Genomic DNA, 112405 nt, shown 5'->3' on the forward strand with positions numbered 1-112405 from the left:
GCCCTTGACCGAGGAGAGGATGAGGATGTCCGCGCCGAGCTTCTTCGCCAGCGCCTGCCGCTGCTCCTCCGTCTTCGGCCCCCCGCGGAGGAGCTTCACCTGGGCATCCACCTTCTTCGCGGGCAGCACCACGCGCCCGCGGCCCTTCTTGCCCAGCTCCGCGGCCAGCACCTTGCGCAGGGCCTCCGCCTGGCTGCCCTCGGGGCGCAGCACCGCCACCGTGGTCTTCTTCGCTGGAGCCTTCTTCGCCTGCGCGGCCTCGGCCGGGTGGTACGACACGACCAGCGCCAGCATCAGCACCACCCATCCCGCGACGCGGCTCACGGGGCCACCTCCTGGGAGCGGACAGACGAGGTGGAAGCGGCGGGGAGGGCGGGGACGAAGTGACGGGAACGCATGGGGGCTCGGCTTCCAGTGTCGAGTCGGGGGCTGCTCGGCCCTAAGCAATCGAGGGGCCAACATCCCGGAGCTTATCTCGGCGGGCGCGCGTGGAACCAGATGATGATGCCGAGCGCGAAGGCGGTCTTCGCGGACTCACGCGAAGGGATGTCCCTCGAGCGTCGAATCAGGATGCGCTCGGCTTGTCGTGCTTCGCATCCTCGTCCGTGCGGTTCTGCTGCTGCTCGATGCATGCGTTCTTGCAGGCCGCTTGGATTTCGTTGGGATGGTTCCAGACGGAGTCCGCCCTGCGTCCGCGGTCGGGGGCGACGAAGCGCTCGAGGCGGATGCGCTTGACCTTCCCCAGGACGTGGAGCTTGTTCTTGTCGTGGCCCCCCACGACGGGCGGAGAGCCCTCCCACGGGGTACGAGGAGAGGGCGGAGGCAGGCACGCCGTGAAGCAGGACAGACACCTTCGCAGGTCGAGCAAGAGACTCGAGGGCCACTCCACACCCATCCTCGCCGCGGACTGGCTCCCGGACTCGTCCCGGCTCGTCTCGGCGGCGGAGGGGGACTCCACGGTTCGCGTGTGGGACGTCGCGGCCGCGCGGGCCGTGTCGACGCTCACGGTCGCCGAGGGGCTCAACAAGGTCCGGCTGTTCCCGACCGGTGACGTGCTGGCCGCGACCTTCGAGGACCAGGTCGCCCGGGTGTATGCGCTGGGTTCCGGCAGGATGCTGGAGAGCGCTCCCCTTGCGACGCGTCCCAGGGCGCTGGTGGTCTCCGCGGATGGCGCCGTGTACTGGGCGGGCCACGCTTCCCAGGGCGACAGGGTCTGGTCGTGGACGCCGGGCTCGACCCCGAAGCCGCTCCTGAAGGACATCCACACCTTCGAGCCCACCTGTGGCCTGGCGCTCTCCGACGACGGGACGAAGCTGTGGTGCTTCTTCGAGTGGGACCTCGTGGTGCTCGATGCGCGGACAGGGCAGGAACTCTCCCGGTTCAAGGGCGCGCGGGACGAGGCCATCGGGCCGGGCTTCGTGTTGCCGACCGGGCCTCGCGTGGTGGGCGTGAAGTCACGCCTCAACCGGGATGACGACGCGGTCCGGCCGCGCCTCTACAGGTGGGACCACGAGACCGGTGGGGCGGACTGGAGTTCGGAGATCCTGGGGTATGGGCATGGGCAGGAAACGCTGCTGGCGATGGCCCGGAGCACGCGCTGGCTCGCGGCCAGCGGCTCGGACGGAGTGACCCTCGTTTCGAGTCGCAGCGGGCGGGTGCTCGGGGTGCTGTCATGCGAGGTGTCCCCGTGGGACGTCTCGTGCCTGAGTGTGTCTCCGAATGACCGCTTCGTCGCGGTGGGCACCTCGAAGGGTGACCTGTTCGTTCACAAGCTCGGCGATGTGGAACTCGAGCGGGATTTGGCGGTGCCGGACATTCCCAGGCGCTCACGCAGCGGCAGTCCGCTCCTGCTGCGGCTGCAGAAGCGGCCCGGACTGTGGCTCCGGGTGCATGCGAATGGCGACCTGGAAACGGCTGAAGGCGATGCCCGCACGGACTCGGTCATCATGCCCCTGGGCGCTCAGGCAGGAGGTGCGGCCGCCCACCCGTCCTTCCTCGCATGGGAGCTCAGCAGGCGCCTCTGGTCGTACGACCTCACCCAGCCTTTGCCCTCGAAGAGGGCCCATGCCGTGCAGGTCTTCAACGGAACCGACCTGGTCGTCGAGGGCTGTATCGGCATCGAGGGCTCCGAGCGCGACCTCGGCTTCGACAGTGAGCCCGACAGTGTCGGGGAGCGGGTCGAAGGAGCGCTCAGCGCGCGGAGCATCCTCGATGGCCTCAAGGGCCTGTTGTCGTCGCGGCCGGGCGGCGGGGATTGATGCATGTCGCGACCTCGGGTGGCGGTGGGGCCCGCCGGAGATGGGGCATTGCGTCGATGGCGAGGTGTGCTGCGCACGGGGGGCGCTTCTCGTAGAGTCCCGCGCCATGGGCCTCCTCACCTTCGGTCTCAATGTGACGCTGGACGGGTGCATCGACCACACCCAGGGAATCGCGGACGACGAGCTGCACGACTATTGGAGGGAGCGCATGGAGCAGAGCGGGGCGATGCTCTTCGGGCGCAACACCTACGAGCTGATGGAGGGCGCCTGGCCCGCGGTGGCGCGCGACGAGAATGCGCCGCGCGCGATGCGCGAGTGGGCGCAGAAGCTCGAGGCGAAGGTGAAGTACGTCGTGTCGAACTCGCGGAGCGACTTCCCATGGCAGAACACGGTCAGGGTGGAGGGTGAACTTCGCGAGGCCATCTCGGCGCTGAAGGCGAAGACCGAGCAGGGTGTCCTGGTCGGAGCGCCCAAGCTCGCGGCGTCGCTCGAGGAGTGGGGGCTCATCGACGAGTACCGCATCGTCGTTCATCCCATCATCAGCGGCCACGGGCCGACGTTGTTTCAGGGCCTGTCGAGTCCGCGGCAGCTCGAACTCCTCTCGACGCAGCGGTTCAAGTCCGGCGCGCAGGCGCTCCACTTCCGCCGCAAAGCGGGCTGAGCGCGGTATCGCCATCGGGGGGGGGCGGCTGGCTAGACCGCCATGATGCCTCCATCCACGAAGAACTCGACGCCCGCGACGAAGCTGCTCTCGTTGGCTGCGAGGAACAACACCGCGTTCGCGACGTCCTCCGCCTGACCGATTCGCCCGAGCGGCGTCATCTGCTTCAGCACGTCCTCGAACCCCGCGTTGTTCTGGAGGTACGTCTGCATCGCGGGCGTTTCAATCATCCCCGGTGAAATCACATTGACGCGAATGCCTCGGCTCTTCAGGTCCGTCGTCCAGGTTCGAGCGAGTGAGCGAATCGCGGCCTTGGTCGCGTTGTAGACCGAGAGCCCGGGGAACCCTTTGCTGCCGCTGGCCGAGCCCGCGAGGATGACCGTACCTCCGCGGGTCATGAGCGGCAGCGCCTTCTGCACGCTGAAGACCATGCCCTTGACGTTCGTGCCGAACACGCGGTCGAAGTGCGCCTCGTCAATCTCACCCAGCGCCGACGTTTCGGAGATACCCGCGTTGGCGAACACGACATCGACCCTCCCGTGGTCGCGCTGGATCCGCGCGTAGAGGCGGTCGAGGTCGGAGAGATTGCCAACGTCTCCCTGGATGCCGACGGTGGCGCCGCCAATCTCGCGCACCGCCGCGTCGAGCCTCTCCTGCCTGCGCCCGGTGACGTAGACGTTGGCGCCCTCGGCGGCAAAGGCCTTGGCCGTCGCGAGCCCGATACCCTCACTTGCACCGGTGATGACCACGACCTTGTCCTTGAAACGATTCATACGTTTTCTCTCCTACATGGGCAGTTCATGTCGTGACGAGTCGCTGGCCAGGGATTGCTGTCCGGCCAGAGTCACGCTTCCTTCGCTCGAACGGGCTGCTCGCCTGAGTGGCCGCAGACCCAGCGCCGCTCGCTGTGGCGAGAGGCGAAGTCGTCACGTCACGAAGGTATATGTTGCATACCTAGGGTCAAGAACGTACCTGGAGCATCCTTGGTATGCCGAGAGATACTGAAGACGAGCCCATCTACCGAGCTGACTGTCCCACCCGCACCATCCTCGACCAGATTGGCGACAAGTGGTCGATGATGGTGCTTGCCGTGCTGCGGGCCTCGCCGAAGCGGTTCAATGGCATCAAGCGACAGCTCGAGGGCATCACCCAGCGCGTGCTGACGCAGACGCTGCGAAAGCTTGAACGCAATGGGATGGTTGTCCGACGCGTCATCGGCGGCTCACCGCCGGGCGTCGAGTACTCCATCACCCCTCTTGGCAGGTCGCTCCAGGAGCCGTTCGCGGCCCTGTACGATTGGACCCTCGAGCACATCGACACGATCCACAAGCACCAGGAGTCCTACGACCGCGATGCGCAGACCACGACCCGCCGTCCCGACTGAGCCCGCGTCACGGTTCGGCGTGCCCGGAGGGGAATCGCGAGGAGTACCTGCTTGGGCGTGCCGCATCTCGCGCTCGCACATGACCTGGTTCCACCCTGCGTTCGTTGACGACTTCGAGCCGGTCGGATGGTACGACGAGCGCCATCCCTCGAACCGCAGCCTGTGCAGGAGCGTCGAATGAGCCTTCTGGTGATTTGTGAGTTCAAGACACGGACCGGAGGGGAGACGGAGTTCCTCCGAGCGGCGCGGGCATTGGCCACCGTCGCCGCGACCGAGCCGGGGACGCTGCGCTACCAGTGGTTCACCACGCAGAAGCCCGGTCACTATTCGATCATCGAGGAGTACGTGGACGCTGACGCGGCCGAAACGCATAACAACCACGTGGGCGCGCTGCTCCGGGAGCTCTTCGCGGTGTCAGACCTGGTGTCGATATCGTTCTTCGGGGAGCTCAACGCGTACTTGCGCGAGTGGGCGACCGGGCGCGAGGGTGTCGCGGTCAACGTCGCGTTGTGAGGTTGCTGGGGGCCGGCCTGCTCCGCTGAGGCCCGGATGAAGTCGACGAACCCTCGGAGCGGCGCTCCTCCACGACAGGCCGTTCTCGGCGCCGTCGACGAGGTCCAGGGGCGCTGCGTGAGGGGCTGGACCACGCGCTCCTCTTGGGGGTGCGGGGCTCCCAGCGACGGAGCACTCGAGCAACGGATGCCCGTCATTGCCTGTCCCCAGTCGCGGGGCGGATGCGGGTGAAGCTGCGCTCGTAGGGCAGGGCTTCTGTGAAAGAGCAGACACCCGCGCTCCCTGAGGCGCGATACCTGTTTATTGAGTCCGAATGTTAGTGTTTGGACCTGCTTGTCTATCGGTCTTGGGATTTCCGGCCCGTCCACGGCTCCAGACAAATGCTTGCGGGCGCGGGCCCTCGTTGCCGCGACGCTCGTGTGTCTGGGATGCACGCGTGACAAGGAGACCAGGCCGGAGCCCCTCGAGACGGCTCCGGCGCGAACGATGTGTGTGATCTCCAGCCCGAAGGGGTCGTGGGACCACTACCAGCTGCGTGATTTGCCGCACGGCCCGTGCTCGACCCGGGCCGCGTGCACGGTGTGGACGAAGGATTCTTGTCCGGGGACGGCCTCTCCCGGTCCGGCGATCCGGTGGACGTGTGTCTGTGATGGCGGGACATGGCGCTGTGACGAGCAAGAGAGAACCAAGACCGCCTGTATCAACCCAAGAGGAGGATGACCATGAGGTTGCCGAGAACCACCGTCGGACGATTCATTGTTGCCGCTACCCTGTGCCTCAGTCTCTTTTCCGCCCACGCGCAGACGGGGATCACCATCGAGGCGGTCAATCGATACTCGTGCGGAACACTCTTCAACAACATCGCGAACGTCGACAACTTTCGCAACCGGATGCTGTCGATACCGGGTTACACGGCCGGCCTCCGGTACACGGATGGCCTGGTATGGCCCACCGACTTCACCGACCCACAACGCGTGAGCGGAGGGTCCGACACCCTCTACTTCGACCGTTCCGGTGACGCCATCTCCTATTTCAGCGGGCACGGCACCTGCGACGATCACAGCAACACCCCTTGCACCTCGAGAGCGTCCTGCCCGGATGTCGCGGGGACCGACAAGCGTTGCCTGCGGTTCTCCGAGAACCCGCTGGCCGGGCGCTGTGTGTATTCGCGCCCGCGAAGCATCGTCGTCGACCGGACTGGTAGTGCCTGCCAGTCCGTCAACTACTCCAGTGGCCCGGTGGCCTGGGGCGAGAGCCCCACGGCGGGTGGATGGGCCGGCGCCGGCACGAATGGAGGAATCAACCTCGCCGTCATCGACAACAGTTGTGGCATCACGCCGGACCTGTTCTTCCCCAATGTGCTGGGGTCCTTCGCGGGAGTCTCCACGGTTGCGCTCATCATGCCGACGCGCGTGGGAGACGACACCGCCGACGTGGCCAATCGCGGCCAGGCCTTCGCCGACCGCTACGTCGCGAATCCCAACTCGGCTGTCGCCCCGTCCTGGGCCGAATCCATCAACTCGGTGGCGGGCGGGACCAGCTGTGCGTTTGGCGGAGGCGGCCACGGCATCGTCGGCTGCGGCGCCAACATCGCCCTCTCGGTTGAAATCAACCAGGCACGGGCGGAATGGGCGAACCGGACCGAGAACTGGGGACAGCTCCGGGACCCCGGGAACGACAGCTTCGGAAACCAATGGATGGCTTGGATCTTCACCTGCAATTACGACTGCAACAGCCACCCCTTCATTCTCCCGTAGCGAGGTCTGCCATGAATCCGCGAACGATGAGTCTTGGTTTGTTCCTGGTCCTGGCTGCCTGCTCCTCGGAGCAGGAGCCGTCCTTGGCGAAGCAACCGCAGTCGGTGGCGCCAACGGTCAACGAGGAGGGCGCAGGTTATCAGCACGCGCTCGCGAGGTCCCGCTTCGACGCGGGAGCCGGTGTGCGGCGTGAGGCCGGAGGCAGCTACGAGCGGGTTGTCGGAGGCAGGGGCGTCTTCTTCGTCGATACGGTCACCCGCGCGACGATGGTCGTTCCGACGTTCGGGGCCCCGGGGCTCCCGAAGGGGACACTGGGCGTCGAGTACCCTCGGCCGCTGACCGAGAATCCGGCGGAGCACTCGGCGGTGGTCAAGGCGTACTTCCTGGAGGCGGGAGTCCCGGTGGCCCAGGTGAGTGGCACCCACGTGACGACCACGATGGCGGGGAGCGGTCCGGTGAGCGGCGGCGTGTCGCCAGCCCAATCAAAGCTCCTCTGGTACACGACCCATCTGGAGCGCTCGGTGGGAGGCATCCCGGTGGAGGGCTCCTTCGCCTATGCCGCGCTGGACAATGCGCGCCGGGTGATCAGCGAGGGCGTCTACTGGCCGGATATTCCCGTGGACGTGGTGCGGGGAGCCCAGACACTCCAACGCCGATTGGCCTCGCCGAACGACCGCGCCGAATTCCTGGCGCGTGTGGGGGCCGGCGAAGCCGGCGTGCGAGAGGCTGCGGGTGAGGTCAAGATCGTCCACACCTCGGCCGGGTACCACGGTGGTTTCGAGGTGAAGGCGGTGTACTCCGTGGCGGTGCGTGGCCCGAACGGGGGGAAGTTCCGCATCCTCCGATTCGACGACACGGGCGCCGCTGTGACGATGTCCGAAGAGCGGGCGACGACCACCGATTCGCTGAAGTGACGAGGCAAAGGCCGCGAGCCGTGAGGTGCCACGAGTGAAGATGCTCGTGGTGCTCGGCCTGTGGGGCTTCGAGGTACGGCTCGCCGCGGGGGTGCCACCTGTTCCCAGCAGGCGTCGGGGCGGGTTCGGGGACCATGCCCCTTCTGTCCAACCCTGACTTTCGTCAGGTGCTGTCAGGGCATCCTCGCGGAGTAGAGCCTGGAGAGGGCCGTGGCGCGCTCACTCGCACTGACGCACAGCTGCTCGGGACGCAGCGGCTGAGGTTGGGGTGGCACGGGTCGGAAAGAAGTGCATCGGAGTGTCGGGAAGCGGTCTCGCTCGCATATGCCTGCTTGATGGGCCTCTTCAATCGTCTCTTCGGTCGCGTGGGCAGGCCGGCAGCCTCCTCGCCCGAGGCTGTTCGCGACCTCCTCTTCGAGGCTGTGCAATCACAGGATGACGCCGCGCTCATCCGGCTCTGTGCCGAGCACGAAGCCCTGGTCCTCGAGCACTTCCCAGCGTGGTTGACGGTTCCCGAGAGCGTCCGCAAGGAGCCCACACAACTCCAGCGCTATGGCCAGGGGCTCATCGGCATCGCTCAGTGCCTCGCGCAGACGCGGAACCGGCCCGAACTGCTCTAGCGGATGATGGGGGCTGCCGCCGACAACCTGGCTGGAACAGAGCGTTCGTTTGCGACATCTTCCCGGCAGGTACGTTCGATGTCGTGAGGACGTGACCCCGGGCGAGTCGGGAGCGATGCCTCTGGGCGTTCCGGGGCTGGATACATCACGAGGAAGCGTTGATGAGCGTCAGTCGCAGCTGGCTCGCAGCGAAGGGAATCTCCACCCGAAAGCTGCTCGAGGAACTGGGGTTGTCGTTGAGTGGTATGTCCTGGGAACTCGACACCCAGGAGGCCGGCATCACCGCGGCGCGACTCGATTCCGGGTGGTTCATCATCTACTTCCGGAACCACCCTTACCAGGTCTCGGACGAGGAGATACTGGCGGAGGCCTCCTCGCATGCGGAACTCATCGTGAGCTGCTTCGTCGAAGAGCACACGATGTACTCGCAGGCTTGGGGCTTCTCCGGAGGCGAGCAGCTCTGGACCCTCTGGCACGACCCTTCCGAAGGTCGTGAGCACCTCGAGGTGGACGGTACTCCCCCGGAGTGCCTCCCAGCCATTCTCCGGGCGAACCTCGAGAAGCTCCATGCCTACCATCGCCAGAACTCGTTCGATGTGGACACGGTCTTCTCCGTCCCCATCGAGGTCTGCGTGGCCCTCTCGGGCTTCAGCTACAACATGATCCCTGAGCTTATCGATCCATGCCTCACCCTCATTCCCACGAGGAGGAAGTCATGACGGAGAGCCCTGGCTGGATCGCCGCGAAGGGCGTCCACCCTCGGGATTTGATGAAGAAGCTGCGGGTGGGCCCGGGGCGCGCGGACTGGGAGGCCATTGACGCATTTGACATCTCATGCGCGAGGCTCCCATCCGGGTGGTACCTCGTCATCATCGTGCATGACGTGGTATTCCCTACGAACGAGGAATGGTTCGCCGAGCTCTCCTCCGAGGGAGACGTCGTGAGATTCCTTGTCTCGGCTGAGGGGGCTTTCCCCTGGCCCAGGGATTCCATGCGGGCACGAAGCGCTGGGAGCTCCGGCCTGACTCCGACGAAGAAGTCCGGGTCAGTGGAACACCGCCGGAGTGCTTCGCGGCCATCCGCCAGAATCGACTCGCCGCCCAGCCCCCCGACGATGATTCCAACCCCATCAGTTTCGGGATCCTCGTCGATGTCTGTGAATCCCTCACGGGGTTCCGTTACGACAGGCTCGAAACGCTCACCGAGCCGTTCATTCATCACAACATCAACTAATGAGTGCACGCGACATCGGGCACGTTGCAAGCCAGTGGTAACCGTCCGGCGAGCGACGTGGCGGGAGACATTGTCGGGCTGTGTTGGCTGTGGGCTTGGCCACGCGCTTCATGCTCTCCGACGACTTGTCGAACGGAGAGACGTCTGCGGGGGCTCGACGCGCACTCCCCCTGTTGTTCGCCGTGCTAGCGACCCTGCATGGATTCGACCCTGTCGAAGAGGGGCGCCAGCGCGCGTTCCATGGCGTTGGCGGTCGCATCGCCGCTCTGGTTGGTGATGATGAACACCCCCAGCTGATACTTCGGCACGAGGTAGAGGTAGCATTGCGCGCGAGGCACGCCGCCATGATGCACGTAGTGGGTGCCCAACTGGCTGCTCTGGCCGATGTTCCAGAAATAGCCGATGCTGAAGTCCTCCGCGAAGCGCACCAGCGGCTTGTGTGACTCCGTCACCGCGGGAAGGCTGCTCAGCTGCAATCGCAGGTACTTGACCATCTCCGGCATCGTCGCCTTCAAGGCCCCCGCCGCGCCCCAGGGCAGCTGCGGCATCGGCGTGGTGCCGACCGGGTTGTCGCTGTGGTAGCCAGGCGCCAGACGGCGGGCGTCCTGGGCACGCAGCCGCAGCCACGTGTCGTGCATGCCGGCTTCCCGCGCCAGGAACTCCGCGAGCAACGACTCGTAGGGCGCCCCGTAGATCTTCTCGAGGGTGTGCGCGACCAGCTCGGTGCCGGCGCTCGAGTAGGCATAGTCCTTTCCGAGCGGCCCCTTGATGCTGACGGTGTGCAGGTCCTGCCAGAACCGCGGCTGCCCGTAGTCCTCATAGGCGGCATTGAGCTTTGCCGGGGTGGCATGCGCGGTGAAGTCCCGCAATACATCATTCACTTGCAGTGGCAGCATCCCCGGCATGCCGCTGGTGTGGGTGACCAGATGGCGCAGACGGATGGGCTCGCCGTCTGACTGCAGGTTCGGATAGGCGGACGGCAGATACTTTTGTATCGGGTCGTCGAGGGTCGCCTTGCCTTCGAGGACAGCGTTCGCCAGCAGCAGGCCGGCGAAGGTCTTGCTCACCGAGCCGATCTCATAGAGGGTCGAATCATCGGGCGGATTGGACTTGCCGGTCTCCAGCTCACCCCGATGCAGGATGAACTCCTCGCCGCGATAGACCACCGCGATCGACGTTGCGTGCAGCAGTCGCGACTGCAGCAGGGTCGTCGCGGCCTGGTTCATTGCCGTGGGGATATCGCGGGCGGGTGCAGGGCCCGTCGTCTTGCAAGCGGCCAGCACCCACATCATTCCAGCAATGGCTACGGAGAGTTTGTTCATCAGGCGCATCGTCAAGAGGGGGTGGGCACTCTCGCATGCCCCCCGGGGTGGAGCCAGCTGGTCGGGGGGAGGGGACTTGAACGAGCCGCTGGGCAAGCGGGGACACGGACTGGAGGACCGCCGGCCGGGCCCACGTCCGCGGCCTCTCATGGCGTTGTCGGGCCTTCCTCGCCCGGGTGCCGCCCGAAAGCAGTTTCGTGCGGCGTGCTGGACCTGGGCTCCTGGATGGAGCCTGGCGATTGCAATCGACTCACGGGCTGTACATAGGAACTTCGTGTCCTCCGCACCCGTCCTTGGATTTGGTCGCTATCTCGGCACGCCGCTCCAGCGCCTGGAGGTGGCAGGGCTCGTCCTGACGGAGAGCACCTATCCCCCCGACGTCGTCCTCCCCCTCCACCGCCACCGTCACGCGGGCTTCCGGCTCACGCTGGAGGGGGGCTTCACCGACGTGTTGGAAGGACGTGCCCGGGAATGTCCTCCCAGGTCGGTGGCCTTCCAGGAACCCGAGGTCGCCCACGAGCAGCGCATCTCCGGTCGGCTCACCCGCACCTTCAACGTCGACTTCTCCGAGTCGGTCTGGCGGTCGCGCTACCCCCTCGTCTCCCGGCTGGACAGCCGGAGGGAGCTGGCGTCGGCGCGACTGTTCTCGTTGACCGCGCGCCTCTATCAGGAATTCCGCCGTGGGGATGACCTGGCGGCGCTGGCCATCGAAGGGCTGGCGTTGGAGCTGCTGGCCGAAGCCGTGCGCGCCACGATGCCCCCGAAGGTGTCGGCCCCTCCCGCGTGGCTCGCACGGGTGCGGGAGTTGCTGGATACGGTCCGGGGGCCGCCTCCCACGCTCGCGCAGCTGGCTCGTGAAGCGGGGGTGAGCCCCACGCAGCTCGGCCGAGGCTTCCGCCAGTTCTTCCTGTGCACTCCCGCCGACCACCTGCGCCGCTCCCGGCTGGAGCGCGCCAGCCGGGCACTGCGAGAGACGGCGCGGCCCCTCAGCGTCATCGCGCTGGAGGCGGGCTACTGCGACCAGAGTCACATGACGCGCGAGTTCAGCCGCCGCCTCCACCTGACCCCGGCCGAGTACCGGCGGCTGCTCGCGGGCCGCTCGTTTCGTCCAACGGGATGAGTTCCGTCCAAGACGTCCTCGCGCGGACGGGGCAGCTTCAGCGCCATGATTCCGGACCCGCTCGCTTCCCCCGTTCCCTCCCCGGCCGCGGACTCCAGACGAGGACTGCCCGCCGTGGCCCTCGTCGCCACGCTGTGGCTGGCCTCATCCGGCTGCGCATCACGGCAGGTGGTCCCGACAGCTCCCGCGCCGGCCGTCACCCGCGTGGAGGCCGGACGCACGCACTGGGTGCTGCGTCCCTCCGAGGCCTACGACGCCCTCTGCCTGCTGAACCTGCTCCGTGGTGACGCGTTCTACACGCGGTTCTACCCCGAGGAGTTTCAGCGCTTCTCCGCCCTGCTCGAGCCCGGGGAGAAGGCCGCGCTCGCGCACCTCACCGAGCGGATGGGAAAGCAGGCCGGGAAGATGGTGGGGCCCTACCTGACGCTCGTCTTCTCCGTCACGGGCGCCACCACCGTGGAAGACCTGGCCAGGACGGTGTCGGACGATGCCGCCTGGATAGCGATGCGCCGGGGCTTCGAGGCGACGAGCTACGCCGAGGACTCCGACTTCACCGAGATGGAGGACGTGCGCCAGGACCTGGGCGTGCTGTTCGCCTTTCTCCAGCGCATCGGCTTCTCGCGCATCTGGCGCGCGGAATACCTGCCCCAGGTCGAGCAGGCCATCGCGCGCCTCGGCGTCCAGGTGGCGCCCCATGACGTGGTGGGCTGGGACGAAGACGTCCTCGGCCGGGCGCTCCACGTGGAGGAGCTCAACGCCCACGTGCTGAAGTTCGCCAAGCCCCACGGCATCCGGGTGACGGGCTGGAACTTCCTCACCGACCTGACCTACCCGCTGAGCGTCACGGTGAAGACCGCCGTCCACGAACTGCTCCACCCGCCGTTCAAGCGCGAGGGCGCCATCGACGCGCGGTTGACGGCCCTGGAGGCGGACCCCTACTTCCAGCGACTGGTGCGCGAGCACGACCCCGCGTTCGGCTACACCACCGCCAAGGGGCTGACGGAGGAGGACTGCGCCGAGGCCATCGACGTCTTCGTCAGCGAGCGCCAGGGCCTGCTCCGCGCGAAGGATGGCAAGCCGCTCACGGGCGCGGCCTTCTTCCGCGACCACGACGATGGAATGCACGTGCTGGCCTACGTGCTCTACGAGGAACTCCGGCGCGCGGACTTCTCCCAGTGGACGACGTACGAGGACTTCCTGCTGAAGCTGTTCGACACGGGCGTGCTCGTGCCCGGGACGCTGGAGCAGCGATTCCGTTCCTACATCGGCAGCTATCCCGTGAAGGCGTTGAAGGAATAGGCCCTCGGGCGCGCGCCGCGATGAGACAGGCGCGCAGCCGACTCATCCCGGCGGGAACTGCGCCCCGCGTCAACGATGCTGCGCGAGCAGCCAGTCCCAGAACGCGTAGTTGTCATACTGCTGGGTCCAGCAGTCGTGCGCGGTGCCGGGCAGCACGGTGAAGCGCGCGATGGCGTTCCCGGTGGCCACCACGCCGGGCTGTGACGTCCAAGCGGGGCTGCTGGCGCCCGGGAAGAGGTACGTCACTGTCTGTGACGGCGCTGGCACCTGGAGCGATTGACTCAGCCCGTAGTTCTTGGTCACGCCCGTCAACCAGGAGCGGTCGGCGGTGTACGAGAGGCTGTCCCCGTACGAATGCACCGCCCACACCGGCACGTTCTTCAGTTGGGTGATGGTGGGGCCCGGCGCGCCGATGCTGGTGGCCATGGGTGCCAGCGCGGCCAGCCGGCTGCCGTAGGTATACGCGTACCGCCAGGCCCCGTGGCCTCCGGCGCTGATGCCCGTCAGATAGATGCGCGTCGTGTCCACGCGGTAGTTGGCCACGAGGAAGTTGATGAACGCCTCGATGTCCGCCGCCGGCCAGCTCGTCGGGGCGCGCGGCGTGAAGACCATCACCTGTCGCTGTCCGAAGTACGCCTTGCCCTGGCTCGTGAAGTGGATGTTCCTCAGCGCCCCGTGCCGGGTCACCACGTTCAGCAGGTCCGCCTCCGTCGTCGAGGTCCCGAACTCCCCCATCCCGTTCAGGTGGACGATGACCGGGTAGTTCGTGGTGGACGTCAGGTAGCCGGGCGGCAGGTATTCTCCATAGGCGAAGACCGCCCCGGTGCTCGCGGGCAGTCGGGCCACCACCTGGTCCTCGGTGGTGGGGGTGAGCCCTGCCTTGGATTCACCCCACGCCTGGGCGTCTGCCTCCTCGAAACCGCCCCCGCAGGCGACGGCGCCCATCACGAGGGTCAACGCAATCCATTGTGTCCGCATGGTGTCCTCCCGGTCCGTGGTTGATTCACCGAGAGTCTGCGTTTTCCTGTGAAAATAGGAAAGTCGAGCTAGACGTGAGGCTGGTGCAGCTCCACTGCAGGACCATCGACGCAGCGGTTCAAGTCCGGCGTGCAGGCGCTCCACCTTCGTCGCGAAGCGGGACGAGCGTGGACGGACCCGAGCGCTTCGCCAGCGGCCGCCATCGCGGCGCTCATTTGCGAGCTGCCGTGACTTCGCGGGCCAGTGCGACGAACGCCGTGTGCGCGGCCGAGGCGTTGCGCCGGCCAGGGTAGTAGAGGCAGAGCGGAGCGAGCTCCGGTGTCCAGTCCTCGAGCACGCGAACGAGGCGTCCCGCTTCGATGTCGCCGCGCACGTCCGGCTCCATGAAGAAGCCGAGTCCGATGCCCTCCAGGACCGCGATTCGCGAGAGGCTGGCCTCGTCCAGCGTGATGGGCCCCGTCACATCGATCAGGGCCGTCTGCCCCCGCTTACGGAGCTCCCACCGGAAGAGGCTGCCGTTCGGCAAGCGCACCCGGATACACCGATGACGGAAGAGGTCCGATGGGACGCGTGGCCGACCGTGCTTCTTCACATACGCCGGCGAAGCGACGATGGCGTGGCGTTGGGGCTCTCCCAGCGGAATGGCAATCATGTCGGTGGGCACGAGGTTCGCCATCCGCACGCCGAAGTCGAACCCTTCGGCGACGACGTCGACCAGCCGGCCTTCGGTCACGACGTCGACATGCACGTCTGGATGGCGGCGGAGGTACTCCAGCACCAGGGGCGCGAGGAGCTCACGCGCCGCGGTCGCAAAGGTGTTGATGCGCAGCATGCCGGACGGCTTTGCCTGTTGGGAGCGAGCCGCGTCCATCGCGCCGCGGATGTCCGCGAGTCCCGGAGCCACCTGTTCGACGAACGCCCTGCCGGCGTCGGTCAGTGAGACGCTGCGCGTCGTGCGGTTGAAGAGGCGCACGCCAAGATGGGCTTCGAGCTTCGCGATCGCGCTGCTCATCGCCGTCGTCGACATCCCGAGATCGAGGGCCGCGCCGCGAAACGAGCTCCTGCGAGCGACGGCGAGGACGGCATCGAGATCATTCAGTCCGGGTTGATACATCGATAGTCCTGTGTTTCGGGATGCCGCATCCTATTTTGTCCCCATTGAGTGGGCAATCGTGCGGGCTTACTTCTTGGGTCATGACCATGCACCCATCCATTCGAGCCTATTTCGACGCGGGCAGTGCCACGCCGCTCCACGCATTCGCGCCCGATGCCGTTGTCGAGGATGAGGGACATCGGCATGTCGGGCATGAGGCCATCGACGAATGGTGGCGCGACTCCCAGGTGAAGTATCAGGCCGTCGCGCAGCCGCTCGAGGTGAACGCGAAGGACGATGCCTGCGAGGTTCGCGCGAAAGTGACGGGTCGGTTTCCCGGCAGTCCCATCACGCTCACCTTTGTGTTCCGGACGAAGGGCGATCGGATCGCCGCTTTGAGCATCGGCGCGTGAGCCGTGATGCCCATTTCAACCCAGTGGAAGGAGATGACGTGATGAGAGGGCTAGAGGGTAGGCGTGCGCTCGTGACGGGCGGAACGAAGGGCATCGGCAAGGCGGTGGTCGCATGGCTGCGCGAGGCCGGCGCGACGGTGCTGACGACCGCGCGGGAGGGAGCGGGCGAGGGCTTCATCGCCGCCGATGTCTCCACGGCGGAGGGCTGCGCGCGCGTCGTGAAGGCCGCCGGAGCCGTGGACATCCTGGTCCACGTCGTGGGGGGAACGTCGGCGCCGGCGGGAGGCTTCTCCGTCCTCGACGACGACGCGTGGCAGAAGACGATCGACCTGAACCTGATGGCGGCGGTGCGTCTCGACCGGGCGCTGGTCCCCGGAATGCGCGAGCGCCGGACCGGCGCGGTCGTGCACGTGACGTCGATCCAGCGGCAGCTGCCGCTTCATGAAGCGACGACCGCGTACGCCTCGGCCAAGGCCGCGCTCTCGAACTACAGCAAGGCGCTCTCGAAGGAGGTCGCGCCGCAGGGCGTGCGCGTGAATCGAGTGTCACCGGGCTGGGTCGAGACCGAGGCCTCCGTCGGGTTCATGAGCGAGATCGCGGCGAAGAACGGCACCGACGAAGCGGGCGCGAGGGAGCTCGTGATGCGCTCGCTCGGCGGAATTCCTCTCGGGCGCCCCGCGCGTCCGGCCGAGGTCGCCGAGCTGATCGGGTTTCTCGTCTCGGACCGAGCGAGCGCGATCACCGGGGCGGAGTACGTCATCGACGGCGGGACGGTGCCCGTGAGCTAGCAGGCTGCTGGATGCCTCCGGTGCGGGGACGACCTCTCGCACCGGAGCAGGGTCTCCTGACCCGGTGAATCAGGAGCCTCGGGACGACAAGGGCAACTCCACCGTCGACTTCCACGGCGAGAAGAGAAGCAACGCCGCGCATGCCTCAACGACCGACCCGGAGTCGAGGCTGGCGCGCAGAGGATGCCGGGGATGACGTGCAGTGCTTCGTGGACTGGTACAACACCGGGCACGGACACTCCGCCAGTCGCTTCGGCACGCCCGACGACAGGCACTCTGGTCGCGAGGCTGCACTCCTTGCTCGACGCCACCGGGTATACCCGCGAGCCCGAGCCCGTCATCCCAAAACGATGGAGCCGCGTCACGCGCAACTGGACGCCGGCAGGCCTCGTCCGTCTCGGCCCCGCTCCGAACCTCACCTCGACCGTGCAGGAGATGAAGCGCATCAGATGAGCCTTCTCACGCGACATCTGCCTTGATGCGCACCGCTCATGCTCCGGTCCGCAGGTGGGTCTGGGCTTCAGGAGGGATGCCGTGTGAACGGCGGCGCCGAGCGCGAGCTCCCAGCTCGGAACAACAAGGCCGGCCATGGGGGCGAGCCCCACGACCGGCCTTGTTTCCTCGGCGTTCGACGCGGTCCTACCGCAGGGGCACGCGCTTGAGCCTGAAGGGCGAGGGGCTCTCGCTCATCGTGAAGTAGCTCGCGCCGTTGGCCTCGTACTCCATCGCCTCACCCTGGCCCTCGGCGGTGTCGGTCAGCGTGACGGGCGTCGCGAAGATGGCCGACTCGAAGCCAAGTCCCGGCGTCGCACGGAACTCGTAGACGGTGCGGTAGGTGCGAAGGAGGAAGCGATCCGCGCAGGGGTGGATCGCCGCCGCGGTCGCGGCCGAGAAGTTGGCGTCTCCGTTCAGCGGCAGCTGGATCGTGTGGACGTGGATCAGCGTGGCCTGCACGCCCGGCGTCAGCGGCCGGGGGAACTTGTACACGCCGCTCTTCCCCGTGCCCCCGTCCTTGGTGACGACGTAGATGTCTCCGGTGGTGGGGTGCACCATCAGCGACTCCGCGTCCTTCGCGCCGTCCGGATAGACGAACGGGAAGGCCTCGGCGACGAGCCCCCCCGAGGTCTGGCCGTTGGCGAGATCCGGCTCGGGCACGCGGTAGATGGTGAACGACGTGGGGCTGCCACCCGGAGGGAAGTTGGCGCTCCACTTCCCGATGTCACCGATGAAGATGCACGAGCCGCTCGGGCAGGGCCCGGTCGCGAGGTCCTCCCAGTCGGCCGGCGTCACGTTGGTCACGTTGAACGTGCCGAGGGTGCTCGCGTTGAGGGTGTTGATCGCGACGATGGCGGTGGTGTCCTCGTTGTGCACGTAGAGCGCGTTGCCGACCAGGCGGCTCGCGGCCAGGCCCGAGGGCTCCACGATCTCCGGCGCGGTCACGGTGCCCTGGAGCGTGAAGGTGGTCGCGTACGTGTCGCCGACCACGCAGGTGGGGGCGTTGGCGGCGCGCAGGACGACGACGTGCGCGGTGTTGGTCTGCACGAACGCGGAGCTGCCGGAGAGGCCCGTCTGGAGGCCCGGCGCGGTGAGCGACCGGTAGGCCGCATTGAAGAGCAGTCCGTTGGCGTGACCCAGGCACGCGTCGAAGGCCTCGGTGAAGCCGAGCGGCGGCTCGATGCCGGTGGCGGGGCAGGTGGCGTCCGGCCAGACCTGTGAGCCGTACCAGACGGCGAGCCCACCCGCGCTGCCGGTCACCACGTCGGGCACGGTGAACGACGCGGAGTCGCCGTTCTTCTGGCCCGCGTGCACGTCGATGGGCTGGACCGGGTCGACGCCGCTGAAGGCCTCCACGCTCCCCGCCATGTGGGTGGTCGCGTCCAGTCCGAACGTGTAGCTCGTGGGCTCGGAGGCGCCCGCGACGCGGTAGAAGATCCAGGTGCGGATGGCAAAGGCGCTCTGCTCCGAGCGCAGGAACGTCCAGCCGGCGGGCGGCGTGACGGTCGCGGAGATGTTGTTGCGCACAATCACCCGCGCGATGAGCGCGTCGTTGGCTTGGGTCCCCGACGGCTTGGGAATCGACAGCGAGGCGAGCGACAGGCCGCTGTTGCGCGAGCTCCCACGCAACGCGACCCCCGAGGACGGCGCGACCTCGGCGCGGCGAAGGGCGACGACCTGCGCGACGTTGGTCTCGGCGAACGTCGAGCTCCCGTTGAACGGTCCCTGGAGGCCGGCACCGGCGAGGGGCATGAAGGCGGCGTTGAAGACGAGGCCCTGGGACGAGGACACCAGGCAGGTGTCGTAGGTCTCGGTGAAGCCCGCGGGGGGCTCGATCGCCGAGGTCGGACACGCGGCGCCGGTCCACGCCTGCGCGCCGAACCAGACGGCGGCCCCGCCCGCGGTCGAGGTGCTCAGCTGCGGCGTCGTGAAGGTCGTCGAGCCGCTGTTGCTCTTGCCGGCGTGTGTGTCGATCGGGTTGGTCGGATTGACGCCGGCATACGCCACGATGCTGCCGACGAGGTAGCTCGCGATGGAGCTCTGGAACGTGTGGCTCGCGGGCTCGCTGGCGGTGGCGACGCGGACGAAGACCCAGCCGCGGATGCTCCAGCTGCTCATGTCGGTGCGCACCAGCGTCCAACCCGCGGGAGGGGTGAGCTCGGCGCCGATCTGGTTACGGTTCGCAAGGTGCGCCAGCAGCACGTGACCGGCGGCGACGCCCGTGGGGGTCGAGAGGGTCAAGCTGGTGACCGTCTTGCCGCTTGCGTGCGCGGTGCCGACGAGGGTGATCTCCGCAGTGGCCGGCGGCTGGAGGGGACGCAGCACCACCGCGTGCGTGATGTTGGTGTTGGGGAGCGTGGAGCTGCCGGTGAAGGCGGGCTGGGCACCGGCGGCCCCGAGCTGCGAGGTGGCGGCGCTGTGCAGCACGCCGCGCGTCGACGAGACGAGGCAGGTGTCGAGCTGCTCGGTGAAGCCCGTCGGAGGGGTGTGGACCGCGGGGCACGCGGTGCCTCCCCAGACCTGGGCCGAGAACCACACCGCGAGGCCGTTCGCGGACGACGTGGTGGCGACGGGCAGCGCGAGGCTCGCGCTGTTGCCATTCTTCTGGCCGACGTGCACGTCGATCGGCTGGAGCGGATCCGCGCCCGACACCGCGACCAGGGTGGCCGCCATGGCGCTGGCGACGTCGAGGGTGAAGGTGTGACTGCTCGGCTCGGCCGCGCTGGCCACGCGGAGGAAGAGCCAGGACTTGATGGCCGAGGCGCTTTGCTCGGAGCGCAGCAGCGTCCAGCCAGCGGGTGGGGTGGCGACGGCGGTGACGGCCTCGCGATTGCTCAACTGCACCACCAGCACATCTCCGGCGGCCGTCCCGACGGGGGTGGGGATGGAGAGGGTGGCGGTGGCCAGGCCGCTCGCGCTGGTGGTTCCTCGCACGGAGAGCGTGGAGAGGTCCTGGGCCGTCGTCGCATCCTGGACGTCGTCGGGCTGCGCGAGCTCAGTCGTTTCGCAGGCGGCCATCAGCAGGGCGGCCGCGAGCCACAGACTTCGGAATGGAGTCATGGTGTTTCAATCGGGGTGTCGACGCACCGGACTGGAGGTCCGGGAATCGGCCATGTGAAGGACCCTGAAGTGCGAAGCGCAATCGACTGTCATGACACGGGAAAATTGCCGTGAAATGGTCGGGATTGTCGGGTGTCATCGAAAGAAGGTGGCAGTTCTGTCCATGTGGTCACGCTGAGTCCTTGGAGAACGAGAAGCCCAGGGATATCTGCGCGCGGTGCCAAGGGATGAAGGGCGGTCAGCACCCCGAAGGGTGGGCCTTGAGGCAAGCCTCGTGAGCGTGGCTGTGACAGGCTCGTGACGTCAGCAGAACGGTGGAGTTACACCGGTCTCGTTGAGTCCCGGCGACTTGGTGGGTCAAGCCGCGGTTCGGTACCTCTTCTCATCGTTGGCGGGAGACTGGTCGCCGAGGGCGGAGTGCCTCCGGCGCAGGTTGTACCAGCCGTCGATGTACTGGACGACAGCCATCCTGGCCTCTGCGTGAGTCATGATGGATGACGTCTCGGGGCTGGCGCTGGGCGACGGCCATGTCCAGCGCGGCGATGACCCACTCCGACTTCAGGTGGGTGGCCATGGCCCAGCCCACCACCTTGCGACTCCACACGTCGATGACGACAGCCAGGTAGAGAAAGCCCGCTCCTCGGCCAGGCTGCTCGTCGTCCGTCCCGCCTTCGCCAACTCGACGATTCGCGCTCGGAGCTCCGGCGGGTATGGAAGTTGTTGAGCGGACTCAACGAACCCGCCGCAGCTCCATGGATTGTCGCGGGATGCCCGGTGGTGCGCCATCACCGGCTCAGGGTGATGACAACGTCGGACGAGAAGGTCCGCGCCCTCATCCCGACCCTTCGGTCGCCAAACAGGCATTGTTCCTTGCAGTGGTCGAAAGCGCTCCCGTCCCCGGGGATACAAGCGGTGAGCGCGTCCCCGCCCCAGCCTGCTCCATCATCGGCCTCGGCCATGAAGTAGACCCACGATTCCTGCGTCGTGAGGACATGGACCTCCTGATTCAGGCCGATTCCCCACCACCCGCGTGTCAGGTGCCCCCCCAGCGAGCCCCCACAGGCGGCGGTGGCGGGGAACGCGATGCAAATCCAGATGAATGAACCGTAGGTGTTGCGGAAACGCACCTGCCGGTTGCTTGCCTTGGTTTCGCCATCCAACGACCCAAGCAGCGGCTGGGTCATCAAGTCTGGGCTCGCCGTAGGAACGCCCTGGATGATGCCTGGGGGCTCGTATGCGGTGTTGAACCGATTGGGACCAATCCGTGGGCGCGTCTGATAGCCGCGCCCGGGCGAGGGGGGGACACCGTAGGGCCCGGTTGGGGCCGGGAGGTCACTCCCCTCTGCGGCCCATGCCTTGGACGGCAGCACGGGGAGCACCCCGCCGGCGCCCATGCCTAACACCGCGCCCGCGCGAAGAAAGCTCCGCCTGTTCATTGAAGGCCTGTTTGATTGATGCATACCAGTCCTCTCCGACTCGACGAGGCCTTGTCGGAAATGGCCGCCTCGTGCCTGAACTGACTTCATGCAAAGCAGCGTGCCTCGCATGCCGTTCCGACCGTCGGCATGTAAAGGATTTGCATCTTAATGAATGGCACGTCCGGGCCTTGGGCCTCCCCATGGCGTCTGTCTGGAACCCGACAGGCGTGTCCTTCCGAGGCAGTGATTGTGCCAACAGGGGGGCTGACTCAAGAGTGTGCGGCGTCGCCCTTGGCGGTGTGCCTCAAGCGGAGCCGCGGAGCTGCTCCACGTAGGCCTGGGCGGCGGAGGCCTCCACGCCATGCAGTCGCGCCATGTCGCGCGCGATGGCGGAGGGGTCATCTCCCATGCGCAGATGCATGCGGATGTTGTGCTCGAAGGGCTGGAGGATTCGCAGCGCGTCCGCGCCTCGGGCTTCCTTGACGACGGGCGCCGCGCGCCGGCGCGAGCGGCCCATCTCCGCGCGGGCCTGCACGTAGGTGACGATGTTGGACAGCAGGTAGTACCAGGTCACGAAGAAGGAAATCGTGCCCCACCAGCCCAGGGTGACGTTGCGCAGCGTGTGGTGCCAGAACGCCCTGCCCAGACACCCTCGGCACAGGTCGGCGGCCGTCGTATGGGAGCGCCGCGCGAACAACATGCCTACGTTGTGGTGCAGCTCAACAAAGACCGTCGTCTCGGACCGGGAACAGTGGTCGCATCGCATGGCGGCGCACCCTAATGGGTTCCTCGCCCGCGTTCGAGTCCACGGACTCAAGCCCGAAGACCCGGGCGACCCGCGCAACTCCAAGGGACATGGGAGAGCACCTGGAACACAGGCCGGCGGGGCCTTCACACGGCGTCCCGGTTTCAGTGGGTCCTCCACCATCAGAGGTGTGGCTCCGGAATATCCGAGTCCAGCGAGAAGTGCGCCTCAGCGAACGCGTCATTGCGTGCGCAGTCCTGATTCGAGCCAGGACGAGGGACGCTTTCCCATGGTGCCCACGTTGACGGCCGCCCTGGGACTGAAGGGCGAGCGCCCCCTCAGCGGCACCCGCGATTGCAAAGACGTGGTGCATACCATTGCCTCCGTCAACACCGTGACGGGCGAAATCACCAGCCGGTTGTATGGCAGCCGCACCCGGACGCGCCGGAAGGACGGGCTGTCCAAGACGAAGCGGATGCAGGTGGCATTTGCCCACCACCTGCTCGACGTGGCGCGGACCTACCCGGCCGACGTGTACGCAGCAGTCGTCATCATCATCGACAATGCGCCTTGGCACCGAGGACGTCCGGTGGACTGGGCCCTGCAACGCTACCCGCACCAGACGTTGTACCGGCTGCCGTCCTACAGCCCTCAGCTTCAGTCCATTGAGCGGCTGTGGCGACCTCTTCGCCAGTTCGCCACGCACAACGTCCTCTTCGACGAGTTGACGCAGTTGCTGCACGCTCTGCGCTCGGGGCTCGGCTATTTCCGCGCCCGGCCCCAAGCCGTGCTCCGTCTCCTCGGCTCTCGCTGGAGCCCGAGTCAATCAGCCGAGGCGTGAATCAGGGCGGTGGCTGGCCTCCCTACCAAAGCAACTCGACCTTGGCTTTTCGCAGTTTCATGAATCTTGAGAGCTCCGTCCGTGAGGCGAACTGCAGCTTGTTGCAAGAGACCTCCGCGCCGCTTTCAAGAATCTCATTCCAGGTGGCTTTGCCGGTGGGCGAGGGCAGGACGTCAACAACGGCTCGAACGCCGCGAAACTCGATGTTGGCGTCTGTCTTGCTTTGTCGGGCGTGAAACCGACCCATGCTGGCGGCCTGTCGTTTGGCTGCGGCCGCGTTCACCGCCTTGATGAGGACGATGTTCTCCCAGACATCCACGGCCGCCCGATTGGCACGCGCCTTCGGCATGATCACCAAGACGATGTGGGCCGAAAACCACTTCTCTCGCGCACGCTTAGCCACGGTGACCACGACAGTTCTCCTTACATGCCCCGGCCAGTACCGTCATGACTTCAATCCACAGAGTGATTCTGTTCGTCACGGCGTTTCCAAGGCAAGACCCCATGAGGCTTTGTCAGACAGTTCAGGTTCGGTGAGGTGCGTCTACTTCCCGGTCGAGCGCTGCAGGACCGCCGCGAAGAAGGCGTCCGTGCCGTGCAGGTGGGGCGTGACGACGAGGAAGTCATCGCGAATGCACTCGTCGGGGAGCCAGCCCTCGCCAGGGCGCAGGCGTTGGAAATCAGGGCGTGAGGTCAGGAAGGCCGTAACGACATCCTGGTTCTCGGCACGATTGACGGTGCAGGTGGCATAGACCAACTGGCCTCCTGGGCGGAGCAGCGCCGCGGCTTGGTGGAGCAGTTCAAGCTGGAGCGGTGGGAAGCGCGTGAGGACGTTCGCGGTGGCGCGGAAGCGTTGATCCGGCCCGCGGCGAAGAGGTCCGAGCTCGGAGCAGGGGGCGTCCACGAGTACGCGGTCGGCGTCGAGGCCCGGGGAGGGTGGCGCCCTGAGGACCTGGACGCGCGTGAGCCCCGCTCGGGAGACACGTTGGAGGAGCCGGTCCAGTCGCTCGGGGTCTGGGTCATGGGCGAGGAGCCGACCGGAGTCGCGCATCTGTGCGCCGAGCAGGAGCGTCTTGCCTCCGGCCCCCGCGCACAGGTCGAGGACGGTCTCTCCGGGGCGGGCATCCAGGAGGAGTCCCAGGAGCTGACTGCCCTCGTCCTGGACCTCGAATCGGCCCTCTCGGAGGGAGGGCAACGCATAGAGGTTGGGACGGGGCCCGTCGACATGGAGGGCCAGTGGACTCCAGGCTCCAGGGCGAGTGGGAAGGCCCTCGGCGCGCAAGCGGATGGCCAGGTCTTCCCGGGAGTCGCGGAGCGGATTCACACGCAGGGTGATGGGGCCTGGGACGTTGAGGTGGGCGCAGAAGTCGTCTGCCTCCGGGCCCAGCTCCCGCGCGAAGTGGTCGGCGAGCCAATCCGGAAGGGAGTGCCGGAGGGCGAGCGAAGGGGGCTGGGCCGGATTCAGCGGCGGAATCTGGTCGGGCTCGATTCCAGCCAGGGCGGCTGCCTCGGACGCTGGGCGCCGGGCGAGGCCCTGGAGGAATGCGAAGAGCAGGCGCGACGGGGGCGCGTTGGCGTGGCCCAGGAGGAAGTCGAGGCGGCGGCGCCAGAGGGCGACGTTGTAGATGACCTCCTTGAGCGCCTGGCGTTGGGGACTGGAGAGGGTGCGATGGGTCCGGAGCGTGCGGTCCACGACTCGCTCGGCCGGAGAGCCAGCGAGCACGAGGGAGATGGCCTCCGAGGAAATCGAGGCAAGCCCCGCCAGCGCGGACCAGGGTTGGACCTGGAGCCGGGAGAGCGGATCAAACGGGACTGTTGACAGGGGCGGCTCCGTTCTCTAGAAAGCGCGTCATCGCTGCGGCGCGGTTACCACGGCGAGGACATATTCCCTGATAGCTCAGCCGGTAGAGCGGGTGACTGTTAATCACTAGGTCCGTGGTTCGAGTCCACGTCAGGGAGCTGAACGAAGGGTCCTATCGATTCCGATAGGGCCCTTTTTTCTTTCCAGCATCACGCGTCGAGCCACGGGCCTGGGGCCTGGCGCCGGGCGGTTGCTGGGTCGGAGGAGGGGCGCCGCGAGCGACCAGGGAGCCGTGCTCCGACGGACACCTGGACTCGAATCCCAAGGCCCCCCGTGTCCCGGGTGGTATGAAGCGCCCGTGCGTTGGCTCAAGCCCCTCCCGCTCCGCCCCCGCGACACCGTTCACGTCGTCGCCCCCGCAGGCCCCTTCGACCGCCCGCTGTTCGAGGCCGGCCTCGCCTTCATCGCCGAGCGCTACACCCCCTCCCTCCGCCCCGACATCTCCTCCGTCCACCGCTACCTCGCCGGTGACGACGCCCGCCGCGCCCAGGAGCTCGGCCACGCCCTGACGGACCCCTCCGCCCGCGCCATCTTCTGCGCCCGCGGCGGCTACGGCAGCGCCCGCCTCCTGCCGCACCTGAACCTCGCCGACGCCGCCCCCAGCCTCTTCACCGGCTTCTCGGACCTGACCTCCGTCCACGGCGCCCTCCAGGCCCTCGGCCGCGTCTCCATCCACGGGCCCGTCCTCACCCAGCTCGGCAAGCAGCCCCCCGAGGTCCGCGAGTACTACTTCCGCCTCCTCGAGTCCCCCGAGCCCCCGCCACCCCTCTCGGGCTCGGCCACCTACGTCCCCGGCTCCGCCGAGGGCCACCTCGTCGGCGGCAACCTCTCCGTCCTCGCCTGCCTCCTGGGCACCCCGTACCTGCCGCCCCTCGATGGCGCCGTGCTCCTCCTCGAGGACGTCACCGAGCGCCCCTACCGCCTCGACCGCATGTGGACCCAGCTGCGCCTCGCCGGCGTCTTCTCCCGCGTGCGCGGCATCGTCCTCGGGGACTTCACCGCCTGCGAGGAGCGCAACGCGGAGTACTCCAGCGCCGACGTCCTCCGGGGACTCGCCCAGGAATCCGGTCTGCCCTGCGCCGCGGGCTTCCCCATCGGCCACGGCACCCTCAACTACCCCGTGGCCCTCGGCACCCAGGTCCGCCTGGACGCGGACGCCGCGCGCCTCACCTTCCTCGAAGGAGCCGTGCGCCCATGAGCGCCCCTCCCGAACAACACCCTGTCGCCGTCCTCCAGACGCTGCTCGACGAGGCCGTGGGCATCGGCGTCTTCCCCGCCGCCCAGGCCGTCGTCCTCCACCGCGGCATCCAGGTCTTCGGCGGCGTCGCCGGCAAGGCCTCGGGCGACACCCGCTTCGACCTCGCCTCGCTCACCAAGGTCATCAGCACCACCGCCCTGTTCCTGCGCCTGTGGACCGAAGGCAAGGTGGGCCCCGACACCCTCGTGTCCCGCTTCTTCCCCGGCTCCCCCGTGGGCGACGCGGGCGCCACCGTCGCGGACCTGCTCTACCACCGCTCCGGCCTGCCCCCCTTCGTCCCGTTCTTCGCCCAGGCCCTCACCCAGCACCCCGAGCTGCTCGACGCCGCCTGCCCCTCGGCCACCCGCGCCCAGGTGCGTGACGAGGTCCTCCGGGCCGCCGCCGCCACGCCGCTCGCCGCGCCGCCTCGCACGCGCACGGCCTACAGCGACGTGGGCTTCATCCTCCTCGGCGAAATCCTCTCGCGCGCGGCCAACGCCCCACTCGACACGCTCTTCTCCCGCCACGTCGCCGAGCCCCTCGGCCTCCAGGCCCGCTTCCACCGACTCACCGACTTCCCCGCGGACTCCACCCCGGCCCCCACGGGCGCGACGCGCCCCCGCGAGCCCGCGCCGGGACAGGAGACGCTGTGGAAGGACGTGCCCTCCGCGCCCACGCGCCTGGGTGAAGTCGACGACGACAACGCCTGGGTGATGGACGGCGTCGCCGGACACGCGGGCCTGTTCGGCACCGCCGTGGACGTGGCGCGGTTCGGCCAGGCCGTGCTCGAGGGCTGCGCGGGGACGAGCCCCGTGATTGCTCCCGGGCCCCTGTGGCACCGCGTGCTCGCCACGGACCCGCTGGTGGCGGGCAGCACGCGCTCGATGGGCTTCGACTCGCCGTCTCAAGTGGGCTCCAGCGCGGGCCGCTTCGTGGGCGACTCACCTCCGGGGGCCGTCGGGCACCTGGGCTTCACTGGAACGAGCCTCTGGGTGGACCTGCGCCGCTCGCTGGTGGTGGCGCTGGTCACCAACCGCGTGGCGAATGGCCGCCAGGAGCTGCGCATCCGCGACTTCCGACCCGTCTTCCATGACTTCGTCGTGGAGGCGCTCGGCCTCACCGCCATCTCGCAGGGAACGCATGGCTGACGACAACGGTAACGTCCTCGACACCCTCGAGCCCGGCAGTGTGCGCCGCGTCCACCTGGTGGGCGTGGCGGGCACCGGCATGGGCTCCTTCGCCGGCATGCTCAAGGCCGCCGGCTACGAAGTCACCGGCAGCGACGAGAATGTCTATCCACCCATGAGCGACATGCTCAAGGCGTGGGGCATCCCCGCCGCCTCGCCCTACCGTCCGGAGAACCTGGACGCGGCGAACCCCGACCTCGTCATCATCGGCAACGTCATCCGCCGCGTGAATCCCGAGGCCACCGCCGTCCGCGAGCGCGGCCTCCAGCAGATGAGCTTCCCCGCCGCGCTGGGCTCGCTCTTCCTCGCGCGCTCGCACTCCATCGTCGTCGCCGGCACCCACGGGAAGACCACCACGTCGTCCCTCATGGCCCACGTGCTCGTCGAGGCGGGGAAGGACCCGTCCTTCCTCGTCGGCGGCGTCACCCAGAACTACGCGGGTAACTACCGGGTGGGGAAGGGCGCGCACTTCGTCGTCGAGGGCGACGAGTACGACACCGCCTACTGGGACAAGGGCTCCAAGTTCCTCCACTACCGCCCGCGCACCGCCATCCTCACCAGCGTGGAGTTCGACCACGCGGACATCTTCCGCGACCTGCCCCACTACGAGGCCACGTTCGAGAAGTTCGTGCGCCTCATCCCCGAGGACGGCCAGCTCGTCGTCTGCGCCGCGTACCCCAACGCGGTGAAGCTCTCGCGTGAGGGCTGCAAGGGCCGCGTCGTCACGTACATCGCCAAGGAGGGCGCGGACGCGGACTACGTCCCCAAGAGCGTCACCTTCGGCCCCGAGGGCGCGCGGTTCGAGGTCGTCGAGCGCGGCGCCGTGCTCGGCACCGTGACGCTGCCCATGGGCGGTCAGCACAACGTGGAGAACGCGCTCAGCGTCATCGCCGCGGCGCGCGGGCTGGGCCTGTCCTTCGATGAAATCGCCAGCGGCCTGGCCACGTTCCGCGGCGTGAAGCGCCGGCAGGAGCCTCGCGGCGAGCCCGGTGGAGTCCTGGTGGTGGACGACTTCGCGCACCACCCGACGGCCGTGCGCGAGACCATCGCCGCCATCCACCACCGCTACCCCACGCGCCGGCTGTGGGCCATCTTCGAGCCCCGCTCCAACACCAGCCGCCGCAACATCCACCAGGAAGACTACGCCCACGCCTTCACCGGCGCGGCCCGCGCCAGCCTCAAGGTGCCCGAGCGCCACGACAAGGTGCCCGTGGGTGAGGAGCTCGACGTGCGCAAGCTCGTCGCCGACCTGCAGGCGCAAGGCATCACCGCCGAGGGCTCCACCGACGTGCAGGCCATGGTCGACCTGGTCGCCCGTGAGTCGCAGCCCGGGGACATCCTCCTGGTCATGAGCAACGGCGCCTTCGGTGGCTTCATCGAGAAGCTGCTCGCGGCGTTGAAGGCCCGCTTCGGGGAGGGGACCTGACATGCGCCTGTGCCTGCCCGTCGTGCTCGGTGCGCTGTCGCTCGCCGGCTGTGCCCGTGCTCCGTCGATGCCGCCCCTCACGCAGCCGGCGCCGTCGGGCGTCGACGCGAAGGGCGCGGAGGACCGCAACGCGCCGCTCGTCTTCCAGGTGAAGCGCTACCCGGGCGGCGAGCCGTATGACCTGGCCAGCGACAAGGGCAGCGTGGTGCTGCTCGACGTGTGGGCCACGTGGTGCGAGCCCTGCAAGGACGCGCTGCCCTTCTACGAGAACCTCCAGCGCGAGTACGCGAACAAGGGCCTCAAGGTCTACGCGCTCAACATCGACGAGGACTCGCGCGCCATCCCCGCGTTCCTGAAAGAGGTGAAGGTGGGCCTGCCCATCCTCCTCGACGAGAACGCCCAGGTGGCCGAGCGCACCCTCAAGGTGCGCGGCATGCCCACGACGTACTTCATCGACCGGCGCGGCGTCGTCCGTCACGTCCACGAGGGCTTCAACGAGGAGTTCCTCACCAAGTACCAGTCGGAGCTCGAGGCGCTGCTCGCCGAGCCCGCGCCGTGAGCCGTGGGAGTCCGCATGTCTGACGACAGCCCCGCCCAGCTGCGCCGCACCGCGGAGGAGGGGGCGCGCCTCGCCGGCCGAATCCTCGCCGACCGCTTCCTCGGCGAGCGCGTCATCGAGCTCAAGGGCGGCATCGACCTGGTGACGGACGCGGACCGTGCCTCCGAGGAGGCGCTGCTCGCGTTCATCCGCGAGCGACACCCCACGCACGCCATCCTCGCGGAGGAGAGCGGCGCGTCGGCGGGCTCGGACGGCCTGCGGTGGCTGGTGGACCCGCTCGACGGCACCACCAACTACGCCCACCGCGTGCCGCACTTCTGCGTCAGCGTCGCGGTGGAGTCGAAGGACGGCGTCGTGGCCGGCGCCGTGTACGACCCGATGCTGGACGAGCTCTTCTCCGCCGCGAGAGGGCAGGGCGCCACGCTCAACGGTCGTCCCCTGCGCGCGAGCACCGTGGACCGGTTGGACCGCGCGCTGTTGTGCACGGGCTTTCCCTACGACGTGCGGGAGAATCCCGAGGGCCCCGTGGGGCTCTTCACCCGCTTCGTGCTGCGCGCCCAGGGCATGCGCCGCACGGGCAGCGCCGCCATGGACCTGGCCTACGTGGCCGCGGGCCGCTTCGACGGGTTCTTCGAGTTCGGGCTCAAGCCCTGGGACATCGCCGCGGGCTCGCTGCTGGTGGAGGAGTCCGGAGGCGTCATCCGCCACGTCACGGGCGCTCCCTTCAGCGTGATGCGCGGAGACGTCATCGCCTCCGCGCCCGCCCTGGCCCCGGAGCTGCTCTCCGAGGCCAGGCACTTCATCGACGCGCTGGGCTGGACGCCCCGCCCCTGAGGCTCAGCCGCGCAGCTCGGAGAGCGCCCGCGCGAAGGCACTCGTGGTGGCCCCCTGCGCCCCCACTTCCTTGCCGTGCTTCTTCGACTTGTCGTTGTTCATCTTGCGGTGGGCCTCATCGCGGGCGGCCTTCTCCGCCTGCGTGGCCTTGTCCTCGATGTCCTTGCCCTTGTCGGTGAGCGCGTCCGCCGCCTTCTTGCCCAGGTCGGACGCCTTCTTCGCCGAATCCACCACGCCCATCAGCGACCACTGCTCCGCGAGCGACGACTGCACCGCCTGGCGCAGCTCCTCCGCGCTGTGGCCCACCGTGGGCGCCGCGACGTGGCCGGCCTCGGCCAGCTTCGGAAGATCGCTCGACGAAATCAGCCCCGCCTCGGTCGACAGCTTCGACATGTGATGCCCCCTCGTTGCTTCCTGGGTTTCCCATGACCCAGGAAAATTACAGCGTCATCAGGTTAGCGGAGCGTCCAGGAAATCCGCAAGTCGCCGGGAGATGGGCAGGCCCGTGTTCTGCTCGAACCACATGAAGCCCGGGCAGGTATTCACCTCCAGGCAGACCCAGTCCTCGGGCCGGGAGGAGCCACCGGGAGGCTCGATGAGGTCGATGCCGGCCAGGTCCAGGCCGAGCGCGCGGGACAGCTGGCGGCAGGCCTGGGCGACGGGCTGGGGCAGCTCCACGGCGTCCAGGCTCACCGCGTGGCCCGTCATGTCGGGGTGGCGGTAGTCCAGGGCCTGCGTCACCGCGCGGCAGGCCAGCACGTCGCGCGCGCCGATGACGTGGGCGCGGACGTTGTTGCCGGGGATGCGCTGCTGGAACTGGTGCGGCGCCAGCGGCTTGCCGGGCCGGGCCGAGGCTCGCGTGGCCTCCCACGACACCTGCTTCACCAGGGAGCGCTCGTCGCTGACGGACTTGATGACGGGGTCTCCCTCCAGCGCTCGCGCGAAGTGCTCCCAGCGCTCCCAGGTGCCGCCGGCGAGGGTGTCCGGGACGCGCAGCCCCGAGGCGAGGATGGCGGCGTACTGACACGGCTTGCTGCCATTGGAGAGCATCGCGGTGGCGCGGTTGGCCACGGGCCCGGGGAACAGGTCCAGGAGCGCCGCGGCGTGGGCCTGCTCGGCGCGGACCTGGGGCGTGGGCGCCTGCTCGAGGTTGCCCGTCCCTAGCCGCGAGTAGATGCCGGAGATGCGCTCCAGCCCGACACGCCACGTGGGGAAGCACACCGCGCCGCGCAGACGGCCCAGTCCCGGAGGTCCCTGCGGCAGCTCCAGCTCGAGGCGAACGTCGACGCCCAGGTGGCGCTCGTCCACGAAGAGGTACTCGCGTCCGGTGTCGGTGAGGTGCTTCAAGAAGAACGCCGTGAGCAGCTCGTCCACGGGCCCCATGACGAGGATCATCGCGCGACCTCCGTGCTCGTGAGCCGCTCGGCGAGGAAGCGCTCCACCTGCGCCAGGGCCGCGGCGTCCTCCTGCGCCAGCAGGCGCTCCAGGCTCTCGGGCGACGTGCCCAACTGGAGGGCCGTCCAGCGCGGAGCCTCTGGTGTGCCCGACGTCACCAGGAGGACCTCGAGGACCTCCGCGCCGCAGTCCGCGGCTAGTCGCGTGAGGTCCGCTTCCAGCGAGGGAGAGAGGACGGGCGGCGACTCCTCGAACTCCAGCGGCCAGAGCGTGACGTGCGAGCCCATCACCAGGGCCTGCCTCAGCGGGCCGGGCTCGGGCACCGTCCACCACACTTCACCCTGCCGCGTCCCCACCTCCTCGGGCCAGCGGGTCCACCGCTGTCCGTCCTCGGGCGGTGTGCCCAGGTGGAAGTGGGGTGGCGCGAGGACACTCGTGGCCTCGGGCAACGGCAGCTTCTGTGCAATCACCCGCCACATCGCCGTCGTCCACAGCGGTGAGAGCAGACCGCGTCGGTTGATGACCCGCGCGGGACAGCATGTGTGGAAGCCGTCGCGCAGGGCCTCGTGCTCCGAGCGCAGGTAGTCGCTCTCCGCTGGCGGCAGCGCGCCCTCGGACAGGCACCAGAGGACATCCTCGGGCCCCAGCTCCAGCTCACCCCACGGGCCGATGAGCCCCGCGTGGAATCGTCCGCCGACCACCTCCACCCACGGCGTGACAGCGCCGCCCCATTCCTCCAGCGACACTTCGACGACACGCACGTCCGCGTGAGTGGCCTGTGCGCGGAGCACGTCACGCACGAAGGGAAACGACTCGGAGCCGATGAGCACGAGGTGGCGCATGCACCTCGCAGTCTGCACCGCGCGAGCACACCGCGACGAGACGGGTGTGAAGCGACCTGAGCAGGTCCGCGGGAACTCCGAGCCGAGTTCCTTGAACGCGACCGCGGTGGGGCGAGCCCCGCCTAGAAGAAGCTCTCCGGCACGAAGACGATGTCGCCGGGCTGGAGCATGAAGTTCTTCTCCCGCCCCACGCCGATGTCCTCGACGGGCACGCGAATCTTGCGCTCCTGCCCATCCACCACGCGCGTCACCAGCGTGTTGTTCTTCGCGGCCAGCTTGGTGAACCCACCCGCGAGGGTAATCGCCTGGACGATGGACATCTCACCATCCACGGGGAAGGTGCCGGGCTTCTGCACCTCGCCGAAGACGAACACCTTCTGCGAGTTGTACTCGCGGATCAGCACCGACACCTGCGGCCTGCGCACGTAGCGCGACAGGCACTCGCGCAGCGCGTCCGCCGCGGTGCTGGGCGTCTTCCCGCGCAGCGGCACCTTGCCGCACAGCGGATAGTCGATGGTGCCCTCGGGGGACAAACGCCAGGTGCCCGAGTGCTCGGGCTCCTGGAACACGCGCACCTCCACCACGTCACCAGGCCCCAGCGTGCCGCCTCCCGTTCGGGCCTCACCGGCCTCCGCGGCGGGCGTGGGCACGGGCGGAGGAGGGCGCTGCGCGGAGCCGAAGCACGCGGACAGCACGCCGGACAGCAGCACGACGAGGGACAGGCGGAGCGTTCTCATCCGGGAGGAGACCCAGGTAGGGGAGGGTGCCCGGTGGCTCGGGCGCTCAGTACGTCACGGCGAGGCGAGCATACCCCTCGTGCCGCGTGTAGTTCAGGCCGCCGCCCTCCACGTTGGAGGAGCGCTTGCTCAGCGTGTAGCCGAAGGCGCCGGTGAGCCACGGACGGAACTGGTACTCGGGCCCCGCGTCCACCGTCACCACCGTGTCCCCACGGCTGCCCTCGAAGCTCAGGAAGTCCACCATGCCCGCCACGCGCACGGTCAGCTTGCCGCCCCACAGGGCCCGCGCCTCGGCGTAGCCCCGGTCGTCCCGGAACGTGCCGTACGCCGCCACCGGCTCCAGCATGCGCAGGTAGCCGCCCTTGAAGGTCAACGTCTGGCTGTACAGGTACGTGCCCTCCAGCTGGGCAATCACCGTCCCGCCGCTCACGTCACCGAAGGTCTGCGCCCAGCCCGCCTTCGCCGTCACCGCGACCTTGGGAGAGACCAGGCCCGCCACGCCCACCATCGCGCGCAGCACCTGGGCGTCCGGCCCGCCGTCGTTGAAGTAGCGGCGCACGTCCACGCCCGTGTCGAGCACGAAGGCCGTCTTCGGCAGGAAGCGCCAGCGGCTCTCCAGCCCCAGGTGCAGGTTGCCGTAGTCGAATTGGTCCGCGCGCACGGGGTCGCAGACGCCGTCGCCGCAGTCCACCGGGGCCTGGGCGGCCAGGGGCTCGAAGAACTCCACCGCGTAGGCGACGTTGGGCGTCACCTCCACCGCGCCGCCGCCCGGCTTCCACGGCATCTTCACGCGCGCCTCGTTGTAGAGGCTCAGGATGCCCGCCGCGATGGCCGCCGTGCGCGTGCGGTCCGAGCGCACGAACTGGTCCGACAGCTCCAACGACAGCGGAGCCTCCGGGTTGAGGCGCGCCGACAGGTCCGCCGCGCCCTCCATGTGAGAGGCCGCCTTCGAGCCCGGCGTCATCAAGCCGGTGAAGAGCACGTAGTCCAGGTTGGCGTTCAGGTTGAACGCGAGCTTCTGCGACGGGATGTCCAGCTTGAAGCCCGGCCGGAAGCGCAGCGCCACCTCACCGGACAAGTCGGGGGACACGCCGCCGGGATAGTTCTCGCCTTGCGTGCGGCCGAAGTAGCCCACGCCGCTGTCCACCCGCGTCTCCAGCTCGAAGTACGGGTGCAGCCGGCCGTTGCCCACCTTGATGCCATTGCCGCCCGTGGCGGGCGCGGAGAGCGCTTCCTGGGCGGAGGCCACGCCGGCGTGCGCTGTCAGCGCCAGCCCGCAGACCGTGCCCCAGAATGTCCCTCGCAGCGTCATGACTTGGATTGGCTTCCCGCGACTCGGGGCGTCATAGCACGCGCGTTTTCAGGGTCCGAAGAATTGTTCGACAAAGGACGGGCACTCGTCCGATGAGCCAGAGGGCACACGGGGGCTAATTGACGGGGCTGGCTGGTGGCGGACGGACGAGCACGACGTCCGGAGGCGGCGGGCGGGTGGGGTCTCCACCCGGCAGGTTCTCCGGCTCCTCGACCTCGATGAAGAGGTTCTCGTCGGTGCGGAAGGCGAGCTGGCCGATACACTCCTCGGCCTCCGAGCGCAGCTGTCCGACCTTCTGCCGGGCGATCATCACCTTGGTGAATTCATGCTCGCTGGTGGAGACCTCGCGCCGGGTGAGCGACTCCTGGAGCGACACGTCGGCCTGCTCGGAGATGCGCAGCAGGCCCTTGATTTGCGTCAGCTTCTCGTTGGCGCAGTTGAGCTTCACCACGTCCTTGGTGCGGCGCGCCTCCTCCACCTTGCCGATGACCTGGCGGAGCACGTCCCGCATGACGCCGAGGGCCTGGGTGCTGCGCTCCAGCTTCTGCGCGTCCGGCACCTCGCTGGCCTTCTCGAGCGTGGCGGTGGCGGCGGGGGCTCGGGGAGACGGCACCGGCCCCTGCGCGACGGCCACTCCTGTGGCGACGACGACGGCGACCATTCCGACAGTGCGCATACGCCTCACGGCTCTCCCGGCCCTTGCCATTGGATCAAAGCGTAGAAGGCGGGGAGGGGGGTGTCAAACCAACAACCCCCCAGTTATTCAGTGGTTACCGGAGAGCCGGGCATTGGCGTCCCGCAGTCGGGCAGCCAGGCTTCGCGCGATGTTGACGACGACGAAGGTGAACCCGTCGGGGTGGCTCTGGCGGAAGACGCGCAGGTCCTGGGCGGTGAGCTGGAGCAGGTGGGCGTCCGTGTGCGCGCGCACGGTGGCGGAGCGGTGGTCCTTGTCGATGAGGCCCATCTCCCCGAAGAACTCGGGGGGAGACAGCCGCGCGAGCGGATGCAGCGACCCGTCCGGGCCCCTGCGGGCGACCTCCACCTGACCCCGGATGAGGAGGAAGAGGCTGTCGCCCAGGTCCCCTTCCTCGAAGATGACCTCGCCGGCCGTGTAGTGGAGCGTCCGCGCCAGCTCGGCGAGGCGGGACAGCTCCTCCGGGGCGAGCATCTCGAACAGCGGTGAGGCGGCGATGACGGCCAGCTTCTCCATGGTCCCCTCGGAGCCCGGGCTCGGACGCGCCAGCCTACCCCGTCGGCGAGAAGACGAAGGGGTAGGAAACGGTGGCGTCCGAGTCGGGCTTGAAGGGGAACACCCAGGCGCGGATGGCGGCGCGGATGCAGCTGGCCACGGCCTCGCTGCCGAGCGTGTTCTCGTCGATGTCGAAGTCGCCCACGCGCCCCGAGGGGGTGATGGAGAAGCGCACCACCACCTTGCCCTTGAGGCTGGGGTTTCGCTTGAGCTCCTTCTCGTAGCAGCTCTGGATGGCGCCCTTGCGCGCGCGCACGTAGCGGGCGAGCGCGTCGCGGTCCACCTCGGAGCTGTCGACCTCCGGGGCGGCGTCCTGCACGCGGCCCTTCACGTCGACTTCCTTCTTGGTGCCCAGGTCGACCTTGCCGCCGCCCTGGGTGCCCAATTCGCCGATGCCCGTCACGGTGCCGGTGCCGCCGCCGCGAGGGCCGTTGCCCTTGCCCACGGAGGCCTCGTTGGCCACGCCCACGCCGCCGGCGCCCTGGAGGGCCGCGACGATGTCGTTGCCGCCGCTGGCGCCGCCCAGCACGTCCTGGAAGGCGCCGGAGCCGGAGCCCTTCGAGCCGAGCATCTTCAAGAGGCCCTTGTCGGAGACCTTCTTCACCATCTCCGCGTGGCGCTCGGCGGCGGCGCGGGCGGCGGGCTTCGCTTCGGCGGGCTTGTCGGTGGCGGCCTCGGCCGTCCTGGGCTCTTCCTTGGTGGCCTCGGCGGGGCCGGGCGCGGTGGGCTTGGGCGGCTCGATGGGGCGCTGGGGGATGATGGCGCGCACGAAGCGGTCATCGAGCTGATCCAACGCCAGCTCCTGCTCCTTGGGGGCCTCGGCGGAGAGGATGATGGCGGCGCCGGAGAAGTGGACCAGGAGCGAGATGGCGAGGATGCCGAAGAAGACGCGGTCCATCGTCTTCCAGCGGCTGACGCGCACGTCCGAGGGGAGCAGCGGACGCTCCTCCTCGGCGGGGGGCGCGACGAACTGGAAGAAGAGGGTGGCGTCGCCCAGCTCCACCTTGCCGCGGGCGGTCTCCTGCAGGGGTAGGACGTAGAGGTCTCCGCGGCGCGAGGCGAGCCCCTGGGAGCGCAGCGCATCGAAGTCCACGTCGGACGAGCCCAGGTTGACGCGGCCCTTCATGGACTCGTTGATGACGAGCTGGAACTGCTGGCCCTGGTTCTCGAAGACGCTGAAGCGCGCGGGCCTGTCGTCCGAGGCGGGCAGGACGATGGTGTTGCGCGCGTCGTGGCCGATGGTGACGGTCTCACGACGGACGTGGTGCTCCTCGACGATCTGGCCGTTCTGGATGAGGCCGACGCGGAGCAGCTTGGCGGGCGAAGGGGCTGCCATGGACTAGAAGGGCTCCTGCTCGACGCTCTTCTCGACCTTGGGCACGAAGCTCTCCGTGCGGTTGAGCTCGTCGAAGCTCAGGTTGGAGCGGGGGAGGATGTAGAAGGCCTGGGGCTTCTGGATGCGTCCCTCGACGGTGAGCGCGTCCAGGCGGATGACCTTGCGAGGTGCCTTCTTCGCGGCGGCGGCCTCGGTGGTGGCCGAGGTCTGCTGGGCGGTGCTCGTGGCGGAGGACGTGGACTTGTCCTGCGCGAGCACGGGCGCGGCGGCGAGCAGCACGAAGAGGGTGAGAGGGGCACGCATGGAGGTCCTAGTTCCTGTCGTCGGCCAGCTTACCCGAGCCGGCCTTCGCGGGCGTGGGGGCAGGGGGGCTCTCGGCCGGAGGAGGGGCGGCCTGGGTTCCAGGCTGGGACACCGCGCCGGGGGCGGTGGTTCCGGGTGTCACGGGGGACCGGGACGTGTCCGTGGGGGCGTGTGGGTCGGCCGGGGGCGAGGCCGGAGCCGACACGGTGGCGTCGGGGGCCTGCTTCGCGGCCTCCTTCTGGGCCTTCTCCAGCTCGGCGGCCTTGCGGAGCTGGTCCTTGCGCTCGCGCTCGAGGCGCCGCTCTTCACGCTCGATGCTCTTGCGTGCGTCCTTGGTGTACTGGGGGATGCGGTCGTCCTTGCCGCCCTGGGCCTCGTAGCGCTCGAAGTAGGTGAGCGCCGTCTTGTAGCGCCCGACGGGGTCGCCGCCTGGTGGCTCCACGTCGAGGTACAGGATGGCGAGGTTGAACAGCGGGTCGGGCTGCTGCGGGCGCAGTTCGAGCACGCGCTCGTACTCGGCCTTGGAGCGCTCGAAGTCACCGGTGCCGCGGTAGGCATTGCCCAGGTTGAGGCGCGCGGCGGCGAAGTCCGGCGCGGACCTCACGGCGGCCTCCAGCTCCGTCACGGCGGCGGCGTAGTCCTGTGCCTCGTTGAGCATTGCGCCGAAGTTGTTGCGAGCCTCGGCGAAGTCGGGTCGCAGCTTCGCGGCCTCCTTGAACTCCTCCAGCGCCTGCGGCCTGACGTTCAGCGCCAGGTACACCAGCCCGAGCGCGTTGCGCGTGGCGGCGTCCGAGGGCGCGATGTCGCGCGCGTTCTCGAGCACCATGCGCGCCAGCTCCTGCTTGCCCTCGCGGTAGTAGACCTGCGCGAGGACCTGCATGGCGTGCGTGTGTCGCTCGTCGCCCTTGAGCGCGCGCTTCGCCTCGGTGGCCGCGGGCCCCAGCTTCTTCTGCTGGAGCAGCGTGACGGCCAGCGCCGTGCGCAGCGTCACCGAGTCCTGCTTCGTCTCCAGGAGCCCGCGCAGCTCCGTCTCCAGTGCCGCCGAGCGGCCCGTGCGGCCGTACAGGCGCGTCAGGCAGTCCCACGCGGACTGTTGCTCGGGCGCGAGGGTGAGGGCCTGGCGGTACGAGCGCTCCGCGTCCTCGTGCTTGCCCAGCCGCTCCTGGACGATGCCCAGGTTCGTCCACGCGTAGTCGAGCTTTGGCTCCTGCGTCACCAGGGCGCGCAGTGCGGCTTCGGCTGCTGTCAGCTCGCCCGTCCGCGCGATGGCCACCGCCTGGTCGAAGTCCTCGGCCGCGCTGCGGCGAGGTGGCTCGACGACGGGGGGCGCCTTCGCCGCCGTGTCCTTCCCGGGCGCGGGCGTGGACGCGTCCTGCGTGGGACGTGTCTCCGGTGCGGAGGCGCACGCGGACAACCACAGCCCCGATGAGAGGAACAGCGCGGTGAGGGCCGAGGCCCCGAGCGTGCGTGGCGTGGTGCTCACGGCTTGGCTCCCCCGGTGATGCGGCGCTCGTCCTCGGGAGACGGCCGGGGCGGGCCGCTCACGTGGCCGATGAGCCCTTCCGGATAGGTGGCCTCGGACGCGAGGGCCTGCTTGGGCTCCTTGAGCACCGGGTACTCCTTCGGACGGAAGCGGTTGAGGGCCTCCAGCGTGCGCCGGGTCCACTCGTTGGACACGCGATTCTTCCGAGCCTCCGCCAGCGCCACCGCGTAGCTCTCCACCGCGGCGTCCTCCAGCTCCGCCGTGTTCTGCGCGAGCAGGTCCTGGTACGTCACCACCGCCTCTTCACCCAGCCGCTTCACGTCTGGCGGCACGGGCGTCTCGATGATGGTGTTCGCGAAGCGCTCCAGCGCGTAGCCGGACCGATAGGCCGCCGCGAGCGACCACTCGAGCTGCTTGTACGGATACACACGCGCGTACGCGTCCTTCACCGTCTTCACACCCGCGCGCTTCACCGCGAAGCTGCGCACCAGCGTCTTGCCCCAGCCGCCAATCTTCAGCTTGTCGAACTGGCGCAGCTGCGCCTCCGCCAACTGGAAGCGTCCATACGCCGCCGCGTTCGCCGCGAGCGGGTGCGTGTCCGGCTTGAGCTTGCGCCGGTCGAACTCGTTCGCCGCCTGGGTGTAGTCCTTCTGCGCCTGCTTCTCGTTACCGAGCTTCTGGTGCGCGTCACCCATGCGCCGGTGCGCGTCCACCACCAGCTCCACCTGCGCGGACTTGTTCGCGTACTTGCGCACGAACTCCTGGAGCGCGCGCACCTCTCCGCGAGCATCCCCCTGCTTCTCCAGCAGGACGGCGGCGCGGTACCGGTTCTTCGGCGCGTCCTCGGCGGAGGGGAACAGCTCCGCGTAGCGGATGAAGGTGGCCGCGGCCTCGGAATAACGCTGCTGGCCCTCCAGCAGGCGCGCGGTGTTGAAGAGCGCCGCCTCGCGGTCCTTCGACTTGGGGTAGTCCTTCACCAGCTTCTGGTAGCTGACGACGGCCTTGTCGAAGTCGTAGGACTTCTCCGCGTTGACGGCCACGCGGAACAGCGCCGCGTCCGCGAGCGGAGAGGACGGGTACTCGCGGTAGATGCGCTCGTAGAGCTTGAGCGCCGAGTCGAACCGCCGTGTGTTCTCGTGCGCGACGGCCGCGTTGTTCAGCGCCTTGTCGGCGAACTCGTGCCGGGGCGCCTCGTCGACGAGCTGCGTGTACTTGCGCGCAGCCTCCTCGTACTTGCCCTCGGCCAGCAGCTGGTCCGCCAGCTTGAAGCGGCCCGCGAGCTTGAACTTCACGAGCTGCTGATGCAGCTCGCTGGAAGGCTCGATGACCTGCGTGTTGCCGGCCAGCCGGGCGCTGACCTCCTCCACGCTGCGCCAGTCCTTGTCGATGAGGAAGGACTCGACGGTGAGGTTGGTGGCGTAGCGGGCCACCTCGTTCTTCGGCCACGTCTGGATGATGCGCTCGAAGCGCTTGCGCGCCTCGGGGAAGTCGTCGTGCGCGTAATACAGCTCCGCGGCCTTGTACGCGATGCCGGGCGCCTTCGCGTCGCGAGGCAGCAGCGCGGCGTACCGGTCCGACGCGGACACCAGCTTCGCCTCGGTGGGCGTCAGCGGCGCGGGCTTCACCGCGGAGCCCTCCGGACGTTCACTGGAGCGCAGTACCTCCAGCTTCGGCGCCTTGCCGGCCTGCTGCTCCTGGGCGAGGAGCTGCTGCCACGCGAGCACCGCGCTGTGCGCCGCGTCGTCGCGGTGCTTCACGCTCTCACCGGTGTCTCGCACGCGCTCGTAGGCCTTCGCGGCCTCGGCGAACTGGAACGAGAAGTAGAGGCACTCGGCATAATAGAAGCGCATCTCGCCCGCGCTCTTGCTGCGCGGGAAGCGCTCCAGGTACGTGCCATACGAGCGGGCCGCGGTGGCGAAGCCCGCCTGGGCCTGCTCGAAGCGGCCCTCCTTCTTGAACACCAGCGCCTGCTGATGGTGGAAGGTGGCGGTGGTGTAGAGGCTCTTCTCGACGAGCGCGTTGGCGCGGGAGACCGCGTCCGGGTCGCCCATGTTCTTCGCGTGCCACGCGGTGCCGGGCTGATAACGGGTGGCGAGCCGCTCCGACTCGGCGAAGGACTCCGCCATCATCCGGTCGCGCTCGTAGGACTGCACGATGCGCTGCTGGAGCTCGGGCGCGTCGGGCGTCAGCGGCTCCTTCTCCAGCACCTGGCGATAGGCCACGATGGCGGACGCGTAGTTCGTCTGGTCGAAGTACACGTGCCCGAGGCGACGGTAGACGTCCGCCTCGTACGGACGCCCGGCGCGCTTGACGAACAGCGACTTCGCGCGAGGCAGGCCGCCCCACGACTCGTCCGCGAGCGAGATGGCCACGTACTGCAGGGCCTCGTCGCGCAGGTCTCCGCCCACCTCGGTGTTGCCCTGGGCCACGGCCTGGGCCTGGTAGAAGTCCACCAGCGTGAGGAAGGACTCCACGCCCTCGTCGAAGCGGTCCATCCGGTAGTACGTCCAGCCCAGCTTGTAGAGGGCCTTGTCGTAGAGCGGGTGGAGCGTGTCGCGGGAGGCGGCCTCGAAGGCCTGGGCCGCGCGCGGCAGCGCCTGCGGGTCCTTGTAGTTCTCGAACCAGTACTCGCCGATGCGCACCCACGCCTCGGTGGCGAAGCGGCTGCGCGGATAGCGCGCGATGAGCTGTTGATAGGCGAGGAAGCTCTCCTCCACCTGCTCCTGTTCCTCCAGGCAGTAGCCCAGCAGGTAGGACGCGCCGTCGTTGAAGCGGTAGTCCGGGTACTCCTTCAGCAGCCGGCGATACAGCGCGATGGAGTCCGCGTAGTCCTTCTTCGGCTCCACGGGGAACGCCGTGCCGTCGGGGTTCTTGTCGTGGATCTCCAGCCGGTCGCGGTACTCCTTCATCGCCAGCTGATGCTCGTCCTGCGAGCGCTCGTAATAGAGCTCCGCGAGGCGGAACATCACGTCGGGCGTGTAGCGCGGCTCGCTGGGGTAGCGGCGCAGGAACTCCTCGAAGCGGACGATGGCCTCCATCCGCTCCTTGCGCTCCTGGGCCTCGAAGTCGCGGATGACCTTCTCGTACGAGGACGCGAGCGAGTCCCGCTTCTGCTCGTACTTGTGCTCCATCAGCCCCTGGACGTCGCGGCTGAACTCGCGCGACTCCTCGTCGTACGTGCGCAGGGCGCGGCTGACGTCCTGGAGCAGCAGCTCCTCGTCCGGCGAGCGACCCAGCCCATTCAGGTAGTCGCGCGAGGGCGTGCCCGAAGGGCTCGGGGCCTCCGTGTCGGAGGGGCTCGTGGCCTGGGCGGGAGCCTCCGGCGCCTGGGCGGCGGCGGGCAGCGAGGCCAGCGAGAGCAGCACCGCGAGAACGCGCCGCATCACCGGCTCTCCTCCGACGACAGCACGTCCCGGAAGTCGGCGTCGAGCGCGCGCAGGGCCTCGGCCTTCTGCGCGGAGACCTTCTGGATGGACGTCGTCTTGTCCTGCTTCTCGGTGAAGGCCACGTCCACCACACCCACGTCCGCCTTGAGCACCAGGTCGTAGAACTGTCGGCGCACGCGCCGGACGCTGTCATACGCGATGCGGCCCACGAGCTGCTTCGCGTTGCCGGCCACCGCGGCCACCTCGGCCTCGTAGCGCTCGAGCAGCTGCTGCTCGGCCAGCACCTTCGCCCGGATGCGCGTGGCCTTCTGCTCCACGCGTCCGCGCAGCGCACCCTGGGCCTGGGCGACACGTCCTCGCAAGGCCTCGCCGCGCTGGCGCACCGCATGTGCGCGAGTCATGAGGCCCGAGGGCGCCTGTCGTCGTTCGGCCTCCTCGAGCACCGCGTGCTCAGCGCGCAGCGCCTGCGCGAACCGGCCGCGGATGGCCTGCTCTCCGGCCAGCGCCGCCGCCGCGCCGTTGCGCTCATCGGCGAGCCGCCCGCGCGTGCGGTCCAGCTCCCCCTGCAAATCCGTGAGCGTCTGGACCTCTGCCTGGAGCTGCACGAGGAACTCCTGCTCCTCCTCGGGAGGCGTCTGCCGGAGCAGCCGCGTGTCATCCACCCACTTGCGCACCGCCGCGGCGATGGCGTGCAGCCCCTGCACCTCCGCGCCCAGCCGGAAGGCCTCTCGGTCCACCGCGTCCACGCGCGCCTGCATCCGCCGCAGCCGCTCCTCCAGGTCCTGCTGCGTGGCGGGCATCGAGGCGAAGCGGACGGCCAGCGCCTCGCGCTCACGACGCAGCGGCGCGAGCCGGGCGCGCTCGTCGGCGGTGAGCGAGGACTCCAAGGACAGCCCCTCCAGCTCCACCAGCGAGGCCTCGACCTGGATGCTCGCCGTCTCCACCGAGTCCGAGAGCGTGAAGCCCTCCTGCAGCTCCGGGAAGGTCTGCAGCTTGCGCGTGTCCAGGGCCGTGAGGATGCGCGCGGCCAGCTCCCGCGCCTCCAGTGTGCCCCTCCGCCCACTGTCGATGTCGCCCACCGTCTTCATCGCGCTGCTCACCTCGCGCTCCGTCGACGCGTACTTCAGCGCGAGCGGAGGCAGGAGCGTGCGCACGTCCGGCACGGTGTCGGTGCGCGCCAGGAGCCGCTCGAAGTACGCCACCGGGTCGCGGTTGGCGCGCAGGAGCACGTCCACCTTGTCGCGCTCCGGACGGAAGGTGCCGATGAGCTCGTCGTACGACGCGATGGCCTCCTCGTACCGCTTGAGCTTCTGGAGCAGGTGGCCGCGCAGCAGCTTCGCCTCGGGCGCGAGCTTGGAGTCGGGCGACACGAGCAGCAGGATGTCGACGGCGTTCTTCGCCTCCTGGTGGTTGCCCTTGCGCACCTGCGTCCACGCGATTTCGTAGAGCGACTCCGGGAACGACTCGCTCTCCTGCGGCACCCGGCCGTACCAGTCCAGCGCCTCGTCGAAGCGGCCCGCCTCGTACAAGAGGCGTCCCAGCGACATCAGCGCCAGCTCACGGATGCGCTCCGTATCCGTGTCCGCGGTGGCGCGGACCTGGGGCTTGTTCTTCGCCTTCGGCGCCGTCGTCTCGGCCGCGCCCTCCACCGGCGTGAGCAGCTGCTGCAACTGGAGGATGGCGATGGGCAGCTCACCCGCCTGCATCGACAGCACCGCCATGTGGTAGCGCGCCTGCAACTGGTAGGGCCCGCCGTGGGCCTGGGCCAGGGGCGCGAAGGCGGCCCTCGCGTGGGCGATGCGCTCGGAAGGGACCAGGTCCGTGCGACGGAACAGCCGCTTCGCGTAGACGTACTGGATGTCCGCGGGGAGCTGTCCGCCGAACAGGCCGCGCGCCTGCTCCACGTAGGCGTCCACGTCGTCGTAGAGGTTCAGCCGGCCGCTGATGGCCAGGTAGCGCGTGAGCGCGTCGCGGTGGCGCGGCGAGGGCGTGGGCAGCGACAGCAGCTCGCGCAGGTACAGCCGCGCGCCCACGTCGTTCTTCTGCTGGTACAGCGCGTCCGCCAGGAAGTAGAGCGCGTCCGCGTACCGGGGGTGGCTCCGGAACTCCGGGTCGCTCACCAGGTCGTAGAAGTGGACGGAGGCCGCGGTCCAGTCGCCCAGGAGGTATTGAATCTCCGCGTCGGAGTAGCGGCGCACGCGCGCCTGCGCCTCGTCGGGCTCCGGCTGCTGGCTGTACTTCGTCTCCACCTGACGGAGGCTGTCCTCGGCGAGCTGGAGCTGGCGCTCCACCGTCGTCAGGCGCTGCTCCAGCTGCTGCGCCGTGGGCGGCGGGGGAGGGGGCGTGTCGGCACGGGCGACAGCGCCACCCGCGAGGCCGAGCACCAGGGCGAGTGCGCGAAGCGACACGTTCACCGGCGTGCCCCTACCGCGCTTCAGTGGAGGTGGTGGCCGGGGGAGTCGTCCCCGCTTCGCCGTCGATGCGGGGCGCCGCGTCGCGCGACAGCTCGATGTCGTAGCGCACCGCGGGCCGGTCCTTGTGGTCCGTGGTCACGCCGCCCTGCTCGAAGCCCACCACGCGCACCGTGGACACCTTCCCCGGCTCCGCGTTGAAGGTGTAGCTGGATTGCACCTTGAACTTGTAGCCCTCCACGTAGCTGAACACGCCGAAGCCGTTGCCCCGGTACACCAGGCGCACCGCGAGCTGGTGCTGGCCCGGGACGATGCGCCCGTTGAAGACCTCGAACTGCTCGCGCTTGGCGAGCTCGCCCTGCAGGTCCAGCTGCGTGAAGATGGGCGCGCCGTCGAGCGCGTACGTCACCGACTCCAGGATGAAGGAGCCGCCCATCTCGTTCTTGTGGACGATGTGCGCTCGCGCGCCCGTGGTGACGTCACCGCCGAGCACCGTCTCCTGGAGCAGCAGGAGCCGCGCCTTGGAGCGGTAGATCTTCTCCTTCAGGTCGACGACCTGCTCCTCCAGCGTCTTCACGCGCGCGTTGAAGGCCTCGTCCGCGGTGCTGTCACCCTCGGGCGCGGAGACCTGGGCGGCGGCGACTGGCGGCTGGGCGGGAGAGCGCGACTCCTGCGCGAGCGCCGACCCACAGAGGGTGGCGCTCACGAGCGCGAGGAGTCGGAGGGTGGCTGCGACACGCACTGTGCGACCTCAGGAGGCGGACGGCCCGGCCCGTCGGCAGCAGGTTGTAACACCCTTGACCGCGGGGCGTCTCGTCACCCGCGGTACGGGAGCCGGTTGCCCGGCCGCTTCCTCGTCAGCCGCCCTTCTTCAGCTCGGTGAGCACCAGCTTCGCCACCGCCTTGAGCGTGTCGAACACGCCCACGCCCGTCGGCGCAATCGCCTCGTACTTGGGGATGTTGCGCGGGTTGAGCGCCTTCTGCATCTCATCCACGGTGACGGCGTTGGGCAGGTCGCGCTTGTTGTACTGGATGACGTACGGAATCTTGTTCAGGTCGTAGCCCTGCTCGGCCAGGTTGATGCGCAGGTTCTCGAGCGACTCCATGTTCGCCTCCATGCGCTCGATCTGACTGTCGGCCACGAAGACGACGCCGTCGACACCCTTCAGGATGAGCTTGCGGCTGGCGTCGTAGAACACCTGACCGGGCACCGTGTAGAGGTGGAAGCGCGTCTTGAAGCCGCGGATCTCGCCGAGCGACAGCGGCAGGAAGTCGAAGAAGAGCGTGCGGTCCGTCTCGGTGGAGAGCGAGATGAGCTTGCCCTTCGTCTCGGCCGCCGTCTTGTTGTAGATGTACTGGAGGTTGGTCGTCTTCCCGCAGAGACCCGGCCCGTAATAGACAATCTTGCAGTTGATTTCGCGGGATGAGTAGTTGATGAAGGACATGGCTTCCCGGGTTACTCGCTGAAGAGGTTGTCGATATCGTCGTCGGAGATCTCGGCGAACGGCGACCCGGCACCCGGGCTGTCCGTCTTCTTCACCAGACTCTCGAAGATCTTCGTGAGCTCGTCGCTGGCCTTCTTGATGCGCAGGCGGACGAGGCCCAGGCTCGTGCGGTTGTCGAAGATGACGACCAGCACCACCCGGCTGCCGACAATCGTCATGTAGAGCGAGTCCTTGGCCCCTTCGTGGAACTGGTTGGGGAACTCGTTCTCACCGATCAACTTGGCGAGCCCGCCCATCGCCGCCACGTTGCCGGCCGTCAGCGAGGCCAGGGACGTGGTGTCGATGTTCTGCGTCTGGCCAGCCGAGGAGATGAGCTGCCCGTTCTTGTCGACGAGGAAGACCACCTTCGCGTTCGCGTCCTTGGTGAGCCGGTCGCAAACGGCGTTGATCTTGGTGAACTCCTCTTCGTACATCACCAGTTGCGTGCCCATGGGCGTATGCGCTCCTCAGCGTTCGCTCGTCCCTCTCACGGTGCCACCCCGTTGTTTCTGGAGTGAATCCCGGAGGTTAGACGAGGCGCTACCGACCGTGAGGATGCTTAGCAAAGCCCCTCCACCTCAGCAAGAAGCCATCCGTTCCTGGCGGTGAGAACGAGGATGTCCCGGGCTTGTCCGCCCGCTTCGGACCCCCGGCGAGCCCTGGTCAAGCCCCTCCAGGGCCTTTCCAGGTGGACTGAGGGTGCTGGTTTGGGGGTGTTCGCGGGTTTCTCTATACTCCGCCGGGCTTTGACGCCCCCACGCCCCCTTGCCCCCATCCTGGCGCGTCTGGCGCCCTTGCTGTTGGTGCTGGTCGCCGCTCCGTCCGTCCGGGCGGAGGAGGTGCGCGAGCGAGCCTCGCTGCGCCTTCGCTACGGCATTGCCCTCCGAAACGGACAACAGGCCGATGTAGGGCCCGGGCTCACCTATGACGGCTTCACACCGAATGATCTGGCGGTGATGGGGACGGCGTGGGCGGGCGCGTGGCTGGGCGGGTGGGCGTCGGTGCAGCGGGAGGGGTTCGACCTGAAGGAGGACTCGGTGAGGATCACCGGCGGCAGCCTCCTGCGGGCGTCGGTGGGGCCCCGGGCCCGGGCCTTCCTGGGGCCGGTGCGCGCGGAGCTGGGGGCGGGCTACGGGTACGCGCAGCTGCCGGTCTTCGGCACCTCGGATGAGCCGGTGCTGGCGCGGGGCGTGCGGCACGCGGCCCTGGTGAGCGCGAGCGTGCGGGTGCCGCTCTTCACCCGGCTGGCGGTGGAGGCGCGGGGCGAGGTGCCGGTGTCGCTGTCGGTCAAGGACGCGGCGGGCGCGAAGGCGGAGGCCAAGGGCTTCGCGGCGGGCGGCGCGCTGTTGTTCCCGCTGACGGGCGGGGGGAGCTGGTCCGGGACGGTGCTCCTGGACTTCCAGCACGTGCAGGACACGGTGACGCTCGCGGACGGCTCGCGCTCCGAGCAGCGGATGCGCCGGGTGGGCGCGGCGCTGGAGGTGGCATGGAACGACGCGCCCTCCGCTCCGGCAGCGCCACCGCCGCCGCCTCGGGTGCCGATGGGCACGCTGGTGCTCCAGTTGCTGGACGCGGAGTCGGGCGCGCCGCTTCCTGCCGCGAAGGTGGTGCTCGTCGCCAATGGCGTGGAGGCCGCGCCTCGCGAGGCGGATGCCCAGGGCAACGTGGAGGGAGTGGAGCTGCCTCCGGGAGATGTCGTGGCGCGGGTGAGCGCGGAGGGCTACGCGCCGGCCGAGGGCCGCGTCACGTTGGAGGATGGTGGCCGCGTGGCGCTGGCGGTGCGCGCGCGCAAGCTGCCGCCGCCCACGGGGGGCCTCAAGATTTCGGTGGTGAGCGCGGGCAATGGCGTGCCGCTGCCCGGAGTGCGGCTGATGGTGGGCGGCGTGGAGGCGCGCACGGACCTGCGCGGTGAGGTCCACGTGAAGGAGTTGCCGCCGGGCCCCGTGGCCGTGGTGGCGACGTCCTCGGGTTACCGCACGGCGGAGGAGGCGGCCATCATCGTGGCGGGGCAGGAGACGGCGCTCTCGGTGCCGCTCGCCTCCGAGCGCAAGGGCGAGCCCGCGACGCTCACCGGCCAGGTGCGCAACGCACGCGGTGGCAAGCCCATCGCCGCCACGCTCCTGATTCCGCAGGCGAAGGTGAAGGCGCGCACGGACGCGAAGGGGGCGTTCACCTTCAAGGTCCGCGGTGGCACCTACCGCATCACCATCTCCGCGCGCGGGTTCTTCACGCAGTCGAAGCTCGTCACCTTGAAGGACGGCGAGCAGGCCATCTTCAACGTCGATCTCTTCCCGAGGCAGAAACGGTGAGCAACACGCGTCCCTGGCTCCTGGCCCTCCTGCTCGTCGTGTCGGGTTGCGACGACGAGGCGGCCACTCCAGCCCCTCCTCCCGTCGAGTCCGCCGCGGCCCCCGACTCGGGCCCCGCCGTGGAGCTGGCCCGACTGGAGGGCCTGTCCGGCGACGTGCAGGTGGAGCGCGGCGGCAAGAAGGTCCCCGCGCAGGCGGGCCCGCTGTATTCGGGCGACGCGGTGGAGACGGGGGCGTCGGGCGCGGCGACCCTGAGCTTCCCGGACGGGCGCTCGGTGGAGGTGGGCGCGGACGCGCGCGTCGGCGTGGGCCAGGACGCAGGCGGCGTGGTGCTGACGGTGGAGCGCGGCATCGTGTTGTCGCGCGTGCCCGCGAAGCCCGCGGGGGCTCCGGCTGGGAAGAAGGTGGCGCTCACGCTGCTGACGCCCTTTGGCCTCACGCGCGTGGGCTCCGAGCCCAGCGAGGTCTCCGTCCAGGTGACGAAGGACGCCGGCCGCGTGGAGGTGAAGCTGGGCGCCATCGAGTTCGTCGCGAAGGACGGCAAGCAGCTGCGCGCCTCCGAAGGCGACTCGGTGGAGGTGTCCGCGGGCCAGGCTGAGCTGAGGCTCAAGGGCTCGCGGCGGGTGGAGCTGGAGCCCATCGACGTGACGGTGCGGGTGGGCTCGGGCCGGGCGGAGCTGCGTGGGAAGGACGCGAAGCGCTGGAGGTCCGTGCGCGCGGACGGCGAGGTGCTCGCGCCCGGTGACGGCGTGCGCACGCGCGCGGGCGGCTCGGTGGACCTGGCGCTGAAGAACTCGTCCTCGCAGCTCACCCTGGGCCCCTCGGCGGAGATGGTGCTGGAGGGCGCGGGGCAGGGCGGCACGAGCGATGAGGCGCGGCTGGACCTGCGTCAGGGACGGCTGGGACTCCAGCTCGCGCAGGGCCGCGAGAGCCGCGTGGTGCTGCCGGGGCTTACCCTGGAGGGGGACGGCGCCTCGCGGCTGGCGGTGCGGCGCACGGGGTCGGGCTATCTGGTGGACGCGCAGACGGGACGGGTGACGCTGGTGCGCGGCGAGACGCGACAGCCGCTTCGGGCGGGAGAGCGGGCTGTCGTCTCGGGTGAGACGGGCGAGGCGCGCATCGAGTCGCTCGGCCCCGCGCCCCTGCTGCTCGGCGCGGGAGACGGCGCGGAGGTGTACCACCAGGACATGCCCGAGGTGGCCTTCGGCTGGGAGAAGGAGGGCGAGGTGACGGTGGAGGTGGCGACGGACGCGGAGTTCACCAGGCCCCTGCTGACGGGCACGGTGTTCCAGCCCTTCGTCAACGTGCCGGCGCCCGCGCGTGGGACGCTCTTCTGGCGGGTCAAGGGCAAGGACGGTCAGGAGGTGGCGAAGGGCAGCGCGGTGTTCGCGCCGGAGCGGCTCGGTCGGGATTTGGACCGGGTGCGCAACGTGGTGCCGGAGGGACTGGAGAAGACGACCATCTTCTACCAGGACAAACCGCCGGCCGTGACGTTCACCTATTCGGAGGAGACGTCGGCGGCGCGCTACCGGGTGGCGGTGTACCGGGCGGGCGCGTTGGACAAGCCCGTGGCGGAGCGCACGGTGACGGAGGCGCGCGCGGCGTTGGATGCGGGCGCGCTGAGCGAGGGCAGCTACCTGTGGTCCGTCACGCCGTTGTCCGAGTCGGGTGAGCAGCTGAAGGGGGGCCGGATGAACAAGCTGGAGCTGGTGTACGACAACTCGGTGCCGATGCTGCTCGTGTCGCAGCCGCGCCAGGGGCAACGCTCCGCGGCGAAGGTGAGGGCCACGGGGGTGGCGCCGGTGAACGCGCGCGTGTCCATCAATGGACGTCCCGCCAGCCTGGACGGCAAGCATCGGTTCGATACGTGGGTGGAGCCGGTGGGCTCGCCCCCGCTGCTGGTGTTTAGAATGACGCGACCGGGTGCTCCGGATGTCCACACGGTGCGCACCTTGAAAGAGCGAGGGCCCTGAGGATGTCCCCCCCCCAGACGACACAGCCCGGCTCCGGCACCGAGGAGGCTCCTCCGCCGCTGCTTCGCCCGTACGGCCCCTATGTCCTCGTGCGCAAGCTGGCCGAGGGCGGCATGGCGGAGATCTTCCTCGCCAAGCTGCTCGGCGCCGACGGCTTCGAGCGCAACGTGGTCATCAAGCGGATGCTGCCGCACCTGTCGAACATCCCCGACTTCGTGGAGATGTTCCGGGACGAGGCGCGGCTGGCCGCGAAGCTGTCGCACCCCAACATCGTGCAGATACAGGAGCTCGGCTTCACCGAGGGCTGCTACTACATCTGCATGGAGTACCTCGCGGGCGAGGACTTCTCCACGACGCTGCGGCTGGCGGGACGGCGACGCGCGTACCTGCCGTTCCCCATCGTGCTGCGCGTGCTCATCGACTCGGCGCGAGGGCTGCACTACGCCCACGAGTTCTGCAACGAGCTGGGGCAGCCGCTCAACGTGGTGCACCGCGACATCTCCCCGTCGAACCTGTACCTGACGTACCAGGGGCAGGTGAAGGTGCTGGACTTCGGCATCGCCAAGGCCGAGTCGAGGCTCGCCAACACGCGCACTGGCGTCGTGAAGGGCAAGTACATGTACATGGCGCCGGAGCAGGCCAAGGGGCAGGGGGTGGACCGGCGCGCGGACATCTTCGCGCTCGGCGTCAGCCTGTACGAGGCGCTCACGCACGTGCGGCCCTTCTCGCGGGAGAACGACCTGGCGGTCCTCAACGCGCTCCTGCACGGCGAGTTCAAGCGTCCGCGCGAGCTGCGGCCGGACCTTCCCGCGGAGCTGGAGGCCATCGTCCTCAAGGCGATGGCGCCGCTGCCGCAGGACCGCTACGCCACGGCGGAGGCCTTCGCCGAGGACCTGGAGGCGTTCCTCGGAGAGCACCTGAGCGCCGCGGGCACGCCGCAGCTCGGCGCGTTCCTGCGCAGCCACTTCGGTGAGGACCGCTTCACCGAGCGCACCCGCATCCCCACGCTGTCCTCGCTCTCCGCCGCGCTGGGCGTGGTGACGCAGGCGACGGGCGTGGTGGAGATGGGGACGGACGTGGTGGGGGGGCCTTCCTCCGCGACGGGCGCCACCGACGTGGCCACGGCGCGCGGTTGGAGTGCACGCTCGCCAGCGTCGTCCTCGGGGCTGGTGCCGGCCGCGACGAAGACTCCGGCCACCGAGTCGGCGCCGACGCCCGTCGCCGCGCCCCGTGCTCGCGGATGGCGTCCGCTCGTCGTCGGGCTCGCGGGTGGGTTGTTGCTCGCGGGCGTGGGCATCGTGGGCTATGCGCGGCTCGTCGCTCCCGTGTCGGCGGGCGTCGTGGCTCCTCCCAGCGCTGCTGTCGCACCCCCGCCAGTGGAGGCACCGGTCGCTGCTCCCTCGACGGAAGGAGTCGCCGAGCCCGCGCAGCAGGCCGTGGCGCCCGTGTCGCCGCCACCTGTCGGGACGCAGCCTCCCGAGGGTGTGGCGGCGCAGGGGACTGGAGGTGAGGCGGGCGCGGTGGGGAGCGCGTTGTCACCACCGCCGCCCGTGGAGGAGGCGGCGGAGGGCAAGTCGGTGAAGAGCACGGCGAAGAAGAAGGTGTCGCTCACCGTGGATGACATCTCCCGCGTCGTGGCGAAGGGGCGCTCGCGCATCACCACGTGCTTCGAGAAGAACCGCGCGGACCTGCCGGCGAGCGAGGGCCAGGTGCAGGTGGAGTTCTCCATCGCCTCGACGGGGAAGGTGCGGGCGGGCGTGAGCGGGGCGCTCGCGCAGACGGGGGTGGGCCGCTGTCTCCAGGCGCAGGCGGAGCGGCTGCGCTTCCCGGCGCACCTCGACGAGGAGGTGAACGTGGTGGTGCCGTTCTCCTGGCGACTGACGCGGTAGGCAGTGGCACGGCGCCGGGAGCTTCCGGCGCCGGCTCGTACGACTAGAGGTCGCGGCGGGCGGACAGCGCCTTCGCCAGCGTGGCCTGGTCGGCGTACTCGAGGTCACCGCCCATGGGCAGGCCCTGGGCGATGCGGGTGAGGCGCAGGCCCATGGGCTTGAGCAGGCGCGTCAGGTAGAGCGCGGTGGCCTCGCCCTCGACGTCCGGGTTGGTGGCGAGGATGAGCTCCTCCACCTGGCTGTCGGTGAGGCGCTCCAACAGCTCCTTGATGCGGAGCTGATCCGGACCCACGCCCTCGAGCGGGGACAGCACGCCGTGCAGCACGTGGTAGCGGCCCTTGAACTCGCGGGTGCGCTCGAGCGCCATCAGGTCCGCGAAGGTCTCCACGACGCACAGCACCCGCTCATCACGGCGGTGGTCCCTGCAGAAGCCGCAGGTCTCCGTGTCCGTGAGGGAGAAGCAGCGCACGCACAGGTGCACCTTCTCCTTCACCTCGCGGATGGCCTGCGACAGCTCGGAGGCGTATTCGCCCGGAGAGCGCAGGATGTGGAACGCGAGGCGCTGGGCGGTCTTCTCCCCGATGCCTGGCAGCTTCGCGAGCTGGGCGACGAGGCGGTTCAGCGGATCGGGAGTCATCCGGTATCAGGTAACGCCGGGGATCTTGATGCCGCCGGAGATTTTCGCGAGCTCGCGCTGCATGTGCTGACGGCTGCTCGCCAGGGCGGCGTTCACCGCGGCGGTGATGAGGTCCTCGAGCATCGACGTGTCGTTCGGGTCGATGGCTTCCTTGTCGATCTTGATGCTGCGGATCTCCTGGATGCCGTTGGCCACGACGGTGACGCGGCCCTCGCCGGCCTTGGCCTCGACGGTCTCCTCGGCCAGCTGCTGCTTGCGCTCTTCGATCTTCTCCGTCAGCTTGTTCGCCTGCCGGATGAAGTAGTTCAGGTCGACGCCGGGCATGTGCTTCCTCGGTACGGGCGTGGAGTGTGGCGCGCACCCTAGCGTCGCGCGCGTCCATTGTCAGGCGCTGTCGTCAGGGGCTTCGACAGGAGCGTCGGCGACCGAGGCGGCGGAGGGGCGCTCGGGCTCGTAGATCTGGATGTGCTCGATTTCTCCACCCAGGACCAGGAGCACGGAGCGGACCGAGGCGTGGTTGCGCACCTTGCTCTCGGTGTTCTTCTCGTGGGTGGCGCGGCTCTGCGCGTCGCGCTCGGCGAGGCTGGGCGCGGCCCGGGAGTCGTCCGCGGACACGTCCTGGAAGGACAGCTTCACGGGCCGGCCGAAGTGCTCGGCCAGGAGCTTGTCGATGGTGGCCTTGCCCGCGGCGGCGGACACCGACATGCGGTGCAGTCCCGCGGAGGGGAGGAAGCCGAGGATGATCTCCCCGGCCTTCATTGACATGAGCCGGCCGTTCGCGAGGGCGGTGCCGTGGCGCAGGGAGCCCGCCTTCACGGTCTCCACGGCGGCGCGCCAACGCTCGATGAGCGGCAGGTTGGGGTTGTCGCGCCCGCGTGCCACGGGGACGGGCGCGGCGGCCATGGGAGGCGGCTCGGGCTCGGGCGCGGCGGTGGGGGCTTCGGGCTCGGGAATGCACTCGCCGGAGGCGCAGCCGCCCGGAGAGGCCTCTTCTGGATAGAAGCGGGACTCCTCGTCGCTGTCGCCGTAGGGAGGTGGCTCGGGCGGGCCGGGCGGCGGCTCGGGCTTGCGGACGTTGATGACGCGGACGGTGGGCGCCGGCTCGGTGGTGCGGGAGAGCGGGGTGGCGCCCGCATGCGGGCCGGGGGGACTGATGGGCTGCTGCGGGGGCGGCGCTGCCGTGTGCGCGGGCGGACCGTTGCGCAGGAAGGACAGGGGCCGCGCGGCGGACGGGGGCAGGCCGTCCAGGACGGGGCCCGAGGGCAGGGGATTCTCGACGGGATACGCCGATGGGGGCGGAGCGTCCGAGACAGTCTGGGCGCCGCCGCCGTTGCGCAGGAAGGACAGGGGGCGCGCGGCGGACGGAGGCAGACCCGCCATCACCGGACCGCTGGGGACAGGGGGCGTGATGCCCACTGTCGCGGGCGGAGTCCACGGAGCCGAGGCCTCAGGGGAGGGCGTGGCTTCACGCGTCGGGCCGTTGTTCCGAGGCAGCGTGATGTTTGCTGGCGGCTCGTCCGATGCTCCGCCACCGTGGCGTGGCAGCTCGATGTCGGGCGGCGGCTCCGCGATGTAGTCGGAGTCGTCGTAGCGCGAGGCTCCGGAATCGCGAGGGGCTCCCCGCGTGTCGAGCGGCGCGGTCCCATCGAAGCGAGGCGCTTGCGCTGGGCGGGCGAGGTCTCCCGTCGGCTGCTGTCCGGAGACGGCGGCTGGCGCATCCCATGGCGGGCCCGATGGCGCACGCGCTGTGGCTCCACCGGATGGCAGTCCTGCCGATGAACCATGCGCATCCCAGGGCGGGCCCGACGGCACATGAGCTCGTGCCCCGGCGGAGGTCTCTACGGAGGATGCCCCTGCGGCATCCCAGGGCGGGCCCGACGGCGCACGTCCCATCGCTCCGTTCGGGCCTGGTCCGACAGACGCGCGAGGCGCATCCGATGGTCCACCTTGAGGCGAGGCCGAGAGCCCCAGGCGTGATGGACCCGCGGAGCCATGGGGTCCGACCTGCGCACCGTCGACTGCGCCACCCAGATGGGGCGACGACGCGCTGCCGTTGACTGCCCCTGCATGCTCGCGGGCGTCAGCACCTCCATTCGAAGTCCGCTGTGCTGACGGCATGGCCGTGGAAACGCCATCGCTCGACGGCGCTCCACCGGAGGTGCCGGCAGGCGCGAGCGTCGAGACGGATTGTTGCCCCGTCGCAGGCGCGGCTCGACCCGTCTCCCACGGACGTGGGGCGGGCGCGGCTTCGGGGGGCGGAGCCTGGCGAGGCTCAGGCGCGAAAGTTCGTGGAGCTGGAGCGACCTCCTGGCGCTCCAGCATTGGCCTTGTCCGACTGAGGCAGTCCAGCCGTGAGCCGGTCCACCTTCGCGAGCAGCTCCGGAATCGAACCACCCGGCGACAGCTGGATGGCCTTCAACAGCGCCATCTCCAGCGCGAGCCTCGGCTGCGCCGCGCGCGACACATCCCAGACGGAGCCATGCACCACGTCGAACAGCCGCGTGAGCTGCGCGCTCTCCGCGTCCTTCGCCAGCGCCACGAGCGCCTTCTGCTCGGACTCGGCCAGCTCCGCGGGCGCCTCGCCCAGCGTCTTGGTGACGAAGAGGTGGCGAAGCTGCATCGCCAGTTCCTCCGCGAGGCGCTTCAAATCGAGGCCCCGGTTGAAGACCTCCTCCACGCGCTCCAGCACGCGCTTGGCATCCTTGTGTACCAGCGCCTCGGCGAAGTCCTGCACCATCGTCCGGTCGATGGCGCCCAGCGCCTCGGCGACCTCCTCGTCCGTGGGATTCGCTCCGCACGAGGCGAGCACCTGGTCCAGCAGGCTGAGCGCGTCGCGCATGCCGCCCTCGGACTGGCGCACCACGAGCGACAGCGAGCGGTCCGAGATGCCCGCGCCCTCCGCCTTGCAGATCTCCTGCAGCCGCTGGAGCATCCGCGCCGCGGAGATGCGGCGGAAGTTGTGGCGCTGGCAGCGCGACAGGATGGTGTCCGGGAGCTTGTGCGCCTCGGTCGTCGCGAAGATGAACTTCACGTGCCCGGGCGGTTCCTCCAGCGTCTTGAGCAGCGCGTTGAACGCCGCCCCCGACAGCATGTGGACCTCGTCGATGATGTAGATCTTGTGCCGGTCGCGCTGCGGCAGGTACTTCGCGTTCTCGCGAATCTCGCGGACGTTCTCCACGCCGTTGTTGGAGGCACCGTCGATCTCCGCCACGTCCACGCTGGTGCCGGCGGCAATCTCCGTGCACGCCCGGCACTCACCGCAGGGAGTCGCCGTGGGGCCCTTCTCACAGTTGAGGGCCTTGGCGAGCAGGCGTGCGGCCGTCGTCTTGCCCACGCCGCGCGGGCCGCAGAACAGGTACGCGTGCGCCACCCGGTCCATCTTGATGGCGTTCGCGATGGTCCGGACGACGTGCTCCTGTCCGGTCATGTCATCGAACTTCTGCGGACGCCATTTGCGGGCGAGGACGAGGTAGCTCATGGGGGCAGTCATCTAAACACGACGGCGCGAAGGATCCATCTCCAGGCGCTGCGACTCAGCGTCCGAGCGCTTTCAGCACGACCTGGGCCGAGTTGTGCCCCGCCGCGCCGATGACGCTGCCCGCCGGGTGGCAGCCCGCGCTGCAGAAGTAGAGCCCCTGCACCGGCGTCTCGTAGGGCAGCCTGTCGGTGAAGCCCAGCTTGTTGTCCACATGGTGGATGTGCCCGCCGGTGATTCCGAAGTGGCTCTCGATTTTCGGCGGCGTGAGGGCGAAGTACTCCTGGACCAGATCACTGGTCCCCGGCGCGAAGCGGTCGCACACGGACAACAACTGCTGCACGTAGCGCGACTCCTCCTTCTCCCACGTCGTGCCCTCGAGCTTGTAGGGCACCCACTCCACGAAGAGCGCGGAGTTGTGGCGGCCCTCGGCGTCACGCAGCGACGGGTCCACGGTGGTGTGGATGTACCACTCGATGGAGGGGAAGTCGGACAGCCTGCCCGCCTGCGTGTCGCGGTACGAGCGCTCCAGCGCGCCGAGCACGTCTTCCTCCTGCGGCAGCAGGTGGATGGTGGGGCCGAACTGGCCCTTGTCCTCGGGCAGACAGGTGAACCTCGGCAGCTCCTTCAGGCACAGGTTCACCTTGAGCGTGGTGCCCGGCACCGCCATCGCGCCCACCTTCGCGCGGTAGTCCGCCGGCAGTGCCGCGGTGTCCACCAGCTTCAGCGTGCGGAACGGGTCTCCGTTGGACACGACCACGGAGGCCTGGATCTCCTCGCCGTTCTCCAGCACCACACCCTTCACCACGCCCGAGTCCACGCGCACCGACGTCACCTTGGCGCCCGTGCGGATGACGGCCCCGTGCTTGCGCGCGACGTTGGCGATGGACTGGGTGACGGTGCCCATGCCGCCGCCGACAATCATCCACGTGCCGCCGCTGCCCGGCAGCCGGCACATGTTGTGGACGAGCAGGTTCATCCCCGTGCCCGGCGTGTCATAGCCGCCGTCCAGTCCGGAGAAGGCGTCCGTCACCGCGTACATCGCCTTCACCAGGTCGGACTTGAAGCCGAAGCGCTCCAGGTACTGGCGCGCCGAGCCCCGACACAGCTTGAGGAAGTGCTCGCGCAGCGCGGGCCGGATGTAGCGCTCGGCGGTCTCCTCGTGGGTCAGCGGCGGCTTGAGCCACGCGGGCGCCAGGTCGTCACGCAGCGCGGCCAGCTCCGCGTTCATCGCCTGGTTGGCCTCCCAGTCCGCCTGCGAGAAGAACTCGAGGAACTGGCGCTTCAGCTCGCGCTCGTCCGAGCCGAACAGCAGATAGCGCTCACCCGTGGTGGGCAGGAAGTAGTGCGGGTCCCTCCGCTTGAGGGGCAGGTCCAGCTCCAGCTCGCGCAGGAGTTCCGGCGGCATCAGTCCCAGCAGGTACGCGCCCGTGGACACGCCCAGTCCGGGCGCGCTCTTGAACGGGTACTCCGTCCGGCACGCTCCGCCGATGACGTCCTTCTCCTCCAGGACGGTGACGGACAGGCCCCTGCGCGCGAGCATCGCCGCTGTCACGAGTCCGTTGTGTCCCGCTCCCACCACGATGACGTCCGGCATGGCCTGCTCCTTCTCGAGGGAACCGCGTTCCTACCCGAGCGGAGCCCTGGGGGACAAACGTCCGCTGGCTTGCACCTCGCCGCCGGGCCGGGGAGAGTCCCGGGCGCCCGTGTCCGCCGCCCTGCCCGAGACGCCCACCCCGCCCATGTCGCCCGAGCCCCTGCCGTCGGATGTCGCTCGGCCACATCCTCCGGCGAGCCCCTCCCTCCTCGCGAGGGCGGCCCTCGTCGTCGTGGCACTCCTGCCCGCTGTCATCGCCGTGGCCCAGCTGGGCCGCATCCACCCCGACGAGGTGTTCCAGGCGCTGGAGCCCGCGTACTGGCGCGTGCATGGCTACGGCGTGCTGGCGTGGGAGTGGCGCGATGGCATCCGTAACTGGGCTGTCCCGGGAGTCCTGGCCGGCTTCCTGAAACTGGCGGGGATGCTGGGCATCACCGACCCCCAGGGCTACCGCGCGATGACGGCCGTGCCCCAGCTCGCGTTGCATGCGTGGAGCCTGTGGGCCGCGTACCGCTTCGCCGCCCGGCGTACAGGCGTCTCGGGAGGCTGGCTGGCCGTCCTGCTGGTGGGCCTCTACGGGCCGGTGCTCGTCTTCGCGGGCCGCACCCTGGCGGAGTCCTTCTCCACGTCCTTCCTGGTGGTGGCCATGGAGGCCCTGGACCGGCGTGAGCGCGAGACGCGGGCGGGGCTCCTCGGTGGCGCCGCGCTGGGGCTCGCGGTGGTGACGCGCTACCCGTCCGCCATCTGTGTCCTCACCGCGCTGCTCTATCTGCTGGTGGCCCGGCGCTGGCGGATGCTGGCCTTCACCTGCCTGGGCGGGCTCGTCGTCGCGGCGGGCCTGGGACTCCTGGACCACCTCACCTGGGGCAGCCCCTTCCACTCGTTCTTCACCTACGTCCGCTTCAACGTCCTCTCGGGCGAGGCCGCGGCCCGCTTCGGCTCGGCGGCTCCCGGCTTCTACCTGCTCCCCCTGGTGACGGCCGTTCCCGGTTGGGCCTGGGTCGCGGTGCCCCTGTGCCTGCGAGCGGGGCGGCGAGGCGTGTCCCTGCCGCTGACGTGCGCCGCCGTCTACCTGGGCGTGCTGCTCGTCACCGCGCACAAGGAGGAGCGCTTCCTCTACCCGGCGCTGGTGCTGGGCGTGCTCGCGGCGGCGCCCGTCGTCGCGGACCTCCTCACCACGCGCGTTCCCGCATCCGCTCGATGGGGCGTGACGGCGATGGCGCTGGTGACGGGGCTCGTCTCCGCCCGCTGGTTCCCTCCCCAGGACCTGCGGGCGGACCAGTTCCGAGCCATCGTCGCGTCGACACGGATGGGCGGCGCCACGGGGCTGCTCATCGTCAACGAGGGACTCTGGGGCTCCGGCGGCTTCTTCTACCTGGGCCAGCGCATCCCCTGGCTCACCTGCGACTGGCCCCGAGACGAGGCCTTCCAGCGAGGGCTGCGAGACAGGACCTTCAACCGCGCCGTCTCCTTCGAGGACCGGGCCCTGCCCGAGCTCCAGGCAGGCGGCTTCCGAATCGAGAGGCGCATCGGCCGCGAGACGCTGCTCGTCCGCGACTGAGGTCGACAGGGGAGGGCGCCGGTCAGGCGCTCTGGCCCAGGGCGGACTCCGTACCCCGCAAAGGCGAAGAGCCAGCCTCCGAAACGGAGGCTGGCTCTTCAGAACGGCCGGGACACACGCGGTGGTACGCTACCGTTGCTTCCTTCCGGACCTGGCGGGGTTCGCGCCCCCACGTTGTCCCGACCACAAAGGCTGTAGACATCAACTGCAGTATCAACAACGGAGAGGGTGGGATTCGAACCCACGATACCCTTTCAGATATACACGCGTTCCAGGCGTGCGCCTTCAACCGCTCGGCCACCTCTCCAGAAAGTCTGGAGCGGAGAGCGTAGGATTCGAACCTACGATACCGTTACCGGTATGCCTGATTTCGAGTCAGGTGCCTTCGACCACTCGGCCAGCTCTCCAAGTATTCAATTGTCGCGTCGCTTCGCGCGCAGGCGCCCGAAGAACGTTTTGAGAAGAGTCGTGCTGTCCTCAGCGAGGATACCACGAGTGACCTGGAGCCGGTGATTGTGCCGGGGTTCCTCGGCCAGATTGTAGAGAGAGCCGACCGCGCCGGCTTTCGGGTCCATGGCGCCAAACACGAGGCGAGTCACCCTGGACTGGACCAGCGCTCCGGCACACATGGCACACGGCTCCAACGTCACGTACAGGGTGACGCCCGTCAACCGCCAGACCCCGAGATGCCTGCGAGCGGCATCCAGTGCGAGGACTTCCGCATGGGCGAGGGGGTTGCGATCCACTTCGCGGCGGTTGAAGCCCGTGCCGATGATGTTTCCATCATGGACGGCAACCGCACCGACGGGGACCTCTCCGAGTGTCGCGGCTTCCCGCGCGAGCGCGAGCGCCTGCTGCATGAAAGCTTCGTCGTCACTCATGGAGACGGCGTGAGAGAAGGGAGCGCTCCCTGGAGGATTCGAACCTCCGGCCTTCGGATTCGTAGTCCGACGCTCTATCCAGCTGAGCTAAGGGAGCAAAATCTTCACGCGCTGCTACAACGACAAGTGGCGGAGAGAGAGGGATTCGAACCCTCGATACCCTTTCGAGTATGCAGGTTTAGCAAACCTGTGCCTTCAGCCTCTCGGCCATCTCTCCAACTCTTCTCTGTCAAAGAACCGCAAAACTCAAGAACATTTTCGGAGGCGGTAGGATTCGAACCTACGGAGAGCTTGCACCCTCTGCGGTTTTCAAGACCGCTGCCTTCAACCGCTCGGCCACGCCTCCAAACAACCCAGCCGGCGGTGTCCCTCGGACCGACGTCGACCGTGGGGCCGCCCTTCTACCTGATTCTTCGCCCGTTGCAAGCGGATGATCACACCTTTTCGCCACGCTGCTTCGCTACAGCGGCTTGAGCTCCTTGAGCCCTCCCATGTACGGCCAGAGGACCTCCGGGATGCCCACGGTGCCGTCGTCGCGCTGGTAGTTCTCCAGGATGGCGATGGACGTGCGGCCCACGGCCAGGCCACTGCCGTTCAGGGTGTGAGCGAGCTGGGGCTTGTCTCCCTTCTGGGGGCGGAAGCGGATCTTCGCGCGGCGCGCCTGGAAGTCGCCGCAGTCCGAGCAGGACGAAATCTCCCGGTAGGCGTTCTGCCCCGGCAGCCAGACCTCGATGTCGTAGGTCTTGCGGGCCGAGAAGCCCATGTCGCCGGTGCACAGCAGCATCACCCGGTGGTGCAGGCCGAGCCGCCGCAGGATGTCGCACGCGTCGTCCGTCATGGCCTCAAGCTCGTCCAGGCTCTTGTCCGGCTGGGCGAACTTCACCATCTCCACCTTGTGGAACTGGTGCTGGCGGATGAGGCCGCGGGTGTCCTTGCCGGCCGCGCCCGCCTCCGCGCGGAAGCACGGGCTGAAGGCGCAGTAGCGGATGGGCATCGACTCGCCCTCGAGGATTTCGTCCGCGTGGTAGTTGGTGACGGGCACTTCCGACGTGGGGATGAGGAAGCGCTCGGGGTCGCCCAGCGTCTTGAAGGCGTCGTCCTCGAACTTGGGCAGCTGGCCCGTCCCCATCATCGTCTCGCGCAGCACCAGGTAGGGCGGGAGCAGCTCCGTGTAGCCCTTCTGGGTGTGCACATCGATCATGAACGTGACGAGCGCCCGCTCCAGCCTGGCCAGCGCGCCCTTGTAGAAGGTGAAGCGGCTGCCGGACACCTTCGCGGCGCGCTCGAAGTCGAGCATGCCCAGCTTCTCGCCCAACTCGAAGTGCTGCTTGGGCGTGAAGGGCAGGTTGGGCTTCTCACCCCAGCTCTTCACCTGGACGTTCTGGTCCGCGCTCTCGCCCACGGGCACCGACTCGTGCGGGACGTTGGGGATGAGGAGGAGGATGCGGTTGATCTCCTCCTCCACCTCCTTGAGGCGGTTCTCCTTCTCCTTGATGTCCTGGGAGACGGCGCGAAGGTCGCCGCGCAGCGCGTCCAGCGCCTTGGGGTCCTCCTTCGCCTTCTTCTTCATCTCCTCGTTGGCGGCGTTACGGCGCGCGGCCAGGGACTCCATGGAGACGTACAGCTCGCGGCGCTCGGAGAAGAGGCGCTGGAAGGGGCCGAGGTCCAGGTTGCCGCCCCGCGTCTTCAGGCGAGCGACGACCGCATCGAAGTTCTGCGCAACGTTCCGGAGGTCCAGCATGGGGGACGCCTTGTAGTCACCCTCGGTGGGCGTCAGCAAGGTTCCTCGCGCCCGGGGTGCTCAAGGGCGGACGCCCCGGGCGCCAGCGCCTGACGCCGGCCATCCCCGGGAGGACGGCCGGCTGTCGGCTGCCGGCTAGTTCTGCAGGTCGTAGATCTCTTCCTCGATGTCCTTCTTGTCGGTCGCGTCCGGCTTCTTCACCAGGTAGTCCTTGAAGGCCTGGACGGCTTCCTTGCGCTTGTTCTTCTCCTTATAGGCGAAGCCCAGGTAGTAGTAGGTCATCGCGTTCTCCGGCTCGGCGTCGGCGGCCTTGCGGTACCAGTCGATGGCCTTGGCGTGCTGGGTCTGCTCGGTGAAGGCGCGGGCGACCTTGTAATAGACGTACGTGAGCTTGGTGTCCGCCTTGAGCGCCGTCTGGTAGCGCTTGATGGCTTCGTTCCAGCGGGCGGCGTTGAAGTAGGCGTCGCCGATGGAGCCGAGCACGCGGGTGCGGCGCGGGTCCGACTTGAGGCTGGCCTCGAAGGACTCGATGGCCTCGTCGAACTCGCTGTTCTCCAGGTGGGCGTGGCCCAGGGCCTCGTGCGCGTCGGCGTTGGCCGGGTCCAGCTCCACGGCGGTGTTCCACTCGCGGATGGCGTCCGGGAGCTGCTTGGCGTCGCGCAGGATGACGCCGTAGGCGTAGTGGTAGTCGGGGCGCTTGGGGGCGCGCTCCACGGCCTTGCGCATGGCGTCCATGGCCTGGGTGAACTCCAGCCGCTTCGCCTTCACCAGGGCCAGGTAGTAGAGCGCCTCGTGGTTGGAGGGCTCGTTGCTGAGCGCCAGGCCCAGGTTGCTCTCCGCGCCGGGCAAATCGCCCCGCTCCAGCAGCACCGCGCCCAGGGTGATGGGGATGGTGGTGGAGCGCGGGTCCTCGCCCTTGGCCTTCTCCAGCTCCGCCACGGCCTCGTCGAGCTTGCCCAGCCGCCACAGCACGAGTCCGCGCTGCAGCCGGCCGTCCTTCAACAGGTGCGGGTCCAGCTCCAGGGCGCGGTTGGCCTCCGTCTGGGCCTTCTCCAGGTCACCGTTGAGCAGCGCCACGCGCGACAGGCCCAGGTGGGCGTCGGCGAGGTTGGGGTCCAGTTGCACGGCGCGCTCGAACTCCTGCTGGCCCAACAGGGCGTTGTTCTCCGCCAGGGCCAGCTCGCCCAGACCCGCGCGCACGCCGGCCAGGTCCGGGGCCTTGGTGGCGGCCTGCTCCAGCTGGGTGCGGGCCTCCGCGTTGCGGCGCTGACGCAGGTAGAAGCGGCCCAGGTAGAGGTTCGCCTCCACCAGGTTGGCGTCCGCGGCGATGGCGCGCTTGTAGTGGCCCTCCGCCTCGGAGAGCTTGTCCAGCGCGTCCTCGATGCGGCCGTAGAGGTACGCGATGCGCGCCTCGTTGGGGAAGCGCTGGCTGGCCTTCTGCACGGCGTCCAGCGCCGCCTGCATCTTGCCGGTCATCACCAGCGAGGTGATGTGGCCGTCGGCGTACTCCAGGTTGTCGCCTTCCTCCGACGCGAGCGCCGTGTAGAGGGGCAGGGCGCCCTCGTAGTTGCGCTGGGCGCGCAGCACGTGGGCCAGCTGGGCCTTGAGGAAGTCGGACTGCGGGTCCTTCTCCATCGCGGACTTCAGCTCGGCCTCGGCCTCCTTGGGCTTGTGCTGATGGAAGAGCGCCACGCCCTTGAGGCCCCGGGCGCGGGCGAGCTCCGCCGGGCCCAGCGCGGACTGGACGTCCTCGGCCAGGGCCTCGTCGACGGACTGGGCGCCCTTCTCCGCGTCCTTGCGCACCAGGAGCTGCACGGCGGCGAGCTCCACGGCGGACGAGGCGTGCTTGCGGTCCGCCTCGAGCGCGGCGGCGTAGGCGGCGGCGGCCTCGTCGGCGCGGCCGGCGGCCTGGTGCAGGTTGCCCAGCGCGTGGTGGGCCTTGGCGGACTTGCCGTCGGCGGCGAGTACCTTCTTCAGCGTCTCGATGGCGCCGTTGAAGTCGCGCTTCATCGTCTGGGCCTCGGCCACGAGGAAGGCCAGCTCCAGGTCGCCCTGGTTGCCCTCCCGCGAGTACGCGTCCAGGAGCGGCGCCAGCGCGGCGTCCGCCTGCCGCGAGGTGAGCGCGAGCGAGGCCGTCACCTTGATGAAGTCGACGTCCTTCTCACCGAGCAGCTCGATGTCCGCCATGCCGTCGCGGCAGCGGGCCATGTCGGACGCGTCCGCGGCGGCGTACCTGCGCTGCAGGTAGTAGACGGACTGGCACCACAGCGAGCGCACCGCCGGGTACTCCTTCTCCTGGAGCGCCTGGGCGGAGAGCGTGTGGGCCTGCTTGTAGCTGGCGAAGGTGTCCTGGAGCAGGGCCTGCTGGGCCTGGCTCACCAGCTGGGCCTGGGGCGAGCCGTCGGAGACGCGCGCGGGGAACAGGGCCCGGCGGCCGAAGGCGCCGTAGCGCGTGCCGAACTCGGTGCCCGCGCCGATGCCCAGCAGCACCACGCCGACGCCGGCGGCGATGAACATGGGGACGCGCTTCTTGAGCTTCTCGTTGGCGCCGCTGCGGTCCACCACGGAGACGGCCGCCATGCGGCCCTCGTAGAGCTGCTCCAGCCGGCGCATGTTCGCCTGCTGGCCGTTGGCGTCCGCGGTGGGGGCGCTGGGCGAGTCGGACGCGGCGACGGGCGCGGCCGCCACCACCTTGGCCGGGCCCTCCATCAGCCGCTGGATGGCGGCGGCGAACGTGGGGATGGTGCCGATGGCGGACCAGGACTCGGAGTCGAGCGAGACGTCCTCGTTGCCGAGCAGCTGGCCATCCTCGAGCATCTTCACGACGACGCCCTCGTCGAACGGGCCGAACACCTTGCCCGAGCGGCGGCGCACGTGGAAGCGGCGCACCTTCGCGCCCGCCTGGGCGCCCGCGTCGCGGCCGGCGGCGTCGTCGATGAACGACAACATCTCCAGGCCGTCGGCGGGGCCGGCGTTGGGCGGCGGAGGCAGCGGATCCGACAGGTCCGCCTCCAGGTCATCCGCGGGGCGCGCGGTGGGGTCGAACTCGAGCGAGTCCGGGATGCCGGGCGACGCCGAGGGCGGGGGCGAGCCGAAGTCCACGTCGCCGAAGTCCACCGCGGGGTTGAAGGGCGCGGGCGGCGGGGGCGCGGCCTGGGGCGGGGGCTCGGCGAAGTCGAGGCTGAAGTCCGGCATCGGCGCGGGCGCGGAGGGCGCGGCGAAGTCGAACGACAGGTCCTGCGGCGGCGCGGCGGGGGCCGGCAGGTCGGCGAAGTCCATCGCGGGCGCGGCGGGGGACGGCAAATCCGAGAAGTCCAGCCCGGGCGAGGCCACCGGTGGCGCGGCCGCGAACGGATCCGCGGGCATCGGCAGCTCGGCGAAGTCGAACGAAGGGCCACCGTCGGCAGGCGGGGGCATCGCGAACGGATCCGCGTCGACGGGCGGCTGCGAGTACGCGGGAGGCGGAGGCAGCGCGAACGGGTCGTCGTTCACGGGCGGCTGCGAGTACGCGGGAGGCGGGGGCAGCGCGAACGGGTCGTCGTTCACGGGGGCCTGTGCGTACGCGGGGGGCGGGGGCAGCGCGAACGGGTCGTCGTTGACGGGCGGCTGCGAGTACGCGGGCGGAGGCGGCAGCGCGAACGGGTTCGCCTCGACGGGGGCGCTGGCGTGTCCGGGCGCGGGCGTCGGGGGCAGGGCGAAGGCGGTGGCCTCGCCGCTCGGCGACTCGACGTCGAAGGCGAACGGGTCCGCCTCCGGCTGGGGCTGCGCGGGGACGGGCAGCGAGTCGTCGGAGAAGTCGAAGTCGCGCGCGGTGCCGAGTGTGTCGGGCTGGCTGAAGGACGAGGACGGGTCCAGGTCCACGGGCGGCGCCAGCGCGTCATCGGAGAAGTCGAAGTCGCGCGTGCCGTTGGCCCGGGCGGGCGGGGCGGCCTGCTCCGGGAACGCGGCGTTGGGCATCGGAATGGCCACGACACGCGTCACGTCGCGGTCCTGGCGCGCAGGAGGCTCCGCGTCGTCGAAGCCCGTGCCGAACGCATCCGCCTGGGGCGCGGCGCCGGGCAGGGGGATGGCGTCAACGGCCGAGGCGGCGCCGGGCAGCGGGATGGCGCCGGCGTTGTCACCGAAGGCGTCCTGGGGCGCGGCGCCGGGGAGCGGAATCGCGCCTGCGTCGTAGCCGTAGGGGTCGGCCTGAGGGGCGCTGCCGGGCAGCGGAATGGCGCCGGCGTCGTAGCCGAAGGCGTCCGCCTGGGGCGCGGCGCCGGGGAGCGGAATCGCGCCCGCGTCGTAGCCGTAGGGGGCTGCCTGGGGCGCGGCGCCGGGGAGTGGAATGGCCTCGGGACCCGCACCCATGGCGATGGCACCCGAGGGAGCGGCGCCGGGCAGCGGAATCGCGCCGCCGCCGAAGGCATCCGCCTGAGGGGCGCTGCCGGGCAGCGGAATGGCGCCGGCGTCGTAGCCGAAGCCGCCCGACTGGGGCGCGGCGCCGGGGAGCGGAATGGCCTCGGCGCTCGCACCCATGGCGCCGGATGGCGCGGCGCCGGGGAGGGGAATGGCGGCGGGCGCGCTGGCCTGTCCCGGGAGGGGAATGGCGGCGGCGGGCGCCGGAGCGCTCACGGCCTCGGCTTTGATGGGGAAGGTGGTCTGGCACCGGGCGCATTTGAGCTTCGCGCCACCCGGGGGGATCCGCTTGTCATCGATGTTGTAATTCGTCTGGCAAGACGGGCAGGAGACTTTCATGGGGTTCCTTCGACAGGACCGGCGCGGCGCAGGGTAGCAGAGGCGTTTCCAGCCCGGAAAGAACGCGCAAGCCCGCACTGGGGGCGTTGTTCCGCCCCCGCCTCCCCAGGCGAGCATCCGAGGGCCCCGTCGGCTCCGCGTTTCCGCCCACCGCGCGTTCGGCTCCCCCCTCACCGGGAGGAGGTGGTAGGACCGACCCGCCATGGAACCCATCGTCATCCTCGGAGCGGGGCTCGCGGGCCTGTCCACCGCCCACTTCCTCCAGAAGCCCTGGCGCCTCATCGAGAAGTCCGAGCGCGTCGGCGGGCTCATCAAGACCGAGGTCATCGACGGGTGTTATTTCGACCCCACCGGCCATTGGCTCCACCTGCGCGACCCTGAAATCCAGGAGATCGTCAACACGCGGTGGCTGCCGGGGCAGATGGTCCGCATCCAGCGCAAGGCGGGCATCTTCACGCGCGGCGTCTTCACCCGCTTCCCGTACCAGGTGAACACGCACGGGCTGCCGCCCGAGGTCGTCTCCGAGAACCTCATCGGCTACGTGGACGCCATCTACGGCGAGAAGGGCCGCGCCCTGCGCGAGCGCGAGCCCCGCGACTTCGAGGAGTTCATCCTCCGCTACATGGGCGAGGGCTTCGCGAAGAACTTCATGGTGCCCTACAACCAGAAGCTCTGGACGGTGCACCCGCGTGAGATGTCCGCCGCCTGGGTGGGCCGCTTCGTGCCGCGCCCCTCGCTCAAGGAGGTGGTGGACGGGGCGCTGGGCGCCGGCAGCGACGCGGTGGGCTACAACGCGTCCTTCCTCTACCCGCGCGAGGGCGGCATCGAGAGCCTGGCGCGCGCCATGCTGCGCGACCTGAAGGGCGGCGAGCTGAGCCTGAACACCGAGCCCACCTCCATCGACTGGAAGGCGCGCAAGGTGGTGCTGAACGACGGCCGGACGCTGTCGTACTCGGGCCTCGTCTCCTCCGTGTCCCTGCCGGGGCTGGTGCGGCTGCTCGCGCAAGGGGCCTCGGGCGTGCCCGACGAGGTGGTCGCCGCGGCGAAGCGCCTTCGCGCCACCACCGTCACCTACGTCGCCGTGGCCGCGCGCGGGCCCAACCGCCAGCCCTGGCATTGGATCTACCTGCCGGAGCCGGAGTTCCACACGTACCGCATCGGCTCGCCGTCGGCCGTCTACGACGCGCTGGCGCCCAGGGACACGTCCACCTTCTACGTGGAGTACAGCCACCACGGCGAGCTGGCCCCGGCCACCGCCGAGAAGTACGCGGTGCAGGACCTGCTGCGCTCCCAGATGATCCACTCCGCGGACGACGTCCTCTTCGCCCACGCGCGGGAGATTCCCCACGCGTATGTCCTCTACGACGAGGCCTACGGTCCAGCGAAGGCGGAAATCCTCCGTTTCCTGGAGCACGCCGGCATCCAGACGGCGGGGCGCTACGGGCAGTGGGAGTACTCGTCCATGGAGGATGCCATCCTCGGCGGGCGGGCCTGTGCCCGGACGCTGAACGGCTGACGGACGTCTGCGACTTCCGACGCATCTTGTCGACGGGTGCCGCGCGGCATGCTAGGCGGACCGGACTGTCGCTCGTCCGGACGTGATTCCATGGCACCGCACCTGTCCGTCGTCATCCCGGTCTACAACGAGGAGTCCATCATCGCCTCGGCGGCGGAGGAGTTGCGCCAGGGGCTGGATGCGCGTGGGCTCGACTACGAAATCATCTTCGCGGAGAACGGCTCGAAGGATGCCACCACGAGCATCCTCGACGCGCTGTGCGCGAAGCACCCTCGGATGCGCTGGTTCCACTCCGAGCGTCCCAACTACGGCGTCGCCCTCAAGGCCGGCATCCTCATGGCCCGGGGCACGTACGTCATCTGCGACGAGATCGACCTGTGCGACGTCACCTTCTACGACGCGGCGCTGCCGCGGCTGGAGCGGGGTGAGGCGGACATGGTGGTGGGCTCCAAGGCGGCCAAGGGCGCCAGCGACCAGCGCCCGCTCATCCGCCGCGCGGCCACGCGGGTGCACAACAAGCTGCTCAAGGTGACGCTGGGCTTCCAGGGCACGGACACGCACGGCCTCAAGGCCTTCCGCCGCGAGGCGCTCCTGCCCGTCATCCAGAAGTGCGTGGTGGACATGGACGTGTTCGCCAGCGAGTTCGTCATCCGCGCGTGGCGCGAGGGGCTGAAGGTGATGGAGATCCCCATCCAGCTCCACGAGAAGCGCCAGCCGTCCATCCACCTCTTCAAGCGCGTGCCCAACGTGCTCAAGAACGTGGGCAAGCTGTTCTACGTCATCCGCGTGCGCGGCACCTGACGCGAAGCAGGGGGCGCGCCGTGACGAGGATTGCGTCCATCTCCGTCGACCTGGACTCGCTGCCGCACTACTGCCGCATCCACGGGCTGCCGGAGTCGCTCCTGGACGCGCGCGCCCGCTCGCTGGTGCACCAGGTGGCGGTGCCTCGCTTCCGCGAGCTGTGGGACGCGCTGGGCGTGCCCGGCACCTTCTTCGCCATCGGCGAGGACCTGGAGTCGGACCCCGTCGCCGCCGCCGGCATGCGCGCCGCCCACGAGGCGGGCATCGAGGTGGCGAGCCACAGCCACGCCCACGACTACGCGCTCACGCGCCGGGGACCGGACGCCATCCTCGCGGACCTGCGCCGCGCCGATGACGCCATCCTCCAGGCCACGGGCGCGCGCCCGGTGGGCTTCCGCGCGCCGGGCTACACGCTCAACGCGGACCTCTACGCCGCCACCCAGGCGCTGGGCTACCAGTACGGCTCCTCCGCCTTCCCGGCCGCGCCGTACTACGCGGCGAAGGCGGCGGTGATGGGGGCGCTGGCCCTGGTCGGCCGGCCCTCGCGCTCGGTGCTCGACACGCCCCGGGTGCTGCTCGCGCCGCGCGCGCCGTACCGGCCGGACCCCGCGAATCCCTACCGGCGTGGCACAGGCTCCGTGCTGGAGCTGCCCATGGCGGTGACGCCCGCGCTGCGCTTCCCGTTCATCGGCACCTTCGCCACCACGCTGCCCCTGCGCTCGCTGCGCGGAGCCTGGCGCGCGTGCCGACGCGACCCCTTCTTCAACTTCGAGCTGCACGGGGTCGACGTGCTCGACGCGACGGACGGCATCCCCGGCGAACTGGTGCGCCAGCAGCGGGACTTGCGCGTCGGAGCGGCGCGGAAGCTGGAGCGGCTGCGCGAAGTCTTCGGCTGGCTGCGCTCGGAGTGCGACGTCGTCACCCTGCGCGACGCGGCCGGGCGCCTGTCCGCGAGCGTCTGAGCCTCAGCGCGCCACCGCGGGCGAGCCGAGCACGTCCACCACCGCGTCGTGCACCCGCCGGTCCGTGAGCATCCACGGGTGCAGCAGCACGGGGAACCTTCGCTCGCTGGCGCCGGGCAGCCGCGAGCTGGAGGCGGGGAGGATGGTCAAATCCCAAGGCGTCCAGAAGCTGTGCACCTCCGTGGCGCCCCAGGGGCGCGGGTCCTGCTGGAGCGCGCGCAAGAGCCGGCTGCCCGGGCGCATCTGGGTCACGCCCTTGCCGCGTCCCAGGAACGCCAGGCCCGTGCCCGCGTGAGGCCCGGAGATGGAGATGAAGCGCCGCACCACCAGCCTGCCGCCCAACAGCTGCACCCAGTAGCGGCTGACCAGCGCGCCCATGCTGAAGCCCACCACGTCCACACGACGGGCGCCGGTGCGCGCACGCAGCGCCTCGGCCTCCCGCGCCACCTGCCGCGCCAACGCGGGGATGCCCTCGCTGCCGTTGTTGGGGACCAGGGAGATGGCGTGGACGTGCGGCCAGCCCTCCTGCTCCAGCCGGCCGCGCAGGGCGTCGAAGGCGCTGGCGTCGTCTCCGATGCCGTGCACCAGCAACACCGGCGCGCGCTGCTCCACGGGCGCCCGCCGCGGCGACACCGCGAGGGACGACGCCGTCATGGCGCACCCCTCGCAGAACCACGCCAGGGCCAGCAGGACGAGCATCGCGCGCATGCAGGGCGGGACATGGCGATGTCACTCCCCGCTCGCAAGGGACCCCCGGCGCATCCGTTCACGCGAGTCGATGGCGCACACCCTTCCCGTCACGCAGTGCACTCCCGGCTGTCCATGAAGGGCCCCATCGGCGTCCACGCGACGAAACGGCCCCGCCCGTCGCGCATTCCCCTCCCGCGGGAGCCTACACCCAGGCGCACCCCGGTCGCGCCAGCCCCTCGGCATCCCCGGGGATGGCCGCCCTTCACGGACTGTCCGGAGCCCAACGCCACGTCCCCGGGCCCGGGCCCGGCGCGGGGGAGGGTTTCTCCACTCCCGGTGGAAGGGCCGGTGGTGTAAAGAGCCGGGACCATGCTGGAGCGACTCGGCGACCGAGTGAAGAAGGGCCTGCGCGACTGGACCGACCGCCTGGCCAACGACGAGCAGAAGGAACGGATGCAGGCCCTGGCCCGGCCGCAGAACGAGTACGGGGTGGACCCCTTCGGGTACAACCTGGACTTCAGCCTGTCCGCCGTGGCGCCCTTCCTGTGGCTCTACCGCAACTACTTCCGCGTGGAGACCTTCGGCGTCGAGAAGGTCCCCGCCGGCCGCGTGCTGCTGGTGTCCAACCACTCCGGGCAGCTGCCGCTGGACGGCGCCATGATTGGCGTGTCGCTGATGCTGGAGGCAAGCCCCCCCCGCGCCATGCGCAGCATGGTGGAGAAGTGGGTGCCCTCGCTGCCGTACGTCTCCACCTTCATGGCGCGCATGGGGCAGATTGTCGGCACGCCGGAGAACTGCCGGCGGCTGCTCGAGTCCGATGAGGCCATCCTCGTCTTCCCGGAGGGGCTGCGCGGCATCAACAAGCTGTGGCCCCAGCGCTACCAGCTCCAGGAGTTCGGCCTGGGCTTCATGCGCCTGGCGCTGGAGACGCGCACGCCCATCGTCCCCGTGGCCGTCGTGGGCGCCGAGGAGCAGGCCCCCGCGCTCATGGACCTCAAGCCGGTGGCGAAGCTGCTGGGCTTCCCGTCGTTCCCCATCACCCCCACGGGCGTGCCCTTCCCGCTGCCCACGAAGTACCGCATCTACTTCGGGGACCCGATGCACTTCTCGGGGCGCCCCGACGACGAGGACAGCGAGCTGGACAAGAAGGTCCGCACCGTGAAGGCGGCCATCCAGTCCATGCTCCACCAGGGCCTCAAGGAGCGCCGCGGGGTGTTCTGGTGAGCGATTACGCCCGGAGTCGCGGGACCAAGAGAGTGCAACCATGAGACCGGCCGTCGTCGTCACGGGCATCAGCGGCAACCTCGGCCGCACCCTCGCCAAGCTCCTCCACAAGCACGAGCGCATCATCGGCATCGACCGGCGCCCCTTCGTGGGCCGGCCGAAGGACGTGGAGATGTACGAGCTGGACCTGCGCAAGAAGAAGGCCGAGGACGTCTTCCGCAAGAACGAGGTCCGCGCCGTCATCCACATGGGCATCATGCATGACCCGCGCATGAGCGAGGAGGAGCACCACTCGTTCAACGTCGTGGGCACCACGCGGCTGCTCGAGTACTGCGCGAAGTACGGCGTGAAGAAGGTGGTGGTGCTGTCCTCGGCCAACGTCTACGGACCCAGCCCGGACAACTCCAACTTCCTCACCGAGGACGCGCCGCTCATGGCGGCCAGCCGCTTCTCCGGCGTGCGGGACTTGATTGAAGTGGACATGCTCGCGCATGGCTTCTTCTGGAAGCACCCACACATCGAGACGGTGATTCTCCGGCCCGTGCACATCGTCGGGCCCACCATCAAGAACGCGCCCTCCAACTACCTGCGCCTGCGCCACCCGTGGATGATGGCGGGCTTCGACCCGATGGTTCAGCTCATCCACGTGGAGGACGTCGCCCGCGCCATGGTGGCCGCGCTCCGGCCGGAGCCCAAGGGCGTCTACAACGTGGTGGGCCCGGGCGAGGTGCCCCTGTCCGCGGTGATGCGCGAATTGGGCAACTCGCCCATCCCCGTGCCGCACCCGGTGGCCCGGCCCCTGTTGGGCATGCTCTTCAAGTACCGGCTGGCCAACTTCCCGCCCCCGGAGCTGGACCACATCCAGTTCCTGTGCGCCGTGGACGGCAGCCGCTGGGTGCGGGACGTGGACTGGAAGCCCCGCCACTCCATGCGCGAGACCATCCGCGCGGTGAACGGCGAGTAGCCGCCACTCCCCGGAGGAAAGTCCGAGGGTCCCCTGACACGGTTGTCGTGCCTGGCACGACGCCGAAGGCTGGACCCTCTGACACGAGTGTCAGGACCCCGACGGCCCCACCCCAGGACTGTCGGCGCGCCCTCCTCGCAAGCCCTTGAATCTCCAGGTGATGCGATGCGGGCTGCCCGGTGCGCGGGGCGTGGCATCGCCATTGCTCTAGTGGCCGGCGTCACCGCGCGGCGACGCGGGCCTGTTCAACACACCGTCGCCCCGCTCACATGTCAGGGCGCTCCATGGGGGAGCTCCCGACGCCCATCGACTCGGCCGGCCCCGAGCCGATGGGCGGATTCTTGTAGGGCACTCCATTGGGGAGTTCCCGACGCCCACCGCCTCGGCCGGCCCCGAGTCGGTGGGCGGTTTCTTTTTCAGCGCAGCTCGTCCGCGAACGGCCCCTCGTCCTGACGCTCCAGCAGCCACGTGCCGTGCTGGTAGACGAACTCCGACGTGACGACCGAGACGTGCTCGGACGCGGAGGGCAGGCGCATCCACTGGATGCGGCTCTGGATGAAGGCCCGCGTGCCGTCCTCGGACAGCTGCCCGTCCTCGATTTCGTAGTCGGTGATGGTCAAGTCCCGCTCGTCGTTGAGCGCGATGCGGGCCTTGGTGAACGCCTTGCGCTTCTCCGGGACGATGAAGCGGGCCGCGGAGCGGAAGTCCTTCCAGCGGATGACCTGATGGAACTGCTCCACCGTGGGCTTGAGTTCTTCCAGGTTGGATTTCTTGGATACGGTTGCGCACCCGGACAGGGCCAGGACGAGGAAAAGGGCAGGCAGGCGATTCACGAGGGGGACGGTAGCATCCGGCGCCCGCCCCGGACGAGGGCGGGGTGCTATGGTCCGGCTCCCCCGCCCGAGCACCGGAGTCGCAAGCCCTCATGGCCAAGTCGATGGTGGAGCGCTACGAGCAGCTCCTCCGGCAGGACCCCACTTCTTCCGTTTTCGTCGAACTGGCCAAGGCCCTGCTGGAAAAGGGGGACGCGCCGCGCGCCATCGAGGTGTGTGAGCAGGGTGTCTCGCACCATCCGTCCTCGACGGTGGGCCGGGTGCTCTGGGGCAAGGCGCTCATCCAACTGGGCCGCCCCGCCGAGGCGATGGAGCAGTTCGACCGCGCCATCGCCATCGAGAAGGACAACCCCTACGCCTACAACCTGATTGGCGAGGTGTTGCTCCAGCGCGGGCTGTACCGCTCGGCGCTGCCGATTCTGCGCAAGGCCGTGGCGCTGCAGCCCAATGATGGCCGCGTGAAGCTGTGGCTGGAGCAGGCGCAGCAGGCCCTGGCCGGTGGCCCGGCGCCGGTCTTCGCGGACCTGATGGGGCTGGAGAAGGCCGCGCCCGAAGAGGGTGAGGCCGAGCCCGACGCGGCCAGGCCCGAGAGCGCCGAGGGTGCTCACGCCGCCGCGTCGCCGATGGCGGCCGCGAGGCTTCGCGCCGCCGCGCTCGGGGACGCCGCGAAGGCCGCGAGCGCCTCGGGACCTGGGGCCGCGAAGAGCGCGGGCGCGCGGGCCGCCGCGGACCTGGCGAGCGCCGCCGCGGCGGGTGGGGCCGCGAGCCCGGCGGAGGCGGGGGCTCCGGACGGAGATGCTGCGCCCTCGACGGAGGAGGGCGCTCAGGCTCCAGCGGGTGCTCCGGGCGAAGTGTCGGACGCGGAGGCCTCGGCGCCGTTGTCTGATTCGCTTGGGTTGATCGACCGGCAGGTGCCGGTGCTGCGGCCCGCGACGGGCACTCCGCTTCCAAGCCTGGAGCTGTCCCTCTTCGACGAGGAGGATGGGGCCCGCTCCCCAGACGCGAATGCGCCGGCGGGGGAGGGCGCCGACGCTGGCTCCTCCCAGGATGGTCAGGCGTTGGACCCGGCCGCCTTTGAGGGCGGCCCCGGCGCGTCCCCTGAAGCGGGCGCGGTGTCCGACGAGACCAGCGAGCAGGCGCTGCTGCGCTCCAGCGAGTTCACCACCGCGAAGCCGGTGGTCCCCGCGGCGTCCACCGACTCGACCGAGTCGGACGAAGAGCAGGCACTGCTGCGCTCCAGCGAGTTCACCACCGCGAAGCCCGTGGTCCCCGCCGCGTCGGGCGGGCTGCTGGGGGATTTGCCTCCGCCCGAGCCCACCGCCGCCACGCCCGTCGTCGCGCGCGCGCAGCCCCAGGCGCGAGGCTCGGGCTCCAAGCGCTCGCTGCTGGAGGACCTGCCCGACGCTTCGGACGCCACCGGCCGCGCGAAGGCGGGCGCTCCCAAGCAGGACACCGAGGCGCTCACCGCCGCCTACGAGAAGGAGCTGCGGCAGAAGCTGGCGCGCGAGGCGGCCAAGACGTCCTTCCTCAAGCGCAACGGCGTGAAGGTGGCCGGCGCCGCCGCGCTGCTGATGGTGGTCATCGCCGTCATCGTCGGCGTGGTGCGCATCCGCGCGGCCACGGGGGGCCAGACGCTGAACGAGGCCCTGGCCAGGAGCGAGGACCTCATCACCCAGGACACGCGCGCGTCGCTGGACGGGGCGCTGCAGCAACTGGACCGGGCGCTGGACATGGACGAGAGCAGCAGCCGCGCGTGGGCCCTCAAGGCCTGGACGCACGCGCTGCTCTTCGCGGACCACGGCCTGTCCCCGGATGACCGGCTCAAGGCGCTGGAGGCCCTGGAGAAGCCCGGCGTGAAGGAGGCCGCGCCGGGGCTGGCGCTCGCCACCAACGTCCTCGTGGCGGATGACCGGGGACGCGAGCCCGCGCGCCGCGCGCTGCTCGCCGCGACGGAGGAGAGCACGGAGGTCCACGCGCTGGCCGCCAGCCTGCTGCTGGCCGCCAAGGACGAGAAGAAGGCGCTGGAGCGCTTCGACCGCGCGCTGAGGGCCTCGCCGTCGAACGTGCGCGCCCTGGTGGCGCTGGGTGGCTACTACCTGGCCTCCGAGGACTTCCCGCACGCCATCGAGATGTTCGGCAAGGCGCGCACCAAGTCCCCCAAGCACCCCGTGGCGCGCATCGGTCAGGCCGAGGCGCGGCTCGCGCTGGAGCAGGACCTGGAGGCGTCGCTTTCGGACGTGGCGCCCCTGGCGGGAAGCCCCGAGCTGCCCGCCGCGCTCGGCGCTCGTCAGCAACTGGTGCACGGCCGGCTCCTGTCCGCCGTGGGCAAGCACGACGAGGCCCGCGCGCTGCTCGCCAAGGGCACGCAGGGGCCGCTGGCCTTCGACTTCCAGCTCGCGCAGGGCGCGGCGAGCCGGGCCGCCGGGAAGCTGGACGCGGCGCAGTCCGCGTACGAGGCGGCGCTGAAGCTGCAACCCAAGAGCGACGAGGCCCGTGAGGGACTGGGCCGCACGCTGCTGGACCGGGACAGGGAGCGCGACGTGCTCACCCGCCTGGAGGCGGACGGCGGCCGCAGGGTGGCGCTGGTGCGGGGCACCGCGTACGCGCGGCTCGGAGACTGGAAGCGGGCCCGCACGGAGCTCGCGCGCACGCGGGTGAACGAGCGCTACCCGCCGGAGGCCGTGTCGCTGCTCGCGCTGGCGGACGCGGCGGAGGGCAACGCGGCGCAGGCCCGCGAGCTGCTCGAGAAGGCGCTGGCCGCGAGCAAGCGCCCGCGCAACGACATGCGACTGGCGCTGGGGCAGGTGTACTGGCGTGAGCGCGCCTTCGACAAGGCGCAGTCCCAGTTCGAGGAGGCGCAGAAGGACCCCCGGGACTACGAGGCGTCGTGCTCGCTGGGCCGGCTCATGCTGGCGCGCGGCCTGCCGGACATGGCGCTCAAGCCGCTGACGCAGGCGGTGGAGCGCAACGGCTCGCACGGCGAGGCGCGTGACGCGCTGGGGCGCACGCTGCTGGCCCTGGGGCGCACGCCGGAGGCCCTCAAGCAGTTCGAGACCTGGCAGCTCGACAACCCGGGCAGCGCGGAGGCGCACAAGGGCTTCGCGCTGGCGCTCTTCCACTCGGGGCGTCGCAAGGAGGCCGAAGGGGCCGTGGGGCGCTCGGCGAAGCTGGCGCCGGACGACGCCGAGGCCCACCGGCTGCGCGCCGCCATCCTCTTCGCCTCGGGCGACGCGAAGGGCGGCTTCTCCGCGCTGGAGCGCGCCAACAAGCTGAACCCGAAGGACCCGGACACCTTCTGCGAGATTGCCCACGCGTTCCTGCGCCAGGGCAACCCGGACAACGCGGACGCGGCCTTCGCGGCGGCGCGGCGCGAGGGGCCGGATGCCACCTGCGGCCGGGTGGGGGAGCTCTACGCGCAGCTGCCCAGCGGAGGCCGTCCCGCGGCGCGGACGCTGGAGGACCTGGCGTCGCGCGCGCCCACCGTCTGGGACAAGGCCTTCGCCCAGGCCACCATGGCCCGGGTGCTGCTCGGGGCCGGCGCGGTGAAGGAGGCCCGGACGGCGGCGGAGGAGGCCGTGCGGCTGGCGCCGTACCAGGGCCGCTCGCACCTGGCGCTGGGCATGGTGGCGCTCAAGCAGCGCCAGGAGCCCGTGGCCAAGGCGTCGCTCTTGAAGGCCGTGGAGCTGGAGCCCACGGACGGACTGGCGCACCTGGCGCTGGCGGACGTGCTGGTGCGCGAGTCGGCGGAGCTGCCCCGGGCGGTGGAGTCCTATGAGGCCTTCCTCCGACTGGCCGGAGGAAGCGAGGATGCGGGCCGCGTGAAGAAGGCTCTGCCGTCCCTCAAGAAGAAAGCGGCCCGCTAGCGTGAGGAATCCTCCCCCCGGCTCGGGGCCCGAGTCCCCGTTGCTGCGAATCATGTGGGGCAACGCCTTCCTGCTGTCGGCGCTCTACCTGTTGGTGGGCGTCGTGGTGGAGGTGGCGCTGCGCTATTTCCCCTCGCTCTTCCTCCAGCGGCTGTCGCTGTCGCTGGACTCGCTGCCCGCCAGGGCCCTGGAGCTGATGGGGGCGATGGAGCCCTTGCGCACGGCGTACTTCAACGGGCGCATCCCCGAGTACGCGGTCCGCCTGGTCTTCGGCCTCACCACGGTGGCGGTCATCTTCCTGCTCGCGCTGGTGGTGGGCACCGTCATGGGCACCCTGCGCCACCTGCTCTCCCGGCGCGCCCGGGGCGCCTGAGCCCAGGGGCCCTCCGTCAGTCGGTGCCCAGCGCGCGACGGATGCGAGGCTTCTTCGCGCGCGCCGCCGCCATGGGCGCCACCTGCGGCTCGTGTCCCGCGGCGCGGGCCATGAGGCAGATCTCCACCACCTTGGGCCCGAAGCGCTCCCAGCGGCTCTCCCCCGTGCCCTTCACCGTGAGGAAGCCCTCCCGGTCGATGGGGAGCGCCGCCGCCAGGCCCAGCAGCGTCGCGTCGTTGAAGATGATGAAGGGCGCGACGCCCAGATCCTTCGACAGCTCCTTGCGCCAGCGGCGCAGCTCCGTGGAGGCCAGCTCGCTGTAGTTCGTCACCAGCGGCGCGGCGGCCGCGGCGCGGGCGCGCGAGGCGGACGGCCCGCCCGACAGCAGCACCGGCATCTTCGCGGGCGCGCACACGTCGCAGTTGCCGCAGGAGGTCTCCACGTCCTGCTGGCCGAAGTAGTGGAGGATGGCACCGCGCCGGCAACGGGAGTCCCGGTCCGCGTAGGCGTAGTCCGTCATCCGCCGCAGCAACTGGAGGTTCTGCCGCTCCTGCTCGCGCACGTGGGACAGGTCCATGCCCAGCTCCCGGAAGGGCATCCGCAGGAGCGCGCGGATGGAGCGCCCCGAGAAGGGCCTGCGCACCCGCACCACGCCCGCCTTCTCCAACAGCCCCAGCGCGTGGCGCGTCTCGTCCACCGACAGGCCGACGCGGCGCGCGAGGATGGTCAGCTCCGTGGTGGCCTGCCGGCCGATGGGGAACGTCTCCACGAGCGACTTGAGCAGCCGCTGCGCGTCCGGGGAGTGGGGGTGCGCGGCCTGGGCCCTCTCCGTCAGCAGCACCCCGTGCTCGCCCTCGCCCCGGCCTCCGCGCTCGAGCTTCCCGGCGCGCTCGAAGATGCGCAGCGCCGCCGACACCTCGAACTCGCTGGCGTTCACCATGCCCGCCAGCACGTGCACGCCCCGCTCGAACTCCTCCACCGACTGGAGCACGCCCCACACGTCCGCGAGCACCGCCTCCGAGGGGTGGCTGCCCTGGATGAGCCGCTCCTGGGTGTACACGTCCGAGTGGTTGAACAGCAGCACCGCCCGCGCATCCCCACCGTCGCGGCCCGCGCGACCTATCTCCTGGTAGTACGCCTCCACCGCGCGCGGGATGTTGGCGTGCGCGACGAAGCGGATGTCCGGCTTGTCGATGCCCATGCCGAACGCGTTGGTGGCCACCGCCACCGCGTCCGGGGTGGACATGAAGGTGTCCTGCGCCCGCCGGCGCGCGTCGTCCTCCATGCCCGCGTGGTACAGCACCGCCTTGAGCTTGCGCCCGTGCAGCTCCGAGAACACGCCCTCCGCGGCCCTCCGGGTGGAGCAGTAGATGATGCCGCTGCCCCCCAGCGCCGCCAGGCGCGCGCACGCCTCGTGCCGGTCCGTGTCCCCGCCCACCTCCTGCTTACCGAGGAAGAGGTTGGGGCGGTCGAACCCCATGGCGAACTCGCGGGGCTCCTTCATCAGCAGCACCCGGACGATGTCCGCGCGCACCTCCGGCGTGGCCGTGGCGGTGAGCGCCACGGTGCGCGGAGGCCGCAGCCGCTTGCGCACCTGTCCCAGCAGCGCGTAGTCCGGCCGGAAGTCGTGGCCCCACTGGGAGATGCAGTGCGCCTCGTCCACGGCGAGCAGGTCCACGCCCACGTCGGTGACCATCTGCACGAAGCTCGCGCTGCGAAAGCGCTCCGGCGCCACGTACAGGAGCTTGTACTCGCCGCCGCGCAGCCGGCGCATCCGCTCCGCCCGCTCCAGGTCCGTCAGCGACGAGTTGATGAACGTGGCGGAGATGCCGCGCGCGGTGAGCTGCTCCACCTGGTCCTTCATCAGCGCGATGAGCGGCGACACCACCAGCGTCAGCCCCGGCAGCAGCGTGGCCGGCAGCTGGTAGCACAGGCTCTTGCCGGCGCCGGTGGGCATGACCACCACGGTGTTGCGCCCGGACAACACGGTGGAGATGACCTCCGCCTGTCCCGGACGGAACTGCGTCAGGCCGAAGTGGCGCACCAGGCCCTGCTGGGCTTCTTCGAAGTAGGGCAGGGCCACCGACATCGCTCGCATGTCCACCATCCTGGTCCAGCCGTCAACGCAAACCACACCCCGCCACCCCTCACAGCTCCAGCCCCGGCGGCACGGGGACGGCCAGGCGGGCCCTCCTCCGCGCCACCTCCAACACCCTCAGCGCCGTGGCCTCCGGCTCCACGCGGCCGTCCACCACCACGTCCCCCTCGCGCGCGTCCGCCGGGAGCGCTGCCCGCTCCACCACGCAGGCCCGGCCGCCCTCCAGCCGCACCACCTGCGCCCGCGTGTCCTCGAGCAGCTCCACCTGCACCAGCCCCACCAGACATCCCGCCATCACCCACGTCCTCCCGCCGCGTTCCATTCCCGCTTCGCCTCCCACTCCCCGTCCGGGAGCAGGCCTCGCTCCAACATCGACACGAAGCCGCCGTCGCCCACCACCAGGTGGTCCAGCACCTTCACGTTGAGCAACCTCGCGCCGGCCACCAGGTGCCGCGTCAGCGCCACGTCCTGGACGCTGGGCTCCGGGTCTCCCGAAGGGTGGTTGTGCGCCAGGACGATGGCCGTCGCCCGCGACACGAGCGCCGCGGCGAACACCTCCCGCGGGTCCACCGGGCACGTGTTCATGGTGCCCTCCGCCACCCGCGCGTCGTGCACCAGCACGTTGCGCGTGTTGAAGCACAGCACGTGGAAGACCTCGCGCCTCAACCCCGTGAGGCCCGGTGTCAGGTACGTGTGGATCTCCCGGGGAGAGCGCAGCCGGGGCCTGCGCTCCGGCGTCCGCTGCGCGCGCCTTCCCAGCTCCAGCGCCGCGAGCACCTGCGCCGTCCGCCGTGGCCCCAGGCCCGGCACGTGGGCCAGCTCCACAGGCTCCGCCTGCAACAGCGCCTTGAGCCCCCCGCAGCGCTTCAACACCGCGAGGGCCGCCTCCATCGCGCCGCGCGAGCCCGAGGCCACGCCCCATGCCACGCACAGAAGCTCCGGGTCCGTGAGTGCCCGCGCTCCCAACCGGAAGAGCCGCTCCCGGGAGGACTCGGCGTCCACTCCCTTTCGCGCGCCCCTCGACTCCTCGACCACCTCGTCCGCCGCCCACGCCTCGCCCATCCGCCACCCCGTCCCGCCCACCTTCACCGGCGCGGCGATTGAGCAAGGCGTGTGCCCGCTGTCTCTACCTGGAGCGTGCGGTGCCTACCCATCCCGACCCGCGCGACAGCGGCCCGTCCGGCGGACTGTCACCGCCCCGCCATGGGCCTGCTGCCCGACGAGCGCCCGTGTCCAGGCTTTGTCTCAGAAGCGGGAGATGGCGAAGAACGATTTGATCTTGTCGTTCGTCTCGCGAAGTCGCTCGCTCAGCGTCCGGACGAACGTCCACAGCAGGACGTACGCCAGGTCCTTGTCGGTGAACATGAGCTGGTCCAGCTTGGAGCGCTCGATGACCCACACCGCGCAGCTGATGTGGGCGATGGCGTCGGCGGAGCGGGGCGAGTCCTCGATTACCGCCATCTCACCGAAGTACTGGCCGGGCTCCAGGATGGCGAGCGCCTCCTCGCCGATGCCGGGCACGGACTTGGAGATGCGGACCTTGCCCCGGGAGATGACGAACATCTCCTGGCCGGACTCCCCCTCGCGGAAGAGGAAGGCGCCCGCAGGGTAGTCCCTGGTCTGGCCGAGTTGAGCCACCTTGGCGAGCTGGCCCTGGGTCAAACCCTCGAACAGCGCAACCTTCTTGAGGAGCTCGGCATCCATGAGGCCAGCTTCGTATCACGCGCCCGAGGGCCTCTGGTACCTTCGCGGCCTCAACGAGACAAGAGGGAAGGAGCCACCCGTGGCGGAGGAGAAGATCAACAAGGTGACCATCATCGGCTCGGGGCCGGCGGGCTACACCGCGGCCATCTATGCCGCGCGTGCCAACCTGGAGCCCGTGGTGTTCGCCGGTGGGCCCACGCTGGAGCACCCCCAGCGCGTGCCGGGCGGGCAGCTCATGGTGACCACGGACGTGGAGAACTACCCGGGCTTCCCGGAGGCCATCACCGGCCCGGAGCTGATGGAGCGCTTCCAGAAGCAGGCGGAGCGCTTCGGGACCGTCATCCACATGGAGAACGTGGTGAAGGTGGACTTCAGCTCGCGCCCGTTCCTGCTGGAGAGTGAGAGCGGCCTGCGCGTGCGCTCGGAGACGGTCATCATCTCCACCGGCGCCACGGCCAAGTGGCTGGGCGTCAAGGGTGAGGACACGTACAAGAACCGCGGCGTGTCCGCGTGCGCCACGTGTGACGGCGCGTTCTTCAAGAACCAGGAGGTCCTCGTCGTCGGCGGAGGCGACACGGCGATGGAGGAGGCCACGTACCTGGCGAAGATCGTCAAGCACGTCACCCTCATCCACCGGCGCGACTCGCTGCGCGCGTCCAAGGTGATGCAGGAGCGCGCGCTCAACAACCCGAAGATCTCCTTCCTCTGGAACTCCGCGGTGGAGGAGGTCCAGGGCGACGCGAAGGGGATGTCCGGCGCCGTGGTGCGCAACCTCAAGACGGGCGACAGCCAGCTGCTCAAGGCGACGGGCCTGTTCGTCGCCATCGGCCACACGCCGAACACGGAGCTGTTCCAGGGCATCCTGGAGACGCACCAGGGCGGCTACCTCAAGACGGTGCCGGGCAGCACCCGCACGAACATCCCCGGCGTCTTCGCTTGTGGTGACGTGCAGGACAGCTACTACCGGCAGGCCATCACGGCGGCGGGCACCGGCTGCATGGCGGCCATCGACGCCGAGCGCTGGCTCATCGAGCACGGCGAGTAGCTAGCCCGCGCAGCGCCGCGTGACGCATGCTCCAGGCCGGTCCGCTCCGAACACGAGCGGGCCGGCCTTTTTCGCGTCGAGCCGGGACACATGCGCCCGGGAACGGACCCGAGGACCCTCTCTCATGAGCACGAAGCAGAAGACGCTGGCGGTGCACGCCGGGACGCGGCTGACGGGGAGCAAGGCGGTGCCCGTCTCGCCGCCCATCTCCGTGGCGGCGGTGAGCTGGTTCGACAGCAGTGACGACCTGGACGGCGCGCTCGACGGCAAGGACTACGCCTATGCCCGCATCAGCGCGCCCAACACGACGCTGCTGGAGGAGGCGGTGGCGGCGCTCGAGGGCGCCGAGTCCTGTGTGGCCTACGCCAGCGGCATGGCCGCGCTGCGCTCGCTCTTCGAGGCGCAGGGCTTGCGTCCCGGGGACAGGTTGGTGATGCCGGCCGACGGCTACGGTGTCACGCGCGCGCTCTACAAGAAGCTGTGCGCGGCGCTGGGCGTGGAGCTGCACGCGCTGAAGCTGTCGGACGCGGACGCTCCGGCGCGCATCCGGGAGCTCCGTCCCCGGCTGGTGCTGGCGGAGAGCATCACCAATCCGCTCCTGCGCGTGGCGGACCTGCGCGTCCTCGCCAAGGCAAGCCACGACGTGGGCGCGACGTTCGCGGTGGACGCGACGTTCCCTTCTCCCATGGGCCAGCGCGCGCTGGAGCTGGGCGCGGACTACGCGGTGCAGTCCACCAGCAAGTGGCTCAACGGGCACAGCGACGCGCTGGGCGGCACGGTGAGCGGCTCGCGTGAGCGCATCGACGTGCTGCGCGCCGCGCGCATCCTCGCGGGCGATGTGCTCGGGCCGTTCGAGGCGTGGCTGACGCTGCGCGGGCTGCGCACGTTGCCGGTGCGGATGAAGGCGCATGCGGAGCACGCGGCCCATGTGGCGAGGCGACTGTCGGAGTCGCCGCTGCTCGAGCGCGTCATCTACCCGGGGCTGCCCACGCACCCGGACCACGCGGTGGCGCGCGAGCTGTTGAAGGATGGCGGGCCCATGGTGTCGTTCGAGATTCGGGGCGCGGGGCGACCGGAGGCCATGCGCTTCCTGGAGGCGCTGAAGGTGGGGCGGCCCGGGCCCTCGCTGGGGGATGTCTGCACGCTGGTGATGCACGCGGCCAGCGCGAGCGCGCGGCGCTTCACGCCCGAGGAGCGCGAGGCGGCGGGCATCCGCGAGAGCCTCATCCGGGTCTCCGTGGGACTGGAGGATCCGGACGACGTGGTGGACGACCTGCTCCAGGCCGTGGCCCGTGGGGTGGCGCGATGAAGATGGTGGACGTCGGCGCGAAGCCGAAGACGGAGCGGGTGGCGGTGGCGACGGGGCTTCTGCGCATGCAGGCCGAGACGCGCGAGCGCATCCTCGCGGGGGAGATGGAGAAGGGGGACGTGCTCGCGGCGGCGAGGCTCGCGGGCATCATGGCCGCCAAGCGCACCCCGGACTTCATCCCGCTGTGCCATCCCATCGCGCTGTCCGGTGTCGAGGTGACGCTCCAGCCCGTGGTCGAGGGGCTCACCGTCCGCGTGACGGTGCGCACCGTGGACCGCACGGGCGTGGAGATGGAGGCGCTCACGGCCGCGTGCGCGGCGGCGCTCACCGTCTATGACATGTGCAAGAGCTCGGACCGCGGCATGGTGCTGGACGCGGTGCAATTGGAGCACAAGTCCGGCGGCCGCTCGGGGACATGGGAGCGCGAGCCGGTGAAGAAGACCACCGCGTCTTCGCGTACCGCCCGAAAGCGCTCCGGGCGGTAGGCGCTCGTCGCTGCTTCCCAGCGGCGGGCTCGAGCCGATGAAGAAGATCGGCTCGCCCTCCGCTGGTCGGACGGTCGGCTCTCTCGAAAAGAGGGGGCGCGAGCATGCGAAGCGTTCCCACCGCATCGGGGCCCGTTTCGCGGCGCCCGCGAAGACGCGTCAGCCCGTCGGCCCTCGCGGCGCAAGGGGCCCAAGGGAGCGCATGTCCCTGACGCCCCCCTCTCGCGGCAGGTCCACTTCGGAGACCGCACCCGAGCCGTTCACCGGCATCGCCGCGAGCTCGCGCATGCATGGTCAGACCGCGTCATTCGCCCACGCTCCCGTGCGGGCAAGCCACTGTCCGCTGCGGGACGTCGCGACTGTGCGCCCCCACACGTCACACCCTGAACCCGTGCCCTTCGGGGCTCCCCCTTGTCGGAGGGGACTCCCATGTTGAGTGGGCCATGTACGCCCGAGGGTGTCCTCGGCCAGGGAGGAGGTTGGAAGGGTGCTGAACGACAGGACGACCCGCTCCGCCCTGGCCCTGCTCGCGGCCGTGTTCGGCGTCGGCTGCAGCGCGGGCGAGGGCTCCTCGGAGATGCCTCGGACACTGGTGGCCGAGGAGTCCCACGCGCGCTGCGGCGCGAGCGCGGACCGGCGCTCCCTCTCCAAGGACCCGACGGACTGCCGCCACATGCTCTTCGTCTGCGCCCCCGGGGAGACGCCGTTCTTCGACGCCTGCGGCTGCGGCTGCGAGCGTCGATGAGCCCTACGGCGTCTTCGCCTCCGCGCGGAGCCGCTCCAGGAAGAACGCCCCCACCACCAGCGAGTGGGTGATGCGACCCTCCAGGATGAGCCTGGGCGCATCCGCGCGCGGGTGCAGCTCCACCGCGATGTCCTCGCCCTCGTCCTGCTGCCCCGCATGCACCTTCACGCAATCCAGCGCCAGGAAGCTGAAGCACCGGTTGTCCTGCAGCGCGGGATTCGGGTGCACCCAGCCGAGCGGAATCACACGGCCCGCCACGTACCCGGTCTCCTCCTCCAGCTCGCGCGCGGCGGCGACGGCGGGGTCCTCGCCCTCGTCCACCATGCCGCCGGGCACCTCCAGCGTGTCCGCGCCCGTGCCGAAGCGGAACTGCCGCACCAGCACCAGCTCGTCGGCCGGCGTCACCGCGATGACGTTCACCCAGTCCGCGCAGTCCACCCGCACCCGGGGGTGCTCCAGGTGCGTGCGAGGGTCCGCCCACTGGTCCTCGCGCACCGTCAGCACCTGGTAGTCATGCTCCATTCCCTGGCGCAGTCGCAGCCAGGGCTTCACCGTCCGGGACATGGGCACTCGCTTGCGGGGCCCGCGACAGCGTCGGGCCCCTTCGGAATCAGTTGAGCAGGGCCGCGCGCTCGCGCAGCTCCTGCGCCGTCAGCTCCAGCCGCTCACGGTCCGGCGCCTCGGGGGACAGCTCCAGGCAGCGCTCCACGTCGCGCAGCGCCGCCCGGTACGCGCCCAGGTTCGCCAGCAGCGCCGCGCGCGTGCGCAGCTCCCCCGGATGGTCCGGCGCCAGGAGCAACAACAGGTCCACCACCGCCAGCCCGCGCTCGCGGTCCTCGCGGCCCAGGTACACCCGCCGCAGGTTCGACAGCATCCGGTACGCAATCAGCTCCACCGGTGCGGGCGCCAGCATGGACCGGTCGAACTTGAGCTGCGGGGCCACGCGCTTGAGCAGCTCCTCGCAGCCGTGCTCCGTGAGGATGTCCCCCTGGTGGAACGGGTCCATCACCAGCTTGTGGTCCCCCGCGTCGTGCGCCACCAGGAAGTGGCCGGGGAAGGGCACCCCGTACAGCGGGATTCCCGCCCGCCGCGCCACCTCCAGGTACACCACCGACAGCGTTATCGGCAGGCCCAGCTTCCGCTCCAGCACCTGGTCCAGGAAGCTGTTCTCCGGCGAGTGGTAGTTGTCCTCGTTGCCCCGGAAGCCCTCGATGTCCGACAGCACGTGACGCAGCGCCCGCAGCGGGGCCAGCGCCTCGCCCTTGTCGTGGAGCCGCTCCGCCTCCACCTGCACCCGACAGGCGAGCACGTCCAGCATGTGCAGACACGCCGGCGCGTCCAGCTCCGGCCTGTCCAGTGTGGCAATCGCCAGCGCCGCCAGGTCCAGGCGGGGAGGCTCCGCGGCCAGCGCCGACACCAACCGTTCCCGGGCCAGCGGCGGGCTGAATCCTGTGGTCATGCTCACGGCGGCAACCACTAACCCACGACGAGCCCGACAGCAAAGGCAGGCGGCCGAGCGTCAGAAGGTGGGCGGCGCATAGGGCAGCCTCCCCTTGATTTCGGCGCGCAGCCCCATCTGGGCCGAAATCAACCCCGCCAGGATTCCGTCCTCGAACTCGAAAGTCGGGTGTTCCTTGAGTTGGGGAAAGTCGTGGGGATTGCGGAGCTCCTCGGGGGTGATGTTGGGGACGGCCTCGCGGGCCAGCCGCAACACCTTCGCCTGCTGTTGGGAAATCATCCGCTCGAAGAGCTGGGCGGACAGCTCCAGCATGTCCTGGGCCACGTCTTCCTTCATTGCGTGTCTACTCCTGGGCGATGTCCCACTTGGCGCGGCGGTAGCTGTAACGGAAAGCCGCCGCGTCCGCCTCTTTCGCGAGCCCCTCGCCCTCCCGGCCGTCCAGGAAGGCGACGAAGTCCAGCTGGCGGTCCTCCCGGCCGAACTCGGCGTCGAACAGGCGGACCAGCTCGTTGGCGGGCAGGGTGCGCCGGCCGACGACGTCGACCAGGGGGATGGAGAGCCCCCGCAGCTCCTTCGAGGGTGCGTAGGACTTCCACACCAGCTCCGTGCACACCAGCGTCTGGTCGGAGAAGAAGTCGAAGTCGAAGTCGTAGGGGCGGCCCTGGTAGCCGAAGGCCCGGAGGATTGCGCGCGCCTTGTCCACGCGCGTCAGCCGGGGGCGCATGACTCCCAGGTAGTCCACGCGCATGCCGTGCTCGGGGCCGGTGAAGCTGACGCCCTCGCTGATGGACTCGATGATGCGCAGGGCATCCCCATGCGTGTCGGTCTGGTTGTACGCGGCCCACTTCGTGGGGAAGGCCGTGGCCAGGTGGCCGGTGAAGCTCTGGGGCTTGCCCTCGAGCGTCGCGAGCCAGGCCTTCACGTCCTTGTCCTCGTCGAAGTAGGCGGCCAGCTCCTGCTGGGTGCCCACGTACAGCTCCGCGTGCGGCCAGAAGCCCGGCAGGCCGATGTTGGAGAGGTACCAGTTCTGACGGGCCACCAGGATGTCACCGGGCTCCATGCGCTCGAGCAACGCCTGCACCTGCGCGCGGGAGATGAGCGGCTGGCCGGAGCGGTGCACGCGCGTGTCGCCCATCCACTCGGCCACCGCGCGCTGCACGGGGAAGAAGGCGCGCTGGGCGCTGTCCTGGGTGAGGTCCGTGGCGGCCTTGGCGAAGAGCACGGGGCCGCGCTTGATGAGCAGCCCCTTGGCCACCTCGCTGTTGAGCTTCATCTCCTGCATCACCCACGGGACGCGCGGCGCATCCAGCGCGCCGGCCTTCACCAGCAGGGGCCGCAGCTGCTGCTTGTAGCCGTCCCCGGTGAGCAGCTGGGTGGTGGTGCCCACGTGGATGACCTTCTCCTTGAAGCGGGCGAAGGCGCGCGCGGGCAGGCCGTACTCGGGGGCGGGCTCGTCCAGGAGCACCTCCAGCTGCTTGCGGCCTCCGGTGAGCTCCGCGAACGTCAGGCCGTGGGCCAGCTCCGTGGTGAGCGCGCCGTGGGTGAGCAGGAAGCCCCAGGCGTGCTTCTTCGGCTGGGTGAGCAAGGGCTCCTTCACGAAGTCCCAGTAGCGCTGACGGATGACCTCGGTGGAGACGAAGTAGTCGAAGAAGGCGGCCCACGTGGTGAGCAGGCGCTGCTTCTGGTCCGGCGTATACGGCTCGCTCTGCTTCTGCAGATACAGCGCGCGCGACGTCTTCACCTCCTCCGACAGCCGCCTGAGGCCCTGGGCGTAGCGCTCCAGCTGGCGCAGGTCCTCCTGGGCCTGGGCCACGAAGGCGTCGTCCTCGAGCGCATAGACGCTCTTGGGAGGGGCAGCGGGCGCTTGGGGAGGCGGACTGGCGACGGTGAGCCAGGCGAGCAGCAGGGAGGCGGCGGGCATGGGGTGGGGCTCCGGCGGAGACAGGGCGGCGGCGGGACTCTACCTCGGGAGCTGCCGGGGCGGCTGGCCCCCTGGCTGCCCAGGGGAGGGGAGGGGGACGGCCGGGTGGTCCGGCGTGGGTTTCGTCCCCAGGTTCCTGGGACTCAAGTGACTCACGTCCGGACCGGGCTGGCCGGGCAGAAAGGCAGCGGCAGATGGCATTCGGAACCGCGGAAGACCCCGGGCTCTCCATCACCCCCCACCTGGACTCGGTGGACTACCCCACGACGAGGGATGACCTGGTCGAGGCCGCCGAGGACAGCGAGGCCCCCGTCAACGTCATCAACGTCCTCAAGTGCCTGCCTCGCACGGAGTACGCGTCGCGCGAGGACGTGATGCGGGACCTGGCGGAGGCCGCGCGGCGGTTCGCCCGGGGCGGGCTGCAGGACGACGACGGCGCGAACAGGGACCGGCGCAACATCGGTCGGGACCTGGTGGAGAACGCGCCCGACGGCAGCTCGCGTCACCCCTGAGGGGCGACATCCCTGGGAAGAAGCGCTCGCGGGCGCTGGCCGTTTCTGCCAGCGTTCGCGGGCGAATGCGTCCAGGTCTCCTGCTGAGCTGTCTCGTGCTGTTGCTCTCGTCCGGTTGTCGGAAGCCGCCGCCCTTGAGGGTGCCCGTCCCCTCGGTGACGCCTCGGGTGCGCCTGGGTTTCCAGCCGCCCGTGGGGCGCGTGCTCACCGAATCCCAGCAGGCCAGCCGCGCGGTGGAGCAGGACGGACAGGTGCTGCGTGAGGAGGCGGAGCTGACCACCGAGTCCCGCTTCGCCACCTCCGAGGGCGGCTGGCTGCTGACCCAGTCCGTGACGCGGGCGCGGCGCACGCGCGCGGGCGTGGCGGTGGAGGGCTGGGTGGATGACGTGCTGCTGCGCTTCGCGCTCCGGCTGCAGCTGGCGGCGGACGGCGCGTTCGTGAAGCTGGTGTCACCGGAGTCCGCGAGCGAGGCCTTGCGGCAGTCGGTGCCCGCGGGCGCGGACGCGAAGGCGCTGGAGCGCTTCCTGGCGCCGGAGGCCCTGGAGGCGCGCACGCGGCGCGAGTGGGAGGCGAAGTTCGGCGGCCTGTTCCAGCGGCATCTGTCGGAGGGTCAACGCACGTGGGCGGTGGACACGCTGCCCATGGGCGACACGCAGGTGGCGTATGTGCTGGAGCGCACGCTGCAGGGGACGCGGGACACGGAGTACGGCGACGCGGTGGTGCTGAGCCTCAAGTGCCTGGACTCGGTGCCGGAGGACGCGCCGCGGGAGCTGACGGACGCGTGGGTGGCGGCGGGGCGCCCGGAGCTGACGGCGGGCGTGACGTGCGAGGGCGAGCAGGTGGTGGCCTACGGGCGCTTCGTGCCGGTGAGCCGCGAGCTCACGGTGAAGGCCCGGGTGGGCCCGGCGGCGTGGACGGTGACGATGCAGTCGCGAGCGCAGGCCCTTCAGGAGGAGACGCCATGAGCTGGGAAGACAACCTCGTCGAGGACGAAGCGGGTGTGGAGCGCGTGGTGAAGGGTGCCAGGCGCGTGGCGGTGCTGGGCATCAAGACGGAGCAGCAGTCGGGGCAGCCGGCCTTCTACGTGCCGGACTACCTGGCGCGCGCGGGCGTGGAGGTGGTGCCCGTGCCCGTCTACTACCCGGACGTGACGCACATCCTCGGCAAGCCCGTGTTCCGCAAGCTCGCGGACGTGCCGGGCGAGGTGGACCTGGTGGACGTGTTCCGCAGGCCCCAGGACATCGACGCGCACGTGGACGACATCATCGCCAAGAAGCCGAAGGCGGTGTGGTTCCAGTCCGGCATCCGCAACGACGCGGCGGCGCGCAAGCTCGCGGAGGCGGGCATCCAGGTGGTGCAGGACCGCTGCCTCATGGTGGACCACCGCCGCTACGGCGGACGCTGAGCCGCCGCGCTCCGTCGGGCCTCGTGTGCGGGGGCCCGACGAAGCACGCCCGACGTCAGGGCTCAGGACGCGTCATAGGTCCACGTGAAGTACAGGTTGCGGCCGCGCCAGGCCGACAGGTCCTCCAGGCAGTACATGCCGGTGTGGATGCCGAACAGCTTGCCCTTGAGGAACTTGATGGCCCACAGGTTCGGCGAGTCGGTGTTGTTGACGACGATGTCCATCGTGTAGGGACCGCGGCCGGAGTTGTGCGTCTCGAGCACGCTGGGGTGGCGCGAGCCGTCCGGGCGGAAGACCTCGATGCCCTTCCACCAGGTGATGTTCGCGGCGGCGGTGAGGGTGATGCGCACGACGTTGGAGGGGGCCACCCCCGCGCCGCTGTACGAGAAGAACACGCGGTCTTCCGAGCTCTGGATGAGGTTGCCCGCCCAGCCGTTGTTGACCGTCCCGTTGGAGTTGATGACGCCGTAGGGCCAGTAGACCTGTGGGTCCCTGCAGCCGGGGTTGATGGCCTGGGTCGCGGTGTCGAGCTCCTCGGTCGCGGGCGCGCTGACGGGCTCCTGCGTGGTGGGGGCCTGCGTGGAGTCCACCTCCACCTCGGGGCCGCAGCCGACGAGGCCGAACATGAGGGAGAGGGAAGCGACGGTGACGTGAGTCTTCACGGGGTGCCTTTCGGATATCGGTGGGACGCACCGCTCGCGGTGCGGTGACACGTGGGTTGCCCGGCGTGTCGCGTGGGGGCCTTGTGCACCGCTCGTGCCCGCGTGCTTGCACGGGCTTCTCCGAGGAGGTCGCTCGGCGATGGGCCTCGAGTCGCCGTGCGGTGACACGCTGGGTTGGCACGGGTGGCACGTGGGCTCCGTGCCAGGGGCTCACCGTGGAGAAGCGGGCGCGCTAGAGTCGCGGGCATGTCGGACGCGGATGACCGCCGGGAGGGGGCCGGCGTGCCCAGGGGGCTCTCCACCCAGGAAGACAGCGTCGCTCCGGGGGCGCCCTGGGAGGACGTGGGGCCGCCCGAGGCCTGGGAGCGCTTCACGGACCTGACGCTGCTCGGGCAGGGTGGAATGGGCGTGGTCTACCGCGCGAGGGATACGCGCCTGGGCCGCGACGTGGCGCTCAAGTTCGTGAAGGGGACGTCTCCCGCGCGCGCGATGCGTTTGGTCCAGGAGGCCCGGGCGCAGGCGCGCATCGACCATCCCAACGTCTGCAAGGTGTACGAGGTGGGGCAGGTCGCGGGCCGCGACTTCATCGCGATGCAGTGGGTCTCCGGGCGCACTTTGGATGTGGCGGCCGTGGACATGTCGTTGGAGGACAAGGTCCAGGTGCTTCGGGACGTGGCCCTGGCCATCCACGAGGCGCATCGACTGGGCGTCATCCACCGCGACCTCAAGCCCTCCAACATCCTGGTGCAGCGGAGTGAAGAGGGGCGCTGGTTGCCGGTGGTGATGGACTTCGGCCTGGCGCAGGAGACGGGGCTGGAGCGCGGGCTCACGCAGTCCGGCGCGGTGCTGGGGACTCCGGCGTACATGGCGCCGGAGCAGGCTCGGGGAGATGTTCGGGCGTTGGATCGACGCTCGGATGTCTACGGCCTGGGCGCGACGCTCTACGAGGTGCTCTGTGGGGTCGCGCCGTTTCATGGCGTGTCCGCGGCGAGCGTGCTGCACCAGGTCCTCCACGAGGACGTCCGTGCGCCGCGAGCGCTGGTGCCGGACCTGCCCGTGGACCTGGAGACGGTGCTCCTCAAGTGCCTGAGCAAGGAGCCCGCGGCCCGTTATGGCTCGGCGCGCGCGCTGGCGGAGGACCTGGGGCGCTTCCTCGATGGCGAGCCCATCCTCGGACGACGGCCGGGGCCGTGGGCGAGGCTCGCGCGACGGTGGAGGACGCAGCGCGCGCTCGTCACCGTCAGCGCGGTGTCCCTCGTGTGCATCGGGGGGGTGTCCGTGCTCGGCGTGCACTCGTGGTGGGAGGCGCGGGCCGTCGAGCAACGCTCGGGAGCACGTGCCTTGCTGGCGCAGCAGCTCGGGCAGCAGGTGAAGGACCTCGAGTGGATTCTTCGCGCCGCGCACCTGGCGCCGCTGCACGACACGGGGCGGGAGGAGGCGCTGGTCCGCGAGCACATGCGCCGCATCGCCTCGCTGCCTCATGGGCTGGGGACCTCGGGTGAGGTGCTCGTGCTGCAGGCGCTGGGGTTGGGACACCTGGCGATGAACGAGCTGGAGCCCGCGCGCGAGGCACTGGAAGCCGCGCGTGCCAAGGGGCTCGAGTCCCCCGAGCTGCATCATGCGCTGGGGCGGGTGCTCGGTGGGCTGTACCACCAGGAACTCGAGGTGGCTCGACGCAGTGGCGACGCGGCGTGGGTGGCGGAGCGTCAGCGCTCGCTGGAGGCGCGCTATCTGGCTCCTGCGTTGCAGTCGCTGGAGCGCAGTCGGGAGGTGGAGTCGGGGACGTATCTGGAGGGGCTCATCGCGTACTACCGGGGCTCGCTGGAGACGGCGGCGGACACGGTGGCGCGTGCGGTCGATGAGTCACCGTGGAGCCTGGAGGCGCGGCTGCTCGCGGGCGAGGTGACGCTGGCTCGGGCGATGCGTGAGCTGGAGCGTGGGGCCTACGACGCGGCGCGCACGGGGCTTCAAGAGGCCGCCCGTCGCTACGAGGCCGCCACGGACCTGGGACGCAGTGACGCCCGTGGATACGAGGCGCTGGCCGAGGTCTGGCTGCAGCAGTCGGAGCTGGACAAGCGACAGGGACGCTCGCGTCGGGCCTCATTGGAGCAGGCGCTGGTCGCGAGCGAGCGGGCCGTGAAGGCCGCGCCCGGACGCTCCTCGGTGCACACGAAGCGGGCCTGGGTGCTGATGAACTGGTACCGGTTGGTGAACTTCCAGGAGCGCGACATGGACCCGAAGGCCGTGCTGTCCGATTGGACCACCACCGCCGCGCGCGCCGTGGCGTTGGACCCCGCGAACGTCCAGGCCCACGACACGCTGGGCTACAGCCACTTCATGCGAGGGCTCCAGGATGCGCGCGAGGGCAAGGACCCGCGTCCCGCCTACGACGAGGCCGTCGCGTGGTTCGAGAAGGCGCTGCGACTGCAACCCCGCTACCCGTGGGCGCTCAATGACCTGGCCCTCGTGCATCGGTGGCGAGGGACGTGGTTGCGAGAGCATGGCCAGGACCCGAGCGCCGCGTTCGCCGAGGCCGCGCGTCACCTGCGAGAGGCCGCGCGTGTGGACCCGAAGTACCTCTTCGCGCACGCCAACCTCACGGAGGTGCACAACGCGCTGGCGCAGTATGAGCTCTCCCTCGGGAGGGACCCCTCGGCGGATGTCGAGCAGGCTCGCTCCGCGGGGGCACGGGCGCTCGCGCTGGATGCGCGGTATGCGCCGGTGCTCACGCAGTTGGGGCTCGCGGAGCTGACCCAGGCGCGCCATGTGTCGCGCACGGGCGGCGAGCCGGGGACCTTGCTCGCGGGGGCGCTGGCGCATGTCGCGCGCTCGCTCGAACTCAACCCCACGGCGGGAAGGACGCACTTCCTGGGCGCGTCGGTGCACCTGCTCGCGGCGGAGCACGCGGTGCGCTCGGGGGTGGACCCCACCGCTTCACTGGAGTCCGCGCGGCGAGCCCTCACCGTGCCCTATCCGGGAGACGCCTCGTGCGCGGACTGCCGTGTCCTGGGAGCGCGGTTGTCGCTGACTCGGGCCTCGTGGGAGCGCCTGCGCGGACGCTCGGCGCGGCGATGGGTGGGCGAGGCGCTCGATGAGGCTCGACGGGCCGTGAAGCTCTATCCCTACGACGAGGCCCACCTGGAGCTGGCGCGCGCGAGCTGGTGGATGGCGTCGGAGGCACAGACGTCATCGCTCCTCACCGAAGGGCTGGCGCAGGCCGATCTGGCGCTCGGGCTCAATCCCCGGCTCGCGGCTGCTCATGCGGTTCGAGGCGCCCTCTTGCTCGCGCGCTCACAGGGCGCGACCTCGGCGGAGCGCGAACCGCTGAGAGCGCAGGCCCGCGCGTCGTTGGAGCGGGCCTTGGCGCTCGATGTCTTCCTCCGCGAGGAATATGCCCAGTCGCTGCGGGAGCTGGGCGTGCTCACGTCCGAGCGCGGACCGCATCACGCGGGACGCTGAGCCGTCGCCGTTGCGCTGAGCGCGGACCTCGTCACGCCGGGTTGAGCCACTGCCATTGCGCGAACTGGGCGTGCTGAGCTCCGAGCAAGGACCTCAGCACGCGGGACGCTGTGCCTTACTCCACGGAGTCGTCTCGAGACCCACGGGGCCAGCTCATCGGGCACGCGCAGGTGCCGCGATGCGCAGGCCCGTGTCAGCGCGCGGGCGCGGTGGCGAGCTTGCCCCATTGCGTCCAGTGGACGGGCTCGCAGCGGGGCAGCAGGCTGACCCACCTGGGGTCGACGAGCTCGGGGCGACGGAAGTTCTCCGGGATGATGCACTCCGCGCCACGCGGGCTCCACAAGGCCTCCAGGCGGGGCAGGGTCTCCAGGTTGCTGCTCTGCTCCAGGCCGACCGCGAACTCGTCGCGCCTGCGGATGAGCGTGTTGTTGGCGGTGTAGCTCTTGAGGTTGTTGAACCGGACGAAGTACGCGGCGCGCTTCGCCTGCAGACAGGAGGCGTAGAGGTACGCGCGGTTCGCGTCGGGTCGTCCCTGCTTGTCCCAGGGCGTGTAGCCCCAGTCGAGGCAGGTGGCGATGGCGCCCTTGTCACAGGCGAGGGTGACGGACCTCGGTTGGTGGCTGACGCCCGCGGTGAGACTGTCGACGGCGAAGTCGGGCAGCACGGCCATCGAGGCGTCCGGCCGGGCCGGGACGTCCGTCACGCCCGAGCAGGGATTGACCCAGGACATGCTCGGCCTCCATTCGCCCTCCTGGTACTCCATCACGTACTTGGGCACCGCGCCGCGCGGCATCGAGGCGTGGGGCAGGGGACGGAACCTCACCTGGTAGCGACGGGGCACCTCGTACGGGTCCTTCACGCTCAACGCGAGGATGAGCCTGGGGAGCGCACCGCCCTCGATGGCGAAGGGCTCCGTGGAACGGCCCACGTGGACTCCCTTGAAGCGGAGCTGTCCCGTCCCGCCTTGAATCTCGAGCACCTTCACCGGCTCGGAGGCGCTCATCGCTTCGTCGAGCAGTCGGGCGTCGACGACGTCGGCCATGATGACCTGCGCGCCGACATTCGCGTCACGCAGGCGCAGCGCGATGCCGTCCGCCGTGTTCAGGAACGTCTCCGGGCAGTAGCGGTCCTTGGTGGAGATGGCCAGACAGTGGCTGTGGCCCTCGAGGTTGTAGATGCCCAGGCCGTTGGGGCTCTCAGGGTCGCACTGGCCGGAGGGGCAGTCATCGGAGACGAGCCGTCCCTCGTACGGGGGCGTCTCGCAGTTCTCCCGCGCGCAGTCCTTGTGGGGCAGGGTGTCGTCCTTGCTCGGACCCCTCGACGGGCACGAGAGCCCCATGTACTTGCAGCAGCCACTGGCGCCGCTCGCCAGCAGGAGCAGGAGCGCGCAGTGAAGCCCCACGGCCCACAGTGGCCGCTTCGGTGACACGCCAGGACGGACTCGCACGAATGCCTTCACGGATGACTTCCCCCTCATGGATGGTGGCGAGGACAGACCCGGAGCGGCCTGTCCTCGACGACTTCATAGCCAGCTTCGTGCCACGGGTGCTCGTGAGCGGTAGCCCGGTGCCATCAGCAGCGCTGACACACTTGCGCTAGCGTGGTTGGCACGAGGGGCTGTGCCAACGCGGTGCGCCCTGGGAGAGGGACGAAGGCATGGCGCGGGACGTGTCGACGCTCGGACCGAGCGAGGGCTCCCTGGAGGCGGGGGACTTTGCGCGCGCGCGGACGCCGGGGTTGGTGGGGGTGTACGGCGCGGGAGCCGCCCTGGCGGTGGCGCTACCGCTGAGAGGCGAGAGCCTGGAGGTCGGACGGGGCACGCCCTCGTTGGGTGAGACCGAGGACCCGAGGATGTCCCGCAGGCACGCGCGCATCCGCTTCGACGGTCAGCGCTTCTGGGTGACGGACCTGGGCAGTCAGAACGGCACCTTCGTGGACGGTGAGCGGCTGCCCGTCGGCGCGCCCCGGGAAGCGCGGCGGGTCATCCGCATGGGCACCTCGCTGTTCGTCCCCAGCGCGGACGTCGGTCCACTGGAGCGACTCGGTGTCGAGCGCATCGACGGCTTCCTGCGAGGCCCTTCCTTCCGCGCCGTGTTGGACGAGGTGTCGCGAACAGCGCGGCTGGGCACCTCCCTGCACCTCCACGGTGAGAGCGGCACGGGCAAGGAGGGCGTCGCGCGGGCCTTCCACTCGTCGGGCCCCAGGAGCACGGGGCCCTTCATCGCGGTCAACTGCGCGGCCATCCCCCAGGCGATCGCCGAGCGACTGTTGTTCGGCGCCAGGCGCGGCGCGTACTCGGGCGCGGAGGCGGACGCGCAGGGCTATCTGCAGAGCGCGGACGGCGGCACGCTGTTCCTCGACGAGGTGGTGGAGCTGGACCTCGCGGTCCAGGCGAAGCTGCTGCGCGTGCTCGAGACCGGGGAGGTGCTCGCGCTCGGCGCCGCGAGGCCCGCCAAGGTCGACGTGCGGGTCTGCTCCGCGAGTCATCAGTCGCTGCGAGCGCTCGTCGCGAAGGGGCGCCTGCGCGAGGACCTGTACTTCCGCATCGGCAGACCGGAGGTGGTGCTCCCTCCGCTGCGGGAGCGCCCGGAGGAACTCACGTTGCTCCTCCAGGAGCAGGTCCACCGTGTCGAGCCCGACATGGGAACTCACGTCTCCTTGCTGGAGGCGTGTCTGCTCAGGCCCTGGCCGGGCAACGTGCGCGAGCTGCTCGTCGAAGTCCGTGGTGCCGTCCAGAAGGCGTTGGCGGAGGGCTCGCGACGCGTCTCCTCGGTGCACCTGGGCTCGGGCGCGGGGACGGCCTTCGGTGACGGCGAGGCGGGCCCCGCGGCGCGCGAACTCTCCGCGAAGGCGAAGACGCTGGAGGGCGAGGAGCGCGCCCGGGTCGAGGCCGCGCTGCGAACGCACTCGGGCAACGTGAGCGCGGCGGCTCGGGAACTCGGGATGCACCGCACGACGTTGCGACGACTGCTGGAGCGCTGGGACCTTCCGTCGTCCGAGCGCGAAGAGGACGGTAAGCCCGGCGAGAAGTGACGTGCCCCCATCGTCGGAGGCGCGGCACCTCGATGGGCGAGGCCGCGCGTGTCGAGAGGCCGGGCGCGGAGCCTCAGCTCACCACTGCGCCTGCCCGAAGGGCACGGGCGGACGGGACAAGGCCACCGCGGCGGCCAGGCGCGCCTGGTCCAGCGCATCGAACCCGCGCTCCATTGTCGTGGGCGTCACGGGCGGCAGGTTGGACACGACGACGTAGACGGGGATGCCGCGTCCCTCCAGCACGGTCAGCTGGAGCCGGAAGTGGTCCCTCCGCAGCGCCGCGGAGCCCGCCGCCAGTCCCTGCGCATACGCCATGGGCCCACCCACCACCTTGCGCGTCTTGCTCGGCAGGAAGTGCACGAGGATGGCGTCCAGGTCCTTCCCGGCGGCGCTGTCATGCAGCGACAGCGCGGGCGCCTTGTCCACCAGGCCTCCGTCCCAATACAGGTTCCCATCCAGCGGCACCGCGCGGAACAGGCCGGGATAGGCGCAGGTGGCGTGGACGCGCGGCGCCAGCTCCCCCGTGGTGAAGACGTCGTGCGTGCCCAGCGTGAGGTTCGCGCCCACCAGCAGCAGCGGATGCGGCAGGTCCTCGAACGTCGGCGCGCCCAGCGTGTCCTCCAGCAGCCGCCGGAAGCGCTCGCCCTTGAGCAGGCCCGTGAGCCCATGGCCCGCGGCGTCCGCGTTCAGCACGGCGCCAATCGGGTCCGGGTCCCAGAAGTTCGCGCGCGTCTGGCGCAGCACCAGCTCCTCAATCGCGTGCACCGGCATCCCCGCCGCCGCGTACGCCGCCACCATGCCGCCCGCGGACGTACCCGCGTAGGCCGAGGGCTTGAGCCCCGTGCTCGCCAGCCCCTTGAGGAAGCCAGCGTGCCCGTAGAAGCCGAAGTAGCCCGCCGAGAGGACCAGGCCGAACCGCTTGCCCTCGAGCAACTGCTGCAGGTTGGGAGATGCCATGTCCCACATCTACCACTGTCCGCCGGGAAGCACGCGGTGCGTCGAAAGTCCGCTGGCCTCCAGTCCGGCATCGACGTATGTTGATGCGGCGATATGGAAGCTCTGTCCCAATCATTCCGGGCGCTCGGCGACCCGACGCGGCTGCGCATCCTCCGACTGGTGTCGGAGGCTCCGCTGAACGTGACGGAGCTGGTGTCGCTGGTGGGGGTGGCGCAGTCCTCGGTGTCCCATCACCTGGGCAAGCTCAAGGGGCTGGGGCTCATCCGCGAGGAGCGGCAGGCGGGCTTCAGCTACTACTCGCTGGCGCTGGGCGGTGAGGACTCCCGCTGGCCGCTCATCCGGCTGGCGCGCGAGGCGGAGGACGCGGCGGGGGACTCGGCGCGGCTCAAGGACCTGCTGCGCGCCCGCGCGGACCGGCAGGCCCTCAACGAGCGGCTCCTGGAGCCGGGCCAGTCGTGGTTCCTGTGGGCGGGCGCGCTGGCGTCGCTCCTGCCGCCGCTGGACGTCGCGGACTTCGGCTGTGGGACGGGCGTGTTGAGCGTGGCGCTGGGCCGGTGGGCCCGGCACGTGTGGGCCATCGACCAGAACGCCGTCGCGCTGGAGCAGGCGCGGGAGCGCGCGGCGGGCGAGGGCCTCACCAACGTGAGCTTCCTCTGCGAAGACCTGCACCGGCTGTCGTTGAAATCGGGCCAGCTGGACCTGGTGGTGATTTCACAGAGCCTGCACCACGTGGAGGAGCCGGCGGCGGTGCTGGCCGAGGCCGCGCGCCTGCTCAAGCCGGGCGGCCGGCTGGTGGTGCTGGAGCTGATGCCGCATGACGAACGCTGGGTGGTGGACCGGCTGGGCCACCGCCACCTGGGCTTCGAGCCGTCACAGCTCGAGGCCAGCTTGCGCGAGCAGGGGTTCGCGCAGCTCACCCGCGAGTCGCACGCCCGCGACGGTGCCAGCCCCTTTCGAGTCTTTCTGCTGACAGGAGTGAAGCCATCATGACGAGCCCGACGCCCACCGTCCTCCCTCCCCCTCCTGGAGAGCATGGCCGCCGCGTGGAGGCCCTGCGCTCCGCCATGCGTGAGCGCGTGCTGGTGCTGGATGGCGCCATGGGGACGCTGTTGCAACAGCATGACCTCAAGGCCGCGGACTTCGGCGGCGCCGAGTTCGAGGGCTGCAACGAGAACCTGGTCCTCACCCGGCCGGAGCTCATCCGCGACATCCACGCGCGCTACTTCGCCGCGGGCGCGGACGTGACGGAGACGGACAGCTTCGGCGGCACGCCGCTGGTGCTCAACGAGTTCGGCCTGGGCCACAAGGCGCTCGAAATCAACCAGGCCTCCGCCCGGCTCGCCCGCGAGGCCGCCGAGGCCGCCGAGGCGAAGGACGGCCGCATCCGCTGGGTGGCCGGCTCGGTGGGCCCCACCACCAAGGCCATCAGCGTCACCGGCGGCATCACCTTCGAGGAGCTGGTGGACAACTTCGCCGTGCAGGCGGAGGGGCTCGCGCTGGGCGGCTCCGACTACCTGCTGGTGGAGACGTGCCAGGACACGCGCAACATCAAGGCGGCGCTCCTGGGCATCGACCGGGCGTTCCAGAAGCTGGGCTACGCGCTGCCGGTGGCGGTGTCGGGCACGATTGAGCCCATGGGCACCATGCTCGCGGGCCAGAGCGTGGAGAGCCTGGCGGCGTCGCTGGAGCACTGGGAGCTGCTCTACCTGGGGCTCAACTGCGCCACGGGTCCGGACTTCATGACGGACCACCTGCGCTCCCTGTCGGAGCTGAGCCCGTTCCCGGTGTCGTGCGTGCCCAACGCGGGCCTGCCGGACGAGAACGGCCACTACCTGGAGACGCCGGACATGATCGCCCGCTCGCTCACGCGCTTCTGTGAGCAGGGCTGGCTCAACGTGGTGGGCGGCTGTTGCGGCACCACGGAGGCGCACATCCGCGCGGTGTCCCAGGCGGTGAAGGGCCTCAAGCCGCGCACGAAGGTGCCCAAGCCCCGCTCGACGCTGTCGGGCGTGGACTACCTGGAGGTGACGGACGACGTGCGCCCGGTCATCGTCGGTGAGCGCACCAACGTCATCGGCAGCAAGAAGTTCAAGGAGCTCATCGTCGCGGGGCAGGTGGAGGACGCGTCGGAGATTGCGCGCGCCCAGGTGAAGCGCGGCGCGCAGGTCATCGACATCTGCCTGGCCAACCCGGACCGCGACGAGCTGGAGGACATGCGCCAGTTCCTGGAGGTGGTCGTCAAGAAGGTGCGCGTGCCCTTGATGATCGACTCCACGGACGAGCGCGTCCTGGAGATGGCGCTGACGTACAGCCAGGGCAAGGCCATCATCAACTCCGTCAACCTGGAGGACGGGGAGGAGCGCTTCGAGAAGGTGGTGCCCTTGGCGCGGCGCTTCGGCGCGGCGCTGGTGGTGGGCTGCATCGACGAGGTGGGCATGGCCGTGACGCGCGAGCGGAAGCTCGCCGTGGCGGAGCGCTCGTTCGAGCTGCTCACGAAGAAGTACGGCATGCGCGCCGAGGACCTCTACTTCGACCCGCTCGTCTTCCCGTGTGCCTCCGGCGACGCGCAGTACACGGGCAGCGGCGTGGAGACGGTGGAGGGCGTGCGCCTCATCAAGCAGCGCTTCCCGCAGTGCCGCACGGTGCTGGGCATCTCCAACGTGTCCTTCGGCCTGCCCACCGCGGGCCGCGAGGTGCTCAACTCCGTGTTCCTGTACCACTGCGTCCAGGCGGGCCTGGACATGGCGCTGGTCAACTCGGAGAAGCTGGAGCGCTACGCGTCGCTGCCCGAGGAGGAGCGCACGCTGGCGGAGGACCTGCTCTACAACCGGGGACCGGACCCCGTCACGCCGTTCGCCGCGCACTTCCGTGAGCGCAAGGCCGTCAAGGTGGCGGTGAGCACGCTGCCGCTGGAGGAGCGGCTGCAGCGCTACATCATCGAGGGCTCGCGCGACGGCCTGTTCGCGGACCTGGAGGAGGCGCTCAAGAAGTACGCGCCGCTGGACATCATCAACGGCCCGCTGATGAAGGGCATGGACGAGGTGGGCCGGCTCTTCGGCGCCAACGAGCTCATCGTCGCCGAGGTGCTCCAGAGCGCCGAGTCGATGAAGGCCGCGGTGGGCTTCCTGGAGCCGCACATGAGCTCCGCCAAGGCGGCCATGCGCGGCAAGGTGGTGCTGGCCACGGTGAAGGGCGACGTCCACGACATCGGCAAGAACCTGGTGGAGATCATCCTCGCCAACAACGGCTTCCACGTGGTGAACCTGGGCATCAAGGTGCCGCCCGAGCAGCTGGTGCAGGCGGTGCGCGAGCACCAGCCGGACATCCTCGGGCTGTCGGGCCTGCTCGTGAAGAGCGCGCACCAGATGGTGGCCACGGCGGAGGACCTGAAGCGTGCGGGCGTGGAGGTGCCCATCCTGGTGGGCGGCGCCGCGCTCAGCCGCAACTTCGTGGACCGCAACATCGCCCCGGCGTACGGCGGCGGCACCGTCGCCTACGCGCAGGACGCGATGAGCGGCCTGGACCTGGCCAAGCAGATCGTCGACCCGACGTCGCACGAGCGGCTTCGCGGGGAGCTGGCCGAGCGCCGCGTGAAGCTGGCCCAGGAGGTCAAGGAGCGTCCCCGCGCGGAGGCGGTGGTGGCGCGCGGGCGCAGCGCGGAGATTCGGGTGCTGGAGACGGTGCCGCCCGCGCCGGACTTCGAGCGGCACGTGCTGACGAACACGCCGCTGGACCACATCTGGAAGTTCATCAACCCGGTGATGCTGTACGGACGGCACCTGGGCCTGCGCACGTCGTCGCGCGCGCTGGGGACTCCGGCCGAGGCGGAGCTGGCGAAGACGGAGGAGGGGCGCAAGGCGCTGGCGCTGAAGGAGGCGGTGGAGGAGCTCAAGGGCATGCTGCGCGGCGGCCTCATGCAGGCGCGCGCGGTGTTCCAGTTCTTCAAGGCGGGCAGCGACGGCAACCGCGTGGTGCTGTTCGACGGGACGACGGGCCGCGAGGCGGCGAGCTTCGACTTCCCCCGGCAGGACCGCGACGGGGGCCTGTGCCTGGCCGACTACCTGCGGCCGCTGGAGCGCGGCGTGCCCTCCGACAACGTGGCCATGTTCGTGGTGACGGCGGGCTCGGGCATCCGCGAGCTGTCCGAGGGCCTCAAGGCCAGGGGCGAGTTCCTGAAGATGCACGCGGTGCAGGCGCTCGCGCTGGAGACGGCGGAGGGCTACGCGGAGCTGCTCCACACGCAGCTGCGCAGCATGTGGGGCACCCCGGACAAGCCGGACATGACGATGCTGGAGCGCTTCCGGGCGGAGTACGCGGGCAAGCGCTACTCGTTCGGCTACCCCGCGTGCCCCCGGCTGGAGGACCAGTCGAAGCTCTTCGAGGCGCTGCGGCCGGAGGAGATTGGGGTGCAGCTCACCGACGGCTGCATGATGGAGCCCGAGGCCTCGGTCTCCGCCATCGTCTTCCACCATCCCCAGGCCTCGTACTTCTCGGTGTCCTGATTCGGACGCACGGGCCCCCGGGGGCCCTGGGGACCCGCCCGGGGCCACCGAAGCGCGCCGTGGGGAAGGGGAGCGGTTAGACTCCCGCGCCTATGAGCGCGCCGAACATCCGTCGAGCCGTCCAGTTGCTGCCCGCCTGTGCCACCACGGGCATCGGGAGCCTGCCCCACACGCAGGTGGAGCTGGGGCTCCAGGTCGCCTTGTCGATGGACATCCCCTTCCTGCCGCAGCTGCCGGTGGGCAAGCCCTCCGAGCTGATGATTCCCGCGGCGCTGGAGGGGCTTCCCGGGCTGCGCTTCGACGACGAGGGCCTGTGCACGGTGGACCTCCAGGCCTGGGAGGCGGGGCGCGCCCAGTTCGAGGCGAAGCTGGAGTCCGCGCTCGCGGCCGGGGCGCTGGAGGCGTACGAGCCTTCCCCTGAGGCGTGCCGTGCGTGGCGGCCGTTCCTGTGGGAGGTGGAGCACCGCAAGCTGGCCTTCGCGAAGGCGCAGCTCGCCGGGCCCTTCACGGTGCGCTCGGTGGCGAGGACGGACTCGGGGCTGTCCGCGCTGGAGGTGCCGGGGCTGGACCAGGCCATCTACCGGCTGGTGCTGGCGCGCTCGTTGGCCATGGTGAAGGCGCTGCGGCGCGCGGGCACCACGCCCCTGTTCTTCCTCGACGAGCCGGGCCTGTATGCGTTCCAGCGCGTCAATCCGCGGCACCTGCTGGCGGTGCAGGAGCTGCGGCTCCTGATTGTCGCGCTCCAGCGGGAGGGCGCGCTGGTGGGCCTGCACTGCTGCGGCAACACGGACTGGAGCGCGCTGCTGGACGCGCAGGCGGACCTGTTGTCGTTGGACGTGCGGCTGTCGCTCGACGCGATGCTGGAGGAGAAGGACGCGCTGGAGCGCTACCTGCACTCGGGCGCGACGCTGAGCCTGGGCATCATCCCCACGGACCTCGCGTCGACGTACGAGGTGACGGAGCTGGCGGACTCGGTGGAGGCCTCGCTGAAGGCCGCGCTGCCGCGAGGCTTCTCGTTCCCCCGGGCCGTGTCCACGGTGCTGCTGACGCCGGCGTGCGGCCTGGCGATGCGCTCGGTGCAGGACGCGGAGCGCATCCTCTCGGAGCTGAAGGTGGCGCAGCGCAGGTTGCGAGGCGCGCTCGAGGCCGAGCGCCCCGTGCTGCACTCGCCGCCGCCTCACTGACGTGGGCCCGGTGTGGACACGGGCCCAGGTGGCGGACCGCTACTGACGGCCGAGCTTCAGCTCTCGCTCGGCTTGTTGCCAGTCCTGCTCGTGGTTGCCGGGCTTGCCTCCGCGGGCCATGTAGATTTCGTAGGCGCGCCGGGCAATCTGCTCGTGGGAGATGTCGGAGCGCGCGTGAGCGCCCTGCGGCTCATGCGCGTGTTCCGCGTGCTGGGGCTTCGTGTGCGGGGTCGACTTGGGAGCGTTGTTTCGAGCCATCGGGACGCCTCCGGTGAAAGGGCGCGCGAAGCTTGAGTCGCGTGCGTGACGCGCGAAAGCGACCCGACCTGGCGGGGGTTGTCGAAGCAACACGACGTCCCGGGGCGTGTCGTCGGGAGGACAGCCGCGGGCGAGCCGGGCGGCGACCGGAGCAGTCAGCGGCCCTCCGCTTGCGTGCCCACCACGGTGTCCAGGGCGCGCTGCATCGCGGTGCTCATGCCGAGCGTCGCGGCCTCGGCGGGTGTGCACCAGCGCAGCTCCTGGAAGGCGGCGGAGTGGGTGGGGCGCTTGGGGCCGGACACGCGGTACAGGCGCAGCGTGAGGTCGCGGTGGGTGAGCTGCCGCTTCACCGTGCCCAGGAGGGACTCCAGCTTCACGCCCGTGCCGAGCGCGGCGGTGAGGCGCAGCGTGGTCTCCTCCACGGTGGCGTCCTCGTCGACCTCGGCGGCGGGGAGCTCCCACAGCCCTCCGAAGAGGCCCGAGTCCGCGCGGCGCGCGAACAGCAGCGTGTCCGCGTGGGCCCACACGGCCAGGGCCAGGGTCAGCTTCTTCGGCGCGGCGCGCACCTTGGCGGGAGGCAGCTCGGCGACGCGGCCCTTCTTGAAGGCGACACAGCCCTCGCGCACGGGGCACAGCAGGCAGAGCGGGTTCTCCGGGCGGCAGGTGGTGGCGCCGTGCTCCATGAGGGACTGGTTGAAGTCGCCGGGGCGCTCGCCCTTCACGAGCAGGCCCGCGAGCTCCCACAGCGTGGCCTCGCGCTCGCGGTCTCCGGGCAGGCCCTCGACCTCGAAGAGCCGGGAGAGCACGCGGGCGACGTTGCCGTCGACGAGGGGGGCTTCTTCACCGAAGGCGATGGAGGCCACGGCGCCCGCGGTGTAGCGGCCGAAGCCGGGTAGCGAGAGCAACTGCTCCGCGGTGGAGGGCAGGGCGCCACCGAAGCGTGAGACGATGTCCTGCGCGGCGCGGTGCAGGTTGCGAGCGCGCGTGTAGTAGCCCAGGCCCTTCCATCCGGCGAGCACGTCATCGAGTGGAGCGGAGGCGAGCGCGAGCGCGGTGGGGAAGCGCTTCAGGAACCGCTCCCAGTAGGGGATGACGGTGGAGACCTGCGTCTGCTGGAGCATGACCTCGCTCAGCCAGATGGCGTACGGGTCCTTGGTGCGGCGCCACGGCAGGTCGCGCTTGTTGCGGTCGTACCAGGCGAGCAGCGGCGCGCGGATGCTGGCCAGGTGCGCGGCGCCCGGTGTCACCGTGGGGACGTGCGTCGACGTGGCCGCGGTGCGAGGAGGACGGCCGCGTCGCGCCTTCGGAGGCGTCGAGGGTGTGCTTGCCACGTCCTCGCGCGGCGAGGCGCTCTCCGCAACCATCCCCAGGGTGAGAGGTGGGCGTCCTCGACGGGCCCGCGGAGGAGGCGCAGATGTGCTTGCCGCGTCGTCGCGCGGCGAGGCGCCCTCCGTGTCCATTCCTACGGTGCGAGGCGGGCGTCCTCGACGCGCCTTCGCTGGCGTCGAGGGGGTGTTTGCCACATCACCGCGCGGCGAGGCGCTCTCCGCAACCATCCCCAGGTCTGCGAGTGACCCGGAGGAATCGAACAGCGAGCCGGTGGACGCCTTGCGTGCCTTCGCATCCGCGAGCGTCTGCTCAACGCGCGAGGGCAGGGGCTCGGCCTTGCCGCTCGGCGGACGTCCGCGGCGAGGTCGGGGCACGTCGCCAGTCTCCGGCTTCTTGCCTGAGGATGTCTTGGCGTTTTGTTCGCGAGAGACAGGCGGCGTGTCCGACGAGACAGCGGGCTTCGCGGGGCGACTGCGGGGGCTCATGCGTCCTTCTTCACCGGGTTGGCCATGCGGTGGGCGACCCGGTCGAACAAGCCGGGCGCGAGCCGGTTCGCCAGTACCATGGCGCGGCCGGGGAGGGTGAGGATGGTGTCGCGTCGTCCGCGCACGCTCGCCTTCACCATGGCCCGCGCCACCTCCTCGGAGGACATGGCCTTCAGCGGAATCGCGTCCTGCGCCCAGCCCTGGGCGTTCAGCCGGTGGTCCCGGAACTCGCTCTCGGTGAGGCCCGGTGACACCAGCCGCACGCCGATTCCCTCGGAGGCCAGCTCCGTGCGCAAGGACTCCGTCATCGCGTTCACCGCCGCCTTCGACGCGCAATACCCGCCGAGCAGCGGCAGCCCCCGATGCCCCAGCACCGAGCTGACGTTCACCACGTGCGCCCCGCGCCGCCCGCGCAGCAGCGGCAGCGCCGCCCGCGTCACCCGCCACAGCGCGAACACGTTCAGCTCGAACACCTGCCGCAGCTGCTCCTCGCTGATGGCCTCCAGCGGTCCGTACAACCCCTGGCCCGCGTTGTTCACCAGCACGTCCAGCCCACCGAAGTCCGCGCGGACCTGGGCCATGAGCCGCTCCACGTCCTCGCCACGAGTCACGTCGCACCGCACCGCCAGTGCCCGGACCCCCAGTGACTCCGCTTCACGGGCCGCGTCCTCCAGCCGCTCCAGCCGCCGGGCGGCGAGCACCACGTGGGCGCCCGCCTCCGCGTAGGCCCGGGCCGCCGCGCGGCCGATGCCGCTGGAAGCGCCTGTGATCAGGACGACTCGCTCCGTCAGGGGTCGGCTCTTCATGGTGGCGCGGACCATACTCCCAGGGTTCCCCACCCGGACTGTCATTCAACCCACCCCCAGGGCTCGTTTCCCTGCCTGTTCCCCTTCTGGCGGAGCGAGCGAACGCCTAGGATGCGCCGCCTCGATGCGGCGCCCACCCCTCCACAACGACTTCTCCTGGTCCAAGAGCCGCCACGAGAAGTTCTCCGAGTGCCTGCGCTCCTACTACTTCTACTACTACCGCTCCTGGGGCGGCTGGGAGCCGGACGCGCCGAAGGACGTGCGGGAGCTGTACGTGCTCAAGAAGCTGGCCAACCGCTTCAGTTGGGCGGGCAGCGTCGTGCACGAGAGCATCAAGGACGTGCTGCTGGACTGGCGCGCCGGCCGCGTGGTGGACCCCGCCGTCGTGGAGGCCCGCGCGCGCAAGCTGATGCAGGACGACTACCGCCACTCGCGCGGCAAGGCGTACTGGACGCAGAAGTACCGCAAGCAGTTCACCGGCCTCGTGGAGCACGAGTACGCCGAGGCGCTCCCCGACGAGGCCTGGAAGCAGAACTGGGAGACGGTGCGCGTGGCGCTCGCGTGGTTCTTCAACTCGCGCTGGCCGCTGCTCGCCAAGAGCCTCAAGCCCGAGCAGTGGCTGGAGGTGGACGCGGGCTTCGACTTCGCCCACTTCACGCTCGGCGGCCTCAAGGTCTTCGCCATCCCCGACTTCGCCTTCGTGGACCAGGACGGCGCGCCCGTCGTCGTGGACTGGAAGACGGGCAAGTCTCGCGACGGCTACGACGAGCAGGTGCTCGGCTACGCGCTGTACGTGTCCCAGCGCTACCGCTTCCCGGTGGAGAAGGTGCGCGCGTCGCTCGTGTACCTCAACGAGGGCAAGGAGCAGGACGTCCAGGTGGACCTGGGCGCCATGGAGTCCTTCCACCGGCACTTCGAGACGAGCGTGGCGAAGATGCGCGCGCTGCTGAAGGACCCTGTCACGAACACGCCGCTGGACGCGGACGCGTTCCCCCGGTCGGAGACGCTGACGCCCTGCACGCGCTGCGTGTTCCGCAGGCCCTGTGGCCGAGAGGCCGAGGCGCTCGCCGAGCAGCAGGCGCGAGCGTCGCAGCCCCAGCAGGTGGCCTGAGCCGTCAGCGCGTGGAGGCGAGCCTTCGCACCACGACGCCGGCGGCGTTCATCCCGAAGCACGAGGTGACGAAGGACACGCTGCCGTCGATCTGCGTGCGGTGGTCACACGTGTGGAACTCGTTGTCCTGCGGGCAGACACACAGGAACCCGTCCGTCGCGTCGTCGTAGTTGAGGGCCACCGGCATGCGGCGCGCCTCGATGGAGTACACGGCGGTGATGCCCGTGTGCCGCTCGGTCTCCACGCCGTACTTGCGCTTGAGCAGCTTGCGGATGTCCTTGGCGAACGGGTCCATGTGCGTCTCGGACAGGTCCTCCACGCGGATGGCCGTCGGGTCCAGGCGCGCGGCGGCGCCCATGGAGCTGACCACGGGGATGCCCAGCGACACGCACCGGTGCAGCAGGTGCAGCTTCGCCTTCACGTTGTCGATGGCGTCCACCACGAAGTCGTACTTGCCGGCGGGCAGCATCTGCTCGGCGACCTCTTCGCGGTAGAACTCGCGCACCGCCTCCACCCGGGCCTCCGGGTTGATTTCGCGGCAGCGCTGCGCCATCAGCTCCGCCTTCGACTTGCCCACGCCCTTCACCGTCGCGTGGAGCTGGCGGTTGGTGTTGGTGACGCAGACGTCGTCGTGGTCCACCAGCGTCAGGTGGCCGATGCCGCTGCGCACCAGGCCCTCGGCCGCGTAGCTGCCCACGCCGCCCAGGCCGAACACCACCACGCGCGCGTTGGCGAGCCGCTCCATGGCGTTATCCCCCAGCAGGCGCCCGGTGCGGTCGAAGCGGCGCGACAGCTTGAACGGCCGGGCGAGCGAGCCTGTCGCCGCGTTCGGCGTGGCCGTCGTGGCGGGCGGAGTCTCGGGCTGGGGAGGGGCGGGCGGTGGGGGCTGCGGGTTCATGGGGGTCCTCTATAACGCGACCGCTCGCCTACCGCGAAGCGGGGGGAAAACCTTCCCGGAACAGGCGCCGGGCATTCTCGGTCGTCCGCTGGGCGACCTCGTCCAGGGGCTCTCCCCGCACGCGGGCCATCCCCTCCAGGATGTGGGGCAGGTAGGCCGGCTCGGAGCGGCCGCCCCGGTGAGGGGTGGGGGCCTGGTCCGGCGCGTCCGTCTCCGCCATCAGCCGGTCCAGCGGGATGGCGCGCAGCGCGTCCAGGGGCTTGCGCGCCTCGGCCCACGTCACCGGGCCGGCGAAGGAGAAGTGGCAGCCCTTCTGGAGATAGAAGCGCGCCAGCTCCACGCCGCCGCTGTAGCTGTGCATGAGCACGCCCGCCTCGGGCAGCGCCTCCTGCTTGAACAGCTCGATGAGGGCCGGGTGGAGCCGGTGGCAGTGCATCAACACCGGCAGCTGGTGCTTGCGCGCGAGCGCCAGGTGTCGCCGCAGCACGGACAGCTGCCGCTCGAGCGGCGCGCCGGGCAGGGATGGACCGTCGAGTCCACACTCGCCCACGGCGATGGCGCCGCCCTTGGACAAGAGCGCGTCGAGCAGCTCCAGCGCCGCGTCGTCCTCCGCGGGTGTCATGTCCGGCAGCAGCTGGGGATGGATGCCCAGGCCCACCTGGAGGCGCGGCTCCGCGCGGGACAGCTCCAGCAGGGGCTCCCAGTCGTGGGGACCGACACCCGGGACGAGGATGCCTTGCAGCCCCGCGGCCCAGGCGCGCTCCAGCACGAGCGTCCTGTCCTCATCGAATCGCGTCGCATCGAGATGGCAGTGGGTGTCGATCATTCATCACGCCGGAGTGAATCGCCGTTCATTCAGGAACATGCTCACTGCAACCCGCCCTCGCGAACCATTCCGTCCCTTTGGAGCGAGGCTATACGCCCTTCACTCACTTGGAGGGGCTGAATGGACAAGCGAATCGTCGGCGCGCTGTGCTGCGCGCTGTGGGTTCTGTCGACGGGGTGTGGTGACGAATGTGTGGACCAGTTCGACTGTCGCAGTGACAAGGGGCAGCCCGCCGAGGGCCAGGAGTGGGTCTGCACCGGCGACAACGAGTGCGAGCAGCGCCCCATCCAGACGCCCACCCCCGAGCCGGACGCCGGTGGTGGGGACGACGACGCGGGTGTCCCCGACGCGGGAGTGCCGGACGCGGGGATGCCCGACGCGGGCACGGATGACGACGCGGGCACGCCCGACGGTGGTGGCCAGGGCACCGGCGCGAAGGGGGATGCCTGCACGGCGTCCGGGGACTGCGGTCCGGGCCTTCGCTGCGAGGGCGCTCCGCTCACGTGCCAGGCGATGCATGTCGCGGTGACGGGGCGGGACGATGCCGGAGTCTCCGCGGCGCTGGTGATGCGCTACGACACGCCGGGCATGACGTCGCTGAGCGCGGCGGGCACGGACAGCCGCTATCCGCGGTGGGGCCCGGGCGGTACGCACCTCTCGTTCGCGCAGGGCGCGGTGGACACCGCGACGGAGAAGAGCGCCGGTGAGCTCACCGTGCGCGAGGTCCCCCTCGTCGAGGGCCAGGGCGTGGTGGTCGCCGATGGCGGCACGGGCAACACGGAGGCCTTCCGCTCGATGGAGTGGGAGCCGGGCACCGCCATCGCGTGGGTGCGGCAGAACGGCAGCCAGCGCTCCGGCATCTCGGCGGTGACGCCGGGCGGCGCCGGGGGCGTGGTGCAGGCGACGACGACGGGCGCGTTCCCGGACTGGTCGCGTGACGGGACGACGTTCGTCTTCAACGTGAACGGCGAGGGCCTGTTCACCTCGAGCGGTGGGGGCACCGCGCCGACTCCGCTGGCCAACGCCGGGGTGACGGCGGAGCAGGCGCACTACAACCGCGTGAACGACCAGCTGCTGTTCCTGGCCAACCCGAACAACGAGCTGGTGACCTTCGAGGGGGACACCACGCCCACGCCGCTGGTCCGGCTCTACAACATCGACGTGACGGGCGGCGGCGCGCCCCAGCTGGTCGCGGACGTGTCCACCGAGGCGTCCACCGACGGCACCGTGGACTCCTTCATCGCGAGCCCCATCTGGGCGCCGGATGGCACCTGGGCCGCGTACGTGCGCGCGTACTACTACCGGCCCACGTCGGGCGGCGCCGTGCTGTGCGGCGGCGCGGTGTCGCCGTGCCAGGACCGCTCGGGCAACGTCATCTTCCTGCGCGCCATCAACCCGCAGGACGGCTCCGCCACGGGCACCGAGGTGCGGCTCGTGGATGACGGCACGCTGCCGTCGTTCTCGCCGGATGGCCGCTTCGTCGCGTTCATCAAGGCGGGGCAACTGCACGTGCAGCGCATCGACCCGGTGACGGGCGCGCAGGAGGGCGCGGCCATCATCCACCCGAAGGCGGGCTTCACGCTGCAGACGGGCGACAGCGACGACCACCGTCCCCGCTGGCAGCCTCGCTGAACCTCCAGGGGTCGTGACTCCCGGGCGGGGAGTGGCTGAGTGCTCCTCGCCTGGGTGACCGCGACGACCGGTGTGTCCGCCCGGGCGTTGCGCTGGACTTATCCACGCTCCTGGCCTGCCGTCCTCCGCGCGCGACGCATCGGGCCTTGCCTGTCCGGGGGCCGCCGGAATAGAGGGGCCCGGCTGACGGGCCTGGTGGCCTCTGTCCCGGAGGACGCGGATGAAGATGCTTCTCGTGACGTTGGGAGTCCTGCTGTTCGCCGGGTGCGCGACGCTCCCGAGCCCGCCGGTGGACGGGGGCGGCGGCGGAACCGTGTCCGCGGACCCGCACCCGGACATGGCGCCTGTGCGCCTCCAGACGCGCGCGGGCACCTTCCTGGTGCACCCCAACAATGCCGAGGACTTCGCTCGCGCGCTGGCGGGTGAGCCCACCCAGCGGCACTACACCACCGGCGTGCTCCTGGCCGGGGAGTGAACCCGGGGCCCGGGTGGCCGAGGCTCCAGAGCCACGGTGCGGGCCACCGGTAGTTCCTACGCTGAAAAAAGCGGAGGGTTTCAGCCCACCACGACGATGCGGCGCCCCAGGGCCCGCGTCATCTG

At 70.0% G+C, this 112405-nt stretch carries 97 protein-coding genes, 6 tRNA genes, 1 other RNA gene and 2 pseudogenes (2 of these 106 only partly in view); 45 read left to right on the plus strand and 61 right to left on the minus strand.

Going from position 1 to position 112405, the window contains the following annotated elements; translation table 11 throughout:
• Both AC6JA9_RS11590 and AC6JA9_RS11595 read right to left on the minus strand, forming a co-directional pair.
• Positions 1-324, minus strand: partial view of a hypothetical protein gene (locus AC6JA9_RS11590; protein ID WP_223750521.1) — the start only. It extends 1053 nt beyond the left edge of the window; the window shows 324 of its 1377 coding nt (coding positions 1-324); it begins with the start codon at positions 322-324; its stop codon lies off the left edge, out of view.
• Positions 325-565: 241 nt separating this feature from the next.
• Entirely contained in the window at positions 566-778 is a 213-nt protein-coding gene (locus AC6JA9_RS11595; RefSeq protein ID WP_267697257.1) for a hypothetical protein, read from the minus strand.
• A gap of 55 nt (positions 779-833) precedes the next feature.
• Here AC6JA9_RS11595 and AC6JA9_RS11600 point away from each other — a divergent pair, with 55 nt between their 5' ends.
• Both AC6JA9_RS11600 and AC6JA9_RS11605 read left to right on the plus strand, forming a co-directional pair.
• Positions 834-2258 carry a WD40 repeat domain-containing protein gene (locus AC6JA9_RS11600; RefSeq protein WP_497959684.1) on the plus strand — a complete coding sequence of 475 codons (1425 nt, stop codon included), beginning with the start codon at positions 834-836 and terminating at the stop codon, positions 2256-2258.
• Between the two features lie 106 nt (positions 2259-2364).
• Positions 2365-2919, plus strand: coding sequence for a dihydrofolate reductase family protein (locus AC6JA9_RS11605; RefSeq protein WP_046712093.1), 555 nt, complete (start codon positions 2365-2367; stop codon positions 2917-2919).
• Positions 2920-2951: 32 nt separating this feature from the next.
• Here the strand turns inward: AC6JA9_RS11605 and AC6JA9_RS11610 are convergent, their stop codons facing one another.
• Positions 2952-3692 carry an SDR family NAD(P)-dependent oxidoreductase gene (locus tag AC6JA9_RS11610; RefSeq protein WP_223750524.1) on the minus strand — a complete coding sequence of 247 codons (741 nt, stop codon included), beginning with the start codon at positions 3690-3692 and terminating at the stop codon, positions 2952-2954.
• Positions 3693-3907: 215 nt separating this feature from the next.
• On the opposite strand from AC6JA9_RS11610, the gene AC6JA9_RS11615 reads away from it, so the two are divergent.
• The 6 genes from AC6JA9_RS11615 to AC6JA9_RS11640 all read left to right on the plus strand — a co-directional run bounded on the left by AC6JA9_RS11615 (position 3908) and on the right by AC6JA9_RS11640 (position 8826).
• Positions 3908-4303, plus strand: a complete 396-nt coding sequence (locus AC6JA9_RS11615; RefSeq protein WP_223750525.1) for a winged helix-turn-helix transcriptional regulator — start codon at positions 3908-3910, stop codon at positions 4301-4303.
• A 177-nt stretch (positions 4304-4480) separates the two neighbouring features.
• Positions 4481-4816, plus strand: a complete 336-nt coding sequence (locus AC6JA9_RS11620) for a putative quinol monooxygenase (protein ID WP_223750526.1) — start codon at positions 4481-4483, stop codon at positions 4814-4816.
• Between the two features lie 722 nt (positions 4817-5538).
• The gene (locus AC6JA9_RS11625; RefSeq protein ID WP_223785967.1) at positions 5539-6573 is read left to right on the plus strand and encodes a DUF6345 domain-containing protein; all 1035 of its coding nucleotides are present in this window, start codon (positions 5539-5541) and stop codon (positions 6571-6573) included.
• A gap of 11 nt (positions 6574-6584) precedes the next feature.
• Positions 6585-7487 (plus strand): hypothetical protein, encoded by a 903-nt coding sequence (locus tag AC6JA9_RS11630; protein ID WP_497959685.1) that lies wholly within the window; start codon positions 6585-6587, stop codon positions 7485-7487.
• Between the two features lie 335 nt (positions 7488-7822).
• Positions 7823-8107, plus strand: coding sequence for a hypothetical protein (locus AC6JA9_RS11635; protein ID WP_497959686.1), 285 nt, complete (start codon positions 7823-7825; stop codon positions 8105-8107).
• A gap of 161 nt (positions 8108-8268) precedes the next feature.
• Positions 8269-8826 carry a hypothetical protein gene (locus tag AC6JA9_RS11640; protein WP_497959687.1) on the plus strand — a complete coding sequence of 186 codons (558 nt, stop codon included), beginning with the start codon at positions 8269-8271 and terminating at the stop codon, positions 8824-8826.
• A gap of 699 nt (positions 8827-9525) precedes the next feature.
• Here the strand turns inward: AC6JA9_RS11640 and AC6JA9_RS11645 are convergent.
• On the minus strand, positions 9526-10662 hold the full coding sequence (locus tag AC6JA9_RS11645) for a serine hydrolase domain-containing protein (RefSeq protein ID WP_223750531.1): 1137 nt from the start codon (positions 10660-10662) through the stop codon (positions 9526-9528).
• 274 nt (positions 10663-10936) lie between these two features.
• Between AC6JA9_RS11645 and AC6JA9_RS11650 the strand changes: the two genes are divergently transcribed.
• Positions 10937-11782, plus strand: coding sequence for a helix-turn-helix transcriptional regulator (locus AC6JA9_RS11650; RefSeq protein WP_473571484.1), 846 nt, complete (start codon positions 10937-10939; stop codon positions 11780-11782).
• A gap of 114 nt (positions 11783-11896) precedes the next feature.
• Positions 11897-13081, plus strand: a complete 1185-nt coding sequence (locus tag AC6JA9_RS11655; RefSeq protein ID WP_473571486.1) for a hypothetical protein — start codon at positions 11897-11899, stop codon at positions 13079-13081.
• 69 nt (positions 13082-13150) lie between these two features.
• On the opposite strand, the gene AC6JA9_RS11660 is transcribed toward AC6JA9_RS11655, so the two are convergent.
• Positions 13151-14059 (minus strand): carboxylesterase family protein, encoded by a 909-nt coding sequence (locus AC6JA9_RS11660; protein ID WP_223750534.1) that lies wholly within the window; start codon positions 14057-14059, stop codon positions 13151-13153.
• A gap of 211 nt (positions 14060-14270) precedes the next feature.
• On the minus strand, positions 14271-15173 hold the full coding sequence (locus AC6JA9_RS11665) for a LysR family transcriptional regulator (RefSeq protein ID WP_223750535.1): 903 nt from the start codon (positions 15171-15173) through the stop codon (positions 14271-14273).
• Positions 15174-15259: 86 nt separating this feature from the next.
• Between AC6JA9_RS11665 and AC6JA9_RS11670 the strand changes: the two genes are divergently transcribed.
• Together AC6JA9_RS11670 and AC6JA9_RS11675 are read left to right on the plus strand one after the other, a co-directional pair.
• A complete protein-coding gene (locus AC6JA9_RS11670; RefSeq protein ID WP_426747469.1) occupies positions 15260-15565 on the plus strand; it encodes a nuclear transport factor 2 family protein in 306 nt (101 codons plus the stop codon).
• 41 nt (positions 15566-15606) lie between these two features.
• Positions 15607-16353: an SDR family oxidoreductase gene (locus AC6JA9_RS11675; protein WP_223750638.1), complete on the plus strand. Its 747-nt coding sequence runs from the start codon at positions 15607-15609 to the stop codon at positions 16351-16353.
• A 639-nt stretch (positions 16354-16992) separates the two neighbouring features.
• Here AC6JA9_RS11675 and AC6JA9_RS11680 read toward each other — a convergent pair.
• The 5 genes and pseudogenes from AC6JA9_RS11680 to AC6JA9_RS11700 all read right to left on the minus strand — a co-directional run bounded on the left by AC6JA9_RS11680 (position 16993) and on the right by AC6JA9_RS11700 (position 22026).
• Entirely contained in the window at positions 16993-19908 is a 2916-nt protein-coding gene (locus tag AC6JA9_RS11680) for a cell wall anchor protein (protein ID WP_223785976.1), read from the minus strand.
• A 357-nt stretch (positions 19909-20265) separates the two neighbouring features.
• Positions 20266-20545 (minus strand): annotated as a pseudogene (locus AC6JA9_RS11685) (DDE-type integrase/transposase/recombinase); the annotation flags it as partial.
• A gap of 148 nt (positions 20546-20693) precedes the next feature.
• Entirely contained in the window at positions 20694-21092 is a 399-nt protein-coding gene (locus AC6JA9_RS11690) for a hypothetical protein (RefSeq protein WP_223750648.1), read from the minus strand.
• Between the two features lie 174 nt (positions 21093-21266).
• Positions 21267-21455 (minus strand): annotated as a pseudogene (locus AC6JA9_RS11695) (hypothetical protein); the annotation flags it as partial.
• Positions 21456-21630: 175 nt separating this feature from the next.
• Complete coding sequence (locus AC6JA9_RS11700; RefSeq protein ID WP_223750538.1) at positions 21631-22026, minus strand: hypothetical protein; 396 nt, start codon at positions 22024-22026, stop codon at positions 21631-21633.
• A gap of 64 nt (positions 22027-22090) precedes the next feature.
• On the opposite strand from AC6JA9_RS11700, the gene AC6JA9_RS11705 reads away from it, so the two are divergent.
• Positions 22091-22912, plus strand: coding sequence for a transposase (locus AC6JA9_RS11705; RefSeq protein WP_223750639.1), 822 nt, complete (start codon positions 22091-22093; stop codon positions 22910-22912).
• A 22-nt stretch (positions 22913-22934) separates the two neighbouring features.
• On the opposite strand, the gene AC6JA9_RS11710 is transcribed toward AC6JA9_RS11705, so the two are convergent.
• Both AC6JA9_RS11710 and AC6JA9_RS11715 read right to left on the minus strand, forming a co-directional pair.
• Positions 22935-23324 carry a hypothetical protein gene (locus AC6JA9_RS11710; protein ID WP_223750539.1) on the minus strand — a complete coding sequence of 130 codons (390 nt, stop codon included), beginning with the start codon at positions 23322-23324 and terminating at the stop codon, positions 22935-22937.
• Between the two features lie 132 nt (positions 23325-23456).
• Positions 23457-24659, minus strand: a complete 1203-nt coding sequence (locus AC6JA9_RS11715; RefSeq protein ID WP_223750640.1) for an RsmB/NOP family class I SAM-dependent RNA methyltransferase — start codon at positions 24657-24659, stop codon at positions 23457-23459.
• A 139-nt stretch (positions 24660-24798) separates the two neighbouring features.
• Here AC6JA9_RS11715 and AC6JA9_RS11720 point away from each other — a divergent pair.
• The 6 genes from AC6JA9_RS11720 to AC6JA9_RS11745 all read left to right on the plus strand — a co-directional run bounded on the left by AC6JA9_RS11720 (position 24799) and on the right by AC6JA9_RS11745 (position 30016).
• Positions 24799-24871, plus strand: a tRNA-Asn gene (locus AC6JA9_RS11720).
• 200 nt (positions 24872-25071) lie between these two features.
• Positions 25072-25971 (plus strand): S66 peptidase family protein, encoded by a 900-nt coding sequence (locus AC6JA9_RS11725; protein WP_223750540.1) that lies wholly within the window; start codon positions 25072-25074, stop codon positions 25969-25971.
• Positions 25968-27158: a serine hydrolase domain-containing protein gene (locus AC6JA9_RS11730; RefSeq protein ID WP_497959688.1), complete on the plus strand. Its 1191-nt coding sequence runs from the start codon at positions 25968-25970 to the stop codon at positions 27156-27158. The genes AC6JA9_RS11725 and AC6JA9_RS11730 overlap by 4 nt, the downstream gene beginning before the upstream one ends.
• Positions 27151-28623: a UDP-N-acetylmuramate:L-alanyl-gamma-D-glutamyl-meso-diaminopimelate ligase gene (gene mpl, locus AC6JA9_RS11735; RefSeq protein WP_497959689.1), complete on the plus strand. Its 1473-nt coding sequence runs from the start codon at positions 27151-27153 to the stop codon at positions 28621-28623. The genes AC6JA9_RS11730 and mpl overlap by 8 nt, the downstream gene beginning before the upstream one ends.
• A 1-nt stretch (position 28624) precedes the next feature.
• Positions 28625-29182: a TlpA disulfide reductase family protein gene (locus tag AC6JA9_RS11740; RefSeq protein ID WP_141332040.1), complete on the plus strand. Its 558-nt coding sequence runs from the start codon at positions 28625-28627 to the stop codon at positions 29180-29182.
• 15 nt (positions 29183-29197) lie between these two features.
• Positions 29198-30016: an inositol monophosphatase family protein gene (locus AC6JA9_RS11745; RefSeq protein ID WP_497959690.1), complete on the plus strand. Its 819-nt coding sequence runs from the start codon at positions 29198-29200 to the stop codon at positions 30014-30016.
• 3 nt (positions 30017-30019) lie between these two features.
• Here the strand turns inward: AC6JA9_RS11745 and AC6JA9_RS11750 are convergent, their stop codons facing one another.
• From AC6JA9_RS11750 to mglB, 15 genes are all read right to left on the minus strand, one after another.
• Positions 30020-30409, minus strand: a complete 390-nt coding sequence (locus tag AC6JA9_RS11750; RefSeq protein ID WP_497959691.1) for a hypothetical protein — start codon at positions 30407-30409, stop codon at positions 30020-30022.
• Between the two features lie 57 nt (positions 30410-30466).
• Positions 30467-31411 carry an ATP-grasp domain-containing protein gene (locus AC6JA9_RS11755; protein ID WP_497959692.1) on the minus strand — a complete coding sequence of 315 codons (945 nt, stop codon included), beginning with the start codon at positions 31409-31411 and terminating at the stop codon, positions 30467-30469.
• Positions 31408-32253, minus strand: coding sequence for a hypothetical protein (locus AC6JA9_RS11760; protein WP_223784979.1), 846 nt, complete (start codon positions 32251-32253; stop codon positions 31408-31410). Before AC6JA9_RS11760 ends, AC6JA9_RS11755 begins: the two co-directional genes overlap by 4 nt.
• A gap of 122 nt (positions 32254-32375) precedes the next feature.
• Positions 32376-32990 (minus strand): polysaccharide biosynthesis/export family protein, encoded by a 615-nt coding sequence (locus AC6JA9_RS11765; protein ID WP_141332045.1) that lies wholly within the window; start codon positions 32988-32990, stop codon positions 32376-32378.
• 46 nt (positions 32991-33036) lie between these two features.
• Complete coding sequence (locus tag AC6JA9_RS11770; protein ID WP_223750547.1) at positions 33037-34302, minus strand: hypothetical protein; 1266 nt, start codon at positions 34300-34302, stop codon at positions 33037-33039.
• Positions 34303-34417: 115 nt separating this feature from the next.
• Positions 34418-34978 carry a hypothetical protein gene (locus tag AC6JA9_RS11775; protein ID WP_141332047.1) on the minus strand — a complete coding sequence of 187 codons (561 nt, stop codon included), beginning with the start codon at positions 34976-34978 and terminating at the stop codon, positions 34418-34420.
• An 87-nt stretch (positions 34979-35065) separates the two neighbouring features.
• The gene (locus AC6JA9_RS11780; RefSeq protein WP_426747365.1) at positions 35066-35512 is read right to left on the minus strand and encodes a cyclic nucleotide-binding domain-containing protein; all 447 of its coding nucleotides are present in this window, start codon (positions 35510-35512) and stop codon (positions 35066-35068) included.
• A 34-nt stretch (positions 35513-35546) separates the two neighbouring features.
• Positions 35547-36887, minus strand: a complete 1341-nt coding sequence (locus AC6JA9_RS11785) for an AgmX/PglI C-terminal domain-containing protein (protein ID WP_223750549.1) — start codon at positions 36885-36887, stop codon at positions 35547-35549.
• 3 nt (positions 36888-36890) lie between these two features.
• Entirely contained in the window at positions 36891-37190 is a 300-nt protein-coding gene (locus AC6JA9_RS11790; protein WP_074957907.1) for a hypothetical protein, read from the minus strand.
• Between the two features lie 7 nt (positions 37191-37197).
• Positions 37198-38673 (minus strand): tetratricopeptide repeat protein, encoded by a 1476-nt coding sequence (locus AC6JA9_RS11795; RefSeq protein ID WP_497959693.1) that lies wholly within the window; start codon positions 38671-38673, stop codon positions 37198-37200.
• Entirely contained in the window at positions 38670-42056 is a 3387-nt protein-coding gene (locus tag AC6JA9_RS11800; protein ID WP_497959694.1) for a tetratricopeptide repeat protein, read from the minus strand. The genes AC6JA9_RS11795 and AC6JA9_RS11800 overlap by 4 nt, the downstream gene beginning before the upstream one ends.
• Complete coding sequence (locus AC6JA9_RS11805) at positions 42056-44467, minus strand: tetratricopeptide repeat protein (protein WP_223750552.1); 2412 nt, start codon at positions 44465-44467, stop codon at positions 42056-42058. The genes AC6JA9_RS11800 and AC6JA9_RS11805 overlap by 1 nt, the downstream gene beginning before the upstream one ends.
• Positions 44468-44483: 16 nt before the next feature.
• A complete protein-coding gene (locus tag AC6JA9_RS11810) occupies positions 44484-45212 on the minus strand; it encodes a dihydrolipoamide acetyltransferase (RefSeq protein ID WP_324289058.1) in 729 nt (242 codons plus the stop codon).
• Between the two features lie 115 nt (positions 45213-45327).
• A complete protein-coding gene (gene mglA / locus AC6JA9_RS11815) occupies positions 45328-45915 on the minus strand; it encodes a gliding-motility regulator Ras-like GTPase MglA (RefSeq protein WP_046712132.1) in 588 nt (195 codons plus the stop codon).
• A gap of 11 nt (positions 45916-45926) precedes the next feature.
• Positions 45927-46406 (minus strand): gliding-motility regulator GTPase-activating protein MglB, encoded by a 480-nt coding sequence (mglB, locus tag AC6JA9_RS11820; protein WP_002637270.1) that lies wholly within the window; start codon positions 46404-46406, stop codon positions 45927-45929.
• A 351-nt stretch (positions 46407-46757) separates the two neighbouring features.
• Between mglB and AC6JA9_RS11825 the strand changes: the two genes are divergently transcribed.
• The 3 genes from AC6JA9_RS11825 to AC6JA9_RS11835 are packed head-to-tail and all read left to right on the plus strand — an operon-like array spanning position 46758 to position 52125.
• Entirely contained in the window at positions 46758-48263 is a 1506-nt protein-coding gene (locus AC6JA9_RS11825; RefSeq protein ID WP_483579400.1) for an MSCRAMM family protein, read from the plus strand.
• A complete protein-coding gene (locus tag AC6JA9_RS11830) occupies positions 48260-50236 on the plus strand; it encodes a FecR family protein (protein WP_497959695.1) in 1977 nt (658 codons plus the stop codon). The genes AC6JA9_RS11825 and AC6JA9_RS11830 overlap by 4 nt, the downstream gene beginning before the upstream one ends.
• Positions 50237-50238: 2 nt before the next feature.
• Positions 50239-52125: a protein kinase domain-containing protein gene (locus tag AC6JA9_RS11835; RefSeq protein WP_223750555.1), complete on the plus strand. Its 1887-nt coding sequence runs from the start codon at positions 50239-50241 to the stop codon at positions 52123-52125.
• 43 nt (positions 52126-52168) lie between these two features.
• On the opposite strand, the gene recR is transcribed toward AC6JA9_RS11835, so the two are convergent.
• The 5 genes from recR to AC6JA9_RS11860 form a co-directional block, all read right to left on the minus strand.
• Entirely contained in the window at positions 52169-52762 is a 594-nt protein-coding gene (gene recR, locus AC6JA9_RS11840) for a recombination mediator RecR (protein ID WP_046712136.1), read from the minus strand.
• A gap of 6 nt (positions 52763-52768) precedes the next feature.
• The gene (locus AC6JA9_RS11845; protein WP_046712137.1) at positions 52769-53086 is read right to left on the minus strand and encodes a YbaB/EbfC family nucleoid-associated protein; all 318 of its coding nucleotides are present in this window, start codon (positions 53084-53086) and stop codon (positions 52769-52771) included.
• A gap of 60 nt (positions 53087-53146) precedes the next feature.
• On the minus strand, positions 53147-54142 hold the full coding sequence (locus AC6JA9_RS11850; RefSeq protein ID WP_497959696.1) for a DNA polymerase III subunit gamma/tau: 996 nt from the start codon (positions 54140-54142) through the stop codon (positions 53147-53149).
• An 892-nt stretch (positions 54143-55034) separates the two neighbouring features.
• A complete protein-coding gene (gene dnaX / locus AC6JA9_RS11855; protein ID WP_497959697.1) occupies positions 55035-56240 on the minus strand; it encodes a DNA polymerase III subunit gamma/tau in 1206 nt (401 codons plus the stop codon).
• A 55-nt stretch (positions 56241-56295) separates the two neighbouring features.
• Positions 56296-57834: a phytoene desaturase family protein gene (locus tag AC6JA9_RS11860; RefSeq protein ID WP_223784971.1), complete on the minus strand. Its 1539-nt coding sequence runs from the start codon at positions 57832-57834 to the stop codon at positions 56296-56298.
• A 109-nt stretch (positions 57835-57943) separates the two neighbouring features.
• On the opposite strand from AC6JA9_RS11860, the gene AC6JA9_RS11865 reads away from it, so the two are divergent.
• Positions 57944-59395 (plus strand): glycosyltransferase family 39 protein, encoded by a 1452-nt coding sequence (locus AC6JA9_RS11865; protein ID WP_497959698.1) that lies wholly within the window; start codon positions 57944-57946, stop codon positions 59393-59395.
• Positions 59396-59492: 97 nt separating this feature from the next.
• On the opposite strand, the gene ffs is transcribed toward AC6JA9_RS11865, so the two are convergent.
• The 9 genes from ffs to AC6JA9_RS11910 all read right to left on the minus strand — a co-directional run bounded on the left by ffs (position 59493) and on the right by AC6JA9_RS11910 (position 66754).
• Positions 59493-59585, minus strand: an RNA gene (ffs, locus tag AC6JA9_RS11870) — signal recognition particle sRNA small type.
• Between the two features lie 30 nt (positions 59586-59615).
• Positions 59616-59702: transfer RNA gene (locus AC6JA9_RS11875), tRNA-Ser, on the minus strand.
• 13 nt (positions 59703-59715) lie between these two features.
• Positions 59716-59802: transfer RNA gene (locus AC6JA9_RS11880), tRNA-Ser, on the minus strand.
• Positions 59803-59808: 6 nt separating this feature from the next.
• Positions 59809-60276: a tRNA adenosine(34) deaminase TadA gene (gene tadA / locus AC6JA9_RS11885; protein ID WP_046712138.1), complete on the minus strand. Its 468-nt coding sequence runs from the start codon at positions 60274-60276 to the stop codon at positions 59809-59811.
• Positions 60277-60299: 23 nt separating this feature from the next.
• Positions 60300-60373, minus strand: a tRNA-Arg gene (locus AC6JA9_RS11890).
• A gap of 30 nt (positions 60374-60403) precedes the next feature.
• Positions 60404-60493 (minus strand) — tRNA-Ser (locus AC6JA9_RS11895).
• A gap of 42 nt (positions 60494-60535) precedes the next feature.
• Positions 60536-60622: transfer RNA gene (locus tag AC6JA9_RS11900), tRNA-Ser, on the minus strand.
• A 114-nt stretch (positions 60623-60736) separates the two neighbouring features.
• Positions 60737-62017 (minus strand): serine--tRNA ligase, encoded by a 1281-nt coding sequence (serS, locus tag AC6JA9_RS11905; RefSeq protein WP_497960673.1) that lies wholly within the window; start codon positions 62015-62017, stop codon positions 60737-60739.
• Positions 62018-62152: 135 nt separating this feature from the next.
• The gene (locus tag AC6JA9_RS11910; protein ID WP_497959699.1) at positions 62153-66754 is read right to left on the minus strand and encodes a tetratricopeptide repeat protein; all 4602 of its coding nucleotides are present in this window, start codon (positions 66752-66754) and stop codon (positions 62153-62155) included.
• Positions 66755-66956: 202 nt separating this feature from the next.
• Between AC6JA9_RS11910 and AC6JA9_RS11915 the strand changes: the two genes are divergently transcribed.
• From AC6JA9_RS11915 to AC6JA9_RS11925, 3 genes are all read left to right on the plus strand, one after another.
• On the plus strand, positions 66957-68270 hold the full coding sequence (locus AC6JA9_RS11915; protein WP_497959700.1) for a protoporphyrinogen/coproporphyrinogen oxidase: 1314 nt from the start codon (positions 66957-66959) through the stop codon (positions 68268-68270).
• Positions 68271-68360: 90 nt separating this feature from the next.
• Positions 68361-69071 carry a glycosyltransferase family 2 protein gene (locus AC6JA9_RS11920; RefSeq protein WP_141328445.1) on the plus strand — a complete coding sequence of 237 codons (711 nt, stop codon included), beginning with the start codon at positions 68361-68363 and terminating at the stop codon, positions 69069-69071.
• A gap of 20 nt (positions 69072-69091) precedes the next feature.
• Positions 69092-70033 (plus strand): polysaccharide deacetylase family protein, encoded by a 942-nt coding sequence (locus AC6JA9_RS11925; RefSeq protein WP_497959702.1) that lies wholly within the window; start codon positions 69092-69094, stop codon positions 70031-70033.
• A 3-nt stretch (positions 70034-70036) separates the two neighbouring features.
• Here AC6JA9_RS11925 and AC6JA9_RS11930 read toward each other — a convergent pair whose 3' ends face one another.
• Positions 70037-70741, minus strand: a complete 705-nt coding sequence (locus AC6JA9_RS11930; protein WP_223750563.1) for an esterase/lipase family protein — start codon at positions 70739-70741, stop codon at positions 70037-70039.
• 351 nt (positions 70742-71092) lie between these two features.
• Here AC6JA9_RS11930 and AC6JA9_RS11935 point away from each other — a divergent pair, with 351 nt between their 5' ends.
• Together AC6JA9_RS11935 and AC6JA9_RS11940 are read left to right on the plus strand one after the other, a co-directional pair.
• Positions 71093-71947 carry a lysophospholipid acyltransferase family protein gene (locus AC6JA9_RS11935; protein WP_141328441.1) on the plus strand — a complete coding sequence of 285 codons (855 nt, stop codon included), beginning with the start codon at positions 71093-71095 and terminating at the stop codon, positions 71945-71947.
• A 40-nt stretch (positions 71948-71987) separates the two neighbouring features.
• Positions 71988-72911 carry an SDR family oxidoreductase gene (locus AC6JA9_RS11940; protein ID WP_223750564.1) on the plus strand — a complete coding sequence of 308 codons (924 nt, stop codon included), beginning with the start codon at positions 71988-71990 and terminating at the stop codon, positions 72909-72911.
• 416 nt (positions 72912-73327) lie between these two features.
• Here the strand turns inward: AC6JA9_RS11940 and AC6JA9_RS11945 are convergent, their stop codons facing one another.
• A complete protein-coding gene (locus AC6JA9_RS11945) occupies positions 73328-73651 on the minus strand; it encodes a hypothetical protein (RefSeq protein ID WP_248544997.1) in 324 nt (107 codons plus the stop codon).
• Between the two features lie 185 nt (positions 73652-73836).
• Here AC6JA9_RS11945 and AC6JA9_RS11950 point away from each other — a divergent pair, with 185 nt between their 5' ends.
• Positions 73837-77607: a tetratricopeptide repeat protein gene (locus tag AC6JA9_RS11950; RefSeq protein ID WP_497959705.1), complete on the plus strand. Its 3771-nt coding sequence runs from the start codon at positions 73837-73839 to the stop codon at positions 77605-77607.
• A 52-nt stretch (positions 77608-77659) separates the two neighbouring features.
• A complete protein-coding gene (locus AC6JA9_RS11955) occupies positions 77660-77980 on the plus strand; it encodes a hypothetical protein (RefSeq protein ID WP_223750643.1) in 321 nt (106 codons plus the stop codon).
• A 16-nt stretch (positions 77981-77996) separates the two neighbouring features.
• Here the strand turns inward: AC6JA9_RS11955 and AC6JA9_RS11960 are convergent, their stop codons facing one another.
• The 4 genes from AC6JA9_RS11960 to AC6JA9_RS11975 form a co-directional block, all read right to left on the minus strand.
• Positions 77997-80087, minus strand: coding sequence for a RecQ family ATP-dependent DNA helicase (locus AC6JA9_RS11960; RefSeq protein WP_408891201.1), 2091 nt, complete (start codon positions 80085-80087; stop codon positions 77997-77999).
• A 40-nt stretch (positions 80088-80127) separates the two neighbouring features.
• Positions 80128-80373, minus strand: a complete 246-nt coding sequence (locus AC6JA9_RS11965) for a hypothetical protein (protein WP_046712148.1) — start codon at positions 80371-80373, stop codon at positions 80128-80130.
• On the minus strand, positions 80373-81140 hold the full coding sequence (radC, locus tag AC6JA9_RS11970) for a RadC family protein (protein ID WP_223750568.1): 768 nt from the start codon (positions 81138-81140) through the stop codon (positions 80373-80375). The genes AC6JA9_RS11965 and radC overlap by 1 nt, the downstream gene beginning before the upstream one ends.
• A gap of 183 nt (positions 81141-81323) precedes the next feature.
• Positions 81324-81782 (minus strand): cyclic nucleotide-binding domain-containing protein, encoded by a 459-nt coding sequence (locus AC6JA9_RS11975; protein ID WP_223750569.1) that lies wholly within the window; start codon positions 81780-81782, stop codon positions 81324-81326.
• A 79-nt stretch (positions 81783-81861) separates the two neighbouring features.
• Here AC6JA9_RS11975 and trxB point away from each other — a divergent pair, with 79 nt between their 5' ends.
• The 4 genes from trxB (at position 81862) to AC6JA9_RS11995 (ending at position 85366) form a co-directional block, all read left to right on the plus strand.
• Positions 81862-82827 carry a thioredoxin-disulfide reductase gene (trxB, locus tag AC6JA9_RS11980; RefSeq protein WP_141328451.1) on the plus strand — a complete coding sequence of 322 codons (966 nt, stop codon included), beginning with the start codon at positions 81862-81864 and terminating at the stop codon, positions 82825-82827.
• Positions 82828-82951: 124 nt separating this feature from the next.
• Complete coding sequence (locus tag AC6JA9_RS11985) at positions 82952-84136, plus strand: trans-sulfuration enzyme family protein (RefSeq protein ID WP_497959708.1); 1185 nt, start codon at positions 82952-82954, stop codon at positions 84134-84136.
• The gene (moaC, locus tag AC6JA9_RS11990) at positions 84133-84621 is read left to right on the plus strand and encodes a cyclic pyranopterin monophosphate synthase MoaC (RefSeq protein WP_223784965.1); all 489 of its coding nucleotides are present in this window, start codon (positions 84133-84135) and stop codon (positions 84619-84621) included. The genes AC6JA9_RS11985 and moaC overlap by 4 nt, the downstream gene beginning before the upstream one ends.
• Before the next feature lie 487 nt (positions 84622-85108).
• Positions 85109-85366, plus strand: coding sequence for a hypothetical protein (locus tag AC6JA9_RS11995; protein WP_223750572.1), 258 nt, complete (start codon positions 85109-85111; stop codon positions 85364-85366).
• Between the two features lie 3 nt (positions 85367-85369).
• Here AC6JA9_RS11995 and AC6JA9_RS12000 read toward each other — a convergent pair whose 3' ends face one another.
• The 4 genes from AC6JA9_RS12000 to AC6JA9_RS12015 are packed head-to-tail and all read right to left on the minus strand — an operon-like array spanning position 85370 to position 88746.
• A complete protein-coding gene (locus AC6JA9_RS12000; RefSeq protein WP_223784964.1) occupies positions 85370-85930 on the minus strand; it encodes an NUDIX hydrolase in 561 nt (186 codons plus the stop codon).
• Positions 85931-85976: 46 nt separating this feature from the next.
• On the minus strand, positions 85977-86825 hold the full coding sequence (locus tag AC6JA9_RS12005) for a SirB1 family protein (protein WP_223750574.1): 849 nt from the start codon (positions 86823-86825) through the stop codon (positions 85977-85979).
• A 60-nt stretch (positions 86826-86885) separates the two neighbouring features.
• Positions 86886-87161 carry a hypothetical protein gene (locus AC6JA9_RS12010; protein ID WP_046712155.1) on the minus strand — a complete coding sequence of 92 codons (276 nt, stop codon included), beginning with the start codon at positions 87159-87161 and terminating at the stop codon, positions 86886-86888.
• Between the two features lie 7 nt (positions 87162-87168).
• Complete coding sequence (locus tag AC6JA9_RS12015) at positions 87169-88746, minus strand: YiiX/YebB-like N1pC/P60 family cysteine hydrolase (protein ID WP_223750575.1); 1578 nt, start codon at positions 88744-88746, stop codon at positions 87169-87171.
• 194 nt (positions 88747-88940) lie between these two features.
• On the opposite strand from AC6JA9_RS12015, the gene AC6JA9_RS12020 reads away from it, so the two are divergent.
• The 3 genes from AC6JA9_RS12020 (at position 88941) to AC6JA9_RS12030 (ending at position 90663) form a co-directional block, all read left to right on the plus strand.
• Positions 88941-89258, plus strand: a complete 318-nt coding sequence (locus AC6JA9_RS12020) for a DUF2795 domain-containing protein (RefSeq protein ID WP_223750576.1) — start codon at positions 88941-88943, stop codon at positions 89256-89258.
• A 65-nt stretch (positions 89259-89323) separates the two neighbouring features.
• Positions 89324-90223 carry a hypothetical protein gene (locus AC6JA9_RS12025; protein ID WP_497959711.1) on the plus strand — a complete coding sequence of 300 codons (900 nt, stop codon included), beginning with the start codon at positions 89324-89326 and terminating at the stop codon, positions 90221-90223.
• Entirely contained in the window at positions 90220-90663 is a 444-nt protein-coding gene (locus AC6JA9_RS12030; protein ID WP_141331334.1) for a CoA-binding protein, read from the plus strand. Before AC6JA9_RS12025 ends, AC6JA9_RS12030 begins: the two co-directional genes overlap by 4 nt.
• A gap of 62 nt (positions 90664-90725) precedes the next feature.
• Here AC6JA9_RS12030 and AC6JA9_RS12035 read toward each other — a convergent pair whose 3' ends face one another.
• Positions 90726-91325: a hypothetical protein gene (locus AC6JA9_RS12035; protein WP_223750578.1), complete on the minus strand. Its 600-nt coding sequence runs from the start codon at positions 91323-91325 to the stop codon at positions 90726-90728.
• A gap of 246 nt (positions 91326-91571) precedes the next feature.
• Here AC6JA9_RS12035 and AC6JA9_RS12040 point away from each other — a divergent pair, with 246 nt between their 5' ends.
• Positions 91572-94784: a protein kinase domain-containing protein gene (locus AC6JA9_RS12040; protein WP_497959713.1), complete on the plus strand. Its 3213-nt coding sequence runs from the start codon at positions 91572-91574 to the stop codon at positions 94782-94784.
• A 193-nt stretch (positions 94785-94977) separates the two neighbouring features.
• Here AC6JA9_RS12040 and AC6JA9_RS12045 read toward each other — a convergent pair whose 3' ends face one another.
• Positions 94978-96231 carry an ADYC domain-containing protein gene (locus AC6JA9_RS12045; RefSeq protein WP_497959715.1) on the minus strand — a complete coding sequence of 418 codons (1254 nt, stop codon included), beginning with the start codon at positions 96229-96231 and terminating at the stop codon, positions 94978-94980.
• Between the two features lie 209 nt (positions 96232-96440).
• On the opposite strand from AC6JA9_RS12045, the gene AC6JA9_RS12050 reads away from it, so the two are divergent.
• The gene (locus AC6JA9_RS12050; protein WP_497959717.1) at positions 96441-97817 is read left to right on the plus strand and encodes an FHA and sigma-54 interaction domain-containing protein; all 1377 of its coding nucleotides are present in this window, start codon (positions 96441-96443) and stop codon (positions 97815-97817) included.
• Positions 97818-97895: 78 nt separating this feature from the next.
• On the opposite strand, the gene AC6JA9_RS12055 is transcribed toward AC6JA9_RS12050, so the two are convergent.
• On the minus strand, positions 97896-98774 hold the full coding sequence (locus AC6JA9_RS12055; protein ID WP_082165584.1) for a patatin-like phospholipase family protein: 879 nt from the start codon (positions 98772-98774) through the stop codon (positions 97896-97898).
• A 93-nt stretch (positions 98775-98867) separates the two neighbouring features.
• Between AC6JA9_RS12055 and AC6JA9_RS12060 the strand changes: the two genes are divergently transcribed.
• From AC6JA9_RS12060 to AC6JA9_RS12070, 3 genes are all read left to right on the plus strand, one after another.
• Entirely contained in the window at positions 98868-99764 is an 897-nt protein-coding gene (locus AC6JA9_RS12060) for an ArsR/SmtB family transcription factor (RefSeq protein WP_141331342.1), read from the plus strand.
• A complete protein-coding gene (gene metH, locus AC6JA9_RS12065) occupies positions 99761-103276 on the plus strand; it encodes a methionine synthase (protein ID WP_473569583.1) in 3516 nt (1171 codons plus the stop codon). Before AC6JA9_RS12060 ends, metH begins: the two co-directional genes overlap by 4 nt.
• Positions 103277-103368: 92 nt before the next feature.
• Positions 103369-104460: a uroporphyrinogen decarboxylase/cobalamine-independent methonine synthase family protein gene (locus tag AC6JA9_RS12070; protein WP_223750583.1), complete on the plus strand. Its 1092-nt coding sequence runs from the start codon at positions 103369-103371 to the stop codon at positions 104458-104460.
• 39 nt (positions 104461-104499) lie between these two features.
• Here the strand turns inward: AC6JA9_RS12070 and AC6JA9_RS12075 are convergent, their stop codons facing one another.
• The 3 genes from AC6JA9_RS12075 to AC6JA9_RS12085 all read right to left on the minus strand — a co-directional run bounded on the left by AC6JA9_RS12075 (position 104500) and on the right by AC6JA9_RS12085 (position 107338).
• Complete coding sequence (locus tag AC6JA9_RS12075; protein ID WP_223750584.1) at positions 104500-104718, minus strand: DUF2934 domain-containing protein; 219 nt, start codon at positions 104716-104718, stop codon at positions 104500-104502.
• 155 nt (positions 104719-104873) lie between these two features.
• Positions 104874-106082 (minus strand): A/G-specific adenine glycosylase, encoded by a 1209-nt coding sequence (gene mutY, locus AC6JA9_RS12080; RefSeq protein ID WP_497959720.1) that lies wholly within the window; start codon positions 106080-106082, stop codon positions 104874-104876.
• 446 nt (positions 106083-106528) lie between these two features.
• Positions 106529-107338, minus strand: coding sequence for an SDR family oxidoreductase (locus tag AC6JA9_RS12085; RefSeq protein WP_267697203.1), 810 nt, complete (start codon positions 107336-107338; stop codon positions 106529-106531).
• Positions 107339-107462: 124 nt separating this feature from the next.
• Between AC6JA9_RS12085 and AC6JA9_RS12090 the strand changes: the two genes are divergently transcribed.
• Positions 107463-108449: a PD-(D/E)XK nuclease family protein gene (locus tag AC6JA9_RS12090; protein WP_223750587.1), complete on the plus strand. Its 987-nt coding sequence runs from the start codon at positions 107463-107465 to the stop codon at positions 108447-108449.
• 4 nt (positions 108450-108453) lie between these two features.
• Here AC6JA9_RS12090 and AC6JA9_RS12095 read toward each other — a convergent pair whose 3' ends face one another.
• Positions 108454-109347: a tRNA threonylcarbamoyladenosine dehydratase gene (locus AC6JA9_RS12095; protein ID WP_223784954.1), complete on the minus strand. Its 894-nt coding sequence runs from the start codon at positions 109345-109347 to the stop codon at positions 108454-108456.
• Positions 109348-109375: 28 nt separating this feature from the next.
• Positions 109376-110173 carry a TatD family hydrolase gene (locus AC6JA9_RS12100; protein ID WP_223750589.1) on the minus strand — a complete coding sequence of 266 codons (798 nt, stop codon included), beginning with the start codon at positions 110171-110173 and terminating at the stop codon, positions 109376-109378.
• Positions 110174-110293: 120 nt separating this feature from the next.
• Here AC6JA9_RS12100 and AC6JA9_RS12105 point away from each other — a divergent pair, with 120 nt between their 5' ends.
• Positions 110294-111805 (plus strand): TolB family protein, encoded by a 1512-nt coding sequence (locus AC6JA9_RS12105; protein ID WP_223750590.1) that lies wholly within the window; start codon positions 110294-110296, stop codon positions 111803-111805.
• Between the two features lie 220 nt (positions 111806-112025).
• The gene (locus AC6JA9_RS12110) at positions 112026-112280 is read left to right on the plus strand and encodes a hypothetical protein (protein ID WP_497959721.1); all 255 of its coding nucleotides are present in this window, start codon (positions 112026-112028) and stop codon (positions 112278-112280) included.
• 80 nt (positions 112281-112360) lie between these two features.
• Here the strand turns inward: AC6JA9_RS12110 and AC6JA9_RS12115 are convergent, their stop codons facing one another.
• On the minus strand, positions 112361-112405 hold the 3' portion of the coding sequence (locus AC6JA9_RS12115) for a hypothetical protein (RefSeq protein ID WP_141333144.1). Its footprint extends 198 nt past the window's final position; the window shows 45 of its 243 coding nt (coding positions 199-243); the start codon falls outside the window, past its right edge; the stop codon is at positions 112361-112363.

This window comes from Myxococcus sp. MH1, from assembly GCF_059738865.1.

Bases quoted from the DNA above. Each gene is read 5' to 3' on its own strand.
- AC6JA9_RS11675 (WP_223750638.1), top strand. From the start codon at position 15,607: ATGAGAGGGCTAGAGGGTAGGCGTGCGCTCGTGACGGGCGGAACGAAG.
- metH (WP_473569583.1), top strand. From the start codon at position 99,761: ATGACGAGCCCGACGCCCACCGTCCTCCCTCCCCCTCCTGGAGAGCAT.
- AC6JA9_RS11950 (WP_497959705.1), top strand. From the start codon at position 73,837: ATGGCCAAGTCGATGGTGGAGCGCTACGAGCAGCTCCTCCGGCAGGAC.
- AC6JA9_RS11665 (WP_223750535.1), bottom strand. From the start codon at position 15,173: ATGTATCAACCCGGACTGAATGATCTCGATGCCGTCCTCGCCGTCGCT.
- AC6JA9_RS12055 (WP_082165584.1), bottom strand. From the start codon at position 98,774: ATGGCATCTCCCAACCTGCAGCAGTTGCTCGAGGGCAAGCGGTTCGGC.
- AC6JA9_RS11800 (WP_497959694.1), bottom strand. From the start codon at position 42,056: ATGCGGCGCGTTCTCGCGGTGCTGCTCTCGCTGGCCTCGCTGCCCGCC.
- AC6JA9_RS12060 (WP_141331342.1), top strand. From the start codon at position 98,868: ATGGAAGCTCTGTCCCAATCATTCCGGGCGCTCGGCGACCCGACGCGG.
- AC6JA9_RS12095 (WP_223784954.1), bottom strand. From the start codon at position 109,347: ATGAACCCGCAGCCCCCACCGCCCGCCCCTCCCCAGCCCGAGACTCCG.
- AC6JA9_RS12040 (WP_497959713.1), top strand. From the start codon at position 91,572: ATGTCGGACGCGGATGACCGCCGGGAGGGGGCCGGCGTGCCCAGGGGG.
- AC6JA9_RS11965 (WP_046712148.1), bottom strand. From the start codon at position 80,373: ATGGCGGGATGTCTGGTGGGGCTGGTGCAGGTGGAGCTGCTCGAGGAC.
- AC6JA9_RS11845 (WP_046712137.1), bottom strand. From the start codon at position 53,086: ATGCCCGGCGTCGACCTGAACTACTTCATCCGGCAGGCGAACAAGCTG.
- AC6JA9_RS11960 (WP_408891201.1), bottom strand. From the start codon at position 80,087: ATGGTGGACATGCGAGCGATGTCGGTGGCCCTGCCCTACTTCGAAGAA.
- AC6JA9_RS12050 (WP_497959717.1), top strand. From the start codon at position 96,441: ATGGCGCGGGACGTGTCGACGCTCGGACCGAGCGAGGGCTCCCTGGAG.
- AC6JA9_RS11935 (WP_141328441.1), top strand. From the start codon at position 71,093: ATGCTGGAGCGACTCGGCGACCGAGTGAAGAAGGGCCTGCGCGACTGG.
- AC6JA9_RS11605 (WP_046712093.1), top strand. From the start codon at position 2,365: ATGGGCCTCCTCACCTTCGGTCTCAATGTGACGCTGGACGGGTGCATC.
- AC6JA9_RS11625 (WP_223785967.1), top strand. From the start codon at position 5,539: ATGAGGTTGCCGAGAACCACCGTCGGACGATTCATTGTTGCCGCTACC.
- AC6JA9_RS11670 (WP_426747469.1), top strand. From the start codon at position 15,260: ATGCACCCATCCATTCGAGCCTATTTCGACGCGGGCAGTGCCACGCCG.
- AC6JA9_RS11660 (WP_223750534.1), bottom strand. From the start codon at position 14,059: ATGCGGACACAATGGATTGCGTTGACCCTCGTGATGGGCGCCGTCGCC.
- AC6JA9_RS11985 (WP_497959708.1), top strand. From the start codon at position 82,952: ATGAGCACGAAGCAGAAGACGCTGGCGGTGCACGCCGGGACGCGGCTG.
- AC6JA9_RS11785 (WP_223750549.1), bottom strand. From the start codon at position 36,887: ATGGCAGCCCCTTCGCCCGCCAAGCTGCTCCGCGTCGGCCTCATCCAG.
- AC6JA9_RS11645 (WP_223750531.1), bottom strand. From the start codon at position 10,662: ATGAACAAACTCTCCGTAGCCATTGCTGGAATGATGTGGGTGCTGGCC.
- AC6JA9_RS11635 (WP_497959686.1), top strand. From the start codon at position 7,823: ATGGGCCTCTTCAATCGTCTCTTCGGTCGCGTGGGCAGGCCGGCAGCC.
- mutY (WP_497959720.1), bottom strand. From the start codon at position 106,082: ATGGTTGCGGAGAGCGCCTCGCCGCGCGAGGACGTGGCAAGCACACCC.
- mpl (WP_497959689.1), top strand. From the start codon at position 27,151: ATGGCTGACGACAACGGTAACGTCCTCGACACCCTCGAGCCCGGCAGT.
- AC6JA9_RS11755 (WP_497959692.1), bottom strand. From the start codon at position 31,411: ATGATCCTCGTCATGGGGCCCGTGGACGAGCTGCTCACGGCGTTCTTC.
- AC6JA9_RS11610 (WP_223750524.1), bottom strand. From the start codon at position 3,692: ATGAATCGTTTCAAGGACAAGGTCGTGGTCATCACCGGTGCAAGTGAG.
- AC6JA9_RS11775 (WP_141332047.1), bottom strand. From the start codon at position 34,978: ATGCGCACTGTCGGAATGGTCGCCGTCGTCGTCGCCACAGGAGTGGCC.
- AC6JA9_RS12100 (WP_223750589.1), bottom strand. From the start codon at position 110,173: ATGATCGACACCCACTGCCATCTCGATGCGACGCGATTCGATGAGGAC.
- AC6JA9_RS12010 (WP_046712155.1), bottom strand. From the start codon at position 87,161: ATGAAGGAAGACGTGGCCCAGGACATGCTGGAGCTGTCCGCCCAGCTC.
- AC6JA9_RS12015 (WP_223750575.1), bottom strand. From the start codon at position 88,746: ATGCCCGCCGCCTCCCTGCTGCTCGCCTGGCTCACCGTCGCCAGTCCG.
- AC6JA9_RS11940 (WP_223750564.1), top strand. From the start codon at position 71,988: ATGAGACCGGCCGTCGTCGTCACGGGCATCAGCGGCAACCTCGGCCGC.
- moaC (WP_223784965.1), top strand. From the start codon at position 84,133: ATGAAGATGGTGGACGTCGGCGCGAAGCCGAAGACGGAGCGGGTGGCG.
- AC6JA9_RS12110 (WP_497959721.1), top strand. From the start codon at position 112,026: ATGAAGATGCTTCTCGTGACGTTGGGAGTCCTGCTGTTCGCCGGGTGC.
- AC6JA9_RS11620 (WP_223750526.1), top strand. From the start codon at position 4,481: ATGAGCCTTCTGGTGATTTGTGAGTTCAAGACACGGACCGGAGGGGAG.
- AC6JA9_RS11920 (WP_141328445.1), top strand. From the start codon at position 68,361: ATGGCACCGCACCTGTCCGTCGTCATCCCGGTCTACAACGAGGAGTCC.
- AC6JA9_RS12085 (WP_267697203.1), bottom strand. From the start codon at position 107,338: ATGAAGAGCCGACCCCTGACGGAGCGAGTCGTCCTGATCACAGGCGCT.
- AC6JA9_RS12005 (WP_223750574.1), bottom strand. From the start codon at position 86,825: ATGACCACAGGATTCAGCCCGCCGCTGGCCCGGGAACGGTTGGTGTCG.
- AC6JA9_RS12105 (WP_223750590.1), top strand. From the start codon at position 110,294: ATGGACAAGCGAATCGTCGGCGCGCTGTGCTGCGCGCTGTGGGTTCTG.
- AC6JA9_RS11615 (WP_223750525.1), top strand. From the start codon at position 3,908: ATGCCGAGAGATACTGAAGACGAGCCCATCTACCGAGCTGACTGTCCC.
- AC6JA9_RS11750 (WP_497959691.1), bottom strand. From the start codon at position 30,409: ATGTCGAAGCTGTCGACCGAGGCGGGGCTGATTTCGTCGAGCGATCTT.
- recR (WP_046712136.1), bottom strand. From the start codon at position 52,762: ATGACTCCCGATCCGCTGAACCGCCTCGTCGCCCAGCTCGCGAAGCTG.
- AC6JA9_RS11760 (WP_223784979.1), bottom strand. From the start codon at position 32,253: ATGCGCCACCTCGTGCTCATCGGCTCCGAGTCGTTTCCCTTCGTGCGT.
- AC6JA9_RS12070 (WP_223750583.1), top strand. From the start codon at position 103,369: ATGAGCGCGCCGAACATCCGTCGAGCCGTCCAGTTGCTGCCCGCCTGT.
- AC6JA9_RS11860 (WP_223784971.1), bottom strand. From the start codon at position 57,834: ATGCCGGACGTCATCGTGGTGGGAGCGGGACACAACGGACTCGTGACA.
- AC6JA9_RS11730 (WP_497959688.1), top strand. From the start codon at position 25,968: ATGAGCGCCCCTCCCGAACAACACCCTGTCGCCGTCCTCCAGACGCTG.
- AC6JA9_RS11780 (WP_426747365.1), bottom strand. From the start codon at position 35,512: ATGGAGAAGCTGGCCGTCATCGCCGCCTCACCGCTGTTCGAGATGCTC.
- AC6JA9_RS12030 (WP_141331334.1), top strand. From the start codon at position 90,220: ATGAGCTGGGAAGACAACCTCGTCGAGGACGAAGCGGGTGTGGAGCGC.
- AC6JA9_RS11700 (WP_223750538.1), bottom strand. From the start codon at position 22,026: ATGTTGTTCGCGCGGCGCTCCCATACGACGGCCGCCGACCTGTGCCGA.
- AC6JA9_RS12020 (WP_223750576.1), top strand. From the start codon at position 88,941: ATGGCATTCGGAACCGCGGAAGACCCCGGGCTCTCCATCACCCCCCAC.
- mglA (WP_046712132.1), bottom strand. From the start codon at position 45,915: ATGTCCTTCATCAACTACTCATCCCGCGAAATCAACTGCAAGATTGTC.
- AC6JA9_RS12025 (WP_497959711.1), top strand. From the start codon at position 89,324: ATGCGTCCAGGTCTCCTGCTGAGCTGTCTCGTGCTGTTGCTCTCGTCC.
- AC6JA9_RS11850 (WP_497959696.1), bottom strand. From the start codon at position 54,142: ATGGCGGGTCTGCCTCCGTCCGCCGCGCGCCCCCTGTCCTTCCTGCGC.
- AC6JA9_RS11770 (WP_223750547.1), bottom strand. From the start codon at position 34,302: ATGACGCTGCGAGGGACATTCTGGGGCACGGTCTGCGGGCTGGCGCTG.
- AC6JA9_RS11740 (WP_141332040.1), top strand. From the start codon at position 28,625: ATGCGCCTGTGCCTGCCCGTCGTGCTCGGTGCGCTGTCGCTCGCCGGC.
- serS (WP_497960673.1), bottom strand. From the start codon at position 62,017: ATGCTGGACCTCCGGAACGTTGCGCAGAACTTCGATGCGGTCGTCGCT.
- AC6JA9_RS11640 (WP_497959687.1), top strand. From the start codon at position 8,269: ATGAGCGTCAGTCGCAGCTGGCTCGCAGCGAAGGGAATCTCCACCCGA.
- AC6JA9_RS11930 (WP_223750563.1), bottom strand. From the start codon at position 70,741: ATGCGCGCGATGCTCGTCCTGCTGGCCCTGGCGTGGTTCTGCGAGGGG.
- AC6JA9_RS11790 (WP_074957907.1), bottom strand. From the start codon at position 37,190: ATGCGTGCCCCTCTCACCCTCTTCGTGCTGCTCGCCGCCGCGCCCGTG.
- AC6JA9_RS11915 (WP_497959700.1), top strand. From the start codon at position 66,957: ATGGAACCCATCGTCATCCTCGGAGCGGGGCTCGCGGGCCTGTCCACC.
- dnaX (WP_497959697.1), bottom strand. From the start codon at position 56,240: ATGAGCTACCTCGTCCTCGCCCGCAAATGGCGTCCGCAGAAGTTCGAT.
- AC6JA9_RS11765 (WP_141332045.1), bottom strand. From the start codon at position 32,990: ATGAGAACGCTCCGCCTGTCCCTCGTCGTGCTGCTGTCCGGCGTGCTG.
- AC6JA9_RS12000 (WP_223784964.1), bottom strand. From the start codon at position 85,930: ATGTCCCGGACGGTGAAGCCCTGGCTGCGACTGCGCCAGGGAATGGAG.
- tadA (WP_046712138.1), bottom strand. From the start codon at position 60,276: ATGAGTGACGACGAAGCTTTCATGCAGCAGGCGCTCGCGCTCGCGCGG.
- AC6JA9_RS11705 (WP_223750639.1), top strand. From the start codon at position 22,091: ATGGCGGCGCACCCTAATGGGTTCCTCGCCCGCGTTCGAGTCCACGGA.
- AC6JA9_RS11835 (WP_223750555.1), top strand. From the start codon at position 50,239: ATGTCCCCCCCCCAGACGACACAGCCCGGCTCCGGCACCGAGGAGGCT.
- AC6JA9_RS11630 (WP_497959685.1), top strand. From the start codon at position 6,585: ATGAATCCGCGAACGATGAGTCTTGGTTTGTTCCTGGTCCTGGCTGCC.
- AC6JA9_RS11955 (WP_223750643.1), top strand. From the start codon at position 77,660: ATGTGGGGCAACGCCTTCCTGCTGTCGGCGCTCTACCTGTTGGTGGGC.
- AC6JA9_RS11975 (WP_223750569.1), bottom strand. From the start codon at position 81,782: ATGGATGCCGAGCTCCTCAAGAAGGTTGCGCTGTTCGAGGGTTTGACC.
- AC6JA9_RS12075 (WP_223750584.1), bottom strand. From the start codon at position 104,718: ATGGCTCGAAACAACGCTCCCAAGTCGACCCCGCACACGAAGCCCCAG.
- AC6JA9_RS11745 (WP_497959690.1), top strand. From the start codon at position 29,198: ATGTCTGACGACAGCCCCGCCCAGCTGCGCCGCACCGCGGAGGAGGGG.
- AC6JA9_RS11690 (WP_223750648.1), bottom strand. From the start codon at position 21,092: ATGACCCAGCCGCTGCTTGGGTCGTTGGATGGCGAAACCAAGGCAAGC.
- radC (WP_223750568.1), bottom strand. From the start codon at position 81,140: ATGGGCGAGGCGTGGGCGGCGGACGAGGTGGTCGAGGAGTCGAGGGGC.
- mglB (WP_002637270.1), bottom strand. From the start codon at position 46,406: ATGGGCACGCAACTGGTGATGTACGAAGAGGAGTTCACCAAGATCAAC.
- AC6JA9_RS12090 (WP_223750587.1), top strand. From the start codon at position 107,463: ATGCGGCGCCCACCCCTCCACAACGACTTCTCCTGGTCCAAGAGCCGC.
- AC6JA9_RS11680 (WP_223785976.1), bottom strand. From the start codon at position 19,908: ATGACTCCATTCCGAAGTCTGTGGCTCGCGGCCGCCCTGCTGATGGCC.
- AC6JA9_RS11910 (WP_497959699.1), bottom strand. From the start codon at position 66,754: ATGAAAGTCTCCTGCCCGTCTTGCCAGACGAATTACAACATCGATGAC.